The organism is Sutcliffiella sp. NC1 (assembly GCF_027594365.1).
Classification (GTDB): Bacteria; Bacillota; Bacilli; order Bacillales; family Bacillaceae_I; genus Sutcliffiella; species Sutcliffiella cohnii.
This window is the reverse complement of the sequence record NZ_CP115153.1, coordinates 3660865-3776207: the sequence shown is the minus strand read 5'-3', so window position 1 is coordinate 3776207 and position 115343 is coordinate 3660865. Positions and strand designations below refer to the sequence as shown.

Genomic DNA, 115343 nt, shown 5'->3' with positions numbered 1-115343 from the left:
TAACGAAAATAACCGTTAACATATTTTTTCAACACGAACAAGATAATGACCAATTAACGATAAAATTTAGAGCGCTTTTTGGCCTAATACGATATACAGTAGATGTCCCCCTAGTTAAGTTAGAGAAGGATACTGGTTCTGTCGTAGTTCAAGAAAAAACAAAAATGGGAGATGCTCAGCAAAAAAGTAAAGAAAAGAGCTTTTCTCCAAAAGAAATATGGCAAAGTATTGAGGATACGTATCAACTTGTTCGTCATGTTGTTGGAATGCATGAAATAATTAGAAGGTTTATGGCAAAAATAGAAGTAAAGCATTTTGAATGGCATACCAATATTGGGGTTGGAGATGCAGCTTATACAGGTATGTTAGTTGGAACTATTTGGAGTGTTAAAGGTGGCGTAGTGGGCATTATTGGCAACAAGATGATATTACAAACTACTCCGATAATTACGGTAACACCTTATTTCCAACAATTTACTTCTCAAACATTATTAAAGGGTATGATTCGGTTTCGTGTAGGGAATGCTATACTGGCAGGCATAAGAATCGTAAAATACTGGAAGGGCGGCATGCCGAACTTTAAAACACGTCCTTTATCAAAGCTTTCTAAGAAAGAAGAACAACAAACAATGTAAATTAAAGGAGGATCAACATGTCTGAACATCCAATTAAAAGTTTAATGACAACTGCAATGGAAAATCTAAAGGATATGATTGATGTAAATACAATCATTGGAGATCCTGTAGAAACTCCTGATGGAAGTGTTATATTAACTGTTTCTAAAGTAGGATTTGGTTTTGCAGCTGGAGGTAGTGAATTTAAAAGTCAACAAGGGTCTGGACCAGAGAAACAAGATGGAAACAATAGTCAACTTCCTTTTGGTGGAGGTAGTGGTGGTGGTGTTTCTATTACACCTATTGCATTCCTAGTTGTTAGCTCTTCAGGTGTAAGAATGCTTCATTTAGATGAAAATACACATTTATTAGAGAAAATCTTAGATTTAGCACCACAAGCGGTAGAAAAAGTACAACAAATGATGAATAATAACAAGCAAAAAAACCAACAAAACCAGCAACAAAATGGTCAATTTCAACAAAACAATCCTAATCAATTTAAGCCGAAACAGGATTTAGAATTTTAAAAGTTAACTGGATTCCAGTTAACTTTTTCTATGTATAATATTTTTTAACGCGAAAGTTCACAATTATTGCAAAAACATAGGTGGAACGCTATCATTAACACTGTACATATTTTTCTTAAAGGAGGAATTTTTCATGGCAAATATTACATTTAAAGGTAATCAAGTTACGTTATTAGGAACTGAAGTTAAAGTTGGGGATCAAGCTCCTAATTTCTCTGTTTTAGCAAATGATTTATCAGAAGTGACATTAGATAATTCTAAAGGACAAAAGCGCATTATCAGCGTTGTTCCTTCTATTGATACTGGAGTTTGTGATGCACAAACTCGTCGTTTCAATGAAGAAGCTAGCAATTTAAACATAAAGGTGTTAACAGTAAGTATGGATTTACCATTTGCTCAAAAGCGTTGGTGTGGAGCTAACGGAATCGAGAACGTGGAAGTAGTATCCGACCACCGTGATGCATCTTTCGGAGAAGCTTACGGCGTTTTAATTAAAGAACTTCGTTTACTAGCTCGTGCAGTATTTGTAATAGATTCTAATGACAAAGTAACGTACGTTGAATACGTAAGCGAAGCAACAAACCACCCTAACTACGAAGCAGCAATCGAAGCAATCAAAGCTGCAGAGTAATTAGAAAAGCGAAGGCGCATCGCCCTGGCCCGTATAAACTGGACCAGGCCGGTAGGAGATAAAGGAAACACAGCGAACGAAAGAGAGCTGATATTGACTTATCGTACGGACGGACTGGGAAGTTTGATAGGGCCAATGCGCCGTAGCTGGACAAAGAAAAGCGGAAGGGGCTCGCTCAGGTCCACACAAACTGGAGCTACCCGTTATATAATAGTATTTCTTCAAGGATGACTCGCGTTTTTGTTAGTCATCCTTTTTTATCGTAACCGTGTAAATTTTGTGGATAACTTCTAACTTTACTTACGTTACGTCTAGCTCCGGCGGCTTGGCCCTTGAGACATAAGCCAGTCACTTCCGGTGGGCAAAAAGCGCCCACCTGCAGCGCCTGTCTTATGCTTGTCGGGCTAGAACGAGCCCCCTTCGCTTTTGTTCTTACATACATAGATAAAAAGTTGGTTTTTCGTCATATATTCGATAAAATAAATGATGCTAAAAGATAAAAGGAAGTGTTAAATTTGAGTTTAACGAAATTAGAAGAAACATTTACGATATTTGATACAACAAGCTCTATTTTGCAGGAGGAGCTATCTTGTACATATTTAGAAGCGTTAGCAGAAACTGCTGAAAACTTATTTCATCAAGATGTATTACAGGATGAACTATCGGAACTAACGAAAAAAAGACTATTAAAGGAATACGATAAAATTAACTTACAATCATTAACGAAAGAAGAAGTACGTAAAGGATTTCAGTTAGCAATATTGAAAGGAATGAAAGAAGGTGCGCAAGTTAATCACCAAATGACACCTGATGCTATTTCTCTTTTTATAGGTTTCCTTGTGTCAAAATTTAATGAGAGTAACGCATCTATTTCTATTTTAGATCCAGCTGTAGGAACAGGTAATTTATTAACTGCCGTACTAAATCAATTAAGTGACAAAAAACTAACTACGTACGGAATAGATGTCGATGATTTACTAATTAAGTTAGCCTATCAAAACTCCAATTTACAGCAACATCCAATAGAATTTTATACACAGGATAGCTTACAAAACTTATATATAGAGCCTGTGGATACTGTTATATCTGATATTCCTTACGGATTTTATCCAGATGATGTAAACGCGAGCAATTTTGAACTAAAACGAAACGAAGGTCACTCCTATGCTCATCATTTATATATTGAACAAAGCATTAAATACACGAAGCCTGGAGGGTACTTATTTTTCTTAGTTCCAAATGCAATGTTTGAAGGTGAGGAGTCAAAAAACTTACATGTATATTTAAAAGATCATGTGTACATTCAAGGATTGTTACAGCTTCCATTTAACTTATTCAAAAGTCCAAAGCATGCAAAAAGTATCTTTATCCTTCAAAAGAAAGCAATAAATGTAGAACAACCTAAACAAGCGCTTCTTGTTAATTTACCTAGTTTTTCGAAAAAAGACGCAATGTCGAACATCATGGGACAAATTAATGACTGGATACAAGCAGAAAAGAGAAAAAAATAAGGCAGTATAATCAGAAAATAACGAATATAAAGGGTAAGCGCTCCCAATAGATGATGACTCTTGCAAAAAAAAAATGTCGATGTTTAAATGAAGTAGGGAATCAATAGATTACATAATAAATGCACAAAATAGGCAAGTAGATGCTTATGTTTTTCATTGTTTTAACATCAATAAAGGAGTTGTCATCAACGATGTCAAAAATTATTGCAATTAACGCAGGGAGTTCTTCTCTTAAGTTTCAGTTATTTGATATGCCAAGTGAAACTGTTATTACGAAAGGTTTAGTCGAGAGAATAGGTCTGAATGATGCTGTATTCAATATTTCGTATAACGAAGAAAAACAAACAGATGTAACAGACATACCAGATCATGGAGTCGCTGTTAAGATCTTATTAAATAAATTAATTGATTTAGGTGTAGTAAAGAGTTTTGATGAAATTACAGGTATTGGTCACCGTGTTGTACATGGTGGGGAAGAATTTAGTGATTCTGTAGTTATTACAGATGAAGTTCTTGCAAAACTTGACGAGTTATCAGAATTAGCACCACTTCATAATCCGGCTAACGTAGTTGGAATTAAGGCATTTAAGGAGATTCTTCCTAACGTACCAGCTGTAGCGGTGTTTGATACAGCGTTCCATCAAACGATGCCTGAAAAGTCTTACTTATACAGCCTTCCGTATGAGTATTATGAAAAGTATGGAATTCGTAAATACGGCTTCCACGGTACGTCTCATAAATACGTTTCTGAACGAGCGGCAGAACTATTAGGTAGACCTGTCGAAGAATTACGTCTTATATCTTGTCACCTTGGAAATGGAGCGAGTATTGCTGCAATTGAAGGTGGAAAATCGATTGATACATCAATGGGATTCACCCCACTTGCAGGTGTGGCAATGGGAACTCGCTCAGGTAATATAGACCCAGCACTTATTCCTTTTATCATGGAGAAAACTGGTAAAAGTGCAGATGAAGTATTAGACGTATTAAATAAAAAGAGCGGAATATTAGGTGTTTCTGGATTCTCTAGTGATTTACGTGATATCGAAAGTGCTGCGAAAGAAGGAAATGAGCGTGCTCAGCTAGCACTTGATGTGTTTGCAAGTAGAATCCATAAATACATCGGCTCATATGCGGCTAGAATGTACGGAGTAGATGCTATTATTTTCACTGCAGGTATCGGTGAAAATAGTACGGAAATTCGTGCGCGTGTTCTTCGCGGTTTAGAGTTTATGGGCGTTTACTGGGATCCTACGCTAAACCAGGTTAGAGGAAAAGAAGCCTTTATTAACTATCCGCACTCACCTGTAAAAGTTATTATTATCCCAACAAATGAAGAGGTTATGATTGCACGCGATGTATTGCGTCTAGCTAACGTATAATATAAATAAAAAAGAATTTGGTTTAAGTGCCGAATTCTTTTTTTTTTGCTTGAATACTGACCATCTCTCTCTTTTTTGAACTAAATTAGAAAAATAAATAAAAACTCTTTGACTTTATGAGAGAAATGATGTAAATTACGTAATGTACGAACGTTAACAAAAAGTTATCTAAATAATATTCGTCTCTAGGGGTGTTCGACATGGAAAATGTATTTGACTACGAAGATATTCAATTAATTCCGGCTAAATGTATCGTAAATAGCCGTTCAGAATGTGATACTACGATTAAATTAGGTAAACATACTTTTAACCTGCCAGTTGTACCTGCAAACATGCAGACAATTATAGATGAAAAAATCGCTCTTTACCTAGCGGAAAATGGTTATTTTTACATTATGCATCGATTCGAACCGGAAAAACGTATCGATTTCATTAAAGATATGCATGCTCGTGGGTTAATCGCTTCAATCAGTGTCGGGGTAAAAGAAGAAGAATACTCATTTGTTCAACAGTTAGCCGAAGAGCAATTAACTCCTGATTATATCACGATTGATATTGCGCACGGACATTCTAATGCCGTTATTGAAATGATTCAGCATATTAAAAAGCACTTACCAAATAGTTTCGTTATCGCAGGAAATGTTGGAACTCCTGAAGCAGTGAGAGAGCTTGAAAACGCGGGTGCTGATGCGACTAAAGTTGGCATTGGACCTGGTAAAGTTTGTATCACAAAAATTAAAACAGGTTTCGGAACTGGTGGATGGCAGTTAGCTGCATTACGTTGGTGTGCAAAGGCAGCAAGTAAACCGGTTATTGCTGACGGTGGTATTCGTACGCACGGTGATATTGCAAAATCTATTAGATTCGGAGCTTCCATGGTAATGATTGGTTCTTTATTTGCTGGCCATGAAGAATCACCGGGAGAAACTGTTGAGAGAGATGGTAAGCTATTTAAAGAATATTTTGGTTCTGCGTCAGAATTTCAAAAAGGTGAAAAGAAAAACGTAGAAGGTAAAAAAATCTTCGTTGAGCATAAAGGCTCATTAAAAGATACACTTAAAGAAATGGAACAAGACTTACAATCATCTATTTCGTATGCTGGTGGTAACAAACTAGATGCAATTAAACATGTGGACTATGTAGTAGTGAAGAACTCCATTTTTAATGGGGATAAAGTATACTAATAAAGAAGGTGGGCGAGAATAATCTTGCCCATCTTTTTTATCGTTTAGGCAATTATTAAAGTGGACAGTTGTAGATAACTACTAACTTTGTGTTGCTACGTTCTGGCTCCTCCGTCGCCGTGTTTCCTTTATCACAACCGTAACAGTCCAGTTTGTACGGGCCTGAACGAAGCGCCTTCGCATTTGTTCTTGTCGTTAAACTACACTTGCGGATGTAGTTCTAGATACTTGATAACGACATTATGAAACCGACTATGCTATAATATGTGTAAATATGGAACTAAGTAAGGGGAGATTTTTATGCAAGAATCTCAAGTGAAAGATAAGATAGTAAGCTGGGAAAATGAACTTAAATTACTTCAGAAATCACAACTAGAAGAAACAATTGATAGCTGGTTAGAAACAGCATTTTCTTACATACCAGAAGAATTAAAACACAATTTTTTTCAACAACTCGACACTTGGCTATTTCACCTACAAGGAATCATTCAAGAATCTACCTTTCAAAATGAAGCGGAACAAAGAATCATAAATACTGCTCAAATATTTGAACCTTCCATTACTTCTATAGAGCAAATACAAACATTAAATTTAGAACAAAAATCATTTATTGCAAATCAGCAAATGGCAAAACAAAAGCTTTATGCACTTGTCCAAGGTGGAATGACTGGAATTGGGAAGTATTCAACGCTTGCTATGGATATCCCTGCGTTTACACTATTAAATATTAGAACAACTCAACTTATTGCAATGTCGTTTGGCTATACATCAAAATCTCCTATGGAAATGGTTCGCCTACTACAAGTTTATTATGCAGCAACATTACCTAAACGATTTCAGTATGAGAGATGGGAGCAACTTAAACAAGAACTTAAACTAGAACGAGACCCATACTTTTATCCGTTGTCAGAACGTGAGCACCCAGAGACTTGGATACATCACCCTTTAACACATTTATTAAAACTAATCTTTATTATCACGGTTACCCGAAAAAAAGAGCGTTTGCCGATAGTAGGCATTGTCACAGGTGCTAGCCTCAATCATTATTGGACGAAGCAAGTTTCTACTTTTGCACATCACTATTTTTCTGTTCGACATTTGGCAGAAAACGAATATTAATAAAACAAAGGCATTCCTTAAAGGATGCCTTTGTTTTTTCTTAAGAATGTATTTTATTTGAAGAAACTTCCTGATTTAATCGATACCATAGCCAAAGGTCATTTATTATACTAGCTAAATTAGCGATCGATTCATTTAATTCACATGACTTCTCGAAGTTAGCTTCATTGTTTAGCTTTTCTTGTTTTTCATTAATTTCTTGTTCTATATCTTTAATTCGGTCCGGAATTTTCCCTCGAATTTTTTCCCATTGTAATAATATTTCATCTTGTTCTTCTTTACTGTATTTAGCCCAGTCTTTCTCTAGTTTCGGTAGTGAAATGCCTAACCGTTCGTCTTTTTTAAAACAGTACATAAGGTCGAACATCCTTCCTTTTTCTCCTCTAATATATTTATTGTATAACAAATAAGCGCTTCCAACAATGGGAGGAGGTAGGAGGATTATTAGTTTCTAACAACTAGAACATCACAAGCAGCATTTCTAACTATATTTTCGGAAACACTTCCGATAAGTAATCTTTCTATAGCATTTACACCGGTTGCACCACATACAATTAGATCAATGCTGTTTTTACGTGCGATATCTCTAGCGATTAATATTTTTGGAGAACCGAAGTCTACTATTTTATTTACAGTTTTAACGTTAGCCTCTACTGCCTGTTTTTCAAACTTAGTCAATAATTCTTTTGCATAATTTTCTGCATGCTCTATTGCAGTTCCTGTATGCAAGTTCATGGCTGCAAAAGTATGAATGTCTATAATATGTGTAATAGTGAGTGCTGCATTATCCTTTAAACAAAGATGAAGTGCTTTTTGGAAGGCTTGCTCTGATTCTTTTGATCCGTCAACTGCAACTAATACATGTTTATACATGTTCTCATCTCCTATGGATTGAAATTGTAAAAAATATTCTAATATTTACCTATATTATACTCCTGGAAAATTACGAAAACTATATCGTGTATTCGTACAAAAAAGGAGAATTAGTGACATGTCGAAAAAACAAAATGAAAAGCTGCAATTTTTTTATGATGACGAGGCAGCAACAACAATTAGCAACCAAATAACCGATTCTTATACGAGTGGGTATGTAAATGAAGAATTTGGTGAGAAGAAAGAAGCGGAACAACAAAACACAAATCAGTACTAATTTTTGACTGTGTATGCTGAAAAAGGGCTGCTTAGGCGGTCCTTTTCATATTATAAAGTAAACGTTACAGCAAAAAAGTTGTAAAATTTTATGCAATAAAAGAAAATAGATAGTAAGAAAAAGTAACGCATAGGGGGAGAGGAAGTATGCGTCATGCTGTTATTACTGCTGGAACGAAAGGGTTAGGGAAAAAAGTTACGCAATTAATGGTCGAACAAGGTTGCTCTGTTACTGTTCAATATAGAAGTGATGAGGAAGCGATGCTGAAAATGAAAGAATCGCTCTCCCTAATAGAAAACTCAAATCTACAATTTGTACAAGGGGATATTACGAACAAAGATGATATACATAAGTTAATTAACGAAGCATATAACCATCATGGACGCATTGATTATTTAATATGCAATGCCGGCCCTTATATTTTTGAAAGAAAGAAACTAGTAGATTACAGTGATGAAGAGTGGTATGAAATGATAGAAGGTAATTTATCTGCTGTTTTTCATTTAGTTAAAAAAGTAGTTCCTATTATGCGAGAACAACAATTTGGAAGGATTATTACTTACGGTTTCCAAGGTGCTGAGACTTCCCCAGCATGGATATATCGTTCAGCTTTTGCCGCCGCTAAAGTAGGTTTAGTTTCTTTAACAAAAACGTTAGCTGTAGAAGAAGCCGAAAATGGTATTACAGTAAATATGGTGTCTCCTGGAAATATTTTAGGAGATATGAAAGAAGCAAGTATTGAAACCGCCCGTTTAATTAAAGATGAAAATACTCCGATTGGGAGATCAGGTACTGGTGAAGATATTGCTCGTGTTGTACGCTTTTTATGTGATGAAAATTCGGATATGATTACTGGATCTGTCATTGAGGTAACCGGTGGATTAGATGTTATAAACCGTTTCCGTTAATTCTAATCGACTATTTTTCTGTTTATTTGTTAGAAAGATTCAAAAATAAAACAAATCAATAAAAGCATTAACGCAAAGTTTACAAGAGATAATCTCGAAATTTAAAATATAATATAAAAACGGGTGGCATCGGTAGCCACCCGTTTTCTATTATTTTTTTATGATTTGTAATTCTTTTGGATATTGTGTCAATAGCTCGTAGCCAGTATCTGTAATGTAAACATCGTCTTCAATTCTAACTCCACCGAATCCAGGTACGTAAATTCCAGGTTCAATCGTAAACGTCATACCTTTTTGTAGTTTCATTGTATTCGTTTCGTTCATAGACGGATATTCGTGAACTTCGATTCCAAGACCGTGCCCTAGTCGATGAGTAAAATATTGTCCATAGCCAGCCTCCGTAATGAGAGAGCGAGCTATTCTATCTAAACTACCGATTTCTACACCAGGTTTACAAGCATTCACAGCTGAAAGTTCCGCTTGTAATACTGTCTCATAAATGTTGTGGCCTTCCTCTGATAAATGATCGAATGCTAACGTTCTAGTAATATCAGAACAATAGCCGTCTAATACTACTCCTAAATCAAATAATATGAGATCCCCTTCGTTTATACTATTCAATCCAGGCTTGCCGTGTGGAGAAGCGGTCTTACTACCTGTAAGTGCCATCGTTGAAAACGACATTTCTCTAATCCCTTTTTTCTTTAATTCATATTCAATTGCTGCGACAAGTTCTTGCTCTGTTCTTCCTTTTTGTATGTAATGAACGCCTATTTCTACACCGAAGTCAGCAAGTTTTGCAGCCTCCCGTAAAATAGCAACCTCTTGCTCATCTTTAATTAAACGAAGCTCGTACATTTTTTCTTCTGCAGAAACGAAAGTGGCTTGCGGGAATAACGCTAGTAATGCTTTATACCGAGATACAATCATATGCTCTTTTTCAATTGCTAATTTTTCAATTGATATATTACGCTTATTAATTTCTTCCTTCATCATCTCCCACGGATTTTCCGTATCGGAATAGCCGAGAATCGAATGACTCCAACCTGTCGCCTTTACTTGTTCTACTTCCATATTGGGACAGATTAATATTGGGCTGTGCTCTGGGAACACGAGTAATCCAAGTAATCTTTCATGTGGGTCTGAGTAAAAATTACTTAAATAAAACACGTTTGGCGTCGATGTTAAAAAACTAGCTGAGACATCTTTCTCTTTCATCCAGTTAACTAATTGTTCCATTCTTTTTTCGTTCAAAATAAACACATCCCTTTCCTACTCTTACAAAATCGTTTACTATTAGCTTATCAGGGAATAATAAAACTGTAAATTAAGAATTATTAAATCAGTTTTCCTGAAAAAGTTTACATGATGATCACAAAGGAGGAAGAGGAATGAAAGTATCATACCACGGACATTCAGTTGTCAAAGTAGAAACATCCGATTATACCATTCTTTTCGACCCGTTTATTACGGGTAACAGCACGACAGATTTGAATGCGGAAGATGTAAAGGTAGATGTCATTTTATTAACTCACGGCCACAATGATCATGTTGGGGATACGGTCCAGTTAGCAAAGAAAAATGACGCATTAGTTATTGCGCCATTTGAATTAGCTACATTTTTAGGCTGGCAAGGGGTAAAGGTCCATCCAATGCATATTGGTGGAGCGAATACTTTTGATTTTGGAAAAGTGAAATTAACACAAGCATTTCATGGATCTAGCTATACGAACGAAGAAACGAAAGAAATTACATATACAGGAATGCCTAGTGGAATTTTATTAACGATAGAAGGAAAAACAATTTACCACGCAGGAGACACAGCGCTGTTTTCTGATATGAAGCTAATTGGAGAAAGAAATAATATTGATCTTGCCTTTTTACCGATTGGTGACAATTTTACGATGGGCATTGAAGACGCACTGCTTGCGGCAGAATGGTTAGGGGCCAAAAAAGTCGTACCAATCCATTACAACACTTTCCCAGTCATCGAACAAGACCCAACTCACTTCACTAACCAACTCCCAGAAGGTGTCGGAATTACCCTATCACCTGGGCAATCTATTGAAATATAAAGAACTAAGAGTCAACTTAAACCTATTCTCTATTTTCAAGCTAGACCCTCATGCAAGTGAAAATTTGCACCATGGTGCATAAAATGGGTGGTTCGACTTTGACAGCTACAATGTTTTCCTTTTCCAGATTTAGAACCGTGAGTGGAACGGAGCGGAAGACACTTGACTCCAGCGGGAGGTAGAGGGAAGGTCGAGACCCCACAGGCGCAGCCGAGGAGGCTCGACTCCCTCCCCGCGGAAAGCAAGTGTCTGCAGCGAAGTGAAACGGATTAACTTAAAACGTATAACAAAAAACAACGTTGTCTTTATTGAAATGCCATTTTCTAAACACGTATGGTTTCAGGGTGAAAGAAGCTTCTTAGGCTTCATTTTTTTTATTCTACTGCATATAATGGAACAAGCTATAAAACTTGGAGGGAAAAAAATGAAAAACAGACTATTACTATCCTTACTATGCTTAGCAGCCTTATTATATATTGCTGTTCCACGTATCCCAATGGGAGCAGAAGGACTTCCAGGCATGTTCGCACTAGCGTGGCTTCTTTTTGCACTAATTGCAATTGGTGGGAATATTTCCGCCCTAATGTTCCAACCAAAACGTAAGCGAACAGTGTCAAAATTAAAACTAGAAGAAGAAAAAAGAAGAAGACTACGTCAATATAGCTAAACAAACATTTGAATGTCAGCGAGTTCATTCGTATAATGAGAAGTAAGAATATGAAGTGGACGGGTGAACTTTGTGACTAAACATGAGCAGATTATACAATACATTGAAGAATTACCTATTGGCGAAAAAATATCCGTTCGTCAAATAGCAAAAGCTTTAACGGTAAGCGAAGGAACAGCTTATCGTGCAATTAAGGAAGCAGAGAATAAAGGATATGTTAGCACGATTGAACGAGTCGGGACAATCCGCATTGAACGAAAGAAAAAAGAGAATTTTGAAAAACTAACCTTTGCAGAAGTTGTTAATATTGTTGACGGACAAGTAATCGGTGGTAAAGAAGGATTACATAAAACGTTAAATAAACTTGTAATTGGTGCTATGAAGCTAGAAGCAATGGTTCGCTACATTGGTCCTGGTGATTTATTAATTGTAGGGAATAGAACAAATGCCCACCAAGTAGCTGTAGAAAGAGGGACGGCTGTTCTTATTACAGGGGGATTTGATACAGAAGATCATGTTAAGGAATTAGCAGATGAGTACAAGCTACCGATCATTTCTAGTAGCTACGATACGTTTACTGTAGCAACGCTCATTAACCGTGCGATATATGACCAATTAATCAAGAAGGAAATCGTGTTAGTGGAGGATATCCTTACACCAGTTGAGGAAACTGCCTATTTAACAACAGATCAAAAAATAAAAGATTGGCTTCAACATAATGATGATACTCAACATAGTAGATTTCCGGTAGTAGATCGAAATTTAAAAGTTCAAGGAGTCATTACGTCTAAAGATGTAGTAGGTAAAGATCCTGAAATTACTTTAGAGAAGGTAATGACGAAGCAACCTATTACGGTTAACGGTAAAACTTCAGTCGCTTCAGCTTCTCATATGATGGTTTGGGAAGGAATTGAAATGCTTCCGGTAGTCGATCAGCACCACCGTTTAACGGGGATAATTAGTCGACAAGACGTACTAAAAGCGTTACAAATGATTCAAAGACAACCGCAAGTTGGTGAAACGTTAGATGATATTGTAACAAATCAATTTACCGACATCTCGAATAAAAGTGGTGAGGAACTTTATCATTGTGAAGTAACACCACAAATGACAAACAACGTCGGCACTATTTCATATGGCGTTTTTACGACAATTGTAACGGAAGCGGCAAAACAAGCGTTGCGAAAGCTAAAAAAAGGCGATATGGTAGTGGAAAATATTACGACATACTTTATTAAACCGGTACAAATTGATAGTTGTATCGAAATAAAACCGAAAATATTAGAAGTGGGTAGAAAGTTTGGTAAAGTTGATGTTGAAGTGTTTCATGAAGGTCAAGTAGTTGGAAAAGCAATGATGATGGTACAAATAATACATTAAAAAACCTAGCAGGCTACATGCTTGCTAGGTTTCTTATTTTTACTGATTTGCATATTTTTCTGCTTCTTCTCTCGCAAAAGGCAAATAAAAACGGTACGCTTTAACACCAGCCCAGATGCTACCTGCTCCAACAACAATCATAATAATTCCAACAACAATCGCAACGGTTGATAAGGGATTAATAATTGTATTAAAACCAAATGAGGTTACGAAAATACCTAATGCAATACTTGATTTAGCACTTAACCATTTTTTTTCAGCTGGAAACTTTGTGCGGAAATACTTCGTTTTATAGAAAAAGTAGAACATGAATGAAACGATAATTAAAAATACAAAAATAGCATTCAAATGAAGTGCTCCCTTCCAAGCAGTTTTATGTATACTATATTACCGTCTTTTTCATTTAATTTCTACTTTTCCTATTTCCATTTCCTTTGCTATCACTTGTAAGTATGGTTAAATGAAATTAGAAAGATGTAAGGAGAGAAGCAAATGATTCAACAAATTTTAGATGAAATCGGCAAATTTGAAACGATTATAATCCACCGTCACGTACGCCCAGACCCGGATGCATACGGTTCTCAATGTGGATTAGCAGAAATTTTGAAAGCTAGTTATCCAGAAAAACGAATATACCGAGTTGGTAAAGAAGAGGAATCGCTACATTTTTTAACAAGATTAGATTCTATTCCAGATTCAGCTTATGACGATGCTCTTGTCATAGTATGTGATACAGCAAATGAAGAGCGAGTTTGCGATAGTCGTTATACGTTAGGTAAAAAACTAATAAAAATTGACCATCATCCGAATGAAGATCCTTACGGAGACTTATTATGGGTCGATACGGATGCTAGTTCAACAAGTGAAATGATCTATGAGCTATATTTAGCTGGTAAACACCAAGGATTAAAGATGACAAAGGAAGCGGCGCGTCTAATTTATGCCGGAATTATTGGGGATACTGGGAGGTTTTTATTTAGAAGTACGAGCATGAAAACGTTTCAGTATGCAGGGGAATTAATCTCTTATGGCTTTGACTTCCCAGCCCTTTATGACGAGCTCTATAAAATGAAGCTACATATTGCAAAGCTACAAGGATATTGTTTAGAAAACTTCACCATTCATGAGCAGGGAATCGCATCAATGAAGTTAACAGCCGATGTGCTAAAGAAATTTAATGCAACTCCATCAGAGGCATCCCAGCTTGTTGGGACGTTAGGTGGCATTGAAGGGATAAAAGCCTGGGTGTTTTTTATCGAAGAAGACGATCAAATTCGAGTAAGACTTCGCTCTAAAGGTCCGATTGTAAATGGAATTGCTAAAAAATATAATGGTGGGGGCCACCCACTAGCATCAGGTGCTTCTATTTATGAATGGTCAGAGTCAGAGAGTGTATTAGAAGATCTCATTGAAGTAGCACGGGTAGATTAATAAATACAGAGGCTGGGACAAAACTAAAATGATCATAATAAAAAACGAACAATCGCCAATCTAGCGACGTATATTTCCGGAGCGGGTTATTTCCACTCTACTATTTTTTGTTCGTTTATTACTTGGATAAGAATAGTTGTGTCCCAACCTCTGCCTATCTTAAGCAGGTTCTACGTTAACGATTGTTAATTCAATTTCTAACGTTGTATCTAAGTAAAGGTAGTACACTCTAAAATAATATCGTTTATTGTCTTGTTTATAACTTTTGTTTTCTATTACTTTCGTTAAGAGCTCTTTGTTTTCTGCGAGACTTTTAATATCTTGGGAAATTAAATGATTTAAATCTTTTGTCATACTATCGATAATACTATGACGGCTTAATGTGTTAAGTTGATACCTTTCATAGTTGTTAATCGATATGGCGATATCTTGAATTTTGAGTTTATCTTTCTCTTCTTTTAGTTTGTCATTGTCCTCTGTTAATATTTCAATTCTTTCTTCCAACGTTTCTACTTCGTTCTTGTACTTTTTTACATTACTTACTAGTTGATCTTGAAGTTGACCATAAATAATTAGAAAAATTCCCCAGCCGATTAATGCACCAACAATTGCACCTGAAAAAAAAAGTTGCCATGACGGATGGTGATGATGGGTTGGAACTCTCATTATAAAGGCTCCTGTGTTAGCCAACTAATTACTAATGCACCAGTTTGAGCTCCGCCAGTAGCTGTAATGATTAAAAGAAGTTGTTTTACTAGAAATTTTGTTTCTCCGTTAAATAAACCTGCTTCTAACGTGTAAAATGTATCGAATGTCCCACCGATAGCAGCAACTATTGCCCAAATTTTTAAGCTCCCGGCAAGTCTATCTATTCGAGAGAGTGGAGCATCACCTACTAAAAATGCAGCAAAACCACCGATTAAGGCTCCACCAATTAATACACCTAGTGCGATAAAAAAGCTAAACATTAACGTTGCGATAAAAGGATCCTTCACGTCCATTTGTTTTCGTCACCTCAAGATTGGTATTGTAGAAAATGCGTATATGGTAGCTTACAATGTCTTTACTTGATTATATGGACAAGAATTGAAAAGTATGTTAGGTTCGACCGTTTAAAAAAGATAGAGCTATATTAAAGTTTTTGCCCAAAATGCTTATGCTATCATTCCTACGAAAAGCGGACTATAATAAATATAGAAAGAAGAACATGAAAAACGAAAGATAAGGTAGGAAAAGAAGGTGAGAGAACATGAGTTATATTCCATTACATAATATTAGCTCTTATAGTCTGTTAAGTAGTTCTATACGAATTAATTCATTAGTCGAGATGGCAAAAGAGAAAAACTTTGAAGCTATCGCGTTAACAGATATGAATGTTCTTTACGGTGCAATCGATTTTTATAAAAAATGCAAAACAGCAAATATAAAACCAATTATTGGATTAACGTTATCGATATATGATGAGGGAACGAACGAATCACATCCAGTAATTTTATTAGCCCAAAATAATACAGGGTATACAAATTTAATGAAGCTTTCTAGTATTGTCCAAACAAAAAATAGTAAAGGTGTACCGAAAAAGTGGATGAGGCACTATTCTGTTGGACTCATTGCAATTGTTATAAGTTCCAACAATGAGTTTTTAACCTATATAGAGGATGAAGAAAAGCTTCAAACTGTATTTACGGAATATGTAAATATGTTTAATAAAGGGTGCCTGTTCTTAGGAATAGATCGAAGTACGACAGAAGCGAAACATGCGGAAGATAGAATACGAGGAAAAATAAAATTACCACTAGTTGCTATAAACACAGCAAAATACTTACAACGCAATGAAGCTTTTCTTTTTGAATGTTTACAAGCGATAAAGAATGGTACGACGATAAAAAGTTTACCGGAAGAAGCTCCTTACTATTTAAAAAGTAAAGAGGAAATGGTAGAACTTTTTCATGATATTCCCGAGGCGTTGGAAAATACATTTCAAATTAGTAGGGAATGCAATGTAACGATACCTCTTCAACAACGTCTGTTACCTAAGTACCCTGTTCCGGATAATAAAAACGCTAATGAATATTTAGAGGAGCGTTGTTGGGAAGGTTTGAAAAATAGAATTCCTAATTTTACAAAAGAGTATTCGGAGCGATTACAGTTTGAATTAGATGTAATTAAAAGAATGGATTTTTCTCACTACTTTTTAATAGTTTGGGATTTTATGTACTTTTCGAGAAATAAAGGAATTATGACAGGTCCAGGTCGTGGATCAGCAGCTGGTTCCTTAGTAGCATATTGTCTCTATATTACGGGAGTGGATCCGATAAAGCATCACCTATTATTTGAACGGTTTTTAAACCCCGAAAGAATATCTATGCCTGATATTGATATTGATTTTCCAGATAATAGGCGAGATGAAGTTATTGAATATGTTGTAGAAAAATATGGTGAGTTGCACGTCGCCCAAATTATTACTTTTGGTACTCTTGCAGCAAAAGCAGCTTGGCGGGACGTAGCCAAAGCATTAAATCTATCTCCTAAAGAAGTCGATGTTATTTCAAAATTAATTCCTTCTAGAGCAGGTGTAACGTTAGAGAGTGCTTTGAAAGAATCAGAACCTTTTAAGAGAGCTATTTATGAAACGAAAGAAAGACAGAGAGCATTTGAAGTAGCCAAAAAAGTGGAAGGTCTACCAAGGCACACTTCCACACATGCTGCAGGTGTTGTTATTAGTGAGAAACCGTTAACCGAAATAATTCCAATCCAATCAGGTTCACATAACGTATATCTGACACAATTCCCAATGGAAACATTAGAAGAAATCGGTCTGTTGAAAATGGACTTTTTAGGTTTAAGAAATTTAACACTCATTCAAAATATAAGAGCGTCCTTGAAATATAATGAAAAAGTGGAGTTTCCAATAGATTTTCAACCACCTGAAGATGAAAAAACGTTTAAACTATTGAGCGAAGGAGATACGTCAGGAATTTTCCAATTAGAATCTACTGGAATGAGAAAAGTATTACAAAATTTAAAACCAACTTCACTTGAAGATATTGTAGCTGTTAATGCGTTGTACCGCCCAGGCCCGATGGAACAAATCCCTATTTATATTGAACGAAAACACGGAAAAAAGCAGGTAGAATATCCACATAGAGAATTAATTTCTATTTTAGAACCTACTTATGGTGTCATTGTTTATCAAGAGCAAATTATGCAAATCGCATCTACGATGGCAGGCTTTTCGTTAGGAGAAGCGGACCTTTTACGAAGAGCGGTTGGTAAAAAGAAACAAGATGTGTTAGCGAAAGAGCGTGCCCACTTTGTAAAAGGGTGTAAGGAAAATGGTTATGATGAAAAAACTGCTCATGACATTTATGATTTAATCGTTAAGTTTGCTAACTACGGTTTTAATAGAAGTCATGCTGTTGCATACAGTATGATAGCTTATGAATTAGCATTTTTAAAATCGAATTACCGAAAAGTGTTTATGACCGCACTGCTATCAAGTGTTTTAGGGAACGAGCAAAAGATAAGTCAGTATGTTGCAGAATGCAAAAAGAGTGGAATTGATGTTTTACCTCCATCCATTAATAATAGTGGTATAGCTTTCCAAGTGGAGCAAGAAGGAATCAGATTTGGTCTTGTATTTATAAAAGGAATTGGTGCCCAAATAATAAAGCAAATCATCGAGGAAAGGAAGAAAAAGCCTTTTACTGACCTCTTTGACTTTATCGTTCGACTCTCTCCAAAAGTAACGAGGAGAACTGCAGAAATATTAATATATTCGGGGTGTTTAGATGAATTTGGACAGAATCGAGCCACTCTCTTAGCCACACTTGATGCAGCTCTTCAACATGCAGAGCTTGTAAAGCCAAATGAAGATGAGGACCAAATAGGTTTTCTATTAGAAGAAGAATTTAATATTGAGCCTAAATATGTAGAAGTAGAGCCTCTACCAGTTGATGAACAATTGCATTTAGAAAAAGAAGTGCTAGGTTTTTATTTATCTCATCACCCTACCGAAATTTATCGAAAGCTATTACAACTTGAAGGAGTTAATTCTATCGGGAATATAGAATTACTGCCTACACCATTTGTTAAAGTCGGAGCGTACATTACGAAGGTTCGAACGATTAGAACTCGCAAAGGAGAAGTAATGGCGTTTATTTCGGCAAGTGATGCAACAGGTGATATAGACGCCGTTGCGTTTCCGACTGACTATCAACGTCTTTCTAATCAATTAGAAGTAGGAAAAGTATTAGTGTTAGAAGGGAAAAAAGAAGAAAGAAACGGTAAATCACAATTAATAATTAGGTCCGTAAATTCAATGGAGCAATTAAAAAGTAAATATGAAGATGTAGTAGGAAGTGTGTATTTAAAAATAGATGAAACGGCACAACCTTCTACCAATTTAAAACAGTTACAACAAACGTTACAAACTTTTAAAGGACCAATGCCAGTTGTAGCGCATTATGTCCAAACAAAAAAAACAGTGCAGCTGTCTCGAGAATATTTTGTTACACCAAGTAAAGAATGTTTAGCTGCTTTAAAACTACTACTTGGGGATAGTAATGTTGTGTTCAAAAAAGAAGCCCTTTTCCATTAAAAGAGAATATGTTATAGTTAGAAGGAGGTGGTCAGACCACCTCCTTCTACTTTTTTTGAATTTAAGAGAAAAAATGGATGTTTTTTTATAAAATTGTGCAACCATGTAAGGACAGACGTCATAATTAAGAGTAAAATATTAATCGTAAAAAAACGAAACTAGACTTATAGCTTTGGCTATCAAAGTTCAAGGAGGATTTACGACCGTGTCATTAAAAGAAGAAGCACTACATATGCATAAAGTGCACAAAGGGAAGTTAGAATCTAAATCAAAAGTTCCGGTTAGAAATGCAAAGGATTTAAGTTTAGCATATTCCCCTGGAGTAGCAGAGCCTTGTAAAGCTATTTATGATGATAAAAATAAAGTATATGAATATACGATGAAAGGTAACATGGTTGCGGTTGTTTCAGATGGTACAGCGGTATTAGGATTAGGGAATATTGGACCTGAGGCAGCACTTCCAGTAATGGAAGGAAAAGCAGTACTGTTCAAAAGTTTTGCAGGAGTAGACGCATTCCCTATTTGCTTAAATACTACGGATGTTGATAAAATCGTGGAAACTGTTAAATTGTTAGAGCCTACGTTCGGTGGAGTTAACTTAGAAGATATCGCTGCTCCAAACTGTTTCGTCATCGAGGAACGCTTAAAGAAAGAAACGAATATTCCAGTCTTTCATGATGATCAGCACGGTACAGCTATTGTAACTGTGGCTGGTTTAGTAAATGCGCTTAAAATAGTTGGTAAAAAGATGTCAGAAATAAAAGTAGTAGCAAACGGTGCAGGTGCTGCTGGTATTGCTATTATTAAATTATTATATCGCTATGGTGTTAGAGATATCATTATGTGCGATACGAAAGGCGCTATTTTTGAAGGAAGAACAACTGGAATGAATAGCGTTAAAGCAGATGTTGCAACGTATACGAATCGAGGTCGAAAAGAAGGATCTTTAGCTGACGTAATACAAGGTGCCGATGTTTTCATTGGTGTTTCCGTTGAAGGTGCATTAACGCAAGACATGATTCGTTCTATGAATGCAGATCCGATTATTTTTGCAATGGCGAATCCAAATCCTGAGATTATGCCTGCAGAAGCAAAAGAAGCTGGGGCTAGTGTTGTTGGGACAGGCCGTTCAGATTTCCCAAATCAAGTTAACAACGTTCTAGCGTTTCCTGGTATCTTCCGTGGAGCACTAGATGTTCGCGCTACACATATAAATGAACAAATGAAAATTGCAGCTGTGGAAGCTATTGCTAGCTTAATATCTTCTGACGAGTTAAATGCTGATTATGTTATTCCAGCGCCGTTTGATCCTAGAGTTGCACCGCAAGTTGCTGCGGCTGTTGCAAAGACGGCAATGGAAACTGGAGTTGCACGCATTAAAGTAGACCCAAAAGAAGTAGCAGAAAGAACTAGAAAAGAAGCTGTTATTGGAAAAGGTGAATGAGAAAGTGTCATCACCTACAAAAATGTACATTGAGATAGTAAAACAAATACGTGCTATCATCTCACAAGATGGAATTACTGCTGGTGATAAAATACCTTCAGAACGAGAGCTGTCCGATCGATTAAAGGTTGGTCGCTCTTCAGTTCGTGAGGCGTTACGAGCACTCGAATTGTTAGGGCTAATTGAGACAAGAAGGGGCGAAGGGACGTACTTAAAAGATTTTACGGAGCATCATCTTGTAGAATTATTAGGCACTTTTATATTAGAATCAGAAGCAAAAAAAGTCGATTTAGTAGAAACAAAGTTTGAATTAGAAAAAACGCTCCTACAATTACTAGTGGTAAAGAATACATCTTCAATTGTGATGGAACAGTTAAAAGATTTACTAACATCACCACATTTTACACATGATGAGTTTTTTAAACTAGTTTCTGTAGGTACAGAAAATAAATTACTACAACGCATTTGGGGATTAGTTAGTACTTATTCCCAAACATTTATTACTAATCTAAATTTGAATCGCACGTTATATGAAAGGTTAATATATTCATTAGAACAAAATGAGACGAATGAAGTGTTAAACATTTATAGCCAGATTTTTTCAAAATTTGTCGATAGTAATAAGACATAATTCAACAACAATTTTAATCGTTTTTATATAAGATACAACTAGCAGGTAAGTAGGACTTTAATTTGAAATAGTTATGATTTCCTATCTTACCTATCATTTGACCTGTTATTAGTACCACGTATAAAAACTAGATAATAAGTAATGGGGAGGCCTTCTTTTGTTAAAAGATTTTTTCACTAAGAAGAAGAAGTATGCGTCCATTCCTTCTGAACATGCAAAACAAGATGTTCCAGAAGGGATCATGACGAAATGTCCAAATTGTAAAAAAATCATGTATACGAAGGAATTAAATAAAAACTTAAAGGTATGTATTCATTGTGATCACCATCATCCGATGACAGCAATGGAAAGAATATACAGCCTGCTTGATACAGATAGCTTCGTGGAGTACGACAGAGGCATGATATCTGAAAATCCGCTCTCCTTCCCAGGATATTTAGAAAAGTTAGAAGGAGATAGAAAGAAAACACATATTAACGAGGCAGTTGTGACTGGTGAAGGAAAAATTAATGACTTTCCTCTCGTAATTGCTGTTATGGACTCTACTTTTAGAATGGGTAGTATGGGCTCCGTAGTCGGAGAGAAGATTACGAGAGCAATTGAAAGAGCAAAAGAAAAGAAATATCCATTTGTTATCTTTACAGCTTCTGGTGGTGCAAGGATGCAGGAAGGTGTATTAAGTTTAATGCAAATGGCAAAAACGAGTAGTGCATTAAAATTATTTAGCCAAGAAGGCGGATTAATAATTTCTATTATGACACACCCAACAACAGGTGGTGTTTCTGCAAGTTTTGCATCACTAGGTGATTATAATTTTGCTGAGCCAAAAGCACTTATTGGGTTTGCTGGTAGACGAATTATTGAACAAACAATTAGAGAAGATTTACCTGAAGACTTTCAAACAGCCGAATTTTTGTTAAAATGTGGACAACTTGATGCTGTTATCCATCGAACAGAGTTAAAAGAAAAATTAACTTTAGTGCTAGATATACATTCCTTAGGGGGTGAAAACGAATGGTAGGCGAACTAGAATTTGAAAAACCAGTCGTGGAACTTCGTAAAAAAATAAAAGAATTAAAAGAGTTTACAGCTAATTCGGATATGGATCTTTCGAGTGAAATTGAAAAGTTAGAAGATAGACTTGAACGATTAGAAAGTGATATTTATGGTAATTTAGCTCCATGGGATCGCGTGCAAATTGCTAGACATCCAGAAAGACCAACAACTTTAGATTACATTGAAAGAATATTTACAGATTTCTTAGAATGTCATGGAGATCGTTACTTTGCCGACGATGCAGCAATTGTAGGAGGGATCGCAAAATTCAACAACATCCCTGTTACAATTATTGGGCATCAACGTGGAAAAGATACGAAGGAAAACATTCGTAGAAATTTTGGAATGCCACATCCAGAAGGATACAGAAAAGCGCTACGCTTGATGTATCAAGCAGAAAAGTTTAAACGCCCAATTATTTGCTTTATTGATACAAAGGGGGCATACCCAGGTAAAGCTGCTGAAGAAAGAGGGCAGAGTGAAGCAATTGCTAGAAATTTATTTGAAATGGCTGGGCTAAAAGTGCCTGTAGTATGTGTTGTAATTGGAGAAGGTGGTAGTGGTGGCGCATTAGCGTTAGGAGTCGGTAACTACGTTCATATGTTAGAAAACTCTACTTACTCTGTAATCTCTCCTGAAGGGGCTGCGGCAATTCTTTGGAAAGATGCGTCATTAGCAATAAAAGCAGCCGAAAGTATGAGAATTACAGCACCAGACTTAAAACAATTAAATGTAATTGATGAAATTATTGAAGAAGGAAAAGGTGGAGCACATCGTAATGTTGATTTCCAAGCAAAAGCAATAAGTAATGTGTTGGAACAATCATTACAAGATTTACTTCCATTAACTCCGGAAGAATTAATAGAGCACCGGTATGCAAAATATAAAAGAATTGGGCAGTATACAGAGTTAGAAGAAGAAAAATGGTATGCTGCTAATGAAAAAGTAGGAAAAGGTCTGTAATGTTATATACGTAATGAAAGAGCTGGTAAAAAAAATGCCGGCTCTCTTATTTTTCAATTCAATAAAGGGTATCGTAATAACTAATGATGTATAGCAGCGTAATGATTACGTTTACATGTAAAACATTAGGAGGTAATTGAGAACCTTTTTTGACTTTCTACGAATAGTTGTTGTTTTCGGTATGTCTTCATGGTATTTTTTTAATGGATTCCCTTTTCAACGCTCTATATTTTATATAGAATATATGATTGGGTATAAAGTAATATTTATTATTTTGAAAAACCTATTTATTTAGGGAAAAATAAAAGAGCTTCACCTGAAGCAAAAAAGGGTTAGAGGTGATACTTATGAAGCGTATTGGTGTTTTAACAAGCGGTGGAGATGCTCCAGGTATGAATGCCGCAATTCGAGCGGTAGTTCGTAAAGCGATCTATCACGAGCTTGAAGTGTACGGAGTATATCGTGGATATGCAGGTCTAATAGAAGGAGATATAAAAAGATTAGATGTTGGTTCCGTTGGTGACATTATTCATCGTGGTGGTACGATGCTTTATTCAGCACGTTGTGAAGAATTCAGAACGTTAGAAGGTCAACAAAAAGGAATTGAACAGCTTAAGAAACACGGCATTGAAGGATTAGTTGTTATCGGTGGCGATGGATCATTCCAAGGTGCAAAAAAATTAACAGAACACGGTTTCCCTTGTGTTGGTGTACCAGGAACCATTGATAATGATATTGCTGGAACAGATTTTACGATTGGTTTTGATACAGCATTAAATACAGTAATTGACGCTATTGATAAAATTAGAGACACTGCAACTTCTCATGAACGTACATATGTTATTGAAGTAATGGGCAGAGATGCTGGAGACATAGCGTTATGGTCTGGTTTAGCTGGTGGAGCAGAATCAATTTTAATTCCTGAAAAAGGGGAAAGTATTGACGACGTAATAAGCAGATTAAGACGTGGATCTGAACGCGGTAAAAAGCATAGTATCATCGTCGTAGCAGAAGGCGTTGGAAGTGGAGTAGAATACGCTCATAAAATAAAAGAAGCTACTAACTTTGAAACGAGATATAGTGTACTCGGTCACATGCAGCGTGGAGGCTCTCCAACAGCAAACGACAGAGTATTAGCAAGTAGACTAGGAGCACGAGCAGTAGAGTTACTAATGGCAAATAAAGGTGGACGCTGTGTTGGTATTCAAAAGAACGAGTTAGTTGACCACGACATTATAGAAGCATTAGCTCAAAAACATACTGTAGATGAAAAAATGTATACACTATCACAAGAATTATCAATTTAAGAGTGGAAACACGATGGAATCGTTTTCATAAATAATAGGAGGATTTAACATTCATGAGAAAAACGAAAATTGTATGTACGATTGGTCCTGCAAGTGAAACTATAGAAAAATTAACACAACTAATGGAAGCTGGAATGAACGTTACACGTTTGAACTTCTCACACGGTGACTACGCTGAACATGGTGCTAGAATCGAAAACATTCGAGTTGCGGCAGAAAAAACAGGTAAAAACATTGCGATTTTACTTGACACTAAAGGTCCTGAAATCCGCACGCATAACATGGAAAATGGTGCTATTGAATTAGTTGAAGGAAATGAAATTATTGTTTCCATGACAGAGGTGGAAGGAACAACTGAGAAGTTTTCTATCTCATATCCAGGTTTAATTGAAGATGTAACGGTTGGATCAAGAATTTTATTAGATGACGGTTTAATTGGTCTAGAAGTAGTAGAAATTCGTGATAACGAAATCGTTACAAAAATATTAAACAGTGGCACATTAAAAAATAAAAAAGGGGTTAACGTACCTGGCGTAAAAGTTAATCTTCCTGGAATTACAGAAAAAGATGCAAATGATATTATTTTCGGTATTGAACAAGGAGTAGACTTCATCGCTGCTTCATTCGTACGCCGTGCTTCGGATGTATTAGAAATTCGTGAATTATTAGAAGCACATAATGCAACTCATATTCAAATCATCCCTAAAATTGAAAACCAAGAAGGTGTCGACAATATTGACGCTATTTTAGAAGTTTCGGACGGTTTAATGGTTGCTCGTGGAGATCTAGGAGTAGAAATACCAGCTGAAGAAGTGCCGATTGTACAAAAAGAATTAATTAAAAAGTGTAATGCACTAGGGAAGCCAGTTATCACTGCAACACAAATGTTAGATTCTATGCAAAAAAACCCTCGCCCAACTCGTGCAGAAGCAAGTGACGTTGCAAATGCTATTTTTGACGGCACAGATGCAATTATGCTTTCTGGTGAAACAGCAGCAGGGTCATATCCTGTAGAAGCAGTACAAACGATGCACAATATCGCTTCTAGAGCAGAAACAGCTTTAGCGTATGATGAGTTATTAAGTACTCGTAATAAACAAGCTCCAAGAACGATTACAGATTCTATCGGACAATCTGTTGCTTATACAGCAGTTAACTTAGATGTGTCGGCAATTGTTACTCCGACTGAAAGTGGACATACTGCAAGAATGATTTCAAAATACCGTCCTAAAGCAGCTATCGTTGCTGTCACTTCATGTGAATCAGTATCACGTAAACTTGCGCTTGTTTGGGGTGTATATCCTCGAATTGGACGTAAAGCGACGACAACAGATGAAATGCTAGATGTTGCAATTGAAGAATCATTAAATACAGGAATCGTTTCTCACGGAGACTTAATTGTGATCACTGCTGGAGTACCAGTGGGAGAAAGAGGAACAACTAACCTAATGAAAATACATGTTGTTGGCGATGTATTAGCTAACGGAACAGGTATTGGTAGAAAAAGTGCTTACGGTAAAGCGGTAATCGCTAAAACTGCTGAAGAAGCATTAGCGAAAGTTGAAAAAGGATCCGTACTTGTAACAATCGGTTCTGATAAAGACATGATGCCAGCATTAGAAAAAGCTTCTGCACTTATTACAGAAGAAGGTGGAATAACTAGCCATGCAGCAGTCGTAGGACTAAGCTTAGGTATTCCTGTTATCGTTGGAGTAGAAGACGCAACATCCATCTTTAAAGAAGGCCAAGACATCACTGTAGATGCATCAAGAGGTACAGTCTACACAGGCCACGCTAACGTACTATAATATAACTTAAAAAAAGAAAGCATGCCTAAAAAGGACATGCTTTCTTTTTGTTTTGCGATAATATAATTTCTACTAATAGTTTATACTTAGCTTTCGTCTTTTCTATTCATTTTTGATATAATAGCTCCATAGGCGAAGCAAAGAGCGGAGAGATGATAATGTTTAAATTGCTATTGGCATTAATAATAATCGTACCTGCCTTAGAGATTTGGGTACTCATATTATCAGGTAAAGCCTTCGGTGTGTTAACTACTATTTTACTCATCATATTAACAGGTGTACTTGGAGCATGGTTAGCGAAACAACAAGGAATGGAAGCGTTACGTACCGCACAAGAAAGAATGAGCTACGGAGAAATGCCTGGAGATGTTATTATCGATGGGCTTTGCATTTTAGTAGGTGGAATTTTATTATTAACGCCAGGATTCATTACAGATGCATTTGGCTTTTTCTTACTTGTTCCAACTACTAGAAAGTTTGTAAAACCAATTATTATAAATACGTTAAGAAAAATGATGAACCGTGGACAGTTCATCATTATAAATAAACGATAGAGAAGTCCCACAAATCAGTTAAGACTGACTTGTGGGACTCTTTATTAATTCGTCGTTTTGCCATGAATAATATAGGACCAAATATCTTTAAAAACACCAGCCTGATGCATCGTGTTTATGATAACTAAAGTAACCGGACCGACAATTAACCCTAAAAATCCTATTAATTTAAAGCCTACGAATAACGCAATTAAAGTTGCTAGCGGATCTAATCCTATGTTTGAAGAGAGTACTTTTGGTTCCATTAGTTGCCGTTGAACAAGTACAATGACATATAAAACAGAAAGGCCAATTGCTAACGGAATATTTCCTGAAATGATTAAATAGATAATCCAAGGAACGAATATCAAACCAGTACCTAAGTATGGTAATAAATCGACAATACCGATAATTAGCGCGATTGTAATTGCATATTCTACTCGCAAAATAAGCAATCCAATTAAGACGATGACAGCTGTGATAGAAATTAAAGTGGCTTGCGCACGAATAAAACCAACGAACGCTTTTCTTAAACTAACAAAAACTTTCCCGACACTCTCTTGTACTTTATTCGGTGTAAATTTATGTAGTCGATTTTGAAGTCTGTACCAATCTTTACTAATAAAAAATGTCGCTAATACAGAAAATATTAAAACAGTGGCTACGTTAGGTATCCAAGTAAACATTTTAGGCAAGTTTTGTAGAAACAGTTGAATAAATTGTCCTACATTTGTACCTATTGTGGCACTAAAATTTTCGATATTTGCAAGGATTGATAACTGCTGTGTTTCTTCTAAATTATGAAACATTGCTGTAATTTGACTGAAGAAAGGAATAATTTGGGTTACTATTATTTTTTCTATATGTAGTACTAACGTTTCGAAATGACCTGGGACAACTTTTGCCAAATACTCAGTACCCGCAACAATTTCTATAATTAACAAGGTAATAATACCTGCAAGGGCAGCTATCACTAAAATTAATGTAATAAATACAGAAAGAGAACGAGGAAGCCTACCTTTAGCTTCAAGGAAATTTACAATAGGGTTAATAGAAAGTGCTAAAAGTAAACCGATAATAAAGGGATAAGTAACTTGGAAAATATAATAAAAGGATATAAGTGTAATAATTGTAATAGTCGCAACTAGTAACGTTCGTAAACTTATATGTACATAACTCCAATTCAATTAATATTCCTCCATTTTTTAAGTAGTTACAGTAATATTTTACCGTTTATTTTCCTACACGTATATAAAATAAAATCATATAAAAATCGCTTTTGTTCAATTTCTGAAAAAATTATGGTACGATTAATAAGGTTTAACCGGAAGGATGGAAGATGTTTGTGTTTAACCAAGCTACCTTGTTTCTCATTATATTATTATTAATAGGTTTTATTGCTAAAAATCAATCTTTAATTATTGCTGTTACTGTTTTACTAGTGATCAAATTAGTTGGATTAGATAGTAAGTTATTCCCTACTATCCATAGTAAAGGAATTAATTGGGGTGTGACAATTATTACGATTGCAGTACTAGTCCCAATTGCTACAGGTGATATTGGTTTTAAGCAGCTACAAGACGCTGCTAAGTCTTCGTACGCTTGGATTGCATTAGGAGCTGGTATAGCAGTTGCATTAATAGCGAAAAGTGGCATTCATTTACTTGCTGAAGATCCTCATATTACTACAGCGCTAGTATTTGGTACGATTTTAGCGGTTGCTCTATTTAAAGGAGTTGCAGTAGGGCCATTAATTGGCGCAGGTATTGCCTACATAGCAATGAGAGTAATTTCCTACTTTTCTTCATAAAGGAAAAGAATGTTTTTGTATAATAATTATTTTTATACAAACTTCTGTCCTTTTCATTCACAAAAGTCAGAAATTTGTTTATAATAAGAACGTGGAATCTTTCATCCTACATAAATATGAATATTTTACCTAACGGTTGTAAGGGGTTCAGACTATGAGTAATAGTTTAATTTTTTACTTGGAAATGTAAGCATTTTCTTTCAGGGGAAATCCTGTTAATATTATGTTGAGCAACCGTTCGGGTTTAATGGGGAAATTTTTAAACAAAGGAGAGGGTTAGAATGACAGCAACAAAAGGTCTAGAAGGAATTGTAGCAACAACATCATCTATTAGTTCTATCATCGATGATACATTGACGTATGTAGGATATAATATTGATGATCTAACAAATCATGCTAGTTTCGAAGAAGTAGTTTATCTATTATGGCATCAAAAACTACCAACAGAAGCTCAATTGGCAGAGTTAAAGCAACAATTAGCTGATAATATGTCGCTACCTGAAGAAGTTATTAATCATTTTAAAACATATCCAATTAACGATGTTCATCCAATGGCAGCATTAAGAACAGCTGTTTCATTGCTTGGTCTTTATGATGAGGAAGCAGATTCAATGGACGAGGCTGCTAACTATCGTAAAGCGATTCGTCTACAAGCTAAAATTTCCACAATCGTAACTGCATTTTCTCGTATTCGTAAAGGATTAGAGCCTATTGCTCCGAAAACGGACCTAGGATTTGCAGCAAACTTCTTATACATGCTGTCTGGTGAAGAGCCATCTGAAATTGCTGTTGAAGCATTTAATAAAGCGTTAGTCCTTCATGCTGACCATGAATTAAACGCTTCCACATTTACGGCACGTGTTTGTGTTGCGACACTATCAGATGTGTACTCTGGTGTAACTGCAGCGATAGGGGCGTTAAAAGGTCCTTTACACGGTGGAGCAAACGAAGCTGTAATGAAAATGCTAACGGAAATTGGCTCTCCTGAAAATGCGGAAAGCTATATTCGTGAAAAGCTTGCAAACAAAGAAAAAATTATGGGATTCGGCCACCGCGTATACCGCCAAGGAGACCCACGTGCAAAGCACTTGCGTGAAATGAGTGAAAAATTAACAAAATTAACTGGTGAACCTCAATGGTATGAAATGTCTACAAAAATTGAGGAGATCGTAACATCTGAAAAACCGTTACCACCAAACGTTGATTTCTATTCTGCTTCTGTCTATCATTCTCTAGGAATTGATCATGACTTATTCACTCCAATTTTTGCGGTAAGTCGTGTTTCAGGCTGGTTAGCTCATATTCTAGAGCAATATAGTAACAATCGTTTAATCCGTCCGCGTGCAGATTACACAGGTCCTGGAAAACAGGAATTCGTTCCAATTTCACAACGTGGATAATTAGCAATTTTCATTGACTAAAAGACTATCAACACGTACGATCGAAGTGGGGAATTTTAATATTCCTCACTCGATATACGTAGTTCAACAAGCTATAAACTAGGAGGTTATTATTGTGACTCAAGGTGAAAAAATTACTGTACAAAATGGTGTATTAAACGTTCCAAACAATCCAATTATTCCTTTTATTGAAGGTGATGGTACTGGTCCAGATATTTGGGCATCAGCGTCTCGCGTGTTAGAAGCAGCAGTAGAAAAAGCTTATAACGGTGAAAAGAAAATTGTATGGAAAGAAGTATTAGCTGGTGAGAAAGCATTCAACAAAACAGGTGAATGGTTACCTGCTGAGACTTTAGATGTAATTCGTGACTACATAATTGCAATTAAAGGTCCATTAACAACTCCAGTTGGTGGTGGAATTCGTTCTTTAAACGTTGCGCTACGTCAAGAGTTAGACTTATTTACTTGTTTACGTCCGGTACGTTATTTCCAAGGAGTACCTTCTCCGGTAAGACGTCCAGAAGACACTGACATGGTTATTTTCCGTGAAAATACTGAAGATATTTATGCTGGTATTGAGTATGCAAAAGGCTCTGAAGAAGTAGAAAAACTAATCAACTTCTTACAAACTGAAATGGGTGTGAACAAAATCCGCTTCCCTGAAACTTCTGGTATCGGAATTAAACCAGTTTCTGAAGAAGGTACTTCCCGTTTAGTTCGTGCTGCTATTAATTATGCAATTGAGCATGGCCGTAAATCTTTAACATTAGTTCATAAAGGTAACATCATGAAATTTACTGAAGGTGCTTTCAAAAACTGGGGTTACGAATTAGCTGAAAAAGAATTCGGTGATAAAGTATTCACTTGGGCACAATACGATCGTATTGCAGAAGCAGAAGGTAAAGATGCTGCGAACAAAGCTCAAGAAACAGCTGAAGCAGAAGGTAAAATAATCGTAAAAGATTCCATCGCGGATATCTTCTTACAACAAATTTTAACTCGTCCTCGTGAGTTTGATGTAGTTGCAACTATGAACTTAAATGGAGATTATATTTCTGATGCACTAGCTGCACAAGTTGGTGGTATAGGTATCGCTCCAGGAGCTAACATTAACTATGAAACTGGTCATGCAATTTTCGAAGCAACACATGGTACTGCTCCGAAATATGCTGGTCTTGATAAAGTAAATCCATCTTCAGTAATCCTTTCTGGAGTATTAATGCTTGAACACCTTGGCTGGACAGAAGCTGCTGAATTAGTTGTTAAGGCTATGGAGAAATCTATTTCTTCTAAAGTTGTAACTTACGATTTTGCTCGCCTAATGGAAGGTGCAACAGAAGTAAAATGTTCTGAATTCGGAGACGAATTAATTAAAAATATGTAATATAATTTCCGTAATGTGAGGTAATCGGCTTTTATGCCGGTTACCTTAAAGTACTTAATTAGGGCTGGGAGGAATGTATAATGTCAATGAAACGTAAAAAGATTTCTGTTATTGGTGCAGGTTTTACGGGTGCGACTACAGCTTTTTTACTTGCTCAAAAGGAACTAGGTGACGTTGTTTTAGTAGATATTCCGCAATTAGAAAATCCTACAAAAGGTAAAGCGTTAGATATGTTAGAGGCTAGCCCGGTAATTGGCTTTGATGCAAATATAACTGGAACTTCTAATTATGAGGATACTGCTAATTCAGATGTTGTAGTAATTACGGCTGGTATCGCTCGTAAACCTGGTATGAGTCGCGACGACTTAGTACAAACTAACCAAAAAATTATGAAGAGTGTAACGAAAGAAATTGTCAAACATTCTCCTAACTGCTATATTATCGTACTAACTAATCCAGTAGATGCTATGACATATACTGTTTTCAAGGAGTCTGGGTTCCCAAAAAATCGTGTTATCGGTCAATCTGGGGTGCTTGATACTGCTCGATTCCGAACTTTCGTAGCACAAGAGTTAAATATATCTGTTAAAGATATTACCGGTTTCGTATTAGGTGGTCATGGAGATGATATGGTACCTTTAGTACGCTACTCTTATGCAGGTGGAATTCCATTAGAAACATTAATTCCGAAAGCTAGACTTGACGCCATTGTGGAAAGAACTAGAAAAGGTGGAGGAGAAATCGTTAACCTTTTAGGAAATGGTAGTGCTTACTATGCACCAGCTGCTTCACTAGTTGAAATGACGGAAGCAATATTAAAAGATCAACGTCGAGTTTTGCCAGCTATTGCCTATTTAGAGGGAGAGTACGGATATAAAGGGATATATTTAGGTGTCCCAACAATTCTTGGTGCAGGCGGAATTGAACAGATCATTGAATTAGACTTAACAGAAGAAGAGAAAGCAGGATTACAAAAATCTGTAGAATCTGTTAAAAGTGTTATGTCTATATTAGCGTAATCTATTATTTATTTGGGAGAGTTCATTCTCTCCCAATTTTTCAACTAATAAATGCAACCGCTTACAAAAATGAGGTGTTATAATGTTGTTAGGTAAAAAAAGAAAGATAGGTAGAAAATTAAAAGAAATAAAAGTTGGTGAAAAGCTAGAGCTTAGTGAGAAAATTGAAGACAAAGATTTGCTTCTTTATTTAGGACTTACGGACGATGCAAATCCAATATATATCCAACATGATTATGCCTCTCAGACACCATTAAAAAAACCAATTGTTCCTTCTGTCATGCTAACAGGAATTGTTACTTCTGCAGTTTCAAAATATTTACCTGGCCCTGGTAGTCACATTGTTCACCAAGATTTATCTTTTCCGAAGCCTGTTTATCATTACGCTACATTAAACTTTTTATTTGAAATAATCGACATTCATGAAAAAGACCATACAATTGAAATAGTAGTTCATGCAACAAACGAAGGTAACGAAACTGTAATTAAGGGGAAGCTGACTGTATGCCCTCCACACCGTCTTGAACCGGTAGAAAGTATCACATTAGAAAATTTTTAAAAAGAAGCAGAAATGCTTCTTTTTTTGTGGGTTTTGTAAACTGAAATACAAGCCTCCTCCGCTTTTCTCTGTCTAGCTACAGGGGCTAGCGGCTCGAGGTCACAATGCAATCCGTCCAGAAGGTCAAAAAGCGACCTTCTAGCCGCCTTGCCTTGTGCTTGTCGCCGCTGAACGAGCCCCTTCCGCTTTTCGGATTGTCTAGCTCCGGAGCATTGGCCCTATCAAACTTCCCATTCCGTCCGTACGATGAGTCAACATCAACTCGCCTCTGGCTCCCAAAGCGTTTCCTTTATCTCCTACCGGACTGGTCCAGTTTGTACGGGCAAAGTCGATGTGCCTCCGCTTTTCTATCTGTCTAGCTCCGGCGGCTAGGTCCGGCTCAAACTTCCCTTTTCCTCCGTACGATAAGTCAACATCGGCTCCTTCGTCGCCGTGTTTCCTTTATCTCCTGCGGAAAAAGTCCAGTTTGATTGGACCTGAGCAAGCCGCCTCCGCTTTTCTAATTGTCTCTTTTATTTTTTAGGTGTATGATTAAGTTAGAAAATTTTATAAATAGAATGATTTGGCTTTTGCTTTTGGGAAGGGGTTCCTATTAAGTATAAGTGGAGGAAAATTCATGAGTAAAAAAGTGTTAATTGTAGATGATGAGGAATCAATCGTAACTTTGTTACAGTACAATATTCAACAGGCTGGATTTCAAGTAGTCGTTGCAAATGATGGAGAAGAAGGATTACAAAAAGCTATAAGTGAAGAACCCGATTTTATTGTATTAGATTTAATGCTTCCTAAAATGGATGGAATTGAAGTGTGTAAAGAACTTCGGCTTAGAAAAGTAATGGTCCCGATTTTAATGTTAACAGCGAAAGATGATGAATTTGATAAAGTTTTGGGATTAGAATTAGGGGCAGATGATTATATGACAAAGCCATTTAGCCCAAGAGAAGTAGTAGCGAGAATTAAAGCTATATTTCGTCGAACATCGACTTCCAACCAACCCACTGCTGATGATGTGCAAAATGGAAGCCATGGTGAAACATTAAAAATTGGAAGTTTGAAAATCTTACCTGAACAATATGAGGCCTATTATAAATCCGAGAGATTAGAGTTTACCCCGAAAGAATTTGAACTCTTAGTTTTTCTTTCTAAAAACAAAGGAAGAGTACTAACTCGAGATCAATTATTAAGTGCTGTTTGGAACTATGACTTTGCTGGTGATACTCGAATTGTTGATGTTCATATTAGCCATTTACGAGAAAAAATAGAACCAGATACCAAAAAACCTATTTACATAAAAACGATAAGGGGATTAGGTTACAAATTGGAGGAACCGAAGCTTGATGAGTAAATTTCGCTCGCGCCTTTTATTTGCCCTTATCACGCTGATCATAACCGTACTTATCGGGTTAGGTTTATTACTTGGTCAGTTGTTTAAATCTTTTTATTTAAACACATTTAATCAAAGACTAGAAAAAGAGACGAATGTCATTTCATTATTAGCTCAACAAGAGGGTGGACTCACCCCACAATTACAGTCTCAACTACAAGATATAAGTGATACATTAACTGCAAGAATTACTTTAACAGACCTAGACGGAATTATAATATATGATACTAACGTAAGAACCCCATATAATAGGGAGCACCAAGCTGTTATTAGTAAAGTGATCCAAAGTTATAAAGCTCAAGATACTTTTTATTTTGATCAAGATGAAGAGATGTTTTATTATGGAGCTACAATTAAAAATGAGGAAGAACGAGTTGCTTTTGTCGTATTAAGTACTCCTGTAGAGCCGCTTCATCAGCTTAATCAGCAAATTTGGGGCTTGTTAATTGCTAGTTTAGGTACAGCTTTAGTTGTTATTCTTTTACTAGGGGTGAAAATTACAACTCACTATACAAGACCGATCGAGTCAGCAACGAAAGTAGCAACCGAACTTGCGAAAGGGAATTATCAAGCAAGAACGTATGAAGAATATTTAGATGAAACAGCGATGTTAAGTCAATCGATAAATATATTAGCACGTAATTTGCAAGACATGACGTCAGCTCAAGAAATGCAGCAAGATCGCTTAAAAACGTTAATTGAAAATATGGGAAGTGGACTAATCTTAATAGATGGTAGAGGTTATATTAATTTAGTAAACCGAGCGTACAAAGAAACATTTAATGCGAGACTTGGTGATTATTTATACCGTTTATACTATGAAGCTTTTGAACATAAAGAAATTATTGCTTTAGTTGAAGAAATTTTTATGACAGAAGTGAAAGTCCGAAAACAAATTATTCTACCTCTCAACATTGAAAGAAAACATTTTGAAGTATACGGTGCTCCTATTATCGGTAATAACGAAGAATGGAAAGGAATTGTTCTCGTTTTTCATGATATTACGGAGTTGAAGAAACTTGAACAAATGAGAAAAGATTTTGTTGCAAATGTTTCCCATGAGCTAAAAACGCCCGTTACATCAATAAAGGGATTTTCAGAAACGTTATTAGACGGTGCAATGGAAGATAAAGAAACACTAAGGCATTTTCTTTCTATCATTTTAAAAGAAAGTGGTAGGCTTCAATCACTTATTCAAGATTTATTAGATTTATCGAAAATAGAACAACAAGGATATAAACTAAATGTTCAATATTTAAATATTCATGAACTGCTAGAAGAAATATTTGAAATATTGAAGAGTAAGGCAGAGAGTAAAAATATCCGTTTACAACTCTTAAAAAGTGAGCAACCTTTATTTTTATTAGGCGATAGTGCTAGATTAAAACAAGTTTTTATTAACTTAATAAACAATGCGCTTGCCTATACGCCTGCAGATGGTGAAGTAACTGTTACGGTAAAGGATAAAGGAAAAGATGTCCATATCGTTATTAAAGATACCGGAATAGGTATGGAAGAGGAAGAAATTCCGAGAATATTTGAGCGTTTCTATCGTGTCGATAAAGCGAGAAGTAGAAATTCCGGTGGGACAGGATTAGGACTGGCAATCGTGAAACACTTAATCGAAGCGCATAAAGGTAAAATAACGGTTTCTAGTAAAGTAAATGAAGGGACTTCTTTCGTTGTAGTATTAAATAAAGAAAATAAAGATTTACAATAGATTAACAAATTTTTCATGCTTGTTTAATAATCCATTGTTACTATATAGATGAAACCCCTTCATCCAAAGCATTAGTTTTGGAAATGGCCAGAACATTTTGTTCTAGCCATTTTTTTTATGCATAAAATCGATATCGCTAAATAGCGTCTCCATTAGTTTACATTATATTGGAATAACTAGAAATCACTGCAACTATCAAAATTATGATAATATGAAAATGTAAAAAACTTTTTAAGAAATTGTAATTAATGGTCATATTATTGAAACTTTTATCATTAAAGTACGTATAAGAGTTATCGAAAGAAAGAGGGGAGAAAAGGATGATAAGTTTAAAACAAATATACACAACTATTTTTCTCGTGTTACTTGCAGTAGTTGTCGGAGTAACCGCACTAACTAGTTGGTACACGGTGGATGAAACAGAACAAGCAGTAATTTTAACTTTTGGTAAACTGGATGGAGATATTAAACCATCTGGTCTGCATTTCAAACTACCTTGGCCGATCCAAAAAGTAGAGAAACTTTCTACACAAACGTTTAGTTTACAGTTTGGTTATGAAGAAAAAGATGGTGTTGTTGTGGAATTCCCAGATGAAACGAAAATGATTACAGGAGACGAAAATATCGTCCTAGCTGATATGGTTGTTATGTGGAGAATAACGGATCCTGGAAAGTTTTTATTTAACTCCAATGATCCACGTCAAGTATTATATAATGCTACTTCCGCTTCTTTAAGAAGTATAATTGGTAGTTCTGATATTGATGATGCGTTAACAGACGGAAAGGCAGAAATAGAAGCTGAAGTATTTGAACTAATTGTATCCTTAATGGAAAAGTATGATATCGGTGTTTCTGTGACAGCTGTAAAATTACAAGATGTTGAGCTACCGAATGAAGAAGTTCGTAAAGCATTTACAAATGTAACTGATGCAAGAGAAACAATGGAAACAAGAAGGAATGAAGCTAATAGATATCGTAATCAACAGATTAATGAGGCGCAAGGGGAAAAAGACGCGATTATTTCAAAAGCTGAAGGGGAGAAAACAGCCCGTATTGAAAAAGCTCGTGGAGATGTCGCAAGATTCAACGCATTATATGAAGAGTATGTAAATGCTCCAGAAATTACTAGAGAGCGTATTATTATTGAAACGTTAGAATATGTGTTACCTAATGCAGAAATTTATATTATGAATGATGAAGGAAATACGATGAAATACTTCCCTATTCGCCAATCAGAATCAACGAATAGTACTCCGGTACCACCAGTGAATCAGGAAGGGAGTGGCAACAACTAATGAGTGATCAAAACATAATAGATATTCAAGAACGTAAGCCTAATTTTGAGTGGAAAAAAGCAATCCGCGGTGGAATTGTTTTAATTATAGCTTTCGTTGTTATAGGACTTCTTCTTGCGAATGTTTACATTGTTAGAGAAGGTGAGTTTAAAGTTGTTCGACAGTTCCAAGCAGTTGTTGATGTGAAAAATGAGCCTGGCTTATACGTGAAAATACCGTTCATTCAAGAAGTTACGACTCTACCAAAATATCAAATGCTTTATGATGTAACAGAGGCAGAAATAAATACTCGAGATAAAAAACGAATGTTAATAGATAACTATGTTTTATGGCGAATAGAAGATCCACAATCAATGTTACGACAAGCAGCAACAGTAGTGAATGCAGAAGCAAAGATGTCGGAGTTTGTTTTCTCGGTTGTTCGTACAGAGTTAGGGCGACTTAACTATGACGAAATTATTAATGATGAAAAATCGAGCCGTGGAAGTTTAAATGATATTGTAACAGAGCGTGTGAACGAGTTGCTTACGAAAGATAATTATGGAATCGTTGTAACAGATGTCCGTATAAAGCGTACTGATTTGCCTGAGGAAAATGAACATTCGGTATATACTCGTATGATTTCTGAACGTGAATCTACAGCACAAGATTATCTCTCCCAAGGGGAAGCAGAGAAAAACAGAATTATTGCAAATACAGATAGAGAAGTAAGAGAAATGTTAGCTATAGCTGAAGCGGATGCCGATAAAATAAGAGGGGAAGGAGAACAGGAAGCTGCAAAAGTATATAACGACTCTTTCTCAAAAGACGCAGAGTTTTATCAATTGTATCGTACTTTAGAATCGTACAAAACGACTATTAACGGAGATACTGTCATTATTTTACCATCTGATTCTCCATATGCTAGATTACTTCTTGGATATAGAGAATAAATAAAAGAAAACAATTGTAGCCGTAATTTTCCTTTCTATTTGCTATCATGTTAAAATAGAAACGGAGAATTATGGCTTTTTTATATAGAAGGAGGTAAGAACATGACAAAAAAATTAGTACTAATTGATGGAAATAGTATAGCGTACCGTGCGTTTTTTGCATTGCCGCTATTGAGTAACGATAAAGGGATACATACGAACGCTATTTATGGATTTACGATGATGTTAATGAGAATATTAGAAGAAGAAAAACCTACACATATGTTAGTTGCATTTGATGCTGGAAAAACTACTTTCCGTCATAAAACGTTTGGAGAGTATAAAGGAGGACGACAAAAGACTCCACCAGAACTTTCTGAGCAGTTTTCTTTTTTAAGAGAACTATTAAATGCATACAACATTAAAACATACGAATTAGATAACTATGAAGCCGATGATATTATTGGAACAATGTCACTTCAAGCCGAAAAAGATGGCTTCGAAGTAAAAGTTATCTCTGGAGATAAAGACTTAACGCAACTTGCATCAGACCGCGTGACAGTAGATATTACTCGTAAAGGAATAACAGATGTTGACTCCTATACTCCTGACTTTGTACAGGAAAAGTACGGAATTAATGTTAATCAAATTATCGATATGAAAGGTCTAATGGGTGACTCTTCCGATAATATTCCAGGTGTACCAGGTGTGGGAGAAAAAACAGCATTAAAGCTATTGAAAGAGTTTGGTTCGGTAGAGTCATTATTAGAGTCGATTGATCAAGTAAGTGGAAAGAAACTAAAGGAAAAGTTAGAAGAAAATAAAGAACAAGCACTGATGAGTAAAGAGTTAGCAACAATTCTTCGTGAAGCACCAATTGAAGTAAAGGTGGATGATACGAAATATGATGGCTTTGATGCCCAAAAAGTTGTTGGGATATTTAAAGAGCTAGGCTTCAATTCCTTGTTAGATAAAGTCGGAGCGACAGTAGAAGAACCAATAGAAGAATTAAAGACAGTTACATATGAAATAGTGGAAGAAATTCGTGAAGATCATTTCGCTTGGGAAAATGTGCTCATGGTAGAAGTGTTGGAAGAAAACTATCATAAGGCTACTATTCAAGGAATTGCAATTGTTAACGAGAAAGGTAGCTTTTATTTCCGGACGGAAGATGCACTACAATCAGAAGTCTTTAAAGAGTTTGCTCAATCAAAGGAACAAAAGAAAACGGTTTTTGATGCGAAAAGAGCGCAAGTTGCCCTTCGTTGGCAAGGCGTTGAATTAAATGGAATTGATTTTGATTTCCATTTAGCTTCCTATATTTTAAACCCTGCGGAAGCTTCCGAAGACTTAGCAGAAATAGTGAAGAAAAAAGGGTATGCCCAAGTACAAGCAGATGAGACAATATATGGTCGCGGAGCAAAACAGGCTGTACCTAATGAAGATATATTAGCAGAGCATTTAATTAGAAAAGCAACTGCGATGGAACAATTAAAAGATACATTTATAAAGGAATTAGAGGAAAATGAGCAGTTAGAACTTTTTGAGCAATTGGAAATGCCGTTATCCATTATTTTAGCGAATATGGAAGCGACTGGAGTAAGGGTAGATATAGATAGGCTAGAAAAAATGGGTGAGGATTTAGCTCAGAAGCTTGAGAAATTAGAAGAAACTATTTATGAACTAGCTGGGGAAAAGTTTAATATTAATTCGCCAAAACAGCTTGGTGTCATCCTATTTGAAAAATTAGGTTTACCTCCAGTTAAGAAAACAAAAACAGGCTATTCCACTTCGGTTGATGTTTTAGAGGCGTTAGCAGAAAAACATGAAATAATTCAACAAATCTTAAATTATCGTCAACTTGGAAAGTTAAAATCCACCTATATAGAAGGACTGTTAAAAGTTGTTCATAAAGATACTAGCAAGATACACACTAGATTTAACCAAGCTTTAACTCAGACAGGACGTCTAAGTTCAATTGATCCGAACTTACAAAATATCCCGATAAGATTAGAAGAGGGTAGAAAAATCCGTCAAGCGTTTGTTCCGTCGGAAAAAGATTGGGTAATCTTTGCAGCGGATTATTCACAAATTGAATTACGAGTACTTGCTCATATTGCTGGGGACGAAAAGCTAATTGAAGCGTTTAATGAAGATGCTGATATTCATACAAAAACAGCTATGGATGTTTTCCACGTAGGTGCCGATGAAGTAACTTCAAATATGCGAAGACAAGCAAAAGCAGTAAACTTTGGGATTGTTTATGGAATTAGTGATTACGGATTATCTCAAAGCTTAGGAATTACTCGTAAAGAAGCAAAAACATTTATTGACCGATACTTGGAAAGTTTTCCAGGTGTAAAACAATATATGGAAGATATCGTTCAAGACGCAAAAGATAAAGGGTATGTATCTACACTATTACATCGTCGAAGATATTTGCCAGAAATTACGAGCAGAAACTTTAATCTACGTAGTTTTGCGGAGAGAACGGCAATGAACACTCCTATTCAAGGTAGTGCTGCCGACATTATTAAAAAAGCGATGATTAACATGGCGGGTAGATTGAAGGAAGAAGGGCTCAAAACTAAATTATTGTTACAAGTTCACGATGAGTTAGTTTTTGAGGCGCCAAAAGAAGAAATGGAACTATTAAAGAAAATAGTTCCTGAAGAAATGGAACGAGCGATTAAGTTAGATGTTCCTTTAAAAGTTGATTATTCTTACGGACCTACATGGTTTGATGCAAAATAAAAGGTAGGGATTTAAGTTGCCAGAATTACCAGAAGTAGAAACGGTTAGAAGAACGCTCGTACAACTAGTAAAAGGGAAAACAATAGAAGAGGTGGAAGTTCGTTGGCCCAAAATGATTAAAGAGCCAGACGATGTCCAACAATTTGAGCTATTGCTTCGTGGCCAAACAATTTTAGATATAGGTAGAAGAGGTAAGTTTTTACTCTTTACGTTATCCGATTTTGTCATGGTTTCCCATTTGCGAATGGAAGGTCGATACGGTCTCTTTGCAAAGGAAGAACCGATGAATAAACATGTACATGTTATTTTTCGATTTACAGATGGAACAGAATTACGATATCAAGATGTACGGAAGTTTGGAACGTACCATCTGTTTAAACCAGGTGAAGAATTAAAAACAAAACCGTTAGTAAACCTTGGCCCAGAACCGTTTGATGAGAGCTTCACAGTAGATGTCTTAAAACAGAAACTACAACGAACAAATCGTAACATAAAGGCAGCCTTATTAGATCAATCCGTAGTAGTTGGATTAGGGAACATTTACGTTGATGAGGCGTTGTTTCGATCTAATATTCATCCAGAAACAATTGCAAGTAGTTTAACGGATGAACAAATGAGGACGCTACATCGAGAAATAATATTAACGTTACAAGATGCAGTGGAAAAAGGCGGTAGTACGGTACGTTCTTACGTAAATTCTCAAGGCGAAATAGGGTTATTTCAATTAGATATTTTTGTATACGGTCGTAATGATGAGCCGTGTAAAAAATGTGGCACGGTTATCGAAAAGTCCGTAGTTGCGGGTAGAGGGACACATATATGTCCTAATTGTCAAAGAAAGTAGAGCTAAAGGGATAAACACATCGAATGGGCTCCTGCCATATACTATGTTAGTGATAGTAAGGGAGGAGCTCGTTTTGATTCAGTACATGTCGCTTTTTCTTTTAGCTTTTGCCGTAAGTTTAGATAGTTTTAGTGTTGGTTTAACATACGGATTACGAAAGATGCATATGCCACTAAAGTCTCTGTCCATTATTGCTTTATGTTCGGCTGTTTCTTTATTACTTGCGATGTTTTTAGGTACAATTATAATGAATTTTATGTCGATCCAATTTGCTGAAACGATTGGTGGAGTTATCCTTATTTGTTTAGGGCTTTGGGTTTTATATCAATTTTTCCGTTCGAATGAGAAGGATTCGGAGTTAGTCGGAGAGAAATTGATCCTAAATTTTGAAATAAAATCATTAGGTGTTGTCATTAATATTTTGAAAAAGCCAACTGAAGCTGATTTTGATCGCTCTGGATCAATCACTGGATTAGAAGCATTTTTTCTAGGGATTGCACTTTCTCTAGATGCTTTCGGGGCAGGAATAGGTGCAGCTCTTCTAGGGTTTTCTCCGTGGGGAATGGCGATATGTGTTGCAATAATGTGCTCATTATTTGTTGTGTCTGGAATTAAGTTAGGTCGAGTATTTTCGAATGTTAGCTGGATTCAAAAGCTTTCTTTTCTACCAGGTGTATTATTAATTGTTATTGGGGTTATAAAATTATAAAGAGGCTGGGTGTTTAGAGCAGTCTCTTTTTTCGTAAAGGAGAGTTGGCCATGCCAGGAATTGTTATTGGGTTAACAGGTGGGATTGCCAGTGGGAAAAGTACGGTAGCAAACATATTAAAAGAAAAAGGAATACCAGTCGTTGATGCTGATATCATTGCCAGGGAAGTTGTCGAAAAAGGATCAGAGACGTTAAACAAGTTAGTAGAAACTTTTTCACCGGCTATATTACATAACGACGGATCGTTAGACCGTGCAGCGTTAGGGAGTATCATTTTTCATAATGAAGATAAACGTCAACTTTTAAATAGTATCATACATCCGAACATTAGAAAAAGAATGAAAGAAAAAACAGCTCAATATTTACAAGAAGGCTACTCAGTTGTCGTAATGGACATACCGTTACTATTTGAAAGTAAATTAACACATTTAGTCGATAAAACAATCGTAGTATATGTGGACGAAGAAGTGCAATTAAAGCGACTAATGGAAAGAAATATATTATCAAAAGATGAAGCGTTAGCAAGAATTCATTCACAAATGCCCTTAAAAGAGAAAAAAAACCTAGCCAATTTCGTCATCGATAACAACGGATCTCTAGACGAGACAACCACTCAATTACAAGAAATATTAAAACAAATTCAAGAATAGCTCACCATCATTACACTCGCCATTAAAGGTGAGTTTTTTTAGTTTAAAAAGTTAATAATCGACATATATTTCTGATGACACAACAAAAGTTATTGTGTTATACTAATTACAAGAATTATAGTTTATAAGTATAACATATATATGAAAAGGGGTAATTGTAATGATGGCAAAGGTTGCAATTAATGGATTCGGACGAATCGGGAGAATGGTATTTAGACGCGCAATCCAAGAGGGGAACATCGATATCGTTGCAATCAATGCGAGCTATCCAGCAGAAACGTTAGCTCACTTAATTAAGTATGACACAAATCACGGTCGTTTCGATGGAGAAATAATTCCCGAAAATGATGCATTAATCGTGAATGGCAAAAGAATTCAATTAGTAAATAATCGTAACCCAGAGGAATTACCATGGGAAGAGCTTAATATAGATATCGTCATTGAAGCTACTGGTAAATTTAATTCTCGTGATAAAGCCGCGCTTCATTTAAACGCAGGGGCAAAAAAAGTAGTACTAACAGCTCCAGGCAAAAATGAGGATGTCACCATTGTAATGGGCGTAAATGAAGAAACGTTAGATATCGAGAATCATGAAGTGATTTCAAATGCATCTTGTACAACGAACTGTTTAGCTCCCGTTGTAAAAGTGTTAGATGAGCAGTTTGGAATTGTAAACGGTTTAATGACGACAGTTCATGCATATACGAACGATCAAAAAAATATTGACAATCCACATAAAGATTTACGTAGAGCTCGTGCATGTGCTCAATCTATTATTCCGACATCGACAGGGGCTGCGAAAGCGTTATCTTTAGTTTTACCGCACTTGAAAGGTAAACTACACGGGATGGCGCTAAGAGTACCAACGCCAAACGTATCTTTAGTGGACTTAGTAGTAGATGTTAAACAAAGTGTTACGGTTGATGACGTAAATGATGCGTTTAGAACGGCTTCTATCGGATCATTAGAAGGAATCGTTGATGTAACAATGGAACCACTTGTATCTATTGATTTCAATACAAACCCTAATTCAGCGATCATTGATGGGCTATCAACGATAGTGATGGAAGGTAATAAAGTAAAAGTTTTAGCTTGGTATGATAACGAATGGGGATATTCTTGCAGAGTAGTGGACTTAGTTAATTTTGTAGCAGAAAAAATGTTTCAATCCGAAAAAGTAGTAGCGGGATAAATATAAATAGACTTTTGAAGTGACTAGTGAGTATAATCATTAGTCACTTTTTTACGTAATCGTTATGAAAAAATTGTAATGTCATTTACTTATATAAAAAAACAGTTGTGACAAGCTACATATTAAAAGTATTAACCCCCCTTCATTTATTTAAAGAAAAAGTATTGAAAAAAGAAAATAAACAAAGTATACTATGATTCGTGAACTTCTTGAAGCGGTAATGTTTCTACTTAAAGGGTTAGGACCTCTCTGGACTAACTTTCCCCCGTGGTAGGAATAATTAAACGGAGTTTTTGAAAGAAATTCATGTAAAAAATAATAAAAGGGGGAACGTGAGATGGAAACTATTGGTCGTCACGTTATTTCAGAGTTATGGGGTTGCGATTTTAACAAGTTAAATGACATGGATTATGTAGAAAAAACGTTTGTGGATGCTGCACTTAAATCAGGAGCAGAAATTCGTGAAGTAGCATTTCATAAATTTGCACCACAAGGAATTAGTGGTGTTGTTATTATTTCTGAATCTCATTTAACGATTCATAGCTTCCCGGAGCATGGTTATGCAAGTATTGATGTGTATACATGCGGAGAATTAGACCCGAATATTGCGGCGAATTACATTGCCGAAGCGTTAGATGCTAAAACACGTGAAACAATTGAGCTTCCACGTGGTATGGGCCCAGTTGAAGTAAAGAAAGCAAAAGCACTTTAAAAGATGAAGAAAATGAATTAAAATGGAAAGAGGTGTATATGCACCTCTTTTTCTTATGGTCTTTTCTTTAATAATCTTTCTAATAATCACGTTATTCTTCGTGATAAGTAGAAAATTAAAGAATTTTTCAAATTAGGACAAGCTGTAAATAAATACATATACTCTAAAGTTAGGGGTTGTCATATTTTTATGTCAATTGGACAAAAGCTAAAATCATTTTTTTCTACTCAAACAGAAACGAGAGAGAATCATATAGATGAACAATTAAAAAGTCGATATTATAAAACGACTACTAAAAAAGCAATCGAAGCTATAAAAACTGTTATCCATCAAGAGGATGGGTTAACTGTAAAATCAGTTTCCGAAGAACATGGTGAGATAGCTGTTGAAGTTCGTAAAGGAAAAAAAGCTTTTATGATTATTACTGTCATTTCTGTAAGACCTTTCGAAACGGCAATCGATTTCTCTGTTACAACGGAAACAGTACTACCTTCTGATTTTGGCTATAGTAGAAAGTTAATTTTTATAATGTATGAAAAGCTTGGTAAGCAATTAACATATGTCGGTTCAGGATTAAATGCAGAAAAGTAAAAGAACGGAGTGAGAACTAAATGAAATGCCCAACATGTAATCACAATGGAACTAGAGTTTTAGACTCTCGTCCAGTCGAAGAAGGACGTTCCATTCGCCGTCGTAGAGAATGTGAAGCTTGCTCCTTTCGATTTACTACATTTGAAAAAGTAGAACAAATGCCTTTAATCGTTGTGAAGAAAGAAGGGGTACGTGAAGAATTTAGCCGTGAAAAGGCATTGCGTGGTTTAATACGTGCTTGTGAAAAAAGACCAGTTCCTTTAGAAAAGTTAGAAGATATTGTTATTAACGTTGAAAAAGATCTACGGAATATAGGTGTGTCGGAAGTAAATAGTAATACCATCGGTGAAATGGTCATGGACCATTTAGCAAAAATTGACGAAATTGCATACGTTCGTTTTGCTTCTGTTTATCGACAGTTTAAAGATATAAATGTATTTTTAGATGAACTGAAGGAGCTAATTGAACGCGAAAGAAAATAACGATAGAAAAAGAGCTTAATGATAGGCTCTTTTTCACGTATTTCAGATATTAAGTTGTAAGTTTGGATGATACGAAGGAGGGATCAAGTTGACGAGGTATTGGAATGAACTAATCCCAATTGATCGCTATGTTGTAAAAGTTAATGGGCTATTGCAAGAAGCTGATAGGAAAATTATTACGATGCTGTACCAACCTTTGATTGGGTTTCGAGGTTACAGTTTATTTATGACGCTTTGGAGTGAATTGGAACAAGATCGTCTTTGGGGAGAAGAGTCTACTCACCATAGTATCATGACGACTATGCAATGTAACTTAAAGGATATACATCAGGAGCGCTTAAAACTTGAAGCAATTGGACTGCTGAAAACGTACGTGAAAGAAGAGGAAAATGTAAGAACCTTTATTTATGAATTACAACCCCCTCTTACTCCCGAAACCTTTTTCTCTGATCCGATGTTAAATATATATTTGTATAACCGTCTTGGAAAAAGTAAGTATGTGAAGGTGAAGAATTTCTTTAGTGATGAAATAATACCTAATACGTTTCAAAATATTACACGCTCTTTTCATGAGGTGTTTGCATCTATCCAGGCTGAAAGTATGATGACACAAGTAACTGATGAGGTGTTAGAAGACTCAAAGCTTGATGAAGATCTGGAATGGATTACGAAAAAAGATGGGAAAGAAATTGAAGTAAAGCATGAAGGTTTTGACTTTTCTCTGTTCTATGCAGGTCTTTCAGAAGTTGTCATACCACGAAAATCCATTACACCGAAAGTGGAAGAAGCTATCTCAAAATTATCATTTTTATATCATATTGATCCTATTACGATGAAGGATATTGTCATGAATGCTATTGATGATGACGATACCGTTAATATAGAAGAGCTAAGAAAAGTAGCTAGAGATTGGTACCAATTAGAAAATAAAGATGGACTACCAACATTAGTCGAGCGTACGCAACCAGTTCATTTAAGAAAAATGGATGATAAAAAACCGAAATCAAAAGATGAGCAGTTAATTCAAATGTTGGAAAATGTCTCCCCAAAACAACTGTTGACTGATTTCTCAGGTGGGGATCCTTCTATATCGGACTTGTGGATTGTGGAAGATGTGATGTTTAAGCAACAACTTCCAGCAGGTGTTGTGAATGTACTTCTGTACTATGTTTTATTAAAAACAGATATGAAATTAAATCGAAATTACGTGGAGAAAATAGCTAGCCATTGGGCAAGAAAGCGAGTTACAACTGTTATCGAAGCGATGGAGCTAGCAAAAGCAGAAAACCGCCAATATCAAAATTGGGCAAAAACAAAACAAACCAAATCAAATACCACAAAGCAAACGAAAGAGACCCCTAATCGTAATCGTTTTATAAGTGAAAAAACGAAAGAAGAAGAGGAGAAAGAAACCGTTAGTGCTCAAGAAGAAAATAAGCGAAAACTCGCAGAACGTCTAGAAAAACTTAAATTAAATAAAGGTAAGTAAACGTTAGAGCACATCCCTCTAGCGTTTTTTTGTACACACAGTCAAAAGGAGGCTCGACTCCCTCCCCGCGGAAAGCAAGTGTCTGTAGCGACGAAGTGCAACGGGTTAACTTAAACACCTGATTTTAGAGACGCAACGTCCCTTCATGTTTTTATAAAGATTTATCATTTTTTAATACTTTCCCCCATATACATAGAAGCAGGTGTAATAAAGGGGGGACAAACTTGTTTGAGATTTCCTTTCATGATGAAACTGATGCAAGTATTGTTTATAAGCAACTTAAAAATTGTTTCGTAAAAAGTGACAGTTCACTTTCTTTACATAACGAAAAAATTTGTATGGAAATGCATGAGTTGAAAAAAATAAAGCCAAGTATGATTGAGACGTTAAGATGGTTTGTAAAGAAAAAAGAACAACAACGGGCATTGTCAGTGTTAGAACACTCCTTTTTCTATAAGGACATAGAAGAGCAAGAACAAATTTTATCCATATTACAAAGCATTCTAAACGGAGAAAGAGACGACATCCCTAATCTGCCATCGCTAGTAGAAAGAGACCAAACATTAATTAAATCGCTACATTTATTGTTAGAAAATCCAGTTTCATTTTCATTCGAATCTGTATTAACTTTCCGACTTAAACATTATTTTGACTCGTTGTATCAATTTATTGAAGCGGCTATTGATGAGTATAAAATGGAACAGGAATATCAAGCGTTTATTCAACAATTGAGAGAGGTGTTATTTTCAGCTGAATCAAAACTAGATGAAGTCCATTTAGTGTATGAAACACACTTTGAATTTTACGATAGCCAACAAAATTACTTATCGAAAGATCACTTAAAAAAATATATTAACAGAACTCATTTTAATAATTATGCCTTTTATATTGATTCAGTCGTTTTGGCTCCATTAGTGTCAATAGCTCCAAATAAACTTTATTTATACACAGATCATATGGATCATCAACTTGTCCAAACGATCCGAAACATATTTCAAGAGCGTGCTACAATAAAACCGTATCAACACTTTCCGCTAAAAAAAATGAAAGTTGAGTAATCCACTACTTGATTTTATTGTGTAGGGAGAATATAATTACCTACATATTCATTTTAATTTAAAAGCGAAAAGTAATGATAAGGACAATAGTAGTTAAATACGAATTTCAGAGAGGGAAGACAAGGCTGAAAGCTTCCTATTACGATTTAAGTACTTACCACCTTTAAACTTCAACAGCGAACCTTAATAGCAGTAGTTGTTGACGGCAGTTCCGTTACCCAAACTAAGCCATTATCTGTATATTTTGTTTGCAGAGCAATGGGAATTAGGGTGGAACCACGATGAGAATAATAACTCGTCCCTTTTTATAGGGGCGAGTTTTTTATTTTAATAAATAATAATAACAAGAGGTGATTAGGATGTCTGAATTAGTAAAAATTCAATTTCCAGACGGAGCGGTAAAGGAGTTTGAGCGTGGTACGACAACAGAAGATATTGCGGCATCCATTAGCCCAGGTCTAAAGAAAAAAGCCATCGCTGGAACTTTTAACGGCGAACAAATAGACTTGCGTACTCCAATAAACGAAGATGGTCAAATTAGTATTATTACACAAGATGGTGAAGATGCTTTATCTATTATGCGTCATAGCACTGCGCATCTTATGGCTCAAGCTATTAAACGTATTTATGGAAAAGGCGTTAAATTAGGTATTGGTCCTGTTATTGAGAACGGCTTCTATTATGACGTTGATATGGAGCATGCATTAACTCCAGAAGATTTACCTGCAATTGAAAAAGAAATGAAGAAAATAGTGAACGAAAACTTTGATATCGTTCGAGTGGAAGTTTCTCGCGAAGAAGCACTTCGTCGTTATGAAGAGATTGGCGATGAATTAAAATTGGAACTTATTCGTGAACTACCCGAAGGAGAAACAATTACAATTTACGAACAAGGTGAATTTTACGACCTTTGCCGTGGTGTACACGTTCCTTCTACTGGGAAAATTAAAGAATTCAAGTTACTAAGTATCGCTGGTGCTTACTGGCGAGGAGATAGTAAAAATAAAATGCTTCAACGTATTTATGGTACTGCGTTCTTCAAAAAAGCGGAATTAGACGAACATTTACGTTTATTAGAAGAAGCAAAAGAACGTGATCACCGTAAACTTGGGAAAGAATTAGACTTGTTCTTCAACTCGCAAAAGGTTGGGCAAGGACTCCCATTATGGTTACCGAAAGGGGCAACAATTCGTCGCGTTGTCGAACGTTACATTGTAGATAAAGAAATTAAATTAGGTTATGACCATGTGTATACTCCTGTAATGGGAAGTGTAGAATTATATAAAACTTCTGGTCACTGGGATCACTATCAAGACGGTATGTTCCCACCGATGGAAATGGACAATGAACAATTAGTACTTCGTCCGATGAACTGTCCTCATCATATGATGGTTTATAAAAACAGCATTCATAGTTATCGTCAGCTTCCAGTCCGTATTGCTGAGCTAGGAACAATGCATCGATATGAAATGTCTGGTGCATTATCAGGTTTACAACGTGTTCGTGGAATGACATTAAATGATGCACACATTTTCGTTCGTCCAGACCAAATTAAAGACGAATTTAAGAGAGTAGTTCATTTAATTCAGGAAGTTTATAAAGACTTTGGAATAAACGATTATTCCTTCCGTTTATCATATCGTGATCCTGAAGATACAGAGAAATATTACGATGATGATGCAATGTGGGAAAAAGCACAAAGCATGTTAAAAGATGCAATGGATGAAATGGAACTAGATTATTTCGAAGCGGATGGTGAAGCTGCGTTTTACGGACCAAAGTTAGACGTTCAAGTTCGTACAGCTTTAGGAAAAGACGAAACACTTTCTACTGTCCAATTAGACTTCTTGCTTCCTGAGAAATTTGATTTAACTTACGTTGGAGAAGATGGAAAGCAACACCGTCCAGTCGTAATCCACCGCGGAGTTGTTTCCACAATGGAGCGCTTTGTTGCCTTCTTAATAGAAGAATATAAAGGGGCATTCCCTACTTGGTTAGCTCCAGTTCAAGTACAAGTAATTCCTGTTTCTCCTGAAGCTCATTTTGACTATGCGAAAGAAGTGCAAGATCGCTTGAAAGCAGAAGGAATTCGCGTTGAGCTTGATGAACGTAACGAAAAAATTGGTTACAAAATTCGTGAAGCACAAATGCAAAAAATTCCTTACATGTTAGTGCTAGGTGACAATGAAATTCAAGAAAAAGCTGTAAATGTACGTAAGTACGGAGAGCAAAAATCAGAGACTATTCCGCTTGAGCAATTTTTACAGCAATTAGTAGCTGAAATAAAAAAATAAAAAAATAGTTGTCAAAGATAAATGTATCTGATACAATTTAAAACGTTGCTTGTTTTGAATATACATTCCTTGACAACCATCATAAGAAATGTTATATTTCTTAGGTGAATAGAATACTTGTTTATTGAACAAGAAGAAGCACCCGCTTCTCACCTGATTGACGCAAAATTGCAGTTGCCAGGTTTTACGAGAATTTTTCAACTTTAATTCGTAAAGTGTGGGTGTGTTATGCATCCACACTTTTTTTGTTCACAGGATTGTTCAAAAACGGTGTTCGTATAAAACCTTGGAGGTGGCTAATTATTAGCAAAGATATGATGGTGAACGAAGGTATTCGTTCTCGTGAGGTTCGTTTAATCGGTCAAAACGGAGACCAGCTTGGAATTAAAACAAAACAAGAAGCACTTGAGATTGCTGCAAAAGCAAACTTAGACTTAGTGCTAGTTGCTCCAAACGCAAAGCCTCCTGTATGCAGAATTATGGACTACGGAAAGTTCCGATTCGAGCAACAGAAGAAAGAAAAAGAGCAACGCAAAAACCAAAAAGTTATTAACGTAAAAGAAGTTCGATTAAGTCCTTCAATTGATGAACACGACTTTAACACGAAACTTCGAAATGCGATAAAGTTCCTTGAAAAAGGAGACAAAGTAAAAGCATCGATTCGATTCAAAGGTCGTGCCATTACACATAAAGAAATTGGTCAACGTGTATTAGACCGTTTCTCAGCAGCTTGCTCTGAAGTTGCAACAGTGGAATCGTCGCCTAAAATGGACGGTCGTAGCATGTTCTTAGTATTAGCACCTAAAAATGAAAAGTAAGAAATAGAGGAGGACTCACCTATGCCTAAAATGAAAACTCATCGCGGATCTGCGAAACGATTCAAAAAGACTGGATCTGGTAGTCTTAAGCGTTCTCACGCTTACACAAGTCACTTATTTGCTAACAAGTCTCAAAAGCAAAAACGTAAATTACGTAAAGCTGCTGTTGTAAGTAAAGGTGATTTCAAACGCATTCGTCATATGTTAGACAACATTAAATAATATCGGTTTTTTATATATAGGAGGGAAACACAATGCCAAGAGTTAAAGGCGGTACAGTAACACGCAGACGTCGTAAAAAAGTCATTAAATTAGCTAAAGGTTATTTCGGTTCAAAACATACTTTATATAAAGTAGCTAACCAACAAGTAATGAAATCATTAATGTATGCTTATCGTGATCGTCGTCAAAAGAAACGCGATTTCCGTAAGTTATGGATTGCTCGTATTAACGCAGCAGCTCGTATGAACGGTCTTTCTTACAGCCGTTTAATGCACGGATTAAAAGTAGCTGGTATCGAAGTTAACCGTAAAATGTTAGCTGACCTAGCTGTTCATGACGAAAAAGCTTTCGCTGAATTAGCAACAGCTGCAAAAAACAGCTTAAACAAGTAATAACGATAAAAGAAAGGGGACTATACTTATAAGTAGTCCCCTTTCGGTTTTATTATGGGAAGTTTGGTGAAGAGAAAGATATGATAGAGTTGTTACTGATTTATCTCGTACTTAATAGTGTCGCTTTTCTATTAATGAAAGTAGATAAAAAGAGAGCGATTAATAATAAATGGCGAATATCAGAATCTACTTTATGGGCCATTTCTATTGTTGGTGGTGCGCTAGGCTCATGGGCAGGGATGAAGAAATTTCGTCATAAAACGAAACATAATACATTTAAATTTGGTATGCCACTATTGACTCTAGTCCAAATAGGGACAATTATCTATTTCACATTGGTATAAGCACTTAAATTATCGAATAAGCATAGAATAATGCAATGCGGAGCGAGGTGAAGACCAAATGGATGAACGATTATCTGTTTTATATGTAATGGTTGAAACACATTGGTTACTAGCATCTATAGCTTTTATATCTTTTCACATTTTAAGACAAATATTATTTATCCCAGTTGTGATCATTTGTGTTGCAGGTGGAGCATTGTTTGGTGGTCTATTAGGTAGCGTCTATTCCATTATTGGTCTTACATTATCAAGTCTACTTTTCTATCTCCTTTATAATCAAATGCCTAAAATATTTGGGAAAATATTAAAAATGAAAGAGAAATGGTTTGGTCATCGGGCAGAATTGTCTGTCGGGCAAGTTACTGTTCTTCGATTAATTCCATTTATTCATTTTCATTTATTGTCGTTATGTTTAATTGAAACAACGAAAAATTTTCGTGAATATGTGAGGGCTTCTATCATAGCAAACATTCCGATTGCAATTATTTATACCGTATTTGGTCAGTTTATACGTGATTTTTCCCCGTCTATGATTTTGTTATTATTACTTTTATTATCTGGTTTGTTTTTTCTGGTAAAGGATAAATATGTGATTATAAAATGGGAGAAGTTCTTTCAAAAAGATAAAGCTCGGAGCAGTTAATCAATGATTAGCTGTTTTTTTATGTAGAGAAACTATTATAACCAATGAAAATAGGCTTAAGTATGTCCGTTTCACTTCGCATCCGTGAGTCTCGTACATTCCACTACGTTACAGTCTCTTTTTTTATATTCAGAAGGAAACCATTTTGAGGAAAATCAACCTTTTTCTCTTAATTAGCTTCCTCTTATGATCACTTATTTAACAGGTAGCAGAATTTACATAACAGAGTTTCGATATTATTTAACAGGTAGCAGAATTAACTTAACAGAGTTTCGATTTTATTTAACAGGTAGCAGAATTTACATAACAGAGTTTCGATTTTATTTAACAGGTAGCAGAATTAACTTAACAGAGTTTCGATTTTATTTAACAGGTAGCAGAATTAACTTAACAAACCTCCGATTTTACTTAACAGTCTTCCATTTTTACTTAACAGCCGCAGAATTTTTTAACAACGCTTTGTTTAACAAACCTCCGATCACATTAACAGCAGCCATAAGCAGTTTTGTGAAACTTATAAATAATATAAAAGGAATATATCTTAGTAGTGATACAATGAATACGGAAGGTCCTTAAGAATTACAGACAAATATGGGGAAGGTAATGAACGATGAAGTTGTATAAAGATGATATGAATGAGTTTTACGCTTTGGAGATTTTAAGTTGGCAGTACGAGCCTCCTTACGATTTTTACAATGGAGAAGTGAGCCGAGAAGGTATGATGGAATTGTTAGTGAAGGACTACTATACAATCTTAGATGAAAATAAACAGTTAGTAGGGTTCTTTTGTATCGGAGAAGGAGCACAAGTTCCGACGACAGATTACAATTATAATAATTTATTTGTAGATATTGGCTTTGGTTTGAAGCCGGACTTAACTGATCAAGGAAATGGTGATGATTTTCTTTCCTTTATTATGGAGCAAGCCAAGAGGATGGGGGATTGTAAAAATCTTCGGTTAACAGTTGCCTCCTTCAACGAACGTGCCATTCACCTTTATAAAAAACATAAATTTACTGAAACGACACGATTTCTTTTTCATGGTACAGAATTCATCGTAATGATACAAGAATAAAAAAAAAGAGCTTTGTTTAGCTCTTTTCTGCTTTTAAAAATTCTTTAATCGGGCTTTTCCAATCGATAATTGCATTAGGATATGCTCTTCTAACTTCTTTTTCTATAAACTCAAAGTCACGCTTTTCTAAACCTTGTAGTTTTGACGTATTTTTAGGGAAGATAAAAATGGATATGACTTCAAATGCTTTATCGGTAGTCCCTAAATATTTTTCTCCTTCAAAGAGTACACCTTTGTACGTTAAGAGAAAGTTTTTACGTATATTTTCTTTTTTATCTAACATATAAAAGTTTTTTTGTTCGTGCGCTAATTCTAATTTTCTCTTCGGATTAAAAACATATTTGATGATTGCGTAAATAAGAAAAACAAAAAGCGCTAACAGTAATATACGTATAAGGTAAACAATCATGGTCCTTTAACTCCTTATTTTTAATAGAATATAGATGGATTACCCTATTTTACGATTTTAATCACGCAAAAGTTTCATTTTTGATATAATTTTTTTAAATAAATTTTATAAAGGACGGTACATATGAAACTAGACCAATTATTTCTTATGCAAAAAGAGTTAGATTCAAAAATTGAAGAGCAACACGGATTAAAAAAAGAAGAGCTTTTTGATCGGAAAGTGTTAGCCTTACAAGTGGAAGTTGGGGAACTTGCTAACGAAACACGTTGTTTCAAGTTTTGGAGTTTAAAACCTTCTTCTCCTAAAGAGGTTATTTTAGAAGAATATGTTGATGGACTACATTTCATTTTATCACTAGGCTTAACGTTAAACTATAGCATGGATATTGAAACGGAAGCATCCGTAAAAATGGAGTCTGTTACAGAACAATTTTTAGTAGTCTATCAGTTAATTTCACAATTCCGTGAATCGAGAGACGAAGATACGTACCAAGTACTATTCTCTTCCTATATTCATTTAGGGGAGTTATTACATTTCGAATGGAAAGAAATTGAACAGGCATACTATAAAAAGAATGAAGTAAACCATGAACGACAGCAAACAGGATATTAAACACAATTTGTTGGTTTTCTCTCGCTTTTCTTCTGACAGAAGTTTCTGTATAATAGGCGTTGAGAATATTAAGGGGGACGAAATATATGACAAAGCAGTTAGATGAAACGTTAACGATGCTTAAAGATTTAACGGATGCTAAAGGTATTCCGGGCAATGAAAAAGAGCCTCGTGACGTAATGAGAAAATACATAGAAGCTTACGCTGATGAAGTAACAACGGACGGACTAGGAAGCTTAATCGCGAAAAAGGTTGGGGTAGCGGACGGTCCTAAAATTATGGTTGCTGGCCATTTAGATGAAGTTGGTTTTATGGTAACGAGCATTGATGATCGCGGATTTATTCGTTTTCAAACAGTCGGTGGCTGGTGGTCACAAGTAATGCTGGCACAGCGTGTAACAATCGTAACGAAGAAAGGTGACATAACAGGTGTAATAGGATCTAAACCGCCTCACATTCTACCACCAGAAGCTCGTAAAAAACCAGTAGAGATTAAAGATATGTTTATTGATATTGGTGCTTCAAGCCGTGAAGAAGCGGCTGAATGGGGTGTTACACCTGGAGACCAAGTTGTTCCTTACTTTGAATTCACAGTAATGAATAACGAGAAAATGTTATTAGCAAAAGCTTGGGATAATCGTATCGGATGTGCGATTGCGATTGACGTATTAAAGCAGCTTAAAGACACAGATCATCCAAACGTAGTTTACGGGGTAGGAACTGTTCAAGAAGAGGTTGGTCTACGTGGAGCGAAAACATCTGCAAACATGATTGAACCAGATATTGGCTTTGGTGTGGATGTTGGTATTGCTGGGGATACTCCTGGAGTAACGGAAAAAGAAGCACTAAGTAAAATGGGTAAAGGACCTCAAATAATTCTTTATGATGCATCAATGGTTTCTCATAAAGGGTTACGTGATTTTGTAACAGGTGTAGCAGATGAAATGGAGATTCCGTATCAATTTGACTCTGTAGCTGGTGGAGGAACTGACTCTGGAGCAATCCATTTAACAGCACAAGGTGTACCTGCATTATCTATTACGATTGCAACTCGTTACATCCACTCTCATGCAGCAATGTTGCATCGTGATGACTATGAGAATGCAGTGAAATTAATTGCAGAAGTGATCAAACGTTTAGATGCTGATACTGTAAAAGAAATTACGTTTAATTAATGAAAAAGGGCTTCCAGAAATGGGAGCTCTTTCTAATGTAAAGTTGTAGTATATACCGCTATTGATTACTACCTAGTTCCAATGATTGCAATGATTTTATGGTGTGGATTGTAGCGAAGGACACTTGACTCCTTGGGAGGAGAGGGAAGGCTGGGAACACGAAAGGGCAAAAGTAGAATTCCCTTAACAGTAATTAGGTATATTCACAATAGAGGAAAAGCATAAAGCAAGATTCCAAAGAGGAGGGAAAAACGTTCCATTTGAACCAAATTAAAAAAGAGCGGTTTAATTATTCCGCTCTAGTTTTTCCATCCATTATTTTAAACTGTTTTCTAATGTTGTAAGCATTTCTTGCTTGTCTTGTTCAGAAGAGTGTTGCCATATCATTTCAAATAAAACTCCTAGACCAGGTAACATCTTTTCTTCCCCGTTTTGAATAGCATCAACGATAGTTGCTTCCAATTCTTCTTGAGAGTTACCTTGTACGTTTTGTTTAATCGCATGTCGTAAATTTAAGTTCATAACATTTCACCCCTAAAATTAATATGTACATTTGTATGTTTTACTAAAATAGAAAAACTATGTATAGAGAATACCTTTTTTTTCCCCTGTTTTGTACATCTGATAGAAATTTGAGTATAATGAACAACAAGGTGAAATAAAGGAGAATTAGAACGTGAAACGAATTGATTCAGTCAAAAACCCTAAAGTGAAACAATGGAAAAAATTACATAAAAAGAAAGAACGTGAAATAGCGAAAACATTCTTAATAGAGGGATTTCATTTAGTAGAAGAGGCTCTAAAAGTAGATGGATTAGTAGAAGAGATCATTATATCAGAAAACGAAAACATCCCAGCAAACTGGAAAATAGATAATGCTACCTGGTATATAGTATCAGATGATGTTCTAAAAGCTATTAGTGAAACAGAAACACCACAAGGAGTATCTGCTGTCTGTCAATTCCAATCGAATAACGAGAGTATGTTAACTAAAAGTAGCAAAGTGTTAATGTTAGATAATGTACAGGACCCTGGTAATGTCGGTACGATGATTCGTACCGCGGAAGCCGCAGGTATAGACACCATCGTACTTGGGGATGGAACTGCTGATCTTTATAATGGAAAAGTTGTCCGTGCAACGCAAGGAGCAATTTTTCATGTGCCAATTATTCGAGAAAATCTTCAAACATGGATAGAAAAATGTAAAGAGATAGGTATACCCGTTTATGGTACAGCATTAGAAAATGGAATGCCATACACAGACGTAAAACCTACAACTTCTTTTGCGTTACTTGTTGGGAATGAAGGCCAAGGAGTGGCAAAAGAGTATTTGTCTAAAACAGACAAAAATTTATATATTCCTATTTACGGAAAAAGTGAATCACTAAATGTGGGGATTGCGGCTGGTATTTTGATGTACTACTTAAGAACTTAATTATGTATCAAAAAAATGGATAGGTAAAAGGCCTTAGAAAAAAGAATAGGCAATGCGAATAAAAAAAGCTGGAAGAGATTGTTGTCTCCTACAGCTTTTTTTATTCTTTCAACTTTACCGCGATAAGGTAGTGTTGGTCTGCAAATAGTTAAAAACAGTAAAAAAATAGTAAAAAAAGATAGACAGTAAAATTACATTACAGTAAAATGATATTTAGTGAAAATTTGTAATATTCGTAATAAATTTGTAACAAAGAACATGGATTGGAAATCATTATTCATAGTCAAAACATAAAAGAATAGGAGGAATAAAATGAGAGAAAATAAATTGTTAATAACAACGCTAGGAATCATTGTGTCCATCATCATAATATTCATCTCCGCGTCGTTAATAATAGGCAATGAATATTACGAAGCAGCCAAGGCCAACTACTATGAAAAAAATTTGAAAAACATGAGCTCTCTTGAACAATTCACAACTTTACTAAGCCTTATTGTTTATGGAGCAAAGGGAACACTAGTAATTATCTTGTTCATTTCTATTATCCAATACGTAATAGCAGTACCGTTAGGAATATATGCAACGAATAAAAACGGAATTTTTAAATTGTTAATAAATATGCTTAATGGTTTCTTTTCCAGAATACCACCAATTATAACTGCGATCATTTTCATCAATTTGCCATTTTTAATCTTTTCCAATGGAAGATACTTTTGGGCCATCTTAATCTTAGCTTTTATTGGAGTAGGACGAGTTAGCAAACGTATATATAACGAGAGTATGGAAGCTTCCAGTAGTGAAAGAGTCATTCTAGGAAAAAGGAGCGGGTATAGAGGTTTCTATTTATTATTATATTTTGTCTTTCCTATGATTCTACCTTCTATATTGTATAACTTCTTTAAGGATTTAGGAAAAACAACTGCACTCATTGCGCAACTAGCGATTTTTAACATACTTGTCTCAAAAACAATTGATAATAAAGGGCAGGGATTTGGTCAACTAATGAATACGGAATATAATTGGACAACTATATTAGGAAATACAACTAGAGTAGTAGTTCATGCCCCACTTGCACCATTAATACCAATACTTGCATTTATTATTACTATTACAATATTTAACATGTTAGCCGATGGGGTGCGGAGCTATTATAAAAATAAAGTGAACGCTCCCACTACAACAAGTCATTCAATGGCTGAGCCAATTTAAATTATTGGAGGTGAAAAAGTGAATTCTAAATTACTATTCTCACTTGGTAAGATAGCAATCATTAATTTTCTTGTAGTAATAGCATTATTTTTATTAACGATGTTTCCGCGTGGAACGAATCAAACAGACAAACAACAGTTTTCTGTAAAATATTATTTTAGTTTAACAAGTTACTTTGATAACATTAAGAACTATTTTATTTCTAGGTACGAAAGAAAAGACCTAGGAGTGACTTGGATCGAACGGACACCCGTTTTGGAAGAGATGAAACCATTTGTACTCAACAGCATGGATCTTTTTCTTACAACTCTCTTTACCTCCATTTTAGTTAGTGTTGTTGTTAGTCTCATACTACATAAACTACTTCTTAAATATAAACGACTAGACTTAAAGAAATTTCCTTCCTGGTTTGAACTTCACGACATCTTTATTATTGTTATTTTATATAGTTTTATTTCATATTTCAGTAGTAACTACTCATTTGGACAGATTGCCTTTTTAAGTATCGTATACCCTTCTATGGTCATGACAAAATTTATATTAGTATCGTTATCAACTAAAACTAATTTATCATTTGTACAAATGATAAAAACGGGTTTTATAACTGTTCTTCTCCGTTTTAGGTCATTTACATTAATACTTCTAACAAGTGTTTTTTTAGTAGAATGGCTAACAAAATATAAAGGATTTACCTCCTTGTTTATTAGTAAAGTTGATTTTAGTAATGTTTCATTTGCTCGATCTTTCAGAACGTACGATTACGAACTCATCATCGTTATGATGCTTGCATTAATTTTAGTTGTTATTGTTGCGGAGTGGGTCAGCTTTATAACAAAGAAGATCACTAGAATGGGTAAGGGAAGTTGGATAAAAAGCTTAAGATTACTTTTTGTTTCACACGGTTTGCTTGTGTTTGCAATTATAGCACTAGTGTTATTCCCGAAAAATGGATACCAAGACTATACGAATGTGGCCTATACATTTTCCCCAACCGATTATAAAAATAATATTACTAGCTTATTATCAAGTATAGTAAATGACAGATCATTAGGGGAAACGAAAAGTGGTGCATCGATCGAAAGCGAAGTCTTTAAACTTTTCCCTAGAAGTTTAAAGATAATTATTGCCGCCTTCTTTATTACAATAATAGTTGGATTAATGAAAGGTATAGTCGATTACCTAATTCAAAAAAAATGGTACGGTATGATAGGAAAAGGAGCGACATGGGCGACTGTTTCAACACCAGATTTCTTCATCATGTTCTTTATCCAATGGTTTTTAATATTTAATGTTCCAACCTTTAAAGTACTTGGTCATGAACATTGGTATAGCTTTCTCTTTTTAGGGGCTTTAATTTCCATCCATCCTATTGCATATGTCGCCAATATTGTTCGAAATGCACTTGATGATGAAGCGGGAGAAATGTATGTACAAGTAGCATTATCAAAAGGCTTATCAAGGAACTATATTTTGAAAAAGCATATGCTTAAAAATGTCATTCCTACACTATGTAGCTATTTATCTGCTGTTTTATTATATATTATGTCTAATCTTTTAATTGTAGAGTGGTTTTTTGATTATAGTGGGGCAGCACAAAGAATGTTAATGGCTATTAATATTAGTACAAATTTAATATCGGTAAAGGGAAGTTTTGAAACAGAAGATGCTCCATTGTTATTTGGTATACTTGTTTGTTTTTTACTCCCGTTAATTGCAGCACAAATTGTTGGCACAATGATAAAATATAAATTTCATCCAGTAGGGAGGGATTGAATATGAAAAGAAACTACCTGCTGATTGTTGGATTAACTATGCTATTGTTCTTAATATTCATCATGATTATTACTCCAAGTGTTGTAAATGAAGAAAGATTAGTAGAAGAAAGAATTCAGTTCGAAGAAGGAAAGATATTAAAGGCACCATTTCCTCCTAATACGCTTAATTATAAGTTGGGATCTGATTCAGATGGAAGGGATTTACTAAGTCTAATATTAGTTGGAACGAAGGAGACTTTACTTATTATATTTTCCATAACACTCTTACGCTATCTCATTGCTGTTCCTTTAGGGTTATATGCCTCCAAAAAGGATGGGTTGTCAAACTGGCTTGTAGGAGGATGGAATGCCCTGTTTTCTAGTATTCCGACATTACTAGCAGGAATATTCTTAATTAATATGCCATTTATTATTTTTGCCGAAAATAGATATACGTTGGTAATACTAATTATAGCTCTCTTAGAAGTTGGTCGTGTAAGCTATATTATCCAGGAGCAAGGTTATAATACTTTACAAAAAGAATTTACGCTTGCTTCAAAGGTTCAAGGTGCAAAGGATTCTCAACTAATATTGCAACATGTTTTTCCTTATTTGATTCCTACTATTGTTATTCATTTTTTCATGGATTTAGGAAGAGTTACGATACTAGTAGCCCAACTTGGGATCTTTTCTATCTTTGTTACTCAACAGTTTGTGCAAACAGGTCCATTGTTAAGTTCTATGGGACCCCCATTTGGTTTTCTGGAAAACACAGGGTATAATTGGGCAACGATGCTGAATGGAATTAAGAAAGAAATGCATAGTGCCCCTTGGCTTGTGTTAGTACCAGTAATAGCCATCATGTATATAACATTTATGTTTAATTTAATTGGTGAGGGAGCAAAAAAGTATTTCCTTCGTCGTGACGGTCATATGTAGCCATTACAATTCCCGTATTATTTCGAGACTTAGTTGCAAGAAACGAAAACATTTCATATAATAAGAAATGATTACAATATAATAATTTAAAACGATGATAGAGGCAAGTAATTTACATGCGCCATCTAGGGAGAAAATGCCAATGACTGAAAGCATTTTTATGGAAAGTAGTAAATGAAAATTTCATCTCTTGAGTTGGCACTTGGACCAGTAATAACTGTAAAGGTGTACCGGTGAAAAGCCGTTATAGGAATGAAGTGAACTAAAACGTTTTTTTGTTTAGTTAATTAGGGTGGTAACGCGATTTAAACTCGTCCCTTCTATAGGGGCGGGTTTTTTATTTTGCTTAAAAACACCTATTACATAAAAATAAAAGGAGGCATTTGAAATGGAACAACGTTTAAAAGAGCTACAACAACAAGCTCTTCAAGAAGTTAGTGATGCAAAAAATTTAAAAGAATTGAATGATGTTCGTGTTGCATATTTAGGGAAAAAAGGACCAATCACGGAAATTTTACGTGGTATGGGGAAACTTTCTGCTGAGGAAAGACCGAAAATGGGGGCACTCGCAAATGAAGTACGTGAGGCTATTGCAACTCAATTGGAAGCAAAAGTAGAGATGTTAGAAAAAGCGGCGGTTGCTGAAAAGCTAGCTTCCGAATCTATAGATGTTACGTTGCCAGGTAGACCTGTACGTACAGGTAATAAACATCCGTTAACAAAAGTAGTAGAGGAAATTGAAGATCTATTTTTAGGAATGGGTTATCAAATTGCCGAAGGGCCAGAAGTAGAAAAAGATTATTATAACTTTGAAGCACTAAACTTACCGAAAGATCACCCAGCTCGCGATATGCAAGACTCTTTCTATATTACGGAAGATACATTACTTCGCACACATACTTCCCCAGTACAAGCTCGTACAATGGAGAAAAACGAAGGAAAAGGACCGATTAAAATAATTTGTCCTGGTAAAGTGTATCGTCGAGACGATGATGATGCGACACACTCTCATCAATTTACACAAATTGAAGGGTTAGTAGTAGATGAAAACATTCGAATGAGTGATTTAAAAGGAACGTTAGAAGTATTTGCGAAAAAGATGTTTGGTGAAGATCGTGAAATTCGCTTACGCCCAAGCTTTTTCCCATTCACTGAACCGTCAGTAGAAGTAGATGTTTCTTGTGCAAAATGTGGTGGAAAAGGATGTAACGTTTGTAAACAAACAGGCTGGATTGAAATTTTAGGTGCTGGAATGGTTCATCCTAACGTGTTAGAAATGGCAGGTTATGATTCTAAAAAATATCAAGGGTTTGCATTCGGAATGGGCCCTGAGCGTATTGCAATGCTGAAGTACGGAATTGATGATATTCGTCATTTTTATACGAACGACCAACGTTTTAACACTCAATGGAATAGAGCGTAATAGAAGGGAGAGAGTCTAATGTTAGTTTCATATAATTGGCTGAATGAATATGTTGACTTAAATGGAGTCAGTGCAGATGAATTAGCAGAACGTATTACACGTAGCGGGATTGAAGTTGAAGGTGTAGATGTTTTAAACGAAGGAATTAAAGGTGTTGTAATTGGCCACGTTTTAGAACGTGAGCAACATCCGAATGCAGATAAACTTAATAAATGTTTAGTAGATGTAGGAGAGGAAGCACCTGTTCAAATTATTTGTGGTGCTCCAAATGTAGACAAAGGACAAAAGGTTGCGGTTGCGAAAGTAGGAGCAGTATTACCTGGCAATTTTAAAATTAAACGTGCAAAACTACGCGGCGAAGAATCGAACGGTATGATTTGCTCGTTACAAGAATTAGGAATAGAGTCTAAACTAGTAGCAAAAGAATTTTCTGAAGGAATTTTCGTATTCCCACATGATGTGGAAGTTGGCACAGACGCGCTCGCATACTTAAGCCGTAACGATTATGTTCTAGAGCTAGGTTTAACACCAAACCGTTCAGACTGTTTAAGTATGTTAGGTGTTGCTTATGAAGTGGGTGCAATTTTAGGAAATGAAGTAAAATGGCCAAAAAGTTCTTATGACGTAAGTGAAGAACAAGCGTCCAATTACATTTCTGTTAAAGTCGAGGCAGAAGAAGATAACCCACTATACGTTGCGAAAATCGTTCAAAACGTAAAAATAGGTCCTTCGCCATTATGGATGCAAACACGCTTAATGGCTGCTGGAATTCGCCCGCATAATAATGTAGTAGATATTACAAATTACATTTTATTAGAATACGGTCAACCGTTACACGCTTTTGATTATGACAGACTAGGTAGTAAAGAAATTTTAGTTCGTCGTGCAACAGAAAAAGAGAAAATTGTCACGTTAGACGATGCAGAAAGAACATTATCTTCTGAACATCTTGTTATTACAAATGGAACAGAACCAATAGCACTAGCAGGTGTAATGGGTGGGTTGAACTCTGAAGTTCAGTCTGATACAACAACTGTACTAATTGAGTCTGCATACTTTAAAGGGACTACTGTTAGACGAGCTTCAAAAGATCACGGACTAAGAAGTGAAGCAAGTGCACGCTTTGAAAAAGGTATTGATCCGAATCGTACACATGAGGCAGCGGAAAGAGCAGCAGCATTAATGGCTGAATTCGCTGGTGGTGAAGTATTAGCAGGAAGTGTAGAAGTAAACACAATTGCTTATGAGCCAAAAGTAGTTACAACTACTCTATCTAAAATCAATAGTGTTTTAGGCACGTCTGTAACGGCAAGTGAAGTAAAGGCTATTTTTGAAAACTTGAAATTTGAAGTAGTGGAAGATAACGAAACGTTTACGGTAACAGTTCCTACTAGACGTGGTGATATTACGATTGAAGAAGACCTTGTAGAAGAAGTTGCCCGCCTATATGGTTATGATAACATTCCAACAACACTTCCTATTAGTGCTGCAACACCGGGTGTGTTATCAACATATCAAGCGAAACGCCGTAAAGTACGTAGTTTCTTAGAAGGAGCAGGATTGCTACAAACCATTACGTATTCCCTTACAAGTAAAGAGCGTGCGAAGCAGTTCGCAATAGAAGATGGAAAAGAAATTGTGCTAGCAATGCCAATGAGTGAAGAAAGAAGTACGCTTCGTTTAAGTTTAGTTCCACATTTGCTTGAAGTCGTTCAGCACAATATTGCTCGCCAAACTCACGCTAACTCTATTTACGAAATAGGTTCTGTTTTCGTTGGAAAAGAAGGAGAAGAGTTACCAGAAGAAAAAGAACGTCTTTCTGGTGTGTTAACTGGTCTTTGGCATTCACACCAATGGCAAGGTGAGAAAAAAGCGGTAGATTTCTACGTTGCTAAAGGTATTTTAGACGGCATGTTTGAAATGTTAGGTTTAACGGAGCGAGTAACATACCGTCGTGTCGAGCTAGACCAATTACATCCTGGACGTACGGCAGAAATATTATTGAATGATGATGTCGTTGGTTATGTAGGTCAGTTGCACCCAGAAACGTTAAAAGAGTTAGACCTTCCAGAAACATATGTTTTTGAACTAGCACTTCAAACAATTTTAAATATAGAAACGGAAGAAATAAAATATGAGCCAATTCCGCGATTCCCATCAATTAGCCGCGATATTGCGCTTGTAATTGATCGTTCTACACCTGCTGGTGACTTAGAAAAAGTAATTCGGACTGCAGGAGGTAGCTTATTAAAAGAAGTTCGTATTTTTGATTTATACGAAGGAGACAAAATTGCGGAAGATAAAAAATCAGTCGCTTACTCCTTACGTTACTATCACCCAGAGCATACGTTAACGGATGAAGAAGTAACGAAAGTTCATGAAAAAGTGTTAGCAGCATTAGAAGAGCAGTTTGGAGCAACGTTAAGAAGTTAATTAAAAAAGACCTATCCAAATGGTACAACACCCAACAAGTTAGAGTGGAAGCTAACTTCTTAGGGCTATTGGATAGGTCTTTTACATTTCTATTAACATTTATGGCTGAATCTTAATTAATCTCTACCCCAAAGCACGTCAAGCTTTTCTCCTTCAAAAAGATTCGTATCAATATTACAAGTTTCTGCATCTAGCCCATATTGCCAACCGATGATAAGTGCATCTTCCGGTCCAATAGGTTCATAGTCTGGTGCTTCTGCTTCTGTTGTTATCCCAACGTTTGGTGCTGCTGTCCATAAATACGTATTTTCACGAATATCTCCATTTTCATCTGCAGCAGCATTAAATTGTACATAAAGCTCTCTTTCAGGGTCGAAAATACCGTAAATACCAGGGATGTATTCAGAATCTGAGATAACGTCGTACCAGCCTGTAATAAAGTCAGCATCTACATTAAAAAATGGTTCAATATTGGCAAAAATGGCTACCCCTTCAGGAGCGTCTAATTCTTGAGCTAGTTCGATAGCTAGTTCTGCTTGCTGTGCTCCATTGTCATAGCCTGTTGCATCATTAAATTGGTTGTGAATTAATAAAATTTCTGCTCCTTCACTATGAATTAACTCCACTTGTTCAGAAGTTAAGCCGAAAGAAACACCATCCACGTTACCAAGATATCTTCCCCAAACTAAAGGTTCACCAAAGTTCTCACGTACACAAGCGTAAAACTCTTCTGTCGTTTCACTCGCAGAGTCTACTCCCCAAACGATTTCGGGCCTTTCTTCATCATCCTTGTTACTGTCTTCACCGTTTCCGTTGCCATTACCGTTCCCGTCTCCATTATCACCATTTCCGTTACCGTTATCGCCACCATCATTATCGTTTCCACTATCTCTACTTACAACATTATTGTTTACGTTATTTGAAACGTTCACATCCACTTGGACAGAGATATTATTAGAAACGTTATTATCTAATGAAGCTTCTCCATCAACATTCACATCATTTTGAATGTCGTTTCCAACGTTGCCGTTTACATTTCCTTCAATGTTATTTTCAACGTTGTTATCAATCGTTGCATTTGATCCACCGTTAATATTGTTATCGATATTATTTGAAATAGTTTGATCAGATGAATCGTTGGTCGAACCATTGCCGTTATTGTTTACTACTTCTTCAACGGGAATTAATTTCCCAACCGTTTTCTCGAGTTTGTTATAAGAAATAATGGCAAACGTCGATATAAACAAAAAGAAAACAACAGCAATTATAGTTAGTTGTTGTCCATTCCTCATCTTCTCACATCCTTTCCTTTTGCATAGTACGTATGCAAGCAGAAAAGTGTGTGTACCAAAAGGCCTGTTTTAAGTCTGGTAAATGTTGCATATGAGGGATGGACTAACTATGTGTTTTTCCCAACAAATTTTGTGGAAGGAAAATTGGTGAATAAGTAATGATAAAGGTATTTTGTCCTTGGAGACATACATGGAAATGAAATATCGTATCATGCCGAATGGAGTTGAATGAATCACCTTAGAATTGCTTCAATATTTTACCTTTCAAGATTTAGAACCGTCAGTGAAACCGACTAACTTTTGACAACTGGCCTATTTCCAAGGTAGACCTCCATACGAGCAGCTAAATTTACACCATGGTATATGAAAATGAGGAAAGTCTTATCCCGTTCTAGAAGTTTACCTTCCAATGTTTAGTACTGTGAGTGGAACCGAGCGGAAGGTATGTGACTCCTGCGGGAAGAAGAGGAATCGGATCGGATGACCCCACAGGGCGCAGCCCGAGGAGGCTTCCGTTTCTCCCCGCGGAAAGCACATGCCTGAAGCGCAGTGAAACGGACTAACTTAATGCTACCATGTTATTTTCAAGGTAGACTTAAGTTATAAACAAAAAAGTTAGAGAGATATTCTCTAACTTTTAATCGTTACTCATCAATCGAAAAAAACGTATCCTTCATTGCATTGGAGCTATATTTTACTAAAAAGTTATCTCCCTCTCTTACATGCTGGACCGCATATCCGGTCAGCTCCGCACCTTCATACAAATTCCCTTCAAAAGCATTAGGCACTACAACGGAATAATTCGGATCAAACTCATAAGCTTTACCATCATCCGAAACAAATTGAATGTTCCAGCCGTCCGTAACAAAAAGTGCATAATCTTGAGTATCCGCCTCTTCCACAGTTAAATGTACTTCAACAAGCGCATATTCATAGCCTTCTGCTGGAGGCTCATTAAACTGATTTTCTGCCTCAATAATTTCCCAAGCTTCTTGCCCACGAGTTACGTCTAATAATGTAACGGATACTTTTGCATCATGTGGATTTGAATCATCGTCATAAATAACTTCATCAATAGTGACCGTTTGCCCCATAGGTACTGGGTTCGAACGCTTCCCTAAGTTATCCTCTTGGTTCTGCTGCCCTTCTTCTGTGTCCTCCGTTAAATCAGTTCCAGCACCATTTTCTGTTTCTTCCGTTGGTGGTGCTGGGGTATTCGTATCTCCGCCACCACATGCAGTTAAAGAAAAAGTAAAGATTCCAAGTACCATTACGATAAAAAGTCTTCTATATATCATGAAAGCAACCTCCTTTTTTAAAAAATCTATTCCATCATAGATTGTGAAAAGAGAGGCTGCTTCATACAGTTATTTTCTTGCCAGTCTTTTAGCTTTTTCACTATTAGCGAAGTGGACTTTAGCGAGCTGCCATAACATGCCTTCACCATGTTTTTTAATTACTTTTGCAGCAGCTTGATCTACGATTGCCCCTGCTCCTTTTGGAATCGTTAACTGAGCCACTTCACTTAATTTATCCATCTCTTTTAAAAATGCATAACGCGCAATGATCGAGGCAGCAGCTACAGATAAATGCAGGCCTTCTGCTTTCGTTTGAAAATACACATTTTCTTTTACAATGGTCTTTTGACCTGTTAAATGTCTATAATACACATTCTCTTCTGCAAACTGGTCAATTAAAATGGCGTCTGGTTTTTCAGGACTTATTTTATTTAACACATTTTCTAATGCTTTATTATGTAATAGTGCTTTCATTTTACCTTGAGTCATCCCTGTTTGTTGCATTTTATTATATTTTTCATTATGTAATACGAGTAAGCTATATGGAACGAAAGGTATTATTTCACGTGCGATCCCTATGATTTTTTCATCAGTTAGTGCTTTCGAATCTTTTACTCCGGCGTGCTTTAAAATGTCCATATCTTCTTGACGAACATACGCCGCACAAACCGTGATGGGACCGAAAAAGTCACCTGTACCAACCTCATCAGATCCGATAACTGATAGGTTAGCGAAATTACTAGGTAATGAAGTCTTTTTCATAATGGAGGTAGTGCTTTTTGCGTTTGGTGAAACGTTATTTACGCTACCCCATTTTCCAACTTCATTACTAGCATCTCTCCCTTGAAACAGCACTTTCCCAGATTTATAGCCAGTTATGGAACATCCGCTAGTTTTTGCTGCAAACACTCCACCTGGAGGGATTTTTCCGGTAGAGCTTGGTTCGTAATATGATTGCATTTTTTTCATCGTATTCTTATCTACAATTAACACTTGGTTGGACAAATTCGTCACTCCTACAACAAAAATTTACAATGTTTTTAAATTACTTTCCACATAAAGTTAGTTCGTGTTATTATAAGATTTAGGATTGGTGAAATGGGGGCATATGTTTTGTCAGATAATAAAACACGTACAACGGTTGACATTTATGGACAGCAATATTCCATTGTTGGTACGGAAAGTATAAGTCATATTAGGCTCGTTGCTTCCATTGTCGATGAAAAAATGAGAGAAATCAATGGTAAAAATCCAAATTTAGATATAAATAAATTAGCAGTATTAACAGCAGTGAATGTCGTGCATGAGTATATTCAATTAAAGGATGCTTATGATACGCTTGAAAGAGAATTGAAAAAGAGGGATTGACTACGATGCTCGATATAATCATCATCTTTTTATTTATTTTAGGGTTAATTGTAGGTGTACGCCGCGGTTTTATTATGCAGGTTGTACATTTATCAGGCTTTATTGGCGCATTTCTCGTTGCATTTATTTTTTATGAGAAACTCGCCCCAAACTTAAAGCTATGGGTTCCGATGCCTAGTTTTGGAGACCCTGCCTCAGCAGTACTTTTGTTTGAAGCGACTAACTTAGACGTTGCTTATTATCGTGCCATTGCTTTTGCACTTTTATTCTTCGGATCAAGAATTGCCTTTCAAATTATTGGATCAATGTTAGATTTCTTAGCGCATTTACCGATATTAAAAACGGTCAATGGGTGGGCTGGAGGAATATTAGGATTTGTAGAAGTGTATTTACTTGTCTTTGTTTTACTTTACATAGGTGCATTAGTGCCGTTAGATGCTGTTCAAGCTTCTATTAGCGATTCGTCTATGGCTAAAAGTATTGTTGAACATACACCTGTCTTTTCTACTAAATTAAAAGAGCTTTGGATTGGTTATATGGCAATGTAGGAACTCCTCTGCAAAAAAGTAGAGGAGTTTTTCCTATTACTATGGAATATTGTACTTGAGGGGAAAATATTTGTATCATTAACTTATTGAATCCTTTGGAAAGAAAGGTTGGAGTAGAAATGAATAAAAAACAAATCGTTCGCTATTTAGAGACGATTGCGATTTATATGGAATTAAAAGGTGAAAATACTTTTAAAATATCTGCTTTCCGAAAGGCCGCAGCAGCGTTAGAAAACGATGACCGTAGTATGGAACAAATAGAAGATGTAACAAAATTACCTGGAATCGGGAAAGGTACTGCTAGTGTTATACAAGAACTATTAGCGGAAGGGAAATCATCTGTTTTAGAGGAATTGCAAAAAGAAGTTCCAGAAGGGCTAATCCCCTTACTAAAACTTCCTGGCCTAGGCGGTAAGAAAATTGCGAAACTATATCAAGAGTTAAACGTAGTAGATATTCATACGTTAAAAGAAGCGTGTGAGCAAGAGAAAGTACAAGCGCTAGCTGGTTTTGGAAAAAAAACAGAAGAGAAAATTTTAGTTGCAATTGAAGAGGTAGGAAAACGGCCAGAACGATTACCGATTGCTTTTATGATGATGATTGCCGAAGATATCGAAAAGCAAGTTTCAAACATGACTCACATTGAACAGTTTGAACGTGCAGGTAGTTTAAGAAGATACCGGGAAACAATTAAGGATCTAGATTATATTATTGCTACTAACACTCCAGAGAAAGTGAGAGAACAGCTCGTACAAATGGAGCGAGTTAGCGAAATTATTTCAAATGGTGATACAAAAGTTTCCATTGTATTAAAGTACGACTATGATGTATCAGTCGATTTTCGTTTAGTAGAAAAGAAAAGCTTTGCAACGACTTTACACCATTTTACAGGTTCAAAAGACCATAACGTTCGGATGCGTCAATTAGCGAAAGAGCGTGGAGAAAAAATTAGTGAATATGGCGTTGAAGTGACAGAAACAGAAGAGGTGCTACACTTTGATTCCGAAGAAGCTTTTTTCCAACACTTTCAATTACCGTTTATTCCTCCAGAAATTCGTGAAGACGGAACTGAGGTAGATTATGCATTAGTGAACGGACATCTACCGCTCATTCGGTTAGAAGACATAAAAGGCGATCTCCATATGCATACAACATGGAGTGATGGTGCCTATACACTTGAAGAGATGGTGAATGCTTGTCGTGCTAAAGGCTATCAATATATGGCAATAACCGACCATTCGCGTTATTTAAAAGTTGCTAACGGATTAACACCGGAGCGATTAAAGGAACAAAGAGAACAAATTAAAATACTGAATGAAAAATATGATGATATTACGATTTTAGCAGGGGTAGAGATGGATATACTTCCAGATGCTACTCTTGATTATGACGATGAACTACTAGAAGAAATGGATATCGTCATTGCCTCTATTCATTCAAGCTTCTCGCAAAATCGAGAAAAAATAATGGAACGGTTAAAAATAGCACTCGAAAGCTTCCATGTTGATATTATTGCTCATCCGACAGGTAGGATAATCGGTCAACGTGCCGGTTATGATGTCGACATTGAAATGTTAATACAGCTTGCTAAAGAAACAAATACAGCACTCGAGTTAAATGCTAACCCTCACCGCTTAGATTTAACGAGTCATCATGTTAAGCTAGCACAAGATAATGATGTGAAGATCGTTATTAACACCGATGCACATAGTTTAGAAATGTTGGAAGATATGCCGCTAGGTGTTGCTACCGCTCGTAAAGGTTGGATTAAAAAAGAGAGTGTTATTAATACGTGGGATATAGAACAATTAAAGAAGTTTTTAAATAGACACCATTCGTGAATAGCTATTTACGAAGAAGGGAGTAATCAAGTGCAGCCTAGAACGTTTAAAGTATTAGAATTCAATAAAGTAAAAGAAAAGTTAAGAGAGTTTACGGCCTCTTCATTAGGTAAAGAAAAAGTAGATTCGTTATTACCTTCTTCCGATTTTGAAGAGGTGAAAAATAGTCAGTTGCAAACAGATGAAGCTGCTACAATTATCCGCTTAAAAGGAGAAGTCCCACTAGGAGGAATAAAAGATATACGAGCTCACGCCAAAAGAGCTCAATTAGGTGGCGCGCTTCATGCACAAGAGTTGCTAGAAGTAGCTGGAACGATATATGCAACGAGACAATTAAAAAAGTTTATGGAAGCATTACTTGAAGATGAAATAAAAGTTCCGATATTACAACAACTCATTGAAGATTTGGTTGCCCTTCCAGAAGTAGAAAGAGCAATAAAAACGTGTATCGATGATCATGGTGAAATGTTAGACGGTGCCAGTGATAAATTACGTGGAATTAGGCAGCAGCTACGCTCAACAGAATCAAGAATACGAGAAAAGCTAGATAGTATGCTACGTTCTTCTAATGCACAAAAAATGTTATCTGATGCTATCGTTACCATTAGAAATGAACGTTATGTGCTACCGGTAAAGCAAGAATACCGCGGAGCATACGGTGGCATTGTTCACGATCAATCTTCTTCAGGAGCGACTTTATTTATCGAGCCACAGCAAGTCGTAGATTTAAATAATACATTGCAAGAAGCGAAGGTGAAAGAAAAGCAGGAAATTGATCGGATATTACGAGAGCTTTCTTTACAAGTGGCGGAAGTTGCTGAAGAGCTTACTAGTAATGTCGTTATTCTAGCCGAGATTGATTTTATGTTTGCAAAAGCAAAATATGGTAAGCATATACGTGGCACGAAACCTACTGTTAATAACGACGGCTATGTTAGAATGCTGCAAGCAAGACATCCGCTTATTTCTGATGATGAAGTAGTCCCGAATGATATCGTGTTGGGGAAAGATTATACGTCAATCGTTATTACCGGTCCTAATACTGGTGGTAAAACGGTAACCATTAAAACGATAGGGTTATTAACGTTAATGGCACAATCAGGTTTACAAATACCAGCTCAAGACGGATCAGAAGTAGCTGTTTTCTCAAAAGTTTTTGCAGACATCGGTGACGAGCAATCAATTGAACAAAGCTTAAGTACGTTTTCTTCTCATTTGGTGAACATAGTTGATATTTTAAAAGATGTAGATGATGAAAGTTTAGTGCTATTTGATGAACTAGGTGCAGGAACGGATCCGCAAGAAGGGGCCGCTCTAGCGATATCCATTTTAGACGAAGTGTATCAAAAGGGTGCGCGAGTTGTAGCTACAACCCATTATCCAGAGTTAAAAGCTTATGGCTATAACCGAGCAGGAGTGGTAAACGCTAGTGTCGAATTTGACATTGAAACATTAAGTCCCACATACCGATTATTAATCGGCGTTCCTGGTAGAAGTAATGCATTCGAAATTTCAAAACGACTTGGCTTACAAGGAGATATTATTCAGAGAGCTAAAAGCTTTGTAAGTGATGAGAGCAATACAGTCGAAAATATGATTGCCTCTTTAGAGGACAGTCAAAAAAGAGCAGAGAAAGAATGGAAAGAAGCAGAACAAATACGTAAAGATGCGGAAACATTGCATAATCAATTACAAAAACAAATAATTGATTTAAATGAGCAACGTGATAAATTGTACGAAAAAGCAGCGAAAAAAGCTGAAGAAATGGTGGAGGAATCAAAGAAAGAAGCGGAAGAAATCATCCGTGAACTTCGTAAAATGCGTCTCGAGCAACATGCAAATGTAAAAGAGCATGAGTTAATTGATGCAAAGAAACGGTTAGAGGATGCTGTACCATCTGTACAAGGTAGTAAGCAAAAAACTACTTCGCCACAATCTACACAACAGTTAGAACTTGGAGATGAAGTAAAAGTACTAACGTTAAATCAGACTGGTAACCTTGTAGAAAAAGTAAACGACAGAGAATGGCAAGTGCAAGTAGGTATTTTAAAAATAAAAGTCAAAACGAAAGACCTTCAGTACGTAAATCGCCCAAAACCAGTGGAGAAAAAACCGTTAGCTACTATTCGAGGGAAAGATTATCATGTTAATCTAGAATTAGATTTACGAGGAGAACGATATGAGGATGCCTTATTACGTGTAGAAAAATATATCGATGATGCATTACTAGCTGGTTATCCACGTGTTTCGATTATTCATGGTAAAGGAACAGGCGCATTACGAACTGGTGTACAAAATTATTTAAAGAACCATCGATCCGTTAAAAATTATCGGTTCGGAGATGCTTCAGAAGGTGGAACTGGTGTTACGGTAGTCGAATTTAAATAGTGGGGGAAAGTAATGGAAAACTTTTGGGAAATGGAGATAGTACGGACAGCGGCCAATTTTAGTGTTGTAGTATTGTGTATCGTACTTTTTTTAGCTATTTTCGAGATTGTAACGAAGTACAAAAATTGGGAAGAAATTAAAAAAGGAAATGTTGCAGTAGCGATGGCAACTGGTGGGAAAATGTTAGGGATAGCTAACATTTTCCGTTTCTCCATACAAGACCACGACTCGTTATTTGCGATGATAGGCTGGGGAACAATCGGGTTTGTGTTACTCTTATTTGCTTATTTTATGTTTGAATTTCTTACACCGCGGTTTAATGTTGATAAAGAAATCGAAAACGACAATCGCGCAGTAGGTTTCATATCTTTTATTATCTCGATAGGTTTATCATTCGTAATTGGGGCAAGCATAAGTAGTTAAGGAGAATTCAATTAATGGAAACTTTAGCAAAAGTATTACTAGCCTTATGTGCAGTATTTATTTTAATTGGAATAGTATATTTATTTATCGTATAATTATTTAACATTATTTAGTAAAGTGTTATGAAAAGGTGGCTCTCTTGCTACCTTTTTTCTTTTTCCACAACCATTCACCTTTTACAACTAGGAAAAAACAGTATACATGTTGGCGAAAAATTTTAAAAAATATAAAAAAGTGTTATAATTCTGTAAGACTTCTTGATATACTATAACAAACTGATATAGGCCATATGTAATAGTACAGGCACATATCCGTTTCCCGGTGAAGCGGTCCATAACAAACATAGTCAATAGGTTAGAGAAAGTGGGCGCTAACACCTGCATCTTAGTTCTACGTAACAATCATTGGGGGATGATTGATATTTCACTTTTAAAGGGAGGTTGAAAGATGGGAGAAATGAACAGACCATGGGTTTCTCAATACCCACCAGAAATACCGAAAGAAATAGAAATCTCAGAACGTAGTTTGCAATCGTTTTTAAAGGATGTAGCGGAGGAATTCCCCGAAAAAGTTGCGATTCATTTTCTAGGGAAAAAACTAACGTACAAAGAATTGTACGAACAATCTTTAAAGCTAGCAAACTATTTATCGGGACTTGGTGTTTCTAAAGGAGATCGTGTAGCTATTATGCTACCAAACTGTCCACAAGCTGTTATTGGGTATTACGGAGTTCTTTTAGCAGGAGGAATTGTTGTACAAACGAACCCTCTTTATACAGAACGGGAGCTAGAATACCAATTAAATGACAGTGGTGCCGAAGTGATTGTTTCACTCGATATTTTGTATCCTAGAGTGTCAAAAGTGAAAGCGCTAACAAAGTTAAGACATGTTATTGTCACTGGAATTAAAGATTACTTACCTTTTCCGAAAAACTTATTATATCCTTTTGTACAAAAAAAGGAATACGGTATTGTTGTGAAAGTTGAGCATAGTGGGGATAACCACCTATTTACTGAAATTATGAACAGGACAGCTGCGAAACAGTTGAATGTGGAAGTCAATCCGAAAGAAGACTTAGCGCTTCTCCAATATACTGGGGGAACAACCGGCTTTCCAAAAGGAGTAATGTTAACCCATCACAACTTAGTATCCAATACAGAAATGTGCGTTAAATGGATGTATAACTGTAAAAGAGCAGAGGAAGTAGTGCTAGGGGTGCTACCATTCTTCCACGTTTACGGCATGACAACAGTAATGAATTTATCTGTTATGCAAGCATTCGAAATGGTGTTAGTACCTAAATTTGATGCTACAACGATGCTAAAGCTAATTCAAAAGTATAAGCCAACTTTATTTCCTGGTGCACCAACAATTTATATTGCTTTACTTAATCATCCTGATATTGAAAAGTATGATTTGTCGTCCATTGATTCTTGTATTAGTGGGTCAGCACCACTTCCAGTTGAAGTACAGGAGCAATTTGAGAAAGTTACTGGTGGTAAATTAGTGGAAGGATATGGCCTGACAGAATCTTCTCCAGTAACCCATGCAAACTTCTTATGGGGAGAAAGAGTTTCAGGTAGTGTCGGTTTACCATGGCCAAACACTGACGCAGCAATACTATCGATGGAAACAGGAGAAAGAGCAGAAGTTGGTGAAATTGGAGAGATTGCAGTTAAAGGTCCACAAGTAATGAAGGGCTATTGGAATAAGCCAGAAGAAACAGAAGCAGTTTTAAAAGATGGCTGGTTATTAACTGGCGATTTAGGTTACATGGATGACCGAGGTTATTTTTACGTTGTTGATCGTAAAAAGGATATGATTATAGCAAGTGGCTTTAATATATATCCGCGGGAAATAGAAGAAGTATTGTACGAACACCCTAAAGTACAGGAAGTTGTAGTAGCTGGTATTCCAGATCCTTATAGAGGGGAAACAGTAAAAGCATACATTGTGAAAAAAGCTGGTACTGAAATGACGGAGGATGAATTAGATCAATACGCTAGAAAACATTTAGCGGCTTATAAAGTGCCAAAAATATATGAATTTAGAGATGAATTGCCGAAAACAGCGGTAGGAAAAATATTAAGAAGATCATTAGTAGAGGAAGAGAAAGAAAGAATAGCAAAGTAAGTTCCTCTAGATGATGGAGACATCATCTTTTTCTTTTTCGCAATGAAAAAATTATGGTATGATAGGATTGACAGTAATACTTTTATCCATTATTATGAGAATATGAATGATGATTCATTCATTTTTTCAGTAAGGGAGCGAAAAGGTTGAAACAACAACAAAAGCCTAAGTATAAACAAATCATCGATGCTGCAGTAATCGTTATCGCTGAAAAAGGATATCATCAATCACAAGTATCCAAAATAGCGAAGCAGGCTGGTGTTGCAGATGGAACGATATACTTATATTTTAAAAATAAAGAAGACATTTTAATCTCGCTTTTTCGAGAAAAAATGGGATTGTTTATTGAAAAAATTGAAGAAGAAATAAAGGGAAAAGAAACAGCAAAAGAGAAGTTATTAACGTTAATAGAAAAACACTTCTCTATTCTAGCTGAGGATCATCATTTAGCTATCGTTACTCAGCTTGAATTACGCCAGTCTAATCTTGAGCTTCGTTTGAAAATTAATGAAGTTTTAAAAGGCTATTTATTATTAGTAGATAGTATTTTACATGCTGGAATAGAAACTGGTGAGCTTAGAGAAGATTTAGACGTTCGATTAGCAAGGCAAATGGTTTTCGGAACGATTGATGAAACGGTTACTTCATGGGTAATGAACGATCAAAAGTACGATTTACCTACACTTGCTCCGAAAGTTCACAATCTATTAATCAACGGTTTTGGGGCTTAAATTTTTAGCCCCGAAACGTTACATACAATAGAAAGTGGGGATGAGAATGGAATTTTTCAAATGGAAAGATATTGAGCATGTAGCTGTTGTTACTATTAGTCGTGCTCCTGCCAATGCTTTATCGTCTTCAGTTTTGAAAGAGCTTAAATTACTTTTAGATGAACTAGAAAAAAACGATAATGTAAGAGTTATTCTACTTCATGGAGAAGGAAGATTTTTCTCTGCTGGAGCAGATATTAAAGAGTTTACGACTGTTTCAACAGGTGAACAATTTTCCGAACTCGCAAAATATGGTCAACAACTATTTGAACGTATGGAAAACTTTTCAAAACCTATTATTGCATCGATACACGGTGCTGCATTAGGCGGTGGATTAGAATTAGCAATGGGCTGCCATATTCGATTAGTCTCAAAAACAGCAAAATTAGGTTTACCAGAATTACAACTTGGATTAATTCCAGGCTTTGCTGGTACTCAACGTTTACCGAGACTGATTGGTACTCCGAAAGCTTTAGAATTAATGTTAACAAGTGATCCAATTACAGGGGAAGAAGCCGTTCAATGGGGACTAGCAAATAAAGCATTTGAAGAAGATGAGTTATTTGATGAATCGTTAAAAATGGCGAAAAAAGTTGCTGCTAAAAGTCCAATTACAACTGCTGCTGTCATTGATTTAAGCAAATATAGTAAAACAGAGCTGTTTTATGAAGGTGTAAATAAAGAAGCCTCCTATTTTGGTACAGTCTTCACTTCAGAAGATGGTCAAGAAGGAATAGCCGCCTTTTTAGAAAAAAGAGCTCCACAATTCAAAGGGAAGTAATATTTTTTTAGTATATATAATCTGAATGTTAGTAATTCATCTAATCTTTTAATAGGAGGTACAGTTATGAATATTTTTGTATTGCTTAAAAGAACTTTTGATACAGAAGAGAAAATTACCGTTTCAAATGGTGCTATTAATGAAGATGGAGCAGAATTTATTATAAATCCTTACGATGAGTATGCAGTGGAAGAAGCTATTCAATTAAGAGATGCTCATGGCGGAGAGGTTACAGTCGTGACTGTAGGGACAGAAGAAGCTGAAAAAGAATTAAGAACAGCTTTAGCGATGGGGGCAGATAAAGCAGTCCTTATCAATATTGAAGATGATGTGGAAAATGGTGACCAATTTACAACGGCGAAAATTATCGCAGAATTCCTTAAAGAAAAAGAAGTAGACATCATTCTAGGAGGAAACGTAGCGATTGATGGTGGTTCTGGTCAAGTAGGGCCACGCGTAGCAGAATTATTAAACATTCCTTATGTAACTACCATTACAAAATTAGAAATTGATGGAGGGAAAGTTACGATTGTGCGCGACGTAGAAGGTGATTCGGAAATTATTGAAACGTCATTACCGTTATTAGTGACTGCACAACAAGGATTAAACGACCCTCGCTATCCTTCTTTACCAGGAATTATGAAAGCGAAAAAGAAGCCGCTAGATGAACTTGAGTTAGATGATTTAGATTTAGAAGAAGACGATGTAGAGCCTAAAACAAAGACAATTGAAATATATTTACCACCACAAAAAGAGGCAGGACGCATTTTACAAGGTGAGTTAGAAGAACAAGTGAAAGAGCTTGTAACAGCATTAAGAAATGAAGCGAAAGTAATATAATTCATTCGTAAAATAGATCTTTCAAGAGGAGGAGAAATCATGGGTAGAAAGGTATTAGTTCTTGGAGAAGTACGTGATGGGGCTTTACGTAATGTATCATTTGAAGCAATCGCGGCGGGTAAAACAGTTTCTGAAGGTGGAGAAGTTGTTGCAGTATTATTAGGAGATAGCGTTTCTTCACTAGCGACAGAATTAGTTAGTTACGGAGCAAATCGAGTAGTAACAGTAGAACACGAAAATTTAAAAGCGTATACATCTGACGGTTATGCTCAAGCGTTAATGGCAGTTATTGAGCAAGAAAGCCCTGAAGGACTAATTTTCGGTCATACGGCGCTAGGAAAAGATTTATCACCGAAAATTGCTTCAAGATTAAATTCTGGTTTAATTTCAGATGCGACACAAATAGAAGAAGCTGGAGGAAATATAGTATTTACTCGTCCAATTTATTCAGGAAAAGCATTTGAGAAGAAAATTGTAACTGACGGACTAATTTTTGCAACAATACGTCCTAACAATATTGCTAGTTTGCAAAAGGATGAGTCACGTACAGGCGAAGTTTCTTCTATAAGTGTAGACGTAAAAGATTTACGTACAATTATTAAAGAAGTAGTACGAAAAGCAACAGATGGTGTGGACCTTTCAGAAGCAAAAGTGGTAGTTGCTGGTGGGCGTGGTGTGAAAAGCGTGGAAGGTTTTGAACCGTTAAAAGAGCTAGCAGACGTATTAGGAGCAGCGGTTGGTGCTTCCCGTGGTGCTTGTGACGCAGACTATTGTGATTACTCTTTACAAATTGGTCAAACAGGTAAAGTAGTTACACCAGATCTTTATATTGCTTGTGGAATTTCAGGAGCAATTCAACATTTAGCTGGTATGTCTAACTCAAAAGTAATCGTTGCAATTAACAAAGATCCAGAAGCGAACATTTTCAAAATAGCTGATTATGGAATTGTCGGAGATTTATTCGAAGTTGTACCGATGCTTACAGAAGAGTTTAAAAAATTATTAGTGACATCCTAACTTCTAAATGCTGCGAGAAAATCGCAGCATGTTTTATTTTCAATTGGAAAAACTAATAAAGCAAGCAAAAAAATAGCATATACATAAAAGATAATGCTATACTCTAACGTGTAAAGAAATATTAACCAAAATTAAATCATTTTTTTATTTGGGAGGAATTTTATTATGGCAATTACAAATGCAACAGATCAAACTTTCGCACAAGAAACAGCTGAAGGTGTAGTATTAGCTGACTTTTGGGCACCTTGGTGCGGACCTTGTAAAATGATTGCTCCTGTATTAGAAGAGCTTGATACAGATATGGGTGACAAAGTGAAAATCGTAAAGGTTGATGTGGATGAAAACCAAGAAACAGCTGGTAAGTTTGGTGTAATGAGCATCCCAACACTATTAGTATTAAAAAATGGTGAAGTTGTTGATAAAACAGTTGGTTTCCAACCGAAAGAAGCATTAGCTGAACTTTTAAACAAACACCTTTAATAATATGAAAAGGGCTTAGTGAAAATGCACTAAGCCTTTTTCTATGCCTTTGTTCGACAAAATTCATTTCTTGGGAAATAATTGTCGATAATCCAGAAATGAAAAAATGAACTAATGGAAACTATATGATAAAATATACGTTGGAAACATATAAACTGGAGGGTGAGGAAAATTGAATACATTGCTAAAAGAAAAGCTATCCATTTTGCCTGACCAACCAGGATGTTATTTAATGAAAGATCACCAAGGTACAGTGATTTATGTTGGTAAAGCAAAGGTATTAAAAAATAGAGTTCGATCTTATTTTACAGGATCTCACGACGGAAAAACGTTAAGACTAGTAAATGAAATAGTTGATTTTGAATATATCGTAACTTCTTCTAATATTGAGGCGTTAATTCTTGAGATGAATTTAATAAAAAAACATAACCCAAAGTATAACGTTTTGCTTAAAGATGATAAACGTTACCCTTTTATAAAAATTACAGCAGAGCGCCATCCACGTTTAATTATTACGAGGAAAGTAAAGAAGGATAAAGGAAAATACTTTGGTCCATATGCAAACGTCCAAGCAGCAAATGAAACAAAGAAACTGCTAGACAGAATTTATCCATTACGAAAATGTTCCACATTACCCGATAGAGTTTGCTTATATTATCATATTGGCCAATGTTTAGCTCCTTGTGTAGAATCAGTTTCGGAACAAACGAATAAAGAAATGGTAGAGGAAATTGTTAGGTTTTTAAATGGCGGCTATAAAGAAATTAAAAAAGAGCTAACAGAGAAAATGAATATAGCTGCTGAAGCTTTAGATTTTGAACGAGCGAAAGAATATCGTGACCAAGTGCTAAGTATAGAAGCAACTATGGAAAAGCAAAAGATGGAAATGACCGATTTTGTAGACCGTGACGTTTTTGGATATTCAGTAGATAAAGGTTGGATGTGTGTACAAGTATTTTTTATTCGTCAAGGAAAGTTGCTTGAAAGAGATGTATCTTTATTTCCAATTTATAACGAACCAGAGGAAGATTTTTTAACATTTTTAGGTCAGTTTTATTCGAAAGTTAACCATTTCATCCCAAAAGAAGTGCTGTTGCCAAATGAAATTGACGGTGAGTTAGCAAGTAAGCTATTAGAAACGACAATATTAAAACCACAGCGAGGGAAAAAGAAACAGTTAGTAGATCTTGCAAGTAAAAATGCGAAAGTAGCATTGCAAGAGAAGTTCTCTCTTATTGAACGGGACGAAGAAAGAACGATAAAAGCCGTTGAAAACTTAGGGGAAAAGTTAGGAATCCGAACACCGCATCGTATAGAGGCTTTTGATAACTCTAACATTCAAGGAACAGACCCTGTATCCGCAATGGTCGTATTTATCGACGGAAAGGCCGAAAAAAGGGAATATCGAAAATATAAAATTAAAAGTGTACAAGGGCCTGATGACTATGAATCGATGCGAGAGGTTGTTCGCAGAAGGTACACGAGAGCACTTAAAGAGAGCTTACCGCTACCAGATTTAATCATTATTGATGGTGGTAAAGGTCATGTCGGAGCTGTACGCGATGTGTTGGAAAATGAACTTAATTTATTCACACCAGTCGTCGGTTTAGCGAAAGATGAAAAGCATCGAACTAGTGAGTTAATTGCCGGGGAAGATTTCGATTTAGTGCCTTTAGGGCGTAATAGTCAAGAATTTTATTTATTACAACGAATTCAAGAAGAGGTACACAGATTCGCAATTACGTTTCATCGTCAACTTCGAAGTAAGAACGCATTTCAATCAATGTTAGACGACATTTCTGGAGTAGGGGCACAACGTAAAAAAACACTATTAAAACATTTCGGTTCCATAGCAAAAATAAAAGAAGCGACTGTAGATGAAATAAGAGAAGCGGGAGTCCCGCTAAAAATAGCAGAAGATATTTATAATAAGTTTAATGAATAAACTATTGTCTCATATATAATAGTCTGTTATAATCAACATTAATTTCATAATGTACACTTCAAACACGAAGTGAAGATAGAGGTGCGAACTCTAATAGTATGTAATGGGAGAAGATAGAGCTTCTGAGAACATTACAGAAAGGGGAGGATCGCCGAAGCGAAAAAGAACTCTACTGTCTTTTTTGCTGGTTCTACATTTAATAAATGTAGGATTGTCAGATGGATATTACTATCTGGAGAGCTATCTCACGCGGTGACAGTTTTTTAGCATAAACGGATCACAGCAATGAGAATATAGCTCATTGCTGTTTTTTTGTTTTTATAGCCAAAAAATACACCTCTAATCTTTCTCATTATGATTTAATCCTGGCTACATGGTGTAGGCAAAATAAATAAAAAAGGGATGATTAGAATGGCAATCATTGTACAAAAATTTGGAGGAACATCGGTTGGTTCAGTTGAAAAAATTCAAAATGTAGCAAATAGAGTTATTGCAGAAGTGGAACAGGGGAATAGAGTAGTGGTAGTCGTCTCTGCTATGGGAAAAACGACGGATCAGCTCGTTTCTTTAGCTAGCGAAATAAATCCGCATCCAAGTAAACGAGACATGGATATGTTACTAACGACAGGTGAACAAATAACGATTTCTTTATTATCAATGGCCTTACAAACGAGAGGATTTGATGCTGTTTCCTTAACGGGTTGGCAAGCTGGAATCCGTACCGAGCCAATTCACGGTAATGCAAGAATCACTAATATTGAAACGAAAAATGTTCAAGAACATTTAAATAATAACAAAGTAGTTATTGTTGCAGGCTTTCAAGGGATTTCCGAAAATAACGAGATTACAACTCTAGGAAGAGGTGGATCTGATACGACAGCTGTGGCGTTAGCTGCCGCTCTTTCGGCTGAAAAGTGTGATATATATACAGATGTTACAGGAGTATATACAACAGATCCAAGGTTTGTTAAAGAAGCAAGAAAGTTGTACTCAGTCTCATACGATGAAATGCTTGAGCTAGCAAACTTAGGTGCTGGAGTGTTACATCCACGAGCAGTAGAATTTGCAAAAAATTATGGTGTCAAGCTTGTAGTTAGGTCGAGTATGGAAGACGAAGACGGAACGATTATTGAGGAGGAAGTATCGATGGAAAATAGTTTAGTAGTAAGAGGAATTGCGTTTGAGGATCAAATTACAAAAGTAACGGTATGTGGTTTGCCAAATGAATTACATACATTATCGACAATATTTACAACGCTAGCTAATAATAATATTGATGTAGATATTATTATCCAATCAAGTTTAGATAGAGATGGCTCAAATATTTCCTTCTCAGTAAAAACGAAAGACGTTGAAAATACAATCTATGTGCTAGAGCAAAATAAAGAGAAATTAGCTTTTTCCCATATTGAACAAGAAAGTAAATTGGCGAAAGTTTCCATCGTAGGTTCTGGAATGGTCTCTAATCCAGGAGTAGCAGCTGAAATGTTCCATGTTTTAGCTACGGAAGGGATTCATGTGAAAATGGTTAGTACGTCAGAAATAAAAGTATCTACTGTCGTGGATGAAGGTGCGATGGTAAAAGCAGTAGAGGCGCTTCATGTTGCGTTTAAACTAGGTGAAAGCGAAGTGCAAAAAGTAAACGTATAATAGGTTATGGAACGATAATTAGCTTTAACTATTAATAGCCCAATCTTCCATGCAATTGCAAAACTTGTATACAAATATTTAGCCCATATTCATGGCCGTGGCGGCTGAATATGGGCTTGTTGCTTAGTTTTTTTTCTTTCCTAGTGTGTAAAGTTTGTAGAACCTCCAAATTGTACCGGCAGAGAGAGTAGCATGTGCTTTTGCCCTTTTATAAGTGTATATTTACGTATAATAGTGCGTTAATTCAAATAGATTACACTGGGAAAAGGGCAGTTAACTATTATATCTTCTGATTTTCTAGTCAATTTTAGCTGGGTAGTTCTCCAAGTAATTCATTACTTAACAAGTAGTTGGATTTACTTAACAAATTTTGTAAATTACATAACAGGAATCGAAATTTGCTTAACAAGTGTTGCAAATTACATAACAGCAGTCAAAATTTACTTAACAAGTTTTGTAAATTACATAACAGGAATCGAAATTTACTTAACAAGTGTTGCAAATTACATAACAAGAAGCAAAAATTAACTTAGCAAGGGCACATTTCATTTAAAATTAATATTAGACCTTCTAGGCTGCTTGCCTTGTTCGCCGCTAGCGTGCGCCATCCGCTTTTCTATTTGTCCAGCTCCGGCGGCTAGGTCCGGCTCGAACTTCACTTTTCCTCCGTACGATAAGTCAACATCAACTCGCCTTCCGGCTCGTTGTGTTTCCTATATCTCCTGCGGAAAAGCTCCAGTTTGATTGGACCTACCAAGCCGCCTGCGCTTTTCTTCCTATTTATCCCATTGGACGGTTATGTAGATGGTTTTTCTTTTGCGTTCTTCTTCTACCGCTTCGGCTGTTTTTTGTTTTAGACGTTGTATTTGTTCGGCTAGAAAACCAGCTTCTAGTTGGAATGAGGCATCTTTTTGTAATTCAATCCTTCTTGTTACAATTTCTCCGCTTAACTTGAATTTTAGCTCTGTTTTTTTCTCTTCAACAATTTCAATCAAGCCCCATCCAGCTTCATGAAAAAAAGATGGAAGTTCTTCGGTTGATTCGATAGGGAATTTTCGTGCAACTTGCTTTCCAGACCAGTATAGTAACTGGGAATAGTCTTTTCCGAGTATGTCAGGTAAAAGGAAGTCTCGAAGTAATTCATAACCAAATGAAGGAATGAGAAGCTCCTCTGTCTCTACACCGTTTTGGTTTTTTGTGTCATTGCTCATTCTCGCTCTCCTCTCTTTATTAACAGTTTTATTATATACAATGTTCGATATTTCATAAATAATTGTGTATATTGAAATTTTGGTAGTTTAGGAGTATTTAGTAAAAAATATTCTATTAATATATTAAATGAGGTACGAAACTATTAATAAATATCAGAAAAAAATATAAATTTTGTTTTTCTGGCCTCGTATTCTTGACGCTTGTAATTAGTGGGAGTAAAATAATAGTTGTCATATAATTGTCGATAAATTTGCAAAGGCTTTCATTTTATCGAAAATTTGAAAAGTGATGTAGTAGTTTAAGAAATTTTTCACTATAATAGTGAGAGACAAAAACTAACAAACATCGAATCTATTTGTCGAAACTAAAAAGGGGGTACAGAAATGGCGCAAAACAACGAATTTTTATTAAGAAGACTCCATTCCTTATTAGGGGTTATTCCAGTCGGACTCTTCCTAATACAACATTTAGTTGTAAATCACTTTGCAACAAAGGGGCCGGAAGCATTTAACAAAGCAGCACATTTCATGGAAAATTTACCATTTCGTTATGCATTAGAAATTTTTGTGATTTTCCTTCCTATTTTATTCCATGCTATTTACGGTTTGTATATTGCTTTCACTGCCAAAAACAACGTAAGTAACTATGGATTTGTCCGTAACTGGATGTTTTTACTTCAACGTGTAACAGGTGTTATTACTTTTGTATTTATCATTTGGCACGTATGGGAAACGAGAGTTCAAGCTGCATTTGGAGCTGACGTAAACTACAGCATGATGGAAGGGATTTTATCATCAACTCCAATGTTTTGGTTCTACGTTGTTGGTGTAATTTCAACAATTTTCCACTTTGCAAATGGTTTATGGTCATTCTTAGTAAGTTGGGGAATAACTGTAACTCCACGAGCTCAGTTAATTGCTACTTACGTAACAATCGGAATTTTCTTAGCACTTTCTTATGTAGGAATAAGTGCATTACTAGCATTTGTATAAAAAAACGTATGGAGCAAATATAAAGGAGTGAGGTACATAAATGAGTAAAAAAGTTATCGTAGTCGGCGGTGGATTAGCTGGTTTAATGGCAACCATTAAAGTAGCAGAAGCTGGCGCATCAGTTGATCTATTTTCTTTAGTACCAGTTAAGCGTTCTCACTCTGTTTGTGCCCAAGGCGGTATTAATGGGGCAGTAAACACAAAGGGAGAAGGAGATTCTCCGTGGGAACATTTTGATGATACAGTTTACGGTGGAGACTTTTTAGCAAACCAACCACCAGTTAAGGCAATGTGTGAAGCAGCACCAGGTATTATTCACTTATTGGACCGTATGGGTGTAATGTTTAACCGTACTCCAGAAGGTTTATTAGATTTCCGTCGTTTCGGTGGAACTCAGCACCATCGTACTGCATTTGCAGGTGCTACTACTGGGCAACAGTTATTATATGCTCTAGATGAGCAAGTGCGTCGCCATGAAGTAGCTGGACTTGTAACAAAGTATGAAGGATGGGAATTTTTAGGATCCATCGTTGACGATGAAGGTATTTGTCGTGGGGTAGTTGCACAAAACTTAACATCTATGGAGATTGTTTCATTCCCAGCAGATGCTGTAATTATGGCAACTGGTGGCCCTGGAATTATCTTTGGAAAATCAACAAACTCTGTTATTAACACTGGTTCTGCAGCTTCTATCGTATATCAACAAGGAGCATATTATTCAAACGGTGAGTTCATTCAAATCCATCCAACAGCAATTCCAGGAGACGATAAATTACGTCTAATGAGTGAATCCGCTCGTGGAGAGGGTGGACGTGTTTGGACATACAAAGATGGCAAGCCTTGGTATTTCTTAGAGGAAAAATATCCTGCATACGGAAACTTAGTTCCTCGTGATATTGCAACGCGTGAAATCTTTGACGTATGTGTAAACCAAAAACTAGGTATAAATGGCGAAAACATGGTTTATTTAGATCTTTCTCATAAAGATCCAAAAGAACTAGATATTAAGCTTGGAGGAATTATCGAAATCTATGAAAAGTTCATGGGTGATGATCCTCGTAAAGTACCAATGAAAATCTTCCCTGCCGTTCACTATTCAATGGGTGGACTATGGGTAGATTATGATCAAATGACAAACATCCCTGGTTTATTTGCAGCTGGTGAATGTGATTACTCTCAGCACGGAGCTAACCGATTAGGTGCAAACTCCTTACTATCTGCTATTTATGGTGGTATGGTAGCTGGACCGAAAGCTGTAGAATATATAAATGGTCTTGAAAAGTCTGTTGATTCTTTATCTACTTCTTTATTCGATCGATACGTAAAAGAAGAGGAACAAAAATGGAATAAAATTATGAACATGAATGGTAAAGAAAATGCATACGTGCTTCATAAAGAGCTTGGAGAATGGATGACGGATAACGTTACAGTTGTACGTTACAACGACAAGCTAAAACAAACAGATGAGAAGATTCAAGAATTACTAGAACGCTATGATAATATTAATATTCACGATACTGCTAAATGGAGTAACCAAGGTGCGGCATTTACTCGCCAATTATTCCACATGATGCAATTAGCACGTGTTATTACGATTGGTGCATTAAATCGTGACGAGAGTCGCGGTGCGCACTATAAGCCTGATTTCCCAGAACGTAACGATGAACAATTCCTAAAAACGACGATGGCGAAATTTACAGGTCCTAAATCGGCTCCAGCATTCCATTATGAGGAAGTAGATGTTTCTTTAATAGAACCACGTAAACGTGATTATACAAAGAAAAAAGGGGGTAAATAACAGTGGCTGAACAAAAAACAGTAGAATTTATTGTCGTTCGTCAAGATGGTCCAGATGGCAACCCCTATGAGGAAAAGTTTGTCCTTCCTTATCGTCCAAATATGAACGTTATCTCTGCATTAATGGAGATTAGACGTAACCCAGTTAATAAAGAAGGTAAAGAAACAACACCAATAAACTGGGATATGAACTGTTTAGAGGAAGTTTGTGGAGCTTGTTCCATGGTAATTAACGGGAAGCCTCGTCAATCATGTACAGCACTCGTTGATAAACTAGAGCAACCTATTAAACTAGAGCCTATGCGTACGTTCCCAGTAGTACGTGACCTTCAAGTTGACAGAAGTCGTATGTTTGATTCCTTGAAAAAGGTAAAAGCATGGATTCCTATTGATGGTACGTATGACCTTGGACCAGGACCTCGTATGCCTGAGAAAAAGCGTCAATGGGCATATGAATTATCTAAATGTATGACTTGTGGTGTATGTTTAGAAGCATGTCCAAACGTTAATAGTAAATCTGATTTCATTGGTCCTGCACCGCTTTCTCAAGTTCGTTTATTTAATGCTCATCCAACTGGTGAGATGAATAAATCAGAACGTTTAGAAGCTATTATGGGTGACGGAGGACTTGCGAATTGTGGTAACTCACAAAACTGTGTACAATCATGTCCAAAAGGCATTCCTTTAACAACGTCGATTGCAGCACTAAACCGTGATACAACTGTCCAAATGTTCCGTAACTTCTTCGGAAGTGACCAAGGATAATAAAAAAATCAAATCGCCTCGTCTAAAAAATAGATTGAGGCGATTTTTTCACCATATAGCGTGTTTAATAAGAGAGGAGATTCATAGTGGAAAAAATAAAATATATTCAAGAACTACAAACATGGATGAATGAGTTCTCATTCAGTCACCCGATTTCTGTCCGTTTTTCCGAAACAGATATGTTTGGACACATGAATAATACAGTTCCATTCGCTTACTTTGAAGACGCGAGAATAGCATTTTTTAAATATTTAGGGTTTATGCAAAACTGGGTATCACCTAAAAGTGAGACGATTCCAGTAGTAGCGGATTTACAATGCGACTACTTAAAACAAGTATACTTTGGAGAAAAATTACTAATTTATGTTAAAGCTCAAGAAGTAGGCACATCTTCCGTCGATTTGCATTATATGGGGAAAAGAGAGTCAAATGGGGATATTTGTTTTGTGGGAAGAGGGAGAATGGTTCAGCTGAATAAAAGAACAGGAAAAGGTGAACCTTGGTCAGAAGAGATGAGACAAAAGTTTTTTGTGAAAACGAAAATCAACTCATAAAAATTTTAGAAGGTATAGAGGTTAATAATGATGTAATTTAACCTCTTCCTCTTTTTTCTTTTGAATGCAGCCCACCTTTCTTTTTCGTCCCCAATAAATAATCACCTCATATGCCTATAAATAAAACACAATTTGCAAAATAGGTGTTCTAAATGTAACTCTCATAAGGTTTTTCACATATTATACCATGACTAAATATATACCCATCCGCTAGTTCAGCTCTGGCTAAGGCAAGGAGGGTTACATTCATTGAAGGAGAAAGAATTTCAACCAAAGCCATTGCTCACAAAAAGAGAAAGAGAAGTATTTGAACTGTTAGTACAAGATAAAACTACGAAAGAAATCGCATCAGAGTTATTTATTAGTGAAAAAACAGTTCGAAATCATATTTCAAATGCTATGCAAAAGCTTGGGGTTAAGGGGCGATCTCAAGCAGTTGTCGAGCTTCTTCGCATGGGAGAGCTAGAGCTTTAACCGATGAAGGTGACAAATTCAAGGGAGAACTCTACATACCGATAGTATGAGAGTTTCCTCTCTTGCTATTTGTCAAATTCTAAAATATATAGAATAGAGAAAATGTTAATTCCAAGTAAAACTATATTAATTGTCACATGTAATGTATTGCATTTTCTTCGTAAAAATAAGAAAATATAATTAGCTACACTAAGGAAAAATTCCTAACGGTGAAAGTATAGTAAACATACTAACTTCAAGATTTTGCATAATGCTTCACAATATATTCATAAAAAAGTTTATGGTAGTATTAAAGGAATAAAAATAGTACAAGCAGTAATTAAATAAAATTACTAATTGGGAAGTGGGTAGAGAATGACTAATAATAGCACAATGAATCAAGATCAATTAGTGGCGGATATTGAAAAATCCCTCCGTTACATAGCAGCGCTTGTGAAACAAAAAGGGCGAGAAATATTAACGAACTACACAATTACACCACCGCAATTCGTTGCACTACAATGGTTATTAGAAGAGGGAGATATGACCATTGGTGAGCTATCTAATAAAATGTATTTAGCTTGTAGTACGACGACAGATCTTGTTGATCGAATGGAAAAAAATGAATTAGTTCAACGTGTCAAAGACCCGAATGATCGTCGAGTAGTACGAATTCATTTATTAGAAGAAGGCGAAAGAATTATTAACGATGTTGTTAAGAAACGCCAAGATTATTTACAAGGAATATTAGAAAACTACTCTTATGATGAAATTGTAGTTTTAGATAAAGTGTTAGGAAGATTACACCAAGAAATGAAGCATGAATGAGGGATACTAGTTGGAAAAACCGATTGGCGTAATTGATTCGGGTGTTGGTGGATTAACGGTTGCAAAAGAAATTATCCGTCAACTACCGAAAGAACGAATCATTTACTTAGGAGATACAGCACGATGTCCATATGGACCGAGAGATAAAGAAGAAGTAAAGCAATTTACGTGGGAAATGACTAATTATTTATTAAACCATCATGATATTAAAATGCTTGTTATTGCCTGCAATACAGCAACTGCTGCAGTATTAGAGGAAATTAAAGAAAAGCTACCAATTCCAGTAATCGGCGTTGTCGACCCTGGTGCTAGAACTGCTTTAAAAGTTTCAAGTAATAATCATATTGGAGTAATAGGTACAGTAGGAACAATAAATAGTAAAGCATATGAAAATGCGTTAAAAACGATAAATAGTGATGTTCAAGTTGAAAGTCTTTCTTGTCCTAGTTTTGTCCCATTAGTGGAAAGTGGAGAATTTGATGGTGAAGACGCAATTGAAATAGTAAAAGAATCGTTATTACCCTTTCAAGAAAATAAAATGGATACGTTAATTTTAGGATGTACGCATTATCCATTATTACGTCCTGTTATCCAAAAAGTGTTAGGCAACCATGTTCGCTTAATATGTTCAGGTGACGAAACAGCACGAGAGGTTAGTACTATTTTAAACTATAAGAAAATGTTAAATAAACATAATCGCAAAGAAGAACATTTGTTTTTAACTACTGGTGGAAAAGAAATATTCCAAAAAATTGCTACTAAACTGTTCGAACAAAACATTGAAAATGTAAAAACAATCGAATTATAACCGTAAACAAAACCTACTTTTCATAAAGGAAAGTAGGTTTTTTCCTGTCTATAAAACTGTAAAGTGTATCAAAACGTTTTCCCTTCCATGAATGAGCTGTGAGCAGATATAGCTCTCCCGTGGAAAGCACATTCCGATAGGAGAAAAGAGTGGGGAAATCCAATCCTTACTATTCTCATGGTAAATACCGATGTAAGTGAAATTTAAGCCATAGCGCATGAAAATGGGTGGGTTTTTCCCTTATAACATATAGAGCCGTGAGTGAAACGGAGCGGAAGGTGCGAGACTCCAGCGGGAGTAGCGTGAGTCTTGAGACCCCGCACGAGCGAAAGCGAGGAGGAGGCTCAAGCCACGCCCGCGGAAAGCGAGTACCTGCAGCGAAGTGAAACGGACTAACTATAAAACGTACAATATGAATCAATGTTGTCTATAATGAAACGCTATTTTTTAAAGAAGCCACTTATTAGGGTAGACAACTATGCAAGTAAAAAAAACACTCCAAAGATACCAAAAAAGAATAAATAAAATATTCATAGCTTGTTCTATTTTAAAGAATAGCTCGTATACATATTAGTACAAACCGTCTTAGGAGGGAAACGCATGTCACAAAATAAAAAAACAACAATTACTGTCGTTCTTGCATCCTCACTTTTATTAGCTGGTTGTGGATTGTTTGGTGATGAGGAAAAAGTAGGCTCACAAATCGATCCGCCACAAGATGTATCTATTGTTAATGACCTTGATACAGATGAAACAGATGTTAATAATGAAGAAATGGATGATGAAGAAGTAAGTAACCAAGTTTCGCAAAGAGAATTATATTTATTAGATCGAAATGGTTTTGTAGTTTCACAAACATTAGCCTTACCAAAAAGCGATAGCCCTGCAAAACAGGCTCTACAATATTTAGTAGCTGGTGGCCCTGTAGAGGATCTATTACCAAATGGGTTTAGAGCGGTAATACCGGCGGGAACAGAAGTTGATGTTAATCTATTATCAAACGGAACAATTGTTGCAGATTTCTCTAGTGAGTTTGCGGAATACTTACCAGAAGATGAACTAGCAATCTTACAAGCAATTACGTGGACTTTAACACAATTTGATTCCGTCGAAAATGTAGAGCTTCGAGTAAATGGTCATAAACAAGATGTAATGCCAGTTAATAAAACACCTATCACGAAAGGGCTAAGTAGAGCAAATGGTATTAACTTAGAACATGACGCGATTGACATTATGAATACAAGACCAGTGACGCTTTATTACATTGGCGAAAATAATAATGGTGACACTTATTACGTTCCAGTGACGAAGCGTATTAAAGCGGAAAATGCAAACAACTATGAAGCGATTATCGATGAATTAATTAACGGTCCGTCATCAACATCAGGCTTACTATCTGGTTTTACAAATGATGTGGAATTACTTTCAGAGCCAAAATATGAAAATGGTCTTCTAACGCTAGACTTCAATGAAAATATTGTTGGATGGTCTGATAACACTATTTCGAAAGAAGTTATCGACACGATTGTTTTAACATTAACAGAACAACCAGGTGTAGATAGTGTTGCTATTACGGTGAACGGTGAAAAAGACTTAATGGCTTCAGATGGTACTAGTTTAGCAGAGCCAGTCTCAAGACCAGAAAAAGTGAATACAGGTAGGTTTTAATCTGTAAATTTTGATATACTAAAAATAGAATGTTAAAGAAGGGGTAGGCGATAAAGCTACTCCTTCTTATATTTCTGTTTTTTCTTTTAGCTATTAATTTGTAAGATAGCTAATGTGACTTAAGTAAATGGTGAAAAAAGGAGTACTGAAAATGACAAGAGTGGATGGAAGACAGAAAAATGAATTAAGGCCGATAAACATCACGACGAACTTTATAAAGCATCCTGAAGGTTCTGTGTTAATTTCAGTTGGAGATACGAAAGTAATCTGTACAGCATCGGTTGAAGACAGAGTCCCACCTTTCATGCGCGGGCAAGGGAAAGGTTGGATTACTGCTGAATATTCGATGTTACCAAGAGCAACAGAACAGAGAACGATGAGAGAATCAACAAAAGGAAAAGTGACAGGGCGTACTATGGAAATTCAGCGTTTAATTGGCCGAGCATTACGTACTGTCGTAGATTTAAGTAAAATTGGCGAACGTACCATTTGGATTGATTGTGATGTAATACAAGCTGATGGCGGCACTAGAACAGCGTCTATTACTGGAGCATATGTTGCTATGGTTTTAGCACTACATAATCTTGTAAAACAAAATAAATTAAAAGAACTGCCAGTAAATAATTATTTAGCAGCAACTTCTGTTGGTATTATCGCAGAACATGGAGAAGTGTTAGATTTAAATTACATAGAAGATTCATCAGCAGAAGTAGATATGAATGTCGTTATGAATGACTCTTTTGAAATGGTCGAGGTACAAGGTACTGGAGAGGAAGCGACATTTAACCGTGGTCAGCTTAATGCACTTTTAGACCTAGCGGAAGAAGGAATTTTACAGCTGATTGAATGTCAAAAAGAAGCGTTGGGAGAAATTGTTAATCTAATTGGCCCTAAAGGTGGTAATAAAGGATGAAAGAGCTAATAATTGCCACTAATAATCAAGGGAAGGTTAAAGAATTCTCAAACATTTTTTCGAAAGTTGGATATGAAGTTAAATCATTAAAAGACTTTCCTAATCTTGAAGAGGTAGAAGAAACAGGAACAACGTTTGAAGAAAATGCGATATTGAAAGCAAAGTCTGTTGCTACTGCGCTTTCTAGCATAGTAATTGCAGATGATTCAGGGTTAGAAGTAGATGCGTTACAAGGTGAACCTGGTGTGTATTCAGCTCGGTATGCTGGCCTGGAGAAAAATGATATCGCTAATTACGAAAAAGTATTACAAAAATTAAAGGATGTACCTTACCAAAATCGAACAGCGAGGTTTGTTTGTGCACTGGCTATTGCTAAACCGGACGGTACTACGTTTACTGTGCGAGGGACATGCGAAGGTTCCATCACTACTGAGCCTGCAGGGGATAATGGTTTTGGATATGATCCAATCTTTTTCGTACCGTTACATCAAAAAACGATGGCACAGTTAACCCATGAAGAAAAAAATAATATTAGTCATCGAGGGAACGCAATTAAACAACTAATGGAACAGTGGAGTTCATTTAAAATAGAGGATGAATAATTTGAAAGTATTAATTATGAGCGACAGTCATGGTAATAAGGAACTGGTCACAACAGTTAAAGAACGTCATAGTGAAGAAGTGATCGCGATGATACATTGTGGGGATTCAGAGTTACCAAAAAATAGTAGAGAGATGAACAGTTTTCTATCAGTGCGTGGTAATTGTGATTACGATACATTGTACCCGGAAGTTTTAGTGGAGGATATTGAACAAACACGTTTCCTCATTACACACGGTCATTTACATCAAGTTAAAACGACGTTAATGCCATTAAAAAATAAAGCAGAAGAAGATAACGCCAACGTAGTTTGCTTCGGACACTCGCATATCGCTGGAACGGAAATGGTGGATCACGTATTATTTATTAATCCTGGCAGCATCCTGTTACCTAGAATGACAACGAAAAAAACATATGTTATACTAGAAGTAACAGAAAAGGAATATATAGTACATTACTATAATGATTTAGGTGACATCGTTCAGAGTCATACATTTACTAAACACGAGTAGAAGGGCTGTTTTGCTTTTCTACTCGGCTTGAAAAGTTTTTTTGAAAAAACTTTATAAAAGTAGTTGACTTTCCTAACGACATTTCATATAATAAATCTTGTCGTTAGGAAAGATAATGAAAATTCTACCATGTCCCAGTAGCTCAGCAGGATAGAGCACGATCGAATATGCTTCCTTGAATTTACTACAGCGTACCGATTGAGCCACTTCTTGAAATTAGCTTTCTGAAATCGGGACGACGGTTTAGAACGATAAGCAAGTTATTAATAAATTATTATATTGTCCCAGTAGCTCAGCAGGATAGAGCACGATCGAATATGCTTCCTTGAATTTACTACAGCGTACCGATTGAGCCACTTCTTGAATTAGCTTTCTGAAATCGGGACGACGGTTTAGAACGATAAGCAAGTTATTAATAAATTATTATATTGTCCCAGTAGCTCAGCAGGATAGAGCAACGGCCTTCTAAGCCGTGTGTCGGGGGTTCGAATCCCTCCTGGGACGCCATTTTTCTTATAAGAAACACCATCTAATTTTAAAAGTTGCCTTACAGCAATTTGTGAAATTATATGGTGTTTTTTCTTTTTGTATAAAATATGAGGTTGTGAAGCTCACACATCTCTATTTTATCAACATCATCCCTAAAACTCTCTATCTACACTTGTACTCAACATTAATCATTGATAAACTTGACTCAAATCTTTTTTGACTAGTAGGACGGTATAAATATGAATGATAAAAAGAAAAAAGTAGTTCCGTTTCCCAATTTAAAAAAGCGACTGTTAGAAAAAGCGATGGAATCGATGAAGGAAAGAAAATTTGAAGAAGCTCTTATTCTATTCGACCAAGCGCATGATAATTCTTTTGCCCATAGTGAAGTAGAATTAGGTAGTGTTGTATGTTTAATGGAATTAGGGCGCTTAACAGAAGCAAAAAACCGTTGTAAGAAGATGTTGCGAGAAGATGTTGGGGATTATTTTCACGTTTTACAAATTTATATTACGATATTAATTCAGTTAAAAGAATACGATGAAGTGAAAGTAACCATTGAAGCAATATTACAGGAAGATAAAATCCCTGCTGAACAAGCGCAAACGTTTTTTAAGTTATTAGACTTTGCGAGAAAAATGCTACCGAAAGGTGAATTTGAGGAATATAAAGAAGCACCAACAGATGATACCGTAAGTGACAATCTCTTAAAAGGGACTGTTCAAGAGCAATTTGGTGCCCTCCAACGTTTAAAAAGCTTAAATGCAAGGAGTTATCGGGAAGCAATTGAAACATATTTATTAGATGAAAGAATGCACCCTATTTTAAAAACAATACTGTTAGAAACATTGCATGATCAACAGTGGGATGACGAAACGAAAATAACGAAACTAGGACAAACAGTTTTAGTTCGTCCATCAAAGATGGACTTCCAAGAGATGGACCCGTTTTTTGCAGAGATAGGAAATCTCATAGAACGGCATGTATACTCCGAAAATCCGAGCCTTTTTGAAGCGTTAAAAGGGATGGTTTTTAAGTACCATACTGTTGTTTATCCTGTTGGGATGAACGAGGAAAATGCTAGTGCATGGGCTGCGAGTATACATTTAATTGGTCAACAGCTATATGGTATAGAAGATTCAATGGAGAAACTCTCACAATTATATAATGTAACTTTAGAAGATATAGAAAAAGTGAGCACCAAAGTACAAAAACTAGAAGAAATTTCATATTTGCAATTATAATCGAATCTGTTGAACTCCATGGATGTTATGTTATAATGTAAGGGTTGTAAACTGTAGTATTAATAATTTCCTTGTTTTTTTCATAGTAAATATGGAAATACAGTAGGAGACGGGTTCACCACATACATAGAAGTGGTCCAAACATTCGGTAATGATTTGTCAATTTTAAAAACAGCCATTACTATAGAAAAAATAGATTTTTTGGAGGGAAAAGTATGTCTGCAAAATGGGAAAAGTTAGAAGGAAATGAAGGTGTATTAACAGTTGAAGTTGATGTTGATACATTTAACAATGCCCTTGATGAAGCATTCAAAAAAGTAGTTAAGAAAGTAAACGTTCCAGGATTCCGTAAAGGAAAAATGCCTCGTCCGATGTTTGAAAAACGTTTCGGCGTGGAATCATTATATCAAGACGCTCTTGATATCCTACTTCCAGAAAGCTATGCAAAAGCAGTGGAAGAAGCAGGAATTGAACCAGTTGATCGTCCAGAAATCGATATCGAAACAATCGAACAAGGTCAACCAGTTGTATTTACTGCAAAAGTTACAGTAAAGCCTGAAGTAAAATTAGGTGAGTACAAAGGTCTTGAAGTTGAGCGTTTAGAAGCTACAGTTACAGACGAAGAAGTAGAAGCAGAATTAAAATCATTACAAGAGCGTCAAGCTGAACTTGTTGTAAAAGAAGAAGGTACCGTTGAAAATGGCGATACTGTAGTAATGGACTTTGAAGGATTTGTAAACGGTGAGGCTTTCGAAGGCGGAAAAGCTGAGAATTATTCTCTAGAAATCGGTTCTGGTTCTTTCATCCCTGGTTTTGAAGAGCAACTTGTTGGTTTAGAATCTGGAGCAGAAAAAGATGTGGAAGTAACATTCCCAGAAGAATACCATGCTGAAGATTTAGCTGGTCAACCTGCAGTATTCAAAGTGAAAGTTCATGAAATTAAAGGAAAAGAATTACCAGTGCTAGATGACGAATTTGCTAAAGATGTAGATGAAGAAGTTGAAACTTTAGATGCATTAAAAGCTAAAACGAGAGAGCGTTTAGAAACTGCTAAAAAACAAGATGCTGAAAATCACTTAAAAGATACTTTAATTGAAAAAGCAACAGAAAATGCAGAAGTTGACGTTCCAGAAGCAATGGTAAACACAGAATTAGACCGTATGCTACAAGAGTTTGAGCAACGTTTACAAATGCAAGGTATGAATTTAGAACTTTACTTCCAATTCTCTGGTCAAGACGAAGAAGCTCTACGTGGCCAAATGAAAGAAGATGCAGCTAAACGTGTGAAAATGAATTTAACATTAGAAGCAATCGTAAATGCTGAAAACATCGAAGTAACAGAAGAAGAAGTAAACAGTGAATTAGAAAACATGGCTACAATGTACAACATGACTGTTGATCAAATTAAGCAAGCATTAGGAAATGCTGAAGGCTTAAAAGAAGATTTAAAAATTAGAAAAGCAATCGATTTTCTTGTAGAAAACAGTAAAGATGTTGCATAATATTGAATAAGGAACAAGGCGCGACTTGCTCGTGCCTTGTTTTATACACAAAAGGCCTTTTTCTACATACAGTTTTGAAAGCAAAGTGTTAATTTTATGTTACATGGTTACAATAGTATGGACTCTTCTTTTCAATACTAATAAAGTACATAGCGATTTTTTTATTAACAGCAATTGCAAAAGATATGGTAAAATGCAGTACATAACACATAATTAGAAATAGTAGTATCCGAATATTTAGTGGATGGACGAGAAGAGAGAGAAATGATAAGGGGTGAAACGTTATGTTTAAGTTTAACGATGAAAAAGGACAATTGAAATGTTCTTTCTGCGGGAAAACACAAGATCAAGTGCGAAAACTAGTAGCAGGTCCGGGCGTATACATATGTGATGAATGTATAGAATTATGTACCGAAATTGTAGAAGAAGAGCTTGGAACTGAGGAAGAAGTAGAATTTAAAGATGTACCAAAACCAAAAGAAATTCGTCAAATATTAGACGAATACGTTATCGGCCAAGAAGCAGCTAAAAAAGCGCTATCCGTTGCAGTATATAACCACTACAAGCGTATTAATTCCAACAGTAAAATAGACGAAGTAGAACTTGCCAAATCTAATATTGCAATGATTGGACCAACTGGTAGCGGTAAAACATTACTTGCACAAACGCTAGCGCGTATTTTAAATGTACCTTTTGCAATTGCTGATGCAACTTCATTAACGGAAGCAGGATACGTTGGGGAAGATGTAGAAAATATTTTACTTAAATTAATTCAAGCTGCAGACTACGATGTAGAAAAAGCAGAAAAAGGTATTATTTATATTGACGAAATTGATAAAGTAGCACGTAAATCAGAAAACCCATCCATTACACGAGATGTTTCTGGTGAAGGTGTACAGCAGGCACTTCTGAAAATTTTAGAAGGTACTGTTGCAAGTGTGCCACCTCAAGGTGGACGTAAGCATCCTCATCAAGAATTCATTCAAATTGATACAACAAATATTCTATTTATTTGTGGTGGGGCTTTTGATGGAATTGAATCAATTATTAAGCGTCGATTAGGGAAAAAAGTTATTGGTTTTGGTACGGAAGGTAAAATGGACGAATTAGAACAGAAAGAATTACTTTCTAAAGTTCTTCCAGAAGACTTATTAAGATTTGGACTTATTCCTGAGTTTATTGGTCGTCTTCCTGTTACAGCAAGCTTAGAGCCATTAGACGAAGAGGCATTAGTTGAAATTTTAACAAAGCCGAAAAATGCACTAGTTAAACAATACAGTAAAATGTTAGAACTAGATAATGTTGAATTAGAATTTGAAGAAGCAGCACTTAAGGAAATTGCAACTAAAGCAATTGAACGAAAAACTGGTGCACGTGGACTTCGTTCAATCATTGAAGCGATTATGCTTGATGTGATGTTCGAATTACCTTCTCGTGATGACATTCAAAAATGTGTTATTACAGCGGAAACAGTTAAAGATGATGTTCCGCCAAAATTAATTTTAACGGACGGTTCAGAGTTACAAGAAGATAAAACTTCTGCTTAACAACAAACCTTGATGGCTCATGCTATCAAGGTTCTTTTTTATTTTTAAAGAGATAACAGTGCAAAATAGTTTTTTAATATAATAATTCATGGAAATTCACAGTGTTATATCCAAATATTATCCAATTAATAAATAGTTGTTTATTCCACCATTTGCACGGAAATACTAGCAAATAATCACAACTTAGAGTGCAGGAGGATAACTATGAATTGGACAGGTATTGCGCTGTTTATACAATTGTTTTTTGGGATTATCATTGGGCTCTACTTTTGGAATTTATTACGAAATCAACGTACACAGAAAGTATCAATTGATAAAGAGTCGAAGAAAGAAATGGAACAACTTCGAAAGATGCGTAGCATTTCGTTAACAGAGCCATTAGCAGAAAAGGTAAGACCAACTTCGTTCAACGATATTGTCGGACAAGAAGATGGAATAAAAGCTTTAAAAGCTGCTATTTGTGGACCGAATCCGCAACACGTCATCATTTATGGTCCTCCTGGTGTAGGGAAAACAGCAGCAGCACGACTCGTATTAGAAGAAGCAAAAAAGAATAGTAAATCTCCGTTTAAACCGAGTGCTATTTTTATTGAGCTAGATGCAACGACAGCTCGATTTGATGAAAGAGGAATTGCAGATCCGTTAATTGGTTCGGTTCATGATCCTATATACCAAGGAGCAGGAGCAATGGGACAAGCGGGTATTCCTCAACCAAAGCAAGGAGCCGTTACACACGCGCATGGTGGTATGCTCTTTATTGATGAAATTGGAGAGTTACACCCAATACAAATGAATAAGCTTTTAAAAGTATTAGAAGATCGAAAAATATTTTTAGAAAGTGCTTATTATAGTGAAGAAAACACTCAAATTCCAACACATATTCATGAAATTTTTCAAAAAGGTTTACCAGCCGATTTTCGTTTAGTTGGAGCTACAACGAGAACTCCAAACGAAATTCCACCAGCCATTCGGTCTCGTTGTATGGAAGTATTTTTTAGAGAGTTAGATCAAGAGGAATTAGCGGTAGTAGCGAGAAATGCTATTGAAAAAATTTATATGAAAGCACAAGAAGAAGGTATTCAATTGCTTGCTTCCTATTGCAGAAACGGTCGCGAAGTAGTCAATATGATGCAAATTGCTGCAGGTTTAGCAATAACGGAAGATCGCGAGGAAGTAACAGTGGAGGATATTGAATGGGTTGTACACTCCAGTCAACTATCGCCGAGAAATGAACAAAAAATAAAAGAAAAAGCACAAACTGGTTTAGTAAACGGATTAGCCGTATATGGACCAAACACTGGTGCATTATTAGAAATAGAAGTCACAGCTATTCCTAATGAAGAGAAAAAAGGGACAATTAATATTACAGGAATTGTTGAAGAAGAAAGTATTGGCAATCAAGGAAAATCGATACGCCGTAAAAGTATGGCAAAAGGTTCTGCTGAAAATGTTATTACAGTGCTCCGTGCGCTAGGTGTTCCTGCTGCTGATTATGATATACATATTAATTTTCCAGGGGGAATACCAATCGATGGACCTTCTGCTGGGATTGCAATGGCAACGGGAATTTATTCGGCTATTTTCAAATTACCAGTCGACAACTTAGTAGCAATGACCGGAGAAATTAGCATTCACGGTTCAGTTAAACCAATTGGTGGGGTTATTCCGAAAATAAAAGCTGCTAAACAAGCTGGAGCAAAGAAAGTAATCATCCCTCATGAAAATATGCAGTCAATTTTGAAGGAAATTGACGGAATTGAAATTATTCCAGTGAAGCAATTCCAAGAGGTGTTGCAAGTTGCTCTTCTTAGAGAAGTATCTGCAATAGAGGATGAGCATATCGACAAAGTAATTTCTGCTACATTACCGATCACTCAATCTGAATCAGTATAAAGATGAAGGCTCCTCACTATGTGGGGAGCCATTTCCTTTTCATTTTATATGCCTAGAACAACTACGACAGGGTATACTAATTATAGAAAATATAAAAGCTTTCTTCTTGCACTTACCATACTTAAAAGGTAAAATTTTTAGTACTATACATAAAATAGTCCCATTCGAACAATGGTACTTAAATTAGTGATGAATTTTAAAAAATAGAAAAGAACAACGTGGATAGAGCGTTCGGAGGTGTACTATGGCAACGAATAAAGAATATAAAATACCTCTACTGCCTTTACGTGGATTAATGGTTTTTCCAACGATGGTATTACATTTAGATGTAGGTAGAGATAAATCAATTCAAGCTTTAGAGCAAGCGATGTTAGAAGATCAATTAGTCTTGCTAACAACTCAAAAAGAAGTTGGGATTGATGATCCAACTGAAGATGATTTATTTGATTGGGGAACATTAACGAAAGTAAAGCAAATGTTAAAGTTACCAAATGGAACTTTACGCGTACTAGTAGAAGGGTTAGAACGTGCAAAAATAGAAGAATTGATCGAGGAAGAAACACATTGGGAAGCTCGTATCGTTACGTATCCAGATTTAGAGGACAAAGATGCAGAAGACGAAGCTTTAATGCGTACGCTACTAGAGTATTTTCATACATACACAAAGTTATCGAAAAAAACTTCTATTGAAACATATCATACTGTTTCAGATATTGCAGAACCAGGTAGGCTGGCTGACATTATTACGAGCCATTTACCGCTTAAAATGAAAGACAAGCAAAATATTTTAGAAATAACAGATGTGAAAGAAAGACTGCAACAAACAATTAACTACGTGAATAATGAAAAAGAAGTGCTGCAACTTGAAAAGAAAATTGGGATGAGAGTAAAGCGTTCAATGGAACGTACCCAAAAAGAATATTATTTACGTGAACAAATGAAGGCCATTCAAAAAGAGCTTGGTGAAAAAGAAGGTAAATTAGGGGAAGTAGACGAGCTAAAGCAAAAAATGGAAAAAGCTAAAATGCCTGAGCATGTAGAAAAGACGTTCTTAAAAGAATTAGACCGTTATGAAAAAATCCCTACAAGCTCCGCTGAAAGTGCCGTTATCCGAAATTATTTAGAATGGTTATTATCCTTACCATGGTCTATTTCTACAGAAGACCAATTAAATATTATTCGCGCAGAAGCAATTTTACATGAAGACCATTACGGGTTAGAAAAAGTAAAAGAGCGTGTGCTTGAATATTTAGCTGTTCAACAATTAACACAATCGTTAAAAGGACCTATCCTTTGTTTAGCGGGTCCTCCTGGAGTTGGTAAAACATCTTTAGCAAAATCAATTGCAAAATCGTTAGGAAGAAATTTTGTTCGAATTTCTTTAGGTGGCGTTAGAGATGAATCAGAAATAAGAGGACATCGTAAAACATACGTTGGTGCAATGCCAGGTCGAATTATTCAAGGAATGAAAAAAGCAGGTACGATTAACCCAGTATTCCTATTAGATGAAATAGATAAAATGTCAAACGACTTCCGTGGCGACCCATCTGCAGCCCTATTAGAAGTGTTAGACCCGGAGCAAAACAGTAACTTTAGCGATCATTACATTGAAGAAGCATATGATTTATCTAATGTAATGTTTGTTGCTACAGCCAATAATTTAGCAACAATTCCTGGTCCTTTACGTGACCGAATGGAGATTATTACGATTGCAGGTTATACGGAACTGGAAAAGCTTCATATTGCAAAAGATCATCTATTACCGAAGCAAGCGCGTGATCACGGCTTAACGAAAGGTACGTTACAAATGAGAGACGATGCCATCCTTTCTTTAATTCGCCATTATACGCGAGAGGCAGGTGTACGCTCGTTAGAACGTCAAATCGCTTCCATTTGTAGAAAAGCGGCAAAAATTATCGTTTCAGGTGAAAAGAAACGTATCGTAGTGACAGAAAAGGCAATTGTAGAATTCCTTGGTAAGCATATATTCCGCTATGGTCAAATGGAAGAAGAAGACCAAGTAGGAGTAGCGACAGGATTAGCATATACGACAGTAGGTGGAGATACCCTTTCAATTGAAGTATCTATCTCTCCAGGTAAAGGTAAGTTAATACTGACGGGTAAACTAGGGGATGTAATGAAAGAATCAGCACAAGCTGCATTCAGTTACATACGTTCGCGTGCAGCAGAATTAAATATTGATCCAGATTTTAATGAGAAAAACGATATTCATATTCACGTTCCAGAAGGGGCTGTACCGAAAGATGGACCTTCCGCAGGGATAACAATGGCAACAGCCTTAATATCAGCCTTGACTGGTAAACCTGTTAGAAGGAATGTCGGGATGACAGGTGAGATTACGTTACGTGGCCGCGTTTTACCGATCGGAGGACTGAAAGAGAAATCGTTAAGTGCCCATCGAGCTGGGTTAACGAAAGTTATTTTGCCTAAAGATAATGAAAAAGATTTAGAAGATATACCGGAAAGTATAAGAGAGCAATTAACATTCGTACTAGTTTCCCAATTAGACGAAGTGTTACAACATGCATTAGCAGGAGAGAATTCATGAAAGTTACACAAGCAGAAATCGTTATAAGTGCCGTAAAACCAGAGCAGTATCCAGTTGAGATGCTCCCAGAATTCGCGCTGGCAGGAAGATCAAATGTAGGAAAATCATCTTTCATTAACAAAATGATTAACCGTAAAAATTTAGCCCGTACTTCATCAAAGCCAGGTAAAACGCAAACATTAAATTTTTATTTAATTAATGAACTGTTACACTTCGTGGACGTACCAGGTTATGGATTCGCGAAAGTTTCTAAAAAAGAGCGTGAAGCTTGGGGACGTATGATAGAAACGTATTTAACAAACCGGAAACAATTAAAAGCGGTATTATTAATTGTTGATTTACGCCATCCGCCATCTAAAGATGACGTAATGATGTATGATTTTCTAAAGCATCATGAACTACCGGTTGTGGTCATTGCTACAAAGGCGGATAAGATTCCGAAGGGCAAGTGGCAAAAACATGTTAAAGTAGTGAAAGAAACGTTAGATTTAGATCCTCAAGATGAAGTTATTACTTTCTCTTCTGAAACGGGTCAAGGGAAAGATGAAATTTGGGGTATTATTAAAAATAGAATGTAATATGTTAGGAAGAAGAGGCTGAGACAAAACTAAAATAATCATCATAAAAACGAACAATCGTAGAACTAGCGAAGTATATTTCCAGAGCGGGTTATTTCCCCGCTACTACTTTTTGTTCGTTTTTTACTTTGATTAAAATAGTTATGTCGCAACCTCTTCTTCTTTTTTGTTTCCTGTTCAGAACATAGATAATAAATATTTTAAAAGCTCTAAATTTAAATCTCCATATGTATTCCTCATTTGCAATGACAAAACAAGTTCTAATTGTCCCAAATATTTAATAAAAATAAATAAGCTTACAATTTGTACAGCCTACAAGTAGTAATCATGAATATGGTGGAGCATGATGGGGGATCTCTGTGGATGTACGAGTTATGTGGCTCTGTTGGTTAAATATACAGAATTATTAATAAATTTGTTCGTATATGCAATTTGTAGAAAGAAGCGTCTATTGCTACCATTTTAAGTAGAGAAAAAAGGGGGACAAAAGTATGAAGAAAGTGTTGATTGTTGCTGTTTTCTTTTTGTTAACGATGGTTATAGCAGCATGTGGAACTAGCTCGGGTGGTTCAAGTAGTGAAGGGGCAGTGGAAACAGAAGAAGGATATAAATTAGTAAAAAAAGATAGTTTCTCCTTTGCTTCTTCGGGAGAATTTAAGCCTTTTAGTATGACAGATGGTAGTGGAGAAATGTCGGGCTTTGATATTGACGTTGCAAACGCAGTAGCGAAAGAACTTGGCCTAGAGCCTGTTCAACATAAGCAGTCTTTTGCAACGATTGTAGAAGGTGTGAAAAATGGACGTTTTGATGTAGCCGTTGCAAGTCATACGATCACGGAAGAACGTTTGAAAGAAATTGACTTCTCTATTCCTTACTATTATTCGGGTGCCCAAATTTTTGTTCGTCCAGATAGTGATATTCAAACTTTAGATGATTTGAAAGGCTTAGAAGTAGCTGTTTCTCGCGGGTCCACCTATGCGGATTTAATGAGTGAAGTAACAGATAATATCATTTATTATGATAGCGATGTTGTAGCGTTAGAGACTTTAAACACTGGTCGTCATGATGCGGTAGTAACAGACTTCGTAACTGGTAGAGAAGCGATTGGTGCCGGAATGGTGTTAGAGGGTCGTGAACTTTTAGAGCGAAGTGAACAGGCAATCGGAGTTGCGAAAGGAAACGATAAATTGTTAGAAGCTATTAATGAAGCATTGCAAAAGCTACGTGATAGCGGAGAATTAGCTGAAATTAGTGAGAAATATTTTGGAGAAGATATCACCACAGACCCTGACGACCAATAATGTAAAATGGCAAAATGTGTGGCGGCTTCGTCACACATTTTTTATTCAAGAAAAAGTAGATTAATAGAAGCTAGAGGAGTGTGATGAAATTTGCCGACGTTAACACATTTTTTTGACGTACTTTTCAGTAGTTCGGATATATTCATTGAAGGGGCAATGAAGACTTTTTATGTAACGATTGTTTCGATAGCTTTAGGACTTATAGTTGGGCTTTTCATTGCCTTTTTAAAATTATCAAAAATAAAAATACTAGAATTTATAGCTAATATGTATATTTATATTGTTAGAGGAACACCACTCATAGTTCAAATCTTCTTCTTTTATCACGGTTTAGCCCAATTAGGTATTAGTGCTTTTTGGTCTGTAACGTTAGCGCTAACTTTCCATAACGGTGCCTATATTGCAGAAATATTTAGAGGCTCCATTCAATCGATTGATAAGGGACAAACAGAGGCAGCCCGCTCATTAGGAATGCCTTTAAGCTTGACGATGCGGAGAATTATTTTACCTCAAGCGTTTAAAAGGGCATTACCACCTTTAGGTAATCAGTTTATCATCGGATTAAAAGATTCTTCCCTTGCGGCATTTGTAGGTTATTATGAACTGTTTGCTAGAGCACAAACGTTAGGAGCAAATACGTTTGACTATATGACACATCTATTAGTTGTAGCTGTTTACTATTTAGTACTCGTTGGAATTTTAACGGTTATAGTAAATCGTTTAGAAATGAAATTTTCTGCAAATGAAAGGTAGGGTGAAGCAGTTGGAAAATAAACAGATGATCGAAGTACAAAACTTAAACAAATCATTTGGAGATTTACATGTTTTAAAAGACATTTCCTTGTCTATTAAAAATAAAGAAGTTGTATGTTTAATAGGAGCTAGTGGTTCCGGGAAAAGTACGCTACTACGCTGCTTGAACTTTCTAGAATTAAAAGATAGTGGTTCTATTGTTATTGACTCTAAGGAAATTGATATTAAGAAGGATGATTTAAATAAAGTAAGGCAACGAGTAGGAATGGTGTTTCAACATTTTCATCTCTTTCCTCATATGACCGTTCTTGAAAATGTAATAGAAGCGCCAATCCAAGTTAGCGGGCTTTCAAAAGAAGAAGCGGAGGAAAGAGCGCATGATTTATTGAAAAAAGTAGGTCTTGAAGATAAAGTAAACGTTTATCCAGAAAAGCTATCGGGTGGTCAAAAACAGCGTGTAGCCATTGCTCGAGCCTTAGCGATGAAACCCGATGTGATGTTGTTTGATGAGCCAACATCAGCACTAGATCCAGAGTTAGTCGGGGAAGTGTTAAGAACGATGAAGCAGCTTGCATATGAAGGAATGACGATGGTCGTCGTTACCCACGAAATGGGCTTTGCTCAAGAAGTAGCCGACCGTGTTATCTACCTTCACGACGGTAAAATAGTCGAAGAAGGAGACCCAGAACAAGTATTCAACAACCCAAAACACGAAAGAACAAAAGAATTCCTAGATGCGGTTTTATAAAAAATTAATAATATAGGTTTTGCCTAATATCTAAGAAGTTAATAGAGTACCCATGCAAGTGAAATTTGCATCTTGAGAAATTTAAAAATAAGGGAACTGCTATAAAGTTTTTACTTTCGAGGTCCAGAACCGTGAGTGGAACGTAGCGGAAGGTGCGAGACTCCTGCGGGAAGAAGAGGAATCGGGAGACCCCACAGGGCTTTAGCCCGAGGAGGCTCCCGTTTCTCCCCGCGGAAAGCGAGTACCTGCAGCGCAGTGGAACGAACAAACTTAAACCACTTTCCAATTTTAAGTATGATAATAAACAATATTGCTATAATGAAATGCTATTTTTCCTAAATGCGCTAATTTTAAAGGTGGAAACCCATTCAAAATATATAAATAAAACGAAAAACTCTCCATTACTATCATTAGGAGAGTTTTTTAATGTATAAAATTATTTCCTTTTAAAGAATAATAAGTATATACCTATAATAATAAAAAATAATGGCCAAAATGTGTGAAGAAAGGAAAATCCTTTCTCGAACATGCCGAGAAATGAGTTAGAAAATAAGAAGAATCCTGAAATTAACAATAACACAACACTTTCCAGCAAACCTTGCTTAGTTTTCAACCAACGTAGAAAAAAACCAATCGCTACAATTAATATAATCATAGCAGCATCATCTGGCCAAAACGCAAACTTATTTTTTACTTGAAAGTGGACTCCAACACCAAGTAGAGCAATTCCAGGCAAAATATTTCCGGCATCACTTTGTTTATACGCTTGAATGACAATACCTAGGCCGATTATGAGCAAAAACGTGGTCCATGTAAAAAAGCCATCCCAAATCTCAATATGTAATTGTTGAAGTAAAAAGTAAACACCAAAGCCAACTAGTAAAAACCCAGATAAAAAACTATTTTTTTTCATACTCTCTCTCCAATTCAATCTCTTGATATTCAACCTATATTTTGTTAATCTGATAACGGATATAAAATTAGAATAATTATAAAGTATAAAATTCAATTCATTTTCTGTTCACATTTTACCAAATGTTTTAGTAAATAGTCATGTTATAATGAAAACAGTGAGAAATTTTTTGGGGGTGCTATTACAAATGCACATTATCATGGTCGGTCTAAACTATAAGAATGCCCCTGTAGAAATCAGAGAAAAATTAACTTTCGATCCTTCCGAAATTGAAGGGGCAATGATCGAATTAAAAGGGCGTAAATCAGTTTTAGAAAACGTTATTGTTTCAACGTGTAATCGTACGGAAATATATGCGGTAGTAGACCAAGTTCATACTGGACGTTATTATATTAAATCATTTCTTTCCGATTGGTTCGGAATAGATAAAGAAGACTTTTCACCTTATTTAAATATATATGAAAAAGATGGTGCTGTGGAGCATTTATTCCGAGTTGCTTGTGGACTTGATTCGATGGTGTTAGGGGAAACGCAAATTTTAGGTCAAGTTCGTAGTAGTTTCTTAACAGCCCAAGAGAATGAAACAGTAGGAACGATATTCAACCATTTATTTAAACAAGCTATAACTGTAGCAAAGCGTGCACACTCCGATACAGACATCGGGGCGAATGCCGTTTCTGTTAGTTATGCAGCGGTAGAGCTTGCGAAAAAGATTTTTGGAAATCTACAAGACAAGCATGTACTCATTTTAGGCGCTGGTAAAATGGGAGAATTAGCTGTTCAAAACCTTCATAGTAATGGCGTAGAAAAAGTAACGGTTATGAATAGAACATTAGAAAAAGCTGAAACGTTAGCAAATAAATTTGCTGGCCAAGCCGTTTCCTTAAAGGAAATGTCATGTGCCTTAACAGAAGCAGATATTTTAATTTCTTCTACTGGTGCTAAAGATTATGTATTAACGAAAGAAGATATGATTCACGTAGAGAAGATTCGTAGAGGCCGTCCATTATTTATGGTCGATATTGCTGTTCCACGTGACTTAGACCCAGCAATTCAAGAGTTAGAAAATGTTTTTCTATATGATATAGATGATTTACAAGGAATTGTCCAAGCTAACTTAGCTGAACGACAAAAAGCTGCCGAAGCAATTGAGCTCTTTATTGAAGAAGAACTAGTAGAATTTAACGAATGGTTAAATATGCTAGGAGTTGTTCCAGTAATTTCTGCACTCCGTCAAAAAGCGTTAGGTATTCAAGCTGAAACAATGGATAGTCTTCAACGTAAATTACCTAACTTATCGGAAAGAGAAATTAAAGTGTTAAACAAGCATACGAAGAGTATTATCAATCAAATGCTTCGCGATCCTATTCTACAGGCTAAAGAATTAGCAGGTAAACCGGATGCAGATGATTCGTTACAACTTTTCACTAAAATATTTAATATAGAAGAAGCAGTACTAGAAGAAACGAAATCTCAATACTATTCGCTCCAACGAGAGAAGGGCACTTCCAATAATGTCGCAATCGTAGCTCATGCGACTATGCAATCGTAAGTGAGGACAAAAAAAGTATGCTAGAGATTACTATAGCTAGGCTATATGAATTTATGACAGTTCTATACGCCTTAAGTGTGCTCTTATATTTTATTGATTTTCTTCATAAAAACCGGAAGGCCAATAAAACAGCCTTCTGGTTACTTGCAATTGTTTGGGTGCTTCAAACAATTTTTTTGTTTTTGCGGATGCTAGATACAGGGAGAATACCTATTCTCACGTTGTATGAAGGAATGTTTTTTTATATATGGGTGTTAATTACCTTGTCATTAATCATTAATCGACTATTAAAAATTGACTTTATCGTCTTTTTTACAAATGTAATAGGGTTTCTAATAATGGCAATTCATACATTCACTCCGTATCAACATGGCTCCCAAGTAGTTGCTCAACAACTGGAATCAGAGTTATTAATTTTCCATATAACGTTGGCTATTCTTTCGTATGGTGCCTTTTCTTTATCTTTTACTTTTTCATTACTATATTTAATCCAATATGAGCTGTTGAAAAAGAAAAAATGGGGAAAGTTGCTACTACGAATACAAGATTTATCAAAGCTTGATCATATGTCCTATGTGCTAAATGTAATAGGTGTACCACTTTTTTTATTATCATTAATTTTAGGTACGATATGGGCTTATATGAAAATACCTCATTTCCATTGGTATGATATGAAAGTAATTGGCTCTGTTCTTGTATTAGCCTCTTACAGTTTATACTTATATAAACGACTGAGGGAAGGGTTAAGTGGCAAGGCTATTGCTAATTGGAATATTATTGCGTTTTTAGTAGTCCTTGTAAATTTCTTGTTATTAGGTAGATTATCAAATTTTCATTTTTGGATATTGTAAAAAGCCTAAAGATAGAGCTTTAGGTAAGGAGGAAATATGAGAAAAATTATTGTAGGGTCAAGAAGAAGTAAATTAGCGATTACACAAACTAACTGGGTAATCGAGCAATTAAAAAAATTAGGTGCACCTTTTGAATTTGAAGTAAAAGAAATTGTGACAAAAGGCGATCAAATTTTAGATGTTACGTTATCTAAAGTTGGTGGGAAAGGTCTTTTCGTAAAAGAAATTGAACAAGCGATGATGGATAAAGAAATTGATATGGCAGTACATAGTATGAAAGATATGCCTGCAATTTTGCCACCAGGTTTAACAATTGGTTGTATACCTTTTAGAGAAGACCATCGCGATGCTTTTATTTCAAAAAATCATGTGAAATTTGAAGATCTACCTTCTGGTGCTGTAGTAGGAACGAGTAGTTTACGCCGCGGTGCTCAGTTACTAGCAAAACGTAATGATATTGAGATAAAATGGATTCGTGGTAATATCGATACGAGACTAGCAAAATTGGAAACAGAAGACTACGATGCGATTATTTTGGCTGCAGCTGGACTTGCACGTATGGGATGGTCTCGTAACGTAGTAACGGAATTCCTTGATGATGAACTATGTGTTCCAGCAGTTGGGCAAGGAGCATTATCGATAGAATGCCGTGAAGATGATCACGAACTATTAGAAGCGCTTCAACTATTAAACGATCCAACAACAGAAAAGGCAGTTAAAGCAGAGCGATCCTTCCTTCATAAAATGGAAGGTGGTTGCCAAGTGCCAATTGCAGGCTTTGCAACAGTGAAAGAAAATGGAGAGGTAGCACTAACAGCATTAGTCGGTACACCGGACGGATCGGTTATTTATAAAGAAACGATTACTGGAGAAGATCCAATCGAAATCGGTTTAGATGCAGCAAAGCTACTAACAGAACAAGGTGCAAAAAAATTAATTGACGATGTAAAAAAGGAGCTTGAAAAGTAATGGAAAGTCGATTACCGCTTGCAAATAAACGGATTGTTATAACAAGAAGTAAAGAGCAAGCAGTAGACTTTTCTAACAGGATTGAGCAGTTAGGAGGGGCTGTTATTACTGTCCCTCTTATTCAATTTTCGTTTCCTAAGGAAGTTGATATTTTGGAAAACGAGCTTGCTGCTAATGTTCAGAACGCTGATGTCATCGTCTTTACTAGTGTGAATGGAGTAGATTTTTTTCAGAAATTATATAATGGGAAAATGAATGCTCAAATAGCAGCAGTAGGTACAAAGACTAGGAAAGCACTTCAAAACATTGGATTAGAAACAACGATGATGCCGAACTTTTTTACGGCGGAGCATTTAGTGGAAACATTGAAAGAGCATGTGCCGTTACATAAATCTATTTTATTAATCCAAGGAAATTTGGCCCGACCAGTATTGCGTGAACAACTGCAAAGTTTAGGGTACAATGTAAAACAAATGATTGTCTATGAAAACAAAGTGGATGAACAAGGTGTAGAAGCTTTGGAACAATTAAAGAAAGATTCAGTCGATATGATTACGTTTACAAGTCCCTCTACTGTTCATTCATTTTTATCGAGAATTCATCAAAGTGAAGTAAATGCGAAAGTCGCTGTTATCGGTCCAATTACGAAAAATGCAGCTGAAAGAGCTGGGCTACCTGTTCACGTTTGTCCTTTGGAAGACTTTACAACAGATGGGCTAATACATGAGATTATCGCTTATTACAATAAGGAGGAAGCTAAAAGATGAAAGAACTACAATTTCAACGTCATCGCCGTTTACGTTCTTCTCATAGTATGAGAGCGTTAGTGAGAGAAACATACTTACATAAAGAAGATTTAATTTACCCGATTTTTGTAGTAGAAGGGGAAAATATTAAAAATGAAGTTCCATCTATGCCAGGGGTATTTCATATTTCATTAGATTACTTACAGGCAGAAATGCAAGAGGTGACAGATTTAGGTATTAAATCTGTAATCGTATTCGGTGTCCCTGCAGAAAAAGATGAGCTAGGAACGTCAGCCTATCACGATCATGGTATCGTTCAAAAAGCTGTTGCTCAAATTAAACAGTCTTTCCCTGAGTTAGTCGTTATTGCAGACACTTGCTTATGTCAATATACTAGTCATGGACATTGTGGCATCGTCGAAGAAGGACAAGTATTAAATGATCCGACGTTAAATTTATTAGCACAAACTGCAGTTAGTCAAGCAAAAGCTGGTGCTGATATTATCGCTCCGTCGAACATGATGGATGGCTTCGTAGCAGCTATTCGTCAAGGATTAGACGAAAGTGGATTTGAACATATTCCTATCATGTCTTATGCAGTAAAATATGCTTCAGCCTTTTACGGCCCATTCCGTGACGCTGCCCATAGCTCCCCACAATTCGGTGATCGTAAAACGTATCAAATGGACCCAGCTAACCGAATGGAAGCATTGCGTGAAGCGGAATCAGATATTATGGAAGGTGCTGACTTTTTAATTGTGAAGCCGGCATTATCTTATCTTGATATTATTCGCGATGTAAAAAATAACTTTAACGTTCCGATGGTTGCTTATAACGTAAGTGGAGAATACTCGATGATTAAAGCAGCTGCTCAAAACGGATGGATCAATGAACAAGAAATCGTAATGGAAATGTTAACGAGTATGAAGCGCGCTGGCGTAGATTTAATTTTAACGTATCATGCAAAAGATGTAGCACGTTGGCTATCTGATCAAAAATAAAAGGTAGAGGGTGAATTCAATGAGAAGTTACGAAAAATCGAAACAAGCTTTTAAAGAAGCTGTTAAGTTAATGCCTGGTGGAGTAAACAGTCCAGTACGTGCGTTTAAATCGGTTAATATGGATCCGATCTTTATGGAACGTGGAAAAGGTTCAAAAATATACGATGTGGATGGGAATGAATATATCGACTATGTTCTATCTTGGGGTCCATTAATTCACGGTCACTCTAATGATCGTGTAGTCGAAGCAATAAAAAAAGTAACGGAAAATGGGACGAGCTTCGGTGCGCCAACATTAATAGAAAATGAATTAGCTAAACTAGTTATTGACCGTGTTCCATCTATCGAAATTGTTCGAATGGTAAGCTCTGGTACGGAAGCGACAATGAGTGCGTTACGCCTAGCTCGTGGGTATACTGGTCGCAACAAAATATTGAAATTTGAAGGTTGTTATCATGGCCATGGAGACTCTTTATTAATTAAAGCAGGTTCTGGTGTGGCAACACTTGGTTTACCTGATAGCCCTGGTGTTCCTGAATCCATTGCGAAAAATACGATTACCGTTCCTTATAACGATTTAGAAAGCATTCGCGTTGCGTTTGAGCAATTTGGAGATGACATTGCGGCTGTAATCGTAGAGCCTGTTGCAGGTAATATGGGAGTTGTCCCTCCACAACCAGGATTTTTAGAAGGATTACGTTCTGTAACAGAAGAATACGGTTCCCTTTTAATTTTTGATGAAGTAATGA

General features: G+C 36.1%; 109 protein-coding genes, 1 tRNA gene, 1 riboswitch and 3 other annotated features (2 of these 114 only partly in view). Of the genes, 96 read left to right on the top strand and 14 right to left on the bottom strand.

What is annotated here, in order from left to right; all coding sequences use genetic code 11:
* The 7 genes from O1A01_RS19700 to O1A01_RS19670 form a co-directional block, all read left to right on the top strand.
* A protein-coding gene (locus O1A01_RS19700) for a DUF2953 domain-containing protein (protein WP_235858071.1) crosses the window boundary here: on the top strand, window positions 1-635 show its 3' portion. It extends 64 nt beyond the left edge of the window; the window shows 635 of its 699 coding nt (coding positions 65-699); the start codon falls outside the window, past its left edge; its stop codon occupies window positions 633-635.
* Between the two features lie 17 nt (window positions 636-652).
* Window positions 653-1141: a GerW family sporulation protein gene (gene ytfJ / locus O1A01_RS19695; RefSeq protein WP_066413113.1), complete on the top strand. Its 489-nt coding sequence runs from the start codon at window positions 653-655 to the stop codon at window positions 1139-1141.
* A gap of 133 nt (window positions 1142-1274) precedes the next feature.
* On the top strand, window positions 1275-1772 hold the full coding sequence (gene tpx, locus O1A01_RS19690) for a thiol peroxidase (RefSeq protein WP_270064803.1): 498 nt from the start codon (window positions 1275-1277) through the stop codon (window positions 1770-1772).
* Between the two features lie 515 nt (window positions 1773-2287).
* Window positions 2288-3283, top strand: coding sequence for a class I SAM-dependent methyltransferase (locus tag O1A01_RS19685; RefSeq protein ID WP_066421353.1), 996 nt, complete (start codon window positions 2288-2290; stop codon window positions 3281-3283).
* Between the two features lie 191 nt (window positions 3284-3474).
* Entirely contained in the window at window positions 3475-4665 is a 1191-nt protein-coding gene (locus O1A01_RS19680) for an acetate kinase (protein ID WP_066421356.1), read from the top strand.
* Between the two features lie 200 nt (window positions 4666-4865).
* Window positions 4866-5849: a GMP reductase gene (guaC, locus tag O1A01_RS19675; protein WP_066421358.1), complete on the top strand. Its 984-nt coding sequence runs from the start codon at window positions 4866-4868 to the stop codon at window positions 5847-5849.
* Window positions 5850-6149: 300 nt separating this feature from the next.
* Complete coding sequence (locus tag O1A01_RS19670) at window positions 6150-6968, top strand: EcsC family protein (RefSeq protein ID WP_066421359.1); 819 nt, start codon at window positions 6150-6152, stop codon at window positions 6966-6968.
* Between the two features lie 40 nt (window positions 6969-7008).
* On the opposite strand, the gene O1A01_RS19665 is transcribed toward O1A01_RS19670, so the two are convergent.
* Both O1A01_RS19665 and O1A01_RS19660 read right to left on the bottom strand, forming a co-directional pair.
* Window positions 7009-7323, bottom strand: a complete 315-nt coding sequence (locus O1A01_RS19665) for a hypothetical protein (protein ID WP_066421374.1) — start codon at window positions 7321-7323, stop codon at window positions 7009-7011.
* Window positions 7324-7412: 89 nt separating this feature from the next.
* The gene (locus O1A01_RS19660) at window positions 7413-7841 is read right to left on the bottom strand and encodes a universal stress protein (RefSeq protein ID WP_066421361.1); all 429 of its coding nucleotides are present in this window, start codon (window positions 7839-7841) and stop codon (window positions 7413-7415) included.
* Window positions 7842-7959: 118 nt separating this feature from the next.
* Between O1A01_RS19660 and O1A01_RS19655 the strand changes: the two genes are divergently transcribed.
* Together O1A01_RS19655 and O1A01_RS19650 are read left to right on the top strand one after the other, a co-directional pair.
* Complete coding sequence (locus O1A01_RS19655; RefSeq protein ID WP_157076718.1) at window positions 7960-8118, top strand: hypothetical protein; 159 nt, start codon at window positions 7960-7962, stop codon at window positions 8116-8118.
* Between the two features lie 146 nt (window positions 8119-8264).
* Complete coding sequence (locus tag O1A01_RS19650; protein WP_066421370.1) at window positions 8265-9026, top strand: SDR family oxidoreductase; 762 nt, start codon at window positions 8265-8267, stop codon at window positions 9024-9026.
* A 150-nt stretch (window positions 9027-9176) separates the two neighbouring features.
* On the opposite strand, the gene O1A01_RS19645 is transcribed toward O1A01_RS19650, so the two are convergent.
* Window positions 9177-10265 carry a M24 family metallopeptidase gene (locus O1A01_RS19645; RefSeq protein ID WP_066421377.1) on the bottom strand — a complete coding sequence of 363 codons (1089 nt, stop codon included), beginning with the start codon at window positions 10263-10265 and terminating at the stop codon, window positions 9177-9179.
* Window positions 10266-10417: 152 nt separating this feature from the next.
* Here O1A01_RS19645 and O1A01_RS19640 point away from each other — a divergent pair, with 152 nt between their 5' ends.
* The 3 genes from O1A01_RS19640 (at window position 10418) to O1A01_RS19630 (ending at window position 13148) form a co-directional block, all read left to right on the top strand.
* Entirely contained in the window at window positions 10418-11101 is a 684-nt protein-coding gene (locus tag O1A01_RS19640; RefSeq protein ID WP_066421372.1) for a metal-dependent hydrolase, read from the top strand.
* Window positions 11102-11525: 424 nt separating this feature from the next.
* Window positions 11526-11768, top strand: coding sequence for a hypothetical protein (locus tag O1A01_RS19635; protein ID WP_066420109.1), 243 nt, complete (start codon window positions 11526-11528; stop codon window positions 11766-11768).
* 72 nt (window positions 11769-11840) lie between these two features.
* Window positions 11841-13148: a CBS domain-containing protein gene (locus O1A01_RS19630; RefSeq protein WP_066420111.1), complete on the top strand. Its 1308-nt coding sequence runs from the start codon at window positions 11841-11843 to the stop codon at window positions 13146-13148.
* A 39-nt stretch (window positions 13149-13187) separates the two neighbouring features.
* Here O1A01_RS19630 and O1A01_RS19625 read toward each other — a convergent pair whose 3' ends face one another.
* Window positions 13188-13457, bottom strand: a complete 270-nt coding sequence (locus O1A01_RS19625) for a YtpI family protein (RefSeq protein WP_066420139.1) — start codon at window positions 13455-13457, stop codon at window positions 13188-13190.
* A gap of 183 nt (window positions 13458-13640) precedes the next feature.
* Here O1A01_RS19625 and O1A01_RS19620 point away from each other — a divergent pair, with 183 nt between their 5' ends.
* Window positions 13641-14579, top strand: coding sequence for a DHH family phosphoesterase (locus O1A01_RS19620; RefSeq protein ID WP_066420114.1), 939 nt, complete (start codon window positions 13641-13643; stop codon window positions 14577-14579).
* 159 nt (window positions 14580-14738) lie between these two features.
* Here O1A01_RS19620 and ytrI read toward each other — a convergent pair whose 3' ends face one another.
* Both ytrI and O1A01_RS19610 read right to left on the bottom strand, forming a co-directional pair.
* On the bottom strand, window positions 14739-15245 hold the full coding sequence (gene ytrI, locus O1A01_RS19615; RefSeq protein WP_066420116.1) for a sporulation membrane protein YtrI: 507 nt from the start codon (window positions 15243-15245) through the stop codon (window positions 14739-14741).
* Window positions 15245-15580, bottom strand: coding sequence for a sporulation membrane protein YtrH (locus O1A01_RS19610; RefSeq protein WP_066420117.1), 336 nt, complete (start codon window positions 15578-15580; stop codon window positions 15245-15247). The genes ytrI and O1A01_RS19610 overlap by 1 nt, the downstream gene beginning before the upstream one ends.
* Before the next feature lie 248 nt (window positions 15581-15828).
* Between O1A01_RS19610 and dnaE the strand changes: the two genes are divergently transcribed.
* The 8 genes from dnaE to O1A01_RS19570 all read left to right on the top strand — a co-directional run bounded on the left by dnaE (window position 15829) and on the right by O1A01_RS19570 (window position 26942).
* Window positions 15829-19179, top strand: coding sequence for a DNA polymerase III subunit alpha (gene dnaE / locus O1A01_RS19605; RefSeq protein ID WP_066420119.1), 3351 nt, complete (start codon window positions 15829-15831; stop codon window positions 19177-19179).
* Window positions 19180-19384: 205 nt separating this feature from the next.
* On the top strand, window positions 19385-20623 hold the full coding sequence (locus tag O1A01_RS19600; RefSeq protein ID WP_066420121.1) for an NADP-dependent malic enzyme: 1239 nt from the start codon (window positions 19385-19387) through the stop codon (window positions 20621-20623).
* Between the two features lie 4 nt (window positions 20624-20627).
* The gene (locus tag O1A01_RS19595) at window positions 20628-21254 is read left to right on the top strand and encodes a FadR/GntR family transcriptional regulator (protein ID WP_066420123.1); all 627 of its coding nucleotides are present in this window, start codon (window positions 20628-20630) and stop codon (window positions 21252-21254) included.
* A 157-nt stretch (window positions 21255-21411) separates the two neighbouring features.
* Window positions 21412-22275 (top strand): acetyl-CoA carboxylase, carboxyltransferase subunit beta, encoded by an 864-nt coding sequence (gene accD / locus O1A01_RS19590; RefSeq protein WP_066420125.1) that lies wholly within the window; start codon window positions 21412-21414, stop codon window positions 22273-22275.
* Window positions 22269-23273, top strand: coding sequence for an acetyl-CoA carboxylase carboxyl transferase subunit alpha (gene accA / locus O1A01_RS19585; RefSeq protein WP_270064802.1), 1005 nt, complete (start codon window positions 22269-22271; stop codon window positions 23271-23273). The genes accD and accA overlap by 7 nt, the downstream gene beginning before the upstream one ends.
* Window positions 23274-23620: 347 nt before the next feature.
* Window positions 23621-24580 (top strand): 6-phosphofructokinase, encoded by a 960-nt coding sequence (gene pfkA / locus O1A01_RS19580; RefSeq protein ID WP_066420127.1) that lies wholly within the window; start codon window positions 23621-23623, stop codon window positions 24578-24580.
* 53 nt (window positions 24581-24633) lie between these two features.
* A complete protein-coding gene (gene pyk, locus O1A01_RS19575; protein WP_066420128.1) occupies window positions 24634-26388 on the top strand; it encodes a pyruvate kinase in 1755 nt (584 codons plus the stop codon).
* Between the two features lie 158 nt (window positions 26389-26546).
* A complete protein-coding gene (locus tag O1A01_RS19570; protein WP_066420129.1) occupies window positions 26547-26942 on the top strand; it encodes an FxsA family protein in 396 nt (131 codons plus the stop codon).
* A gap of 44 nt (window positions 26943-26986) precedes the next feature.
* Here the strand turns inward: O1A01_RS19570 and ytvI are convergent, their stop codons facing one another.
* Window positions 26987-28108, bottom strand: a complete 1122-nt coding sequence (gene ytvI / locus O1A01_RS19565) for a sporulation integral membrane protein YtvI (RefSeq protein ID WP_066420131.1) — start codon at window positions 28106-28108, stop codon at window positions 26987-26989.
* A 158-nt stretch (window positions 28109-28266) separates the two neighbouring features.
* Here ytvI and O1A01_RS19560 point away from each other — a divergent pair, with 158 nt between their 5' ends.
* The 27 genes from O1A01_RS19560 to O1A01_RS19430 all read left to right on the top strand — a co-directional run bounded on the left by O1A01_RS19560 (window position 28267) and on the right by O1A01_RS19430 (window position 54672).
* Window positions 28267-28731: a DUF441 domain-containing protein gene (locus O1A01_RS19560; RefSeq protein WP_270066439.1), complete on the top strand. Its 465-nt coding sequence runs from the start codon at window positions 28267-28269 to the stop codon at window positions 28729-28731.
* Window positions 28732-29012: 281 nt separating this feature from the next.
* Window positions 29013-30131 (top strand): citrate synthase, encoded by a 1119-nt coding sequence (gene citZ, locus O1A01_RS19555; RefSeq protein WP_066420133.1) that lies wholly within the window; start codon window positions 29013-29015, stop codon window positions 30129-30131.
* A gap of 115 nt (window positions 30132-30246) precedes the next feature.
* A complete protein-coding gene (icd, locus tag O1A01_RS19550) occupies window positions 30247-31515 on the top strand; it encodes an NADP-dependent isocitrate dehydrogenase (RefSeq protein ID WP_270064801.1) in 1269 nt (422 codons plus the stop codon).
* Window positions 31516-31595: 80 nt separating this feature from the next.
* Complete coding sequence (gene mdh, locus O1A01_RS19545; RefSeq protein WP_270064800.1) at window positions 31596-32534, top strand: malate dehydrogenase; 939 nt, start codon at window positions 31596-31598, stop codon at window positions 32532-32534.
* Window positions 32535-32616: 82 nt separating this feature from the next.
* Window positions 32617-33093 (top strand): MaoC/PaaZ C-terminal domain-containing protein, encoded by a 477-nt coding sequence (locus O1A01_RS19540; protein WP_270064799.1) that lies wholly within the window; start codon window positions 32617-32619, stop codon window positions 33091-33093.
* A gap of 616 nt (window positions 33094-33709) precedes the next feature.
* The gene (locus O1A01_RS19535) at window positions 33710-34438 is read left to right on the top strand and encodes a response regulator transcription factor (RefSeq protein ID WP_270064798.1); all 729 of its coding nucleotides are present in this window, start codon (window positions 33710-33712) and stop codon (window positions 34436-34438) included.
* Window positions 34431-36197, top strand: a complete 1767-nt coding sequence (pnpS, locus tag O1A01_RS19530; protein ID WP_270066438.1) for a two-component system histidine kinase PnpS — start codon at window positions 34431-34433, stop codon at window positions 36195-36197. The genes O1A01_RS19535 and pnpS overlap by 8 nt, the downstream gene beginning before the upstream one ends.
* Window positions 36198-36517: 320 nt before the next feature.
* A complete protein-coding gene (gene hflK, locus O1A01_RS19525) occupies window positions 36518-37492 on the top strand; it encodes an FtsH protease activity modulator HflK (RefSeq protein WP_270064797.1) in 975 nt (324 codons plus the stop codon).
* Entirely contained in the window at window positions 37492-38424 is a 933-nt protein-coding gene (gene hflC, locus O1A01_RS19520) for a protease modulator HflC (RefSeq protein WP_270064796.1), read from the top strand. The genes hflK and hflC overlap by 1 nt, the downstream gene beginning before the upstream one ends.
* 102 nt (window positions 38425-38526) lie before the next feature.
* Window positions 38527-41157 (top strand): DNA polymerase I, encoded by a 2631-nt coding sequence (gene polA / locus O1A01_RS19515; RefSeq protein WP_270064795.1) that lies wholly within the window; start codon window positions 38527-38529, stop codon window positions 41155-41157.
* A gap of 16 nt (window positions 41158-41173) precedes the next feature.
* Window positions 41174-42001: a DNA-formamidopyrimidine glycosylase gene (gene mutM / locus O1A01_RS19510; protein ID WP_270064794.1), complete on the top strand. Its 828-nt coding sequence runs from the start codon at window positions 41174-41176 to the stop codon at window positions 41999-42001.
* A 73-nt stretch (window positions 42002-42074) separates the two neighbouring features.
* Window positions 42075-42710, top strand: coding sequence for a sporulation membrane protein YtaF (gene ytaF, locus O1A01_RS19505; RefSeq protein WP_270064793.1), 636 nt, complete (start codon window positions 42075-42077; stop codon window positions 42708-42710).
* Between the two features lie 50 nt (window positions 42711-42760).
* The gene (gene coaE, locus O1A01_RS19500) at window positions 42761-43360 is read left to right on the top strand and encodes a dephospho-CoA kinase (RefSeq protein ID WP_270064792.1); all 600 of its coding nucleotides are present in this window, start codon (window positions 42761-42763) and stop codon (window positions 43358-43360) included.
* Window positions 43361-43520: 160 nt separating this feature from the next.
* Window positions 43521-44552 (top strand): glyceraldehyde-3-phosphate dehydrogenase, encoded by a 1032-nt coding sequence (locus O1A01_RS19495; protein WP_270064791.1) that lies wholly within the window; start codon window positions 43521-43523, stop codon window positions 44550-44552.
* A 337-nt stretch (window positions 44553-44889) separates the two neighbouring features.
* Entirely contained in the window at window positions 44890-45264 is a 375-nt protein-coding gene (gene speD / locus O1A01_RS19490) for an adenosylmethionine decarboxylase (protein ID WP_270064790.1), read from the top strand.
* Between the two features lie 189 nt (window positions 45265-45453).
* Complete coding sequence (locus tag O1A01_RS19485) at window positions 45454-45855, top strand: cytosolic protein (protein ID WP_270064789.1); 402 nt, start codon at window positions 45454-45456, stop codon at window positions 45853-45855.
* Window positions 45856-45875: 20 nt separating this feature from the next.
* Window positions 45876-46337 (top strand): transcriptional regulator NrdR, encoded by a 462-nt coding sequence (gene nrdR / locus O1A01_RS19480; protein ID WP_066415361.1) that lies wholly within the window; start codon window positions 45876-45878, stop codon window positions 46335-46337.
* A gap of 88 nt (window positions 46338-46425) precedes the next feature.
* On the top strand, window positions 46426-47826 hold the full coding sequence (locus tag O1A01_RS19475; RefSeq protein WP_270064788.1) for a replication initiation and membrane attachment family protein: 1401 nt from the start codon (window positions 46426-46428) through the stop codon (window positions 47824-47826).
* Between the two features lie 224 nt (window positions 47827-48050).
* On the top strand, window positions 48051-48884 hold the full coding sequence (ytxC, locus tag O1A01_RS19470; protein ID WP_066415367.1) for a sporulation protein YtxC: 834 nt from the start codon (window positions 48051-48053) through the stop codon (window positions 48882-48884).
* Between the two features lie 65 nt (window positions 48885-48949).
* Window positions 48950-49190, top strand: a binding site (T-box leader).
* A gap of 53 nt (window positions 49191-49243) precedes the next feature.
* Complete coding sequence (gene thrS, locus O1A01_RS19465; RefSeq protein ID WP_066415369.1) at window positions 49244-51178, top strand: threonine--tRNA ligase; 1935 nt, start codon at window positions 49244-49246, stop codon at window positions 51176-51178.
* 124 nt (window positions 51179-51302) lie between these two features.
* Window positions 51303-51430: a sequence feature (ribosomal protein L20 leader region), on the top strand.
* A gap of 47 nt (window positions 51431-51477) precedes the next feature.
* Entirely contained in the window at window positions 51478-51996 is a 519-nt protein-coding gene (infC, locus tag O1A01_RS19460; RefSeq protein WP_169714903.1) for a translation initiation factor IF-3, read from the top strand.
* A 21-nt stretch (window positions 51997-52017) separates the two neighbouring features.
* A complete protein-coding gene (gene rpmI, locus O1A01_RS19455) occupies window positions 52018-52218 on the top strand; it encodes a 50S ribosomal protein L35 (protein ID WP_066415379.1) in 201 nt (66 codons plus the stop codon).
* A gap of 32 nt (window positions 52219-52250) precedes the next feature.
* The gene (gene rplT, locus O1A01_RS19450) at window positions 52251-52610 is read left to right on the top strand and encodes a 50S ribosomal protein L20 (RefSeq protein ID WP_066415382.1); all 360 of its coding nucleotides are present in this window, start codon (window positions 52251-52253) and stop codon (window positions 52608-52610) included.
* Window positions 52611-52690: 80 nt separating this feature from the next.
* On the top strand, window positions 52691-52954 hold the full coding sequence (locus O1A01_RS19445; protein ID WP_066415384.1) for a DUF1294 domain-containing protein: 264 nt from the start codon (window positions 52691-52693) through the stop codon (window positions 52952-52954).
* Window positions 52955-53012: 58 nt separating this feature from the next.
* Complete coding sequence (locus O1A01_RS19440; RefSeq protein ID WP_066415385.1) at window positions 53013-53597, top strand: VTT domain-containing protein; 585 nt, start codon at window positions 53013-53015, stop codon at window positions 53595-53597.
* Between the two features lie 186 nt (window positions 53598-53783).
* Window positions 53784-54173, top strand: coding sequence for a hypothetical protein (locus O1A01_RS19435; RefSeq protein WP_066415386.1), 390 nt, complete (start codon window positions 53784-53786; stop codon window positions 54171-54173).
* A gap of 34 nt (window positions 54174-54207) precedes the next feature.
* Window positions 54208-54672, top strand: a complete 465-nt coding sequence (locus O1A01_RS19430; RefSeq protein WP_066415388.1) for a GNAT family N-acetyltransferase — start codon at window positions 54208-54210, stop codon at window positions 54670-54672.
* Window positions 54673-54688: 16 nt separating this feature from the next.
* Here the strand turns inward: O1A01_RS19430 and O1A01_RS19425 are convergent, their stop codons facing one another.
* Window positions 54689-55081: a sigma-w pathway protein ysdB gene (locus O1A01_RS19425; protein ID WP_066415390.1), complete on the bottom strand. Its 393-nt coding sequence runs from the start codon at window positions 55079-55081 to the stop codon at window positions 54689-54691.
* A gap of 123 nt (window positions 55082-55204) precedes the next feature.
* Between O1A01_RS19425 and O1A01_RS19420 the strand changes: the two genes are divergently transcribed.
* Entirely contained in the window at window positions 55205-55693 is a 489-nt protein-coding gene (locus tag O1A01_RS19420; protein WP_066415392.1) for a dUTP diphosphatase, read from the top strand.
* Between the two features lie 86 nt (window positions 55694-55779).
* Window positions 55780-56868 carry a M42 family metallopeptidase gene (locus O1A01_RS19415; RefSeq protein ID WP_066415393.1) on the top strand — a complete coding sequence of 363 codons (1089 nt, stop codon included), beginning with the start codon at window positions 55780-55782 and terminating at the stop codon, window positions 56866-56868.
* A 315-nt stretch (window positions 56869-57183) separates the two neighbouring features.
* Here the strand turns inward: O1A01_RS19415 and sspI are convergent, their stop codons facing one another.
* Window positions 57184-57390 carry a small acid-soluble spore protein SspI gene (gene sspI / locus O1A01_RS19410; RefSeq protein ID WP_066415398.1) on the bottom strand — a complete coding sequence of 69 codons (207 nt, stop codon included), beginning with the start codon at window positions 57388-57390 and terminating at the stop codon, window positions 57184-57186.
* Window positions 57391-57544: 154 nt separating this feature from the next.
* Between sspI and O1A01_RS19405 the strand changes: the two genes are divergently transcribed.
* From O1A01_RS19405 to pheT, 6 genes are all read left to right on the top strand, one after another.
* Window positions 57545-58303: a TrmH family RNA methyltransferase gene (locus O1A01_RS19405; protein WP_066415403.1), complete on the top strand. Its 759-nt coding sequence runs from the start codon at window positions 57545-57547 to the stop codon at window positions 58301-58303.
* Between the two features lie 312 nt (window positions 58304-58615).
* Entirely contained in the window at window positions 58616-59512 is an 897-nt protein-coding gene (locus tag O1A01_RS19400; protein ID WP_270064787.1) for a hypothetical protein, read from the top strand.
* An 18-nt stretch (window positions 59513-59530) separates the two neighbouring features.
* Window positions 59531-61285, top strand: a complete 1755-nt coding sequence (locus O1A01_RS19395) for an ABC transporter permease subunit (protein ID WP_270064786.1) — start codon at window positions 59531-59533, stop codon at window positions 61283-61285.
* Between the two features lie 2 nt (window positions 61286-61287).
* A complete protein-coding gene (locus O1A01_RS19390) occupies window positions 61288-62205 on the top strand; it encodes an ABC transporter permease (protein WP_270064785.1) in 918 nt (305 codons plus the stop codon).
* Window positions 62206-62290: 85 nt separating this feature from the next.
* Window positions 62291-62527: a binding site (T-box leader), on the top strand.
* A gap of 66 nt (window positions 62528-62593) precedes the next feature.
* Complete coding sequence (pheS, locus tag O1A01_RS19385; RefSeq protein WP_270064784.1) at window positions 62594-63628, top strand: phenylalanine--tRNA ligase subunit alpha; 1035 nt, start codon at window positions 62594-62596, stop codon at window positions 63626-63628.
* A gap of 18 nt (window positions 63629-63646) precedes the next feature.
* On the top strand, window positions 63647-66061 hold the full coding sequence (gene pheT / locus O1A01_RS19380) for a phenylalanine--tRNA ligase subunit beta (RefSeq protein ID WP_270064783.1): 2415 nt from the start codon (window positions 63647-63649) through the stop codon (window positions 66059-66061).
* A 116-nt stretch (window positions 66062-66177) separates the two neighbouring features.
* Here the strand turns inward: pheT and O1A01_RS19375 are convergent, their stop codons facing one another.
* The 3 genes from O1A01_RS19375 to rnhC all read right to left on the bottom strand — a co-directional run bounded on the left by O1A01_RS19375 (window position 66178) and on the right by rnhC (window position 69656).
* Window positions 66178-67353 (bottom strand): glycoside hydrolase domain-containing protein, encoded by a 1176-nt coding sequence (locus O1A01_RS19375; protein ID WP_270064782.1) that lies wholly within the window; start codon window positions 67351-67353, stop codon window positions 66178-66180.
* 644 nt (window positions 67354-67997) lie between these two features.
* Complete coding sequence (locus O1A01_RS19370; RefSeq protein ID WP_066415410.1) at window positions 67998-68651, bottom strand: hypothetical protein; 654 nt, start codon at window positions 68649-68651, stop codon at window positions 67998-68000.
* Window positions 68652-68720: 69 nt separating this feature from the next.
* The gene (gene rnhC, locus O1A01_RS19365) at window positions 68721-69656 is read right to left on the bottom strand and encodes a ribonuclease HIII (protein ID WP_270064781.1); all 936 of its coding nucleotides are present in this window, start codon (window positions 69654-69656) and stop codon (window positions 68721-68723) included.
* A gap of 108 nt (window positions 69657-69764) precedes the next feature.
* On the opposite strand from rnhC, the gene zapA reads away from it, so the two are divergent.
* The 13 genes from zapA (at window position 69765) to O1A01_RS19300 (ending at window position 84835) form a co-directional block, all read left to right on the top strand.
* Window positions 69765-70019, top strand: a complete 255-nt coding sequence (zapA, locus tag O1A01_RS19360; RefSeq protein WP_174522366.1) for a cell division protein ZapA — start codon at window positions 69765-69767, stop codon at window positions 70017-70019.
* Window positions 70020-70024: 5 nt separating this feature from the next.
* Window positions 70025-70567 (top strand): CvpA family protein, encoded by a 543-nt coding sequence (locus tag O1A01_RS19355; protein ID WP_066415419.1) that lies wholly within the window; start codon window positions 70025-70027, stop codon window positions 70565-70567.
* A gap of 119 nt (window positions 70568-70686) precedes the next feature.
* Window positions 70687-72408 (top strand): DNA polymerase/3'-5' exonuclease PolX, encoded by a 1722-nt coding sequence (gene polX, locus O1A01_RS19350; RefSeq protein ID WP_270064780.1) that lies wholly within the window; start codon window positions 70687-70689, stop codon window positions 72406-72408.
* A gap of 30 nt (window positions 72409-72438) precedes the next feature.
* Window positions 72439-74796 carry an endonuclease MutS2 gene (locus tag O1A01_RS19345; RefSeq protein ID WP_270064779.1) on the top strand — a complete coding sequence of 786 codons (2358 nt, stop codon included), beginning with the start codon at window positions 72439-72441 and terminating at the stop codon, window positions 74794-74796.
* Window positions 74797-74808: 12 nt separating this feature from the next.
* On the top strand, window positions 74809-75219 hold the full coding sequence (locus O1A01_RS19340) for a DUF350 domain-containing protein (protein WP_066415425.1): 411 nt from the start codon (window positions 74809-74811) through the stop codon (window positions 75217-75219).
* Window positions 75220-75675: 456 nt separating this feature from the next.
* Window positions 75676-77352, top strand: coding sequence for a long-chain-fatty-acid--CoA ligase (locus O1A01_RS19335; protein ID WP_412766303.1), 1677 nt, complete (start codon window positions 75676-75678; stop codon window positions 77350-77352).
* 146 nt (window positions 77353-77498) lie between these two features.
* On the top strand, window positions 77499-78083 hold the full coding sequence (locus O1A01_RS19330; RefSeq protein ID WP_066415429.1) for a fatty acid metabolism transcriptional regulator FadR: 585 nt from the start codon (window positions 77499-77501) through the stop codon (window positions 78081-78083).
* Window positions 78084-78129: 46 nt separating this feature from the next.
* A complete protein-coding gene (locus O1A01_RS19325; RefSeq protein ID WP_270064777.1) occupies window positions 78130-78903 on the top strand; it encodes an enoyl-CoA hydratase in 774 nt (257 codons plus the stop codon).
* A 66-nt stretch (window positions 78904-78969) separates the two neighbouring features.
* Complete coding sequence (locus tag O1A01_RS19320; protein ID WP_066415440.1) at window positions 78970-79743, top strand: electron transfer flavoprotein subunit beta/FixA family protein; 774 nt, start codon at window positions 78970-78972, stop codon at window positions 79741-79743.
* A gap of 39 nt (window positions 79744-79782) precedes the next feature.
* A complete protein-coding gene (locus O1A01_RS19315) occupies window positions 79783-80760 on the top strand; it encodes an electron transfer flavoprotein subunit alpha/FixB family protein (RefSeq protein ID WP_270064776.1) in 978 nt (325 codons plus the stop codon).
* 165 nt (window positions 80761-80925) lie between these two features.
* Window positions 80926-81240 carry a thioredoxin gene (gene trxA / locus O1A01_RS19310; RefSeq protein WP_066415444.1) on the top strand — a complete coding sequence of 105 codons (315 nt, stop codon included), beginning with the start codon at window positions 80926-80928 and terminating at the stop codon, window positions 81238-81240.
* A gap of 172 nt (window positions 81241-81412) precedes the next feature.
* Window positions 81413-83185 (top strand): excinuclease ABC subunit UvrC, encoded by a 1773-nt coding sequence (uvrC, locus tag O1A01_RS19305; protein WP_270064775.1) that lies wholly within the window; start codon window positions 81413-81415, stop codon window positions 83183-83185.
* Between the two features lie 68 nt (window positions 83186-83253).
* Window positions 83254-83436: riboswitch (Lysine riboswitch) on the top strand.
* Window positions 83437-83596: 160 nt separating this feature from the next.
* Window positions 83597-84835 carry an aspartate kinase gene (locus O1A01_RS19300; RefSeq protein ID WP_270064774.1) on the top strand — a complete coding sequence of 413 codons (1239 nt, stop codon included), beginning with the start codon at window positions 83597-83599 and terminating at the stop codon, window positions 84833-84835.
* A gap of 776 nt (window positions 84836-85611) precedes the next feature.
* Here O1A01_RS19300 and O1A01_RS19295 read toward each other — a convergent pair.
* Complete coding sequence (locus O1A01_RS19295) at window positions 85612-86046, bottom strand: YslB family protein (RefSeq protein ID WP_066420259.1); 435 nt, start codon at window positions 86044-86046, stop codon at window positions 85612-85614.
* Window positions 86047-86430: 384 nt separating this feature from the next.
* On the opposite strand from O1A01_RS19295, the gene O1A01_RS19290 reads away from it, so the two are divergent.
* The 21 genes from O1A01_RS19290 (at window position 86431) to O1A01_RS19190 (ending at window position 108562) form a co-directional block, all read left to right on the top strand.
* Window positions 86431-87039 (top strand): succinate dehydrogenase cytochrome b558 subunit, encoded by a 609-nt coding sequence (locus O1A01_RS19290; RefSeq protein ID WP_066420258.1) that lies wholly within the window; start codon window positions 86431-86433, stop codon window positions 87037-87039.
* A gap of 40 nt (window positions 87040-87079) precedes the next feature.
* Window positions 87080-88837, top strand: a complete 1758-nt coding sequence (sdhA, locus tag O1A01_RS19285) for a succinate dehydrogenase flavoprotein subunit (protein WP_066420256.1) — start codon at window positions 87080-87082, stop codon at window positions 88835-88837.
* A gap of 2 nt (window positions 88838-88839) precedes the next feature.
* On the top strand, window positions 88840-89601 hold the full coding sequence (gene sdhB / locus O1A01_RS19280) for a succinate dehydrogenase iron-sulfur subunit (protein ID WP_066420253.1): 762 nt from the start codon (window positions 88840-88842) through the stop codon (window positions 89599-89601).
* 86 nt (window positions 89602-89687) lie between these two features.
* On the top strand, window positions 89688-90155 hold the full coding sequence (locus O1A01_RS19275) for an acyl-CoA thioesterase (protein WP_066420251.1): 468 nt from the start codon (window positions 89688-89690) through the stop codon (window positions 90153-90155).
* Between the two features lie 249 nt (window positions 90156-90404).
* A complete protein-coding gene (gene gerE / locus O1A01_RS19270) occupies window positions 90405-90629 on the top strand; it encodes a spore germination transcription factor GerE (protein ID WP_013059396.1) in 225 nt (74 codons plus the stop codon).
* A 354-nt stretch (window positions 90630-90983) separates the two neighbouring features.
* Window positions 90984-91436, top strand: coding sequence for a MarR family winged helix-turn-helix transcriptional regulator (locus O1A01_RS19265; RefSeq protein WP_066420249.1), 453 nt, complete (start codon window positions 90984-90986; stop codon window positions 91434-91436).
* A gap of 10 nt (window positions 91437-91446) precedes the next feature.
* Window positions 91447-92244, top strand: coding sequence for a glutamate racemase (gene racE, locus O1A01_RS19260; RefSeq protein ID WP_066420247.1), 798 nt, complete (start codon window positions 91447-91449; stop codon window positions 92242-92244).
* Between the two features lie 600 nt (window positions 92245-92844).
* A complete protein-coding gene (locus O1A01_RS19255) occupies window positions 92845-93912 on the top strand; it encodes a GerMN domain-containing protein (protein WP_066420246.1) in 1068 nt (355 codons plus the stop codon).
* A gap of 151 nt (window positions 93913-94063) precedes the next feature.
* Window positions 94064-94825 carry a ribonuclease PH gene (gene rph / locus O1A01_RS19250; protein WP_066420245.1) on the top strand — a complete coding sequence of 254 codons (762 nt, stop codon included), beginning with the start codon at window positions 94064-94066 and terminating at the stop codon, window positions 94823-94825.
* On the top strand, window positions 94822-95427 hold the full coding sequence (locus tag O1A01_RS19245) for an XTP/dITP diphosphatase (RefSeq protein WP_066420244.1): 606 nt from the start codon (window positions 94822-94824) through the stop codon (window positions 95425-95427). Before rph ends, O1A01_RS19245 begins: the two co-directional genes overlap by 4 nt.
* A 1-nt stretch (window position 95428) precedes the next feature.
* Complete coding sequence (locus tag O1A01_RS19240) at window positions 95429-95938, top strand: metallophosphoesterase (protein ID WP_270064773.1); 510 nt, start codon at window positions 95429-95431, stop codon at window positions 95936-95938.
* 430 nt (window positions 95939-96368) lie between these two features.
* Window positions 96369-96445 (top strand) — tRNA-Arg (locus O1A01_RS19235).
* A 221-nt stretch (window positions 96446-96666) separates the two neighbouring features.
* Entirely contained in the window at window positions 96667-97671 is a 1005-nt protein-coding gene (locus O1A01_RS19230) for a tetratricopeptide repeat protein (RefSeq protein WP_066420241.1), read from the top strand.
* A 215-nt stretch (window positions 97672-97886) separates the two neighbouring features.
* Window positions 97887-99173 (top strand): trigger factor, encoded by a 1287-nt coding sequence (gene tig, locus O1A01_RS19225; protein WP_066420240.1) that lies wholly within the window; start codon window positions 97887-97889, stop codon window positions 99171-99173.
* Between the two features lie 284 nt (window positions 99174-99457).
* Window positions 99458-100720 carry an ATP-dependent protease ATP-binding subunit ClpX gene (clpX, locus tag O1A01_RS19220; protein WP_270064772.1) on the top strand — a complete coding sequence of 421 codons (1263 nt, stop codon included), beginning with the start codon at window positions 99458-99460 and terminating at the stop codon, window positions 100718-100720.
* A gap of 204 nt (window positions 100721-100924) precedes the next feature.
* A complete protein-coding gene (lonB, locus tag O1A01_RS19215; RefSeq protein ID WP_270064771.1) occupies window positions 100925-102613 on the top strand; it encodes an ATP-dependent protease LonB in 1689 nt (562 codons plus the stop codon).
* Between the two features lie 244 nt (window positions 102614-102857).
* Window positions 102858-105182, top strand: coding sequence for an endopeptidase La (gene lon / locus O1A01_RS19210; RefSeq protein WP_270064770.1), 2325 nt, complete (start codon window positions 102858-102860; stop codon window positions 105180-105182).
* Window positions 105179-105760 (top strand): ribosome biogenesis GTP-binding protein YihA/YsxC, encoded by a 582-nt coding sequence (gene yihA / locus O1A01_RS19205; RefSeq protein ID WP_066420236.1) that lies wholly within the window; start codon window positions 105179-105181, stop codon window positions 105758-105760. Before lon ends, yihA begins: the two co-directional genes overlap by 4 nt.
* 491 nt (window positions 105761-106251) lie before the next feature.
* A complete protein-coding gene (locus O1A01_RS19200; protein ID WP_066421995.1) occupies window positions 106252-107061 on the top strand; it encodes a transporter substrate-binding domain-containing protein in 810 nt (269 codons plus the stop codon).
* 90 nt (window positions 107062-107151) lie between these two features.
* Entirely contained in the window at window positions 107152-107814 is a 663-nt protein-coding gene (locus O1A01_RS19195) for an amino acid ABC transporter permease (protein WP_066421993.1), read from the top strand.
* A gap of 10 nt (window positions 107815-107824) precedes the next feature.
* Window positions 107825-108562 carry an amino acid ABC transporter ATP-binding protein gene (locus tag O1A01_RS19190; protein ID WP_066421990.1) on the top strand — a complete coding sequence of 246 codons (738 nt, stop codon included), beginning with the start codon at window positions 107825-107827 and terminating at the stop codon, window positions 108560-108562.
* Between the two features lie 436 nt (window positions 108563-108998).
* On the opposite strand, the gene O1A01_RS19185 is transcribed toward O1A01_RS19190, so the two are convergent.
* Window positions 108999-109475, bottom strand: a complete 477-nt coding sequence (locus O1A01_RS19185) for a LiaF transmembrane domain-containing protein (protein WP_066414424.1) — start codon at window positions 109473-109475, stop codon at window positions 108999-109001.
* Window positions 109476-109662: 187 nt separating this feature from the next.
* On the opposite strand from O1A01_RS19185, the gene hemA reads away from it, so the two are divergent.
* The 6 genes in view from hemA to hemL are tightly spaced (at most 36 nt apart) and all read left to right on the top strand, a layout consistent with a single transcriptional unit that may run on beyond the window.
* Complete coding sequence (hemA, locus tag O1A01_RS19180; RefSeq protein ID WP_066414422.1) at window positions 109663-111027, top strand: glutamyl-tRNA reductase; 1365 nt, start codon at window positions 109663-109665, stop codon at window positions 111025-111027.
* Window positions 111028-111044: 17 nt separating this feature from the next.
* Window positions 111045-111878, top strand: a complete 834-nt coding sequence (locus tag O1A01_RS19175) for a cytochrome C assembly family protein (protein ID WP_066414420.1) — start codon at window positions 111045-111047, stop codon at window positions 111876-111878.
* A 36-nt stretch (window positions 111879-111914) separates the two neighbouring features.
* Window positions 111915-112847: a hydroxymethylbilane synthase gene (gene hemC / locus O1A01_RS19170; protein ID WP_270064769.1), complete on the top strand. Its 933-nt coding sequence runs from the start codon at window positions 111915-111917 to the stop codon at window positions 112845-112847.
* A complete protein-coding gene (locus tag O1A01_RS19165) occupies window positions 112847-113614 on the top strand; it encodes a uroporphyrinogen-III synthase (RefSeq protein WP_270064768.1) in 768 nt (255 codons plus the stop codon). The genes hemC and O1A01_RS19165 overlap by 1 nt, the downstream gene beginning before the upstream one ends.
* Window positions 113611-114594: a porphobilinogen synthase gene (hemB, locus tag O1A01_RS19160; RefSeq protein ID WP_066414414.1), complete on the top strand. Its 984-nt coding sequence runs from the start codon at window positions 113611-113613 to the stop codon at window positions 114592-114594. Before O1A01_RS19165 ends, hemB begins: the two co-directional genes overlap by 4 nt.
* Window positions 114595-114613: 19 nt before the next feature.
* Window positions 114614-115343, top strand: the 5' portion of a protein-coding gene (gene hemL / locus O1A01_RS19155) for a glutamate-1-semialdehyde 2,1-aminomutase (RefSeq protein ID WP_270064767.1). 560 nt of this gene lie beyond the right edge of the window; 730 of the gene's 1290 nt are visible here — the first part of the coding sequence; the start codon lies at window positions 114614-114616; its stop codon lies beyond the right edge, outside the window.

Coding starts and splice junctions, on each gene's coding strand:
- O1A01_RS19645 (WP_066421377.1), bottom strand. CDS start 10,265: ATGGAACAATTAGTTAACTGGATGAAAGAGAAAGATGTCTCAGCTAGT.
- O1A01_RS19245 (WP_066420244.1), top strand. CDS start 94,822: ATGAAAGAGCTAATAATTGCCACTAATAATCAAGGGAAGGTTAAAGAA.
- pheT (WP_270064783.1), top strand. CDS start 63,647: ATGTTAGTTTCATATAATTGGCTGAATGAATATGTTGACTTAAATGGA.
- O1A01_RS19495 (WP_270064791.1), top strand. CDS start 43,521: ATGATGGCAAAGGTTGCAATTAATGGATTCGGACGAATCGGGAGAATG.
- O1A01_RS19570 (WP_066420129.1), top strand. CDS start 26,547: ATGTTTAAATTGCTATTGGCATTAATAATAATCGTACCTGCCTTAGAG.
- hflC (WP_270064796.1), top strand. CDS start 37,492: ATGAGTGATCAAAACATAATAGATATTCAAGAACGTAAGCCTAATTTT.
- rph (WP_066420245.1), top strand. CDS start 94,064: ATGACAAGAGTGGATGGAAGACAGAAAAATGAATTAAGGCCGATAAAC.
- O1A01_RS19175 (WP_066414420.1), top strand. CDS start 111,045: ATGCTAGAGATTACTATAGCTAGGCTATATGAATTTATGACAGTTCTA.
- trxA (WP_066415444.1), top strand. CDS start 80,926: ATGGCAATTACAAATGCAACAGATCAAACTTTCGCACAAGAAACAGCT.
- O1A01_RS19625 (WP_066420139.1), bottom strand. CDS start 13,457: ATGTTCTACTTTTTCTATAAAACGAAGTATTTCCGCACAAAGTTTCCA.
- O1A01_RS19610 (WP_066420117.1), bottom strand. CDS start 15,580: ATGGACGTGAAGGATCCTTTTATCGCAACGTTAATGTTTAGCTTTTTT.
- pnpS (WP_270066438.1), top strand. CDS start 34,431: ATGAGTAAATTTCGCTCGCGCCTTTTATTTGCCCTTATCACGCTGATC.
- tig (WP_066420240.1), top strand. CDS start 97,887: ATGTCTGCAAAATGGGAAAAGTTAGAAGGAAATGAAGGTGTATTAACA.
- O1A01_RS19400 (WP_270064787.1), top strand. CDS start 58,616: ATGAGAGAAAATAAATTGTTAATAACAACGCTAGGAATCATTGTGTCC.
- O1A01_RS19430 (WP_066415388.1), top strand. CDS start 54,208: ATGAAGTTGTATAAAGATGATATGAATGAGTTTTACGCTTTGGAGATT.
- rpmI (WP_066415379.1), top strand. CDS start 52,018: ATGCCTAAAATGAAAACTCATCGCGGATCTGCGAAACGATTCAAAAAG.
- lonB (WP_270064771.1), top strand. CDS start 100,925: ATGAATTGGACAGGTATTGCGCTGTTTATACAATTGTTTTTTGGGATT.
- O1A01_RS19265 (WP_066420249.1), top strand. CDS start 90,984: ATGACTAATAATAGCACAATGAATCAAGATCAATTAGTGGCGGATATT.
- ytfJ (WP_066413113.1), top strand. CDS start 653: ATGTCTGAACATCCAATTAAAAGTTTAATGACAACTGCAATGGAAAAT.
- hemB (WP_066414414.1), top strand. CDS start 113,611: ATGAAAGAACTACAATTTCAACGTCATCGCCGTTTACGTTCTTCTCAT.
- O1A01_RS19390 (WP_270064785.1), top strand. CDS start 61,288: ATGAAAAGAAACTACCTGCTGATTGTTGGATTAACTATGCTATTGTTC.
- hflK (WP_270064797.1), top strand. CDS start 36,518: ATGATAAGTTTAAAACAAATATACACAACTATTTTTCTCGTGTTACTT.
- lon (WP_270064770.1), top strand. CDS start 102,858: ATGGCAACGAATAAAGAATATAAAATACCTCTACTGCCTTTACGTGGA.
- O1A01_RS19665 (WP_066421374.1), bottom strand. CDS start 7,323: ATGTACTGTTTTAAAAAAGACGAACGGTTAGGCATTTCACTACCGAAA.
- rplT (WP_066415382.1), top strand. CDS start 52,251: ATGCCAAGAGTTAAAGGCGGTACAGTAACACGCAGACGTCGTAAAAAA.
- nrdR (WP_066415361.1), top strand. CDS start 45,876: ATGAAATGCCCAACATGTAATCACAATGGAACTAGAGTTTTAGACTCT.
- O1A01_RS19425 (WP_066415390.1), bottom strand. CDS start 55,081: ATGATTGTTTACCTTATACGTATATTACTGTTAGCGCTTTTTGTTTTT.
- O1A01_RS19355 (WP_066415419.1), top strand. CDS start 70,025: ATGCTCGATATAATCATCATCTTTTTATTTATTTTAGGGTTAATTGTA.
- O1A01_RS19315 (WP_270064776.1), top strand. CDS start 79,783: ATGGGTAGAAAGGTATTAGTTCTTGGAGAAGTACGTGATGGGGCTTTA.
- O1A01_RS19255 (WP_066420246.1), top strand. CDS start 92,845: ATGTCACAAAATAAAAAAACAACAATTACTGTCGTTCTTGCATCCTCA.
- mdh (WP_270064800.1), top strand. CDS start 31,596: ATGTCAATGAAACGTAAAAAGATTTCTGTTATTGGTGCAGGTTTTACG.
- O1A01_RS19535 (WP_270064798.1), top strand. CDS start 33,710: ATGAGTAAAAAAGTGTTAATTGTAGATGATGAGGAATCAATCGTAACT.
- O1A01_RS19680 (WP_066421356.1), top strand. CDS start 3,475: ATGTCAAAAATTATTGCAATTAACGCAGGGAGTTCTTCTCTTAAGTTT.
- thrS (WP_066415369.1), top strand. CDS start 49,244: ATGTCTGAATTAGTAAAAATTCAATTTCCAGACGGAGCGGTAAAGGAG.
- O1A01_RS19435 (WP_066415386.1), top strand. CDS start 53,784: ATGATCACTTATTTAACAGGTAGCAGAATTTACATAACAGAGTTTCGA.
- sdhA (WP_066420256.1), top strand. CDS start 87,080: ATGAGTAAAAAAGTTATCGTAGTCGGCGGTGGATTAGCTGGTTTAATG.
- hemC (WP_270064769.1), top strand. CDS start 111,915: ATGAGAAAAATTATTGTAGGGTCAAGAAGAAGTAAATTAGCGATTACA.
- O1A01_RS19295 (WP_066420259.1), bottom strand. CDS start 86,046: ATGAGCAATGACACAAAAAACCAAAACGGTGTAGAGACAGAGGAGCTT.
- tpx (WP_270064803.1), top strand. CDS start 1,275: ATGGCAAATATTACATTTAAAGGTAATCAAGTTACGTTATTAGGAACT.
- O1A01_RS19420 (WP_066415392.1), top strand. CDS start 55,205: ATGAAACTAGACCAATTATTTCTTATGCAAAAAGAGTTAGATTCAAAA.
- O1A01_RS19485 (WP_270064789.1), top strand. CDS start 45,454: ATGTCAATTGGACAAAAGCTAAAATCATTTTTTTCTACTCAAACAGAA.
- speD (WP_270064790.1), top strand. CDS start 44,890: ATGGAAACTATTGGTCGTCACGTTATTTCAGAGTTATGGGGTTGCGAT.
- O1A01_RS19655 (WP_157076718.1), top strand. CDS start 7,960: ATGTCGAAAAAACAAAATGAAAAGCTGCAATTTTTTTATGATGACGAG.
- guaC (WP_066421358.1), top strand. CDS start 4,866: ATGGAAAATGTATTTGACTACGAAGATATTCAATTAATTCCGGCTAAA.
- dnaE (WP_066420119.1), top strand. CDS start 15,829: ATGAGTTATATTCCATTACATAATATTAGCTCTTATAGTCTGTTAAGT.
- sspI (WP_066415398.1), bottom strand. CDS start 57,390: ATGAACTTAAATTTACGACATGCGATTAAACAAAACGTACAAGGTAAC.
- O1A01_RS19620 (WP_066420114.1), top strand. CDS start 13,641: ATGATTCAACAAATTTTAGATGAAATCGGCAAATTTGAAACGATTATA.
- O1A01_RS19370 (WP_066415410.1), bottom strand. CDS start 68,651: ATGATATATAGAAGACTTTTTATCGTAATGGTACTTGGAATCTTTACT.
- O1A01_RS19340 (WP_066415425.1), top strand. CDS start 74,809: ATGGAAAACTTTTGGGAAATGGAGATAGTACGGACAGCGGCCAATTTT.
- clpX (WP_270064772.1), top strand. CDS start 99,458: ATGTTTAAGTTTAACGATGAAAAAGGACAATTGAAATGTTCTTTCTGC.
- O1A01_RS19200 (WP_066421995.1), top strand. CDS start 106,252: ATGAAGAAAGTGTTGATTGTTGCTGTTTTCTTTTTGTTAACGATGGTT.
- O1A01_RS19415 (WP_066415393.1), top strand. CDS start 55,780: ATGACAAAGCAGTTAGATGAAACGTTAACGATGCTTAAAGATTTAACG.
- accA (WP_270064802.1), top strand. CDS start 22,269: ATGGTAGGCGAACTAGAATTTGAAAAACCAGTCGTGGAACTTCGTAAA.
- O1A01_RS19320 (WP_066415440.1), top strand. CDS start 78,970: ATGAATATTTTTGTATTGCTTAAAAGAACTTTTGATACAGAAGAGAAA.
- pfkA (WP_066420127.1), top strand. CDS start 23,621: ATGAAGCGTATTGGTGTTTTAACAAGCGGTGGAGATGCTCCAGGTATG.
- O1A01_RS19165 (WP_270064768.1), top strand. CDS start 112,847: ATGGAAAGTCGATTACCGCTTGCAAATAAACGGATTGTTATAACAAGA.
- O1A01_RS19540 (WP_270064799.1), top strand. CDS start 32,617: ATGTTGTTAGGTAAAAAAAGAAAGATAGGTAGAAAATTAAAAGAAATA.
- O1A01_RS19650 (WP_066421370.1), top strand. CDS start 8,265: ATGCGTCATGCTGTTATTACTGCTGGAACGAAAGGGTTAGGGAAAAAA.
- O1A01_RS19375 (WP_270064782.1), bottom strand. CDS start 67,353: ATGAGGAATGGACAACAACTAACTATAATTGCTGTTGTTTTCTTTTTG.
- citZ (WP_066420133.1), top strand. CDS start 29,013: ATGACAGCAACAAAAGGTCTAGAAGGAATTGTAGCAACAACATCATCT.
- pyk (WP_066420128.1), top strand. CDS start 24,634: ATGAGAAAAACGAAAATTGTATGTACGATTGGTCCTGCAAGTGAAACT.
- coaE (WP_270064792.1), top strand. CDS start 42,761: ATGCCAGGAATTGTTATTGGGTTAACAGGTGGGATTGCCAGTGGGAAA.
- O1A01_RS19445 (WP_066415384.1), top strand. CDS start 52,691: ATGATAGAGTTGTTACTGATTTATCTCGTACTTAATAGTGTCGCTTTT.
- O1A01_RS19185 (WP_066414424.1), bottom strand. CDS start 109,475: ATGAAAAAAAATAGTTTTTTATCTGGGTTTTTACTAGTTGGCTTTGGT.
- O1A01_RS19670 (WP_066421359.1), top strand. CDS start 6,150: ATGCAAGAATCTCAAGTGAAAGATAAGATAGTAAGCTGGGAAAATGAA.
- O1A01_RS19325 (WP_270064777.1), top strand. CDS start 78,130: ATGGAATTTTTCAAATGGAAAGATATTGAGCATGTAGCTGTTGTTACT.
- O1A01_RS19440 (WP_066415385.1), top strand. CDS start 53,013: ATGGATGAACGATTATCTGTTTTATATGTAATGGTTGAAACACATTGG.
- O1A01_RS19290 (WP_066420258.1), top strand. CDS start 86,431: ATGGCGCAAAACAACGAATTTTTATTAAGAAGACTCCATTCCTTATTA.
- O1A01_RS19335 (WP_412766303.1), top strand. CDS start 75,676: ATGAACAGACCATGGGTTTCTCAATACCCACCAGAAATACCGAAAGAA.
- O1A01_RS19635 (WP_066420109.1), top strand. CDS start 11,526: ATGAAAAACAGACTATTACTATCCTTACTATGCTTAGCAGCCTTATTA.
- O1A01_RS19230 (WP_066420241.1), top strand. CDS start 96,667: ATGAATGATAAAAAGAAAAAAGTAGTTCCGTTTCCCAATTTAAAAAAG.
- pheS (WP_270064784.1), top strand. CDS start 62,594: ATGGAACAACGTTTAAAAGAGCTACAACAACAAGCTCTTCAAGAAGTT.
- hemA (WP_066414422.1), top strand. CDS start 109,663: ATGCACATTATCATGGTCGGTCTAAACTATAAGAATGCCCCTGTAGAA.
- O1A01_RS19300 (WP_270064774.1), top strand. CDS start 83,597: ATGGCAATCATTGTACAAAAATTTGGAGGAACATCGGTTGGTTCAGTT.
- ytrI (WP_066420116.1), bottom strand. CDS start 15,245: ATGAGAGTTCCAACCCATCATCACCATCCGTCATGGCAACTTTTTTTT.
- O1A01_RS19660 (WP_066421361.1), bottom strand. CDS start 7,841: ATGTATAAACATGTATTAGTTGCAGTTGACGGATCAAAAGAATCAGAG.
- polX (WP_270064780.1), top strand. CDS start 70,687: ATGAATAAAAAACAAATCGTTCGCTATTTAGAGACGATTGCGATTTAT.
- yihA (WP_066420236.1), top strand. CDS start 105,179: ATGAAAGTTACACAAGCAGAAATCGTTATAAGTGCCGTAAAACCAGAG.
- polA (WP_270064795.1), top strand. CDS start 38,527: ATGACAAAAAAATTAGTACTAATTGATGGAAATAGTATAGCGTACCGT.
- O1A01_RS19640 (WP_066421372.1), top strand. CDS start 10,418: ATGAAAGTATCATACCACGGACATTCAGTTGTCAAAGTAGAAACATCC.